Here is a 110,707-nt window from a genome sequence, read left to right on the forward strand (position 1 = left end):
ACTGGACCAACACGAAGAAGAAGAAATACGACACGGCCGAGGACTGGTTCGCCGACGCAACCGAGCATGCGGGTTCCTGGTGGCCCTACTGGGACAAGTGGCTGTCGAAGAAATCAGGCCCGAAGGTCCCGGCACGCGATCCCGCGAAGGGCAAGCTGAAACCGATCGAGGATGCACCGGGCAGCTATGTGAAGGTCAAGGCCAAACCTTATAGTGAAAACGACGGCGGCGGCAGCAAATAGCTGTCCACCGCCGCCATCCAGGGGGTTAGTTTACCCGGAGGTCCTCGGGCAGGAAGAACATACTGTCTGTATCTTCCATGACCATGTGGCATTCATAGCAGAATTTCATCATGTCCGATCCCTTGCCGTTGGTGACCCCGGCAACGGTGCCGTCCGGCAGGATCATGGTGTATTTCCAGTCACCGCTCACCTTGTTAAACCCGGAGGCCATTTTCTCCATCAGGAACAGCGGGCCGACGGAGGCCTGGCCATCCGTCTGAACGACAAAACTGTCTTTCGCAAGGATCGAGCCGACCGGCATCGTGCCCACTTCCTCATATTTGCCATAGGCTTCCTCGGCAACGTCATTAGCATAGTTCATGACATGCCGCCCTCCATGGGTGGCGGAGGCATAAGGCGCCGATGAAAAGGCCTTCCAATTGAGATATAGGGCCGCTTCTGGCACGTCAGACCTGGCATAAGCCGTCTGCATATCCGCGTTCAGGCATTCATAAGCCGTTGTGGCTTCTGCGGGTTCCAGCTCCACGTCTGATATAGCCGCTGCGGCACCGCACGGATTACAGGGATTGCAAGGATTACAGGGATTGCTGGCCGCGCAGGGGTTTTTCGCGGCGCAAGGGTTGCAGGGGTTACAGGCTTTCGCCGCAGCGCAAGGGTTGCACGGGTTGCAGGCTTTCGCCGCAGCGCAAGGGTTGCACGGGTTGCAGGCATTGACCGGCTTCTTCACCGCGCAAGGGTTACAAAGGGCTGCCTTCTGCACGGACGGCACGACGCAGTTTGACGCCTTGGGCTTAGCGGCGCATGGATTACAGGGATTGCAGGCTTTCGCCGCTGCACAAGGGTTGCACGGGTTACAGGGGTTGGCCGGTTTTTTCGCCGCGCAAGGGTTGCAGGCGTTGGCGGGCTTCTTTGCGGCGCAGGGGTTGCAGGCTGCCGCCGCCGGCTTGACCATGATCGCGGTGATCGGCACCGCCACGGCCGCCACGGCAATCACCCCGCCCGCCCCCATCAAGGCCGCCACGAAGGTGGAGGATAGAAGTTTCGAATTTAGTGCAGACATATACTCTCTCCCAATCAATCAATTGCGTTGGAAAGAGCTTATGCCTCCCGTAGGGAGAAATAATCTCAACTTTCATCACGATGGGGTGAGAGAAATTTACCGTTTACAGAATGCGCCGCCGGGGAGACGGCTAGCCCAGTTCCTTGCGGTAGGTCTGGCCGAGTTCCGCATAATGCTTGGCGCCGCTGGTGAGGTTGGCCTGCTGCTCCTCGGTCAGCTTGCGCAGGCATTTGGCGGGGGAGCCGCCCCAGAGTTCCCCGCTCGGCACGCGTTTACCCGGCGTGACCAGCGCCCCGGCAGCAACCATTGCGCCGCTTTCCACCACCACGCCGTCCAGCACGACCGCACCCATGCCGACGAAACTGCCATCCTCCAGCGTGCAGCCATGGATCAGGCAGTTATGCCCGACCAGCACGTCATCGCCGATTGTCGTCGAATGGGTGCCACCGGACACATGAATGACCGTGCCATCCTGGATATTGGTGCGCGCGCCGATGCGGATGGAATGCACATCGCCGCGCACAACGCAGTTAAACCAGATGCTGGATTTCTCGCCAATCACCACATCGCCAAGGACATCCGCCGACGGCGCGATAAAGGCATCTTCGGCGATCTCGGGCATGACGCCCTTGAAGGGAATGATATTCTTGCTCATGGTCTGGCCTCTTTTTCTTGTTGTTATTTTACGGGAACAGCGGTGCCTGCTCAAGCCCGAGGGTTTCCTCAAGACCGAACATCAGGTTCATGTTCTGAACCGCCTGCCCGCTCGACCCCTTCACGAGGTTGTCAATCGCCGCGATCACGATGGCCCGGCCCTTTATCCGGTCCTCGAACACATTGATCACGCAGTTGTTGGAGCCCCGGACCATCTGCGTCTGTGGTACCGCGCCCTCTTTCAGCAGCCGGACAAACGGCTCGCCCTCATAGACCTTCGCAATTTCGGCGCGCAGGTCGGCGGCCGTCTTGCCTTCACTCAGCCGGACATGGGAGGTAATCAGCTCCCCCCGGCTCATCGGGATCAGATGCGGCACGAAATTGACCCGCATGTCGGCGGCGGCGCATCCCGCGGCCTTGGCGACTTCCTGCTCAATCTCCGGGGCATGCCGGTGCTTGGCAATGCTGTAAGGGCTGAGCCCCTCACCCGCCTCGCTGAACAGGGTGTTCTGCTTGAGGCCCCGGCCCGCGCCGGTAATGCCCGATTTCGCGTCGATCACCAGGTCATCCGCATCGATCAGCCCAGCCGCCACCAGCGGCACCAAGGACAGCAGCACCGCCGTCGGGTAACAACCCGGGCAAGCCACCAGCCGCGCCGACTTGATCTTGTCCCGGTACAGCTCGGTCAGGCCATAGACGGCGCCCTTCTGCAACTCCATCGCCCTGTGTTCATGTCCGTACCATTCGGCATAGGTTGCCGGATCCTCGATTCGGAAATCGGCAGAGAGATCGACCACCTTCACCGTCGCCGGCAGGGTGGCGATAATTTCCTGCGTCGTGCCATGCGGCAGGCCGCAGAACACCACATCGACCGTATTCCAGTCGGCATCCTCCACCGCAATCATGTCGGGCAGGCCATAGCCGCCAAGATGGGGATAAACCTCCTCCACCGGCTGGCCGGCCTTGCGGTCCGCTGTCAGCAGTGTCATTTCCACATTCGGATGCCGAAGCAGCAACCGCATGGCCTCCGCCCCGGTATAGCCGCTTGCGCCGAGAATACCGGCCTTGATTTTCTGTGTTGAATTCGTCATGTCCATTTTCCGGGCGGTATACGCGCCGGTCTCCTAAAGCGTTATTTCGTCAGGTAGCTCTGGTGCTCGCCCTTCAGGGCCTTGTCCGCAAACCAGATCAGTATATTCAGATCGAAAGCCTCGCGGGCTTCCTCGCTTAATCGGAGTCGGCCTCGCTTCAGGCCTGCCAGAATATCCTTGTTCGCCTTCCTCAGGAGTGCCCCACGCACGGAACTGCGAACGTCGAGCTGGTCGCGCATTTCCGCCGCGAGCTCTTCCCCGGTCAGGCGTTGGACATGGTCCTTCACCTTGATCGAGAAACCGCCGTCCGCATCAAGAGGGATGCCGAGCTTTTCAATATCGATTTCGTCCGCGTCTGTAATCGGATAGGTCATTCACTTATTTCCCGTCACCAGCTTTGGCGCATTCCTGCGCGATTTCTTACACGAAATTTTTCTTTCCGCAAAGGTTTCTAATATTTTACAGCCGGTTTTTCCCTGCTCAGAAGCCACAAAAAAAGGCGGCAAACGCCGCCTTTTCTTTTTCGTATCGGAACCTTTTATCTCAGTCCAGCAGCACGAGTTCTTCAGCAGATGCCTTGCCGTTACGCCCTTCAACCAGTTCATATTGAACCTTGGCGTTTTCTTGAAGGGTTGTCAAACCGGCTCGTTCAACAGCCGAAATATGCACAAAAGCGTCTGACCCGCCATCCTCTGGTGCGATGAAACCGTAACCTTTGGTCGGGTTAAACCACTTTACTGTACCTTTTGCCATGTTTAGTCTCCTGGACACTCATTCTATATAACAGGTTGACAGCGCCGTCGAAGTGCCCAAATAGCGGTGCCAGATCAACCTTGGAAGTGAGGTCATCGATAAATAGTTAGCCGAAAAACGCAAACTCCCGACGACTCGGGTAATTGATAATTCGAAATTTTGCAAGAAAGATTTCTGCAAAAACAAATTTTTGTGAAAAATCACACCAATCAATGCAACACTGTTAATCACCGCGCATATTTTTTAGGCAGAATCCATGTCAGCTGCCGCGTCCAGGTCATTTCCCCGTACTCTCCCGCTCTTGACGTTTATTTTTACCAAACCACTATTAGCTGCTGACCGGGCGCATGGGGCGAGCTATCCTTCAGCGATATATCCCGAATAAAAACGGAGGGCTTGGGCGATGGACAAAGGCACGAACAAACAGGGCGGCTGTCTCTGTGGCGCGGTCAGGTATGAAGTCCACGGTCCTTTGAGGGATATCATTTCCTGTCATTGCGGCCAGTGCCAGAAGTCCAGCGGCCATTATTTCGCCGCCACCGCCGCCTCCCTGTCCAATTTCCGGTTGACCGAAGAGCGCGGCCTGAAATGGTACACCTCCTCCAACCGGGCTGAGCGAGGTTTCTGTATAGAGTGCGGATCCAATTTATTCTGGCGGCGCACAGGCGGAACCCACATCAGCATCCTCGCCGGGACCCTTGAAGGGAAAACCGGTCTCCGGACCGTCCGGCATATTTTCGTTGCGGACAAGAAGGATTATTATGACATTACGGACGGGCTTCCCCAATATGACTCCTATCCCGAAGAGTTGAAAAACGGATAAGGTCAGGGCCTTGGAACCACAGCGGAGGAAGAACAGATGAAACTTGACGGATCCTGCCATTGCGGCGCGGTGCATTTCTCGCTCAATTCCGCCCATCTCTATCCCTTCAATTACTGCTTCTGCTCGATCTGCCGCAAGACGCAGGGCGGTGGCGGCTTCGCGATTAATCTCGGCGGAGAGGCCGCAAGCCTGAAAATCGAGGGCGCAGAGAATATTTCCATTTATCAGGCGAAGCTGGACGGGAATGCGGGATTAAGCCCGGCGAAACGACATTTTTGCAAAACATGCGGGAGCGCGCTGTGGGTTTATGATCCACGCTGGCCGGAGTTGATTCACCCCTTCGCCTCGGCCATCGACAGCGACCTGCCCGCCGCACCAGAGCGAACCTTTCTCATGATTGGTTCAAAGAAGGCATGGGTGCCGGTGGATGCCGGTCCGGAGGACAAGGTTTTCGCGGAATATCCGGATGAATCCATCGCCGATTGGCACCGGAGACTGGGCTGTGAAAGTTAAGATTGAGGGCCCCGCCTTCCTGTCATATTTAATCCATGCGGGACTGTTACATCGCGGGTCTTCAGGGGTAACGGGAAAGGCACATATATGCGTAAACTGACATTGCTTCGCCACGCAAAATCCAGCTGGTCCGACCAGACCAAGGCTGACATTGACCGCCCGCTGATATCTCGCGGCCGGCGCGGGGCCCTGAAAATCGGGACTTACATTGAAAAGAACAAAATCTTTCCCGATCTCATCCTGTGTTCCCCGTCCCGGCGCACCCGCGAAACCCTGGCCCAGATCGCGCCCTTCCTGCCTGACGGGACCGAGGTGAAAATTGAAAAATCCATCTACTCTGCGGGCACCGGCAGCGGACTTATCTCCTACCTCAAAAGCTCGGCCATCGAGGAGGTGCATGTCATGATCATCGGCCATAATCCAACCATGCAGCAAATGGCCCTTGATCTGGCGGAACGGAGCCCGGATAACGGCTATGAGCGGATCGAGAGGAAATACCCCACCGCCGCCCTGACGCAGATCAGGTTTGATATCGATGACTGGCGCTATCTTGGCGGGCGCGGCAAGCTTGTCCACTTCGTGACGCCGAAAATGCTGCCCGGCCCGAAGGATGAAGATGAGGAGTAAACCTTGACGGCAGAGACCATAGATTTCGAGACCTGGGAAGGACGGCATCAGTACCAGATGTTTCGCGGTCATGATATTCCGCATTTAAGCCTGACAGCCGGGGTTGATGTTACCTCCCTGATGCAGAAACACCGCAGCGCAAAGCTCTCCCCTTTTAATGCCGTTCTTTACGCCATGATGCGCGCGGTGAATGCAATTCCTGAATTCCGGGTCCGGTTTCGCGGCGAGACCCTTCTCCGTCATGACAGGGTTCATGCTTCTTTCACCGTACCGATTGCCAAAGATCAGTTTGGCTTCTGCCAGACCCGTTTTATCGAAGACTGGCCCCGCTTTGACAAAGACTGTCGTGCCGCCATTGAACGCGCACGCCAGCAGACAGCCCTCCAAGAAGGGACGAGCGAGGAGGATGACTGGATTTTTCTCAGTTGCATGCCCTGGCTCGACTTTACCTCCCTGACCCATCCGCTATTTAGCCGGGATGACTGTATTCCTCGCATTGCCTGGGGCAAAATCACGGAGGAAAGAGGGCGCGCAAGGATATCTGTTAATCTACAGGCTCATCATGCCCTGATTGATGGACTGCGCGCGGCGCGCTTCTATGAAGCGCTACAAAAGAACCTCGATGATTTTCAGGCGTAGAGATAGATAAAAAAGCTTTGGTCCGCCCGTAGGGACTTTATCTTGTCTTCCTTGGGAATTCGGCTGCTTCCACGATCAAACCCTGTGGAATAGAAAACCATCCGGTTACAGTTTTCATCCTCGTCAAGCAACGGAAACCCGACCGCGACACTCGTTTCGACCCGGCCCTTTTGCGAGATGCCCTGAAGCTTCGTGAACATGCCGCAAGGCTTCGAAATGCAATCAAATATGGCGTCCACCACGACTTCACGCCGCTCCCCTTCCCAGAAATCAAGGAAGTTCTTGCCCGTCACCTCCATGCCGAAATGATCGACCAGGGCAGTACCTGCCAGCCGATAGACAATCTCGTCGCGGGATCGGACTTCATAAATCGCGATGCCGGGCAGCAATGGTGAAATTCGGGTCGGATCAATACTGCTGTGGCGGGGAACGACACGGTCCCGGTCCAGGCTACGCCAGTAATAGGCAAATTCCTTCGTATCCGGCGTCACCCAGTCAATTTCATCGAATTTCTGATAGACCATGCTTCAAAGACCCCCTCTATTCACCGAACACTGTTTAAAGACGGGCTCCCAGCAGGCGGAGCCAGAATTAACCATATCCCTTTTATTAACAGCAGGGAATATGTTCATTTATGTGGTGTATTAAAAGACTTATTCTTCACGCCCTGCGAGCTTAACAGAAAAAAATAAAAGGTGGAGTAAACTCCACCTTTTTTTCTAGTTTTATCAACTTGGCTTTTTGTAACTCACGCCCATCCCGGCCCGCACGTCATTCTGGATGCCATATTGCGGGATAGGATATCTAAGGCCATTTTTCGACAACGCCGCCAATCCTTCGATTACCTTGGGCAGATAGGCGGGCGGAATTGCCATCAGCAACTCATCCTCCAGCACGCCGCCGTAGCGCCGCTCCGCAAAGCAGGGCAGCGACAGGCTCGGCTCACCCGTGGAAAGCGCCCGACCCCAACTGTCCGCACAGGAGGATTCCCCAACGACCGAGAAGTCCAGCTTCTTGTATCCCGCCCATTGCAGGCCGTTGATAAAGATGATCATCTGCGCCGGGGTCGCATAAATCAGGCAGATATCCGGCGGGTTCAACCGCTTCGAGGCTAAAGGCGAAACCGCCATTGCGGTGAACTGCCCTGAGGGCACGACGGTCATTGCCGCCTGATGATTGCGGGCATCTTCCGGTGTTTCATACCAGACACCGGCGTAGCGCGCGCCTTCCTGCCATTCCGCATCCTGCGGGTGCAGCCCCATTACCGCGCCGCATTGCGCGCCGACGAAATCCTCCGCCGTCACCCCGACGGTCCAGCCCAGGCGGCTGGCCTGCCCAACGATCTGGTCTGCCGTATGGATGGAGTCGGGACGGCGAATGCGTTCCACCGCCTCCATTTCCTCTTTTGTTTCAAAGAGCTTCATGCCGATCGGTGTCGCCCGCAACCGCAGATATTTGTTGAGACCATCGAGGATCGCGTCCCAGTCATAGAATTCGTCGAGTTTTGTCAATTTTCTTCCCTCTTTGTTTTTATCAAGCGCGATACGATAGTCGCGGCCTGTCATCTTGCCCGTCTTGTGCGGCATTGAAGTCCCGGTCGCGATCGCCCTTCTTCTTACGTGTTTTGGCGGCCGTTCGGTTCTCGGGCGTTTACATTACCGCCACAGAACGAAATGATCCAGATCATTAAATGAGGACCAAATAATCGCGACCCGTCGCAGCCTGATCAGCGCTTGAGACGGCTTATATATGTGCGGTGAAAGGCAAGATAGCCCGGTTCGGTCTCCCGCAAATGGGGCCGGGTCAGCATATGAAAATTCTCGAGCGCATGAAACGGCACTGCGGGAAAGGCGTGATGCTCCGCATGGAAGGGCATGTTCCAGGCGAGCCGCCGCACCAGCCGGTTACTGAGGGTCGTGCGGGTATTCTCGAAAATATTTGTCCCCGCCGGACAAAGCCCATGCTCGGCCAGAAGATAAAGCCGCAAAAAGGGCTGGCCAAGCAGCGCAGGAACAAGCCAGATATAAAGAAGCAGGGACGACTCCGCCGCAAGGGAGAGCGCGAATAACGCCGCGTAAGCGAGCAACATCCCCCTCGCCTCCCGCGCGATATCGGCGCGGCCATGCTCCGGCACGAAAGCATCCTCACATCGCCCAGACGCATTTTTGACGAGAGTCTTGATATGGGAAAACCACACCGGAAGGCCCGAGACATGCCAGATATATTGCGTCATCGTCTCGGGCTTCGGCGTTTGCAGTTCCGGGTCCCGCACCGGGTCCTGCGTGAAGCGGTGATGCTCAATATGAAAATAGCGGAACCATTCGGGCGGCAACAGGATCAAAAATCCACACACCCGCGCCACCCATTTATTAAGCCAGAGACTTTTAAAGGCCGTGCGGTGCACGCTCTCATGCAGCGCGGTAAAGAGAAAGATAATCAGGATCCCCTGCGGCAGCATGAGAAGCGGCCAGCCCGGCCCCTTGAGCGTAATCAGCGCCCCGATAAAGAGGATCAGCCCCCCATGCCCGGCAAGATGCACGAGCCCCTTCGCATCCGAGCGCCGGGTCAACATCTCTCGCTGCCCCCTCGTCAGGGACTTTATAAAATCACGACTTTCCATGCGCAGAGTTTACGGGAGAAGCGCGCGCAATGAAATGCGGCATTTTGGGCCACAAAAAAGCCCGCCGGAACGAGCCCTTTTATTTGTCGCATAGGTCCCTCGCGAACAACGCATATAGTAATAAGAATTCCCGTGGAAATATAACTACAGCTATTGACCGAAATAAATAGGCAGTCTGGTTGAAAAAAAATTTTACTAGGCCATAATGCTTATAATAATTCCATAAATTTTTTACATTCGATTACTTAGAAAACCTTTACAATGAAACAAGACACACAATTAGATTTTGCACCAAATCTGTTTAAGAGAATCATTCATGATTCGCTAAATGAAGTTTTTCTCTTCGATGGCGAAACGCTAAAATTCCTGTTTGTTAATCGGGGCGCCCTCCAAAATCTTGGCTATAGCTTTGACGAGCTCCAGCATCTGACGCCCATTGACATTAAGCCAGAATATTCCCTATCTCAGTTCAACGAGCTGATCCAGCCACTCAAAGATGGCGCGGAAGAAAAGCTGACGTTTCAAACGAAGCACAAGAGAAAAGACACGTCTACATATGATGTAGAAGTGCACCTTCAGTATTATGCGGAAAAAGGTAAATCATATTTTTTCGCCATCATCCTCGATGTAACCGCCGCCAATGAGACCGCCGCCAAGCTGGAACAAGCCCTTGCCGAGGCAACCAGCTCAATCCAGGTAAAAGACAACTTCCTTGCCTCCATGAGCCATGAACTACGCACGCCCCTCAATGCCATCATCGGGTTTTCGCAGATGATGCATGATTCCGTCTTCGGGGACCTGCAGAACCAGCGCTACAAGGATTACATCGTTAATATTTTGAGTAGCGCAGAGCATCTGCTCGAAATGGTGGATGATATTCTCCTTGCGCGCAAACTGGAAATTGACGGAATCAAACTAACCGGGGAAGTATATGACCCTGTTGCACATACGGCGGAAATTGTGGAGTCATTTGCCGACACTGCATCAAGGGAAGGAAAGCGTGTTGTGCTGATCCAGGATAGTACGGCGCCGAAACGCATCTTTGCGGACCGCGGGGTCGGTAAAGTAATTCAAAGCAGCATGATTTCCGATGCGCTGCGGCACGCCGGTGAAAATGGCACGGTCTCTATCCGATGGTATTCCGTTAATCAGGAAGTTTTGAAATGCCGAATTGAGGATGATGGTGACACATACCCGGAAAGTATGCTGAAAAGTTTTGACATGCATTTTCTGGCTCGAGATGCCTTTGTCGCCTCTGAAAGGCACAAGAGCTTCGGGCTCGGCATTTATATCTGTAAGCGTTACGTTGAAGCGCGTGGCGGCGACCTGATAGTTGGAAATCGGGAAAATGGCGGTACATTTGTCGAAGCAAGTTGGGCCGCTGCAAGCCTTCAGGCAGAATTCTAACGGTCAGATAGCGCCATAAAGACTGAACCGCGGCCTCTGACCGCTTCTTATTTTCTCGCCACCCGCCTAAAAATCCGGCACAAAAAAAAGGCCCGCCGAAGCGAGCCCTTTTCTGTGTCGTATATGTCTCTCGCGATTAACGCTTGGAGAACTGGAAGCTCCGGCGGGCTTTCGCACGGCCGTATTTTTTCCGTTCCACAACGCGGCTGTCGCGGGTGATAAAGCCTTCGGCCTTCAGTGCCGGGCGCAATGCCGGTTCATAAGCCAACAGAGCTTTCGAGATACCGTGGCGAACCGCACCAGCCTGGCCGGAGAGTCCCCCGCCCTTCACTGTGCAGATCACGTCGAACTGGCCAACGCGGTCGGTTACTTCGAACGGCTGCAACAGGATCATGCGGAGCACAGGGCGCGCAAAATAGACTTCCTGGTCACGGCCATTCACGGTGAACTTGCCAGAGCCGGGTTTAATCCAGACGCGGGCGATGGCGTTTTTCCGCTTGCCCGTCGCGTAAGAGCGGCCCAGGCTGTCAATCACCGGATCAGGGTGTACAACTTCAATAACCTCGGCGGCCTCAATAACCTCAGCGCCGGATTCCGCTGCCGGAGTTTCCTTGGCGGCGCCTGTCGTCAGGTCTTTCAAATCCTCAAGGGAGTTTGCTTCATCGGCCATACTCAGGCACTCCTTACGTTCTTGCTATTCATCGACGCGACATCAACCACTTCAGGGTTCTGCGCCGCATGCGGATGTTCAGTACCGGCATAAACACGCAGGTTGCTGAACTGCTGACGTCCAAGGGCGCCGCGCGGGATCATCCGCTCAACTGCCTTCAGGATCAGGCGTTCAGGATGCGCGCTCCCCAGCGTTTTTTCCGCTGTCCGGCTCTTGATGCCGCCCGGATGGCCAGTGTGCCAGTAGAACACCTTGTCGGTCAGCTTCTTGCCGGTCAGGGCCACTTTTTCCGCATTGATGACAATGACGTTATCGCCGCAATCGATATGGGGCGTATACATGGGTTTATGCTTGCCGCGCAGGCGGGTTGCAATAATCGAGGCGAGACGACCAAGAACGAGCCCTTCAGCATCGATCAGCAGCCATTTCTTTTCCACCTCGGTCGGTTTCGCAGAATAGGTTTTCATTTTTAACTCAGCCTTCGCATAAAAGCGTGCCACAACAAAATAAAGGGAGCAAAGGGCTCCCCGATCTGAAGGCGGGTATAATCTCACTTCGGGAGCAAGTCAACCGAAATAGCGGTGTATTTTCATTAATTTACGTTTGTGGTATTATATTACCTCAAAATCGGGCCGCTGTTTATCGCCCTCCCGCAAAATTACCTTTTCGGCGGAATGGCATAGGTCGCGGTGACATGGGCGACGGGCGCGTCCGGATCGCCCGCGAACAGGCTGAACTCCCCGGTTGCCAGTGTCTTCCCGAGCTTGAGAATCCGTCCTTTCGCAATCATCTTCCCCGGCTCGGGCTTACGCAGGAAGTTGATATTGAGGCTGGTGGTGACCGCAAGCGCGACGGGGCCTATCTGCGCCAGCAGCAGTAGATACATTGCTGCATCGGCCAGCTCCATCATCGTCGGGCCCGACACTGTTCCGCCCGGGCGCAAATGCCGCTCCGTCGTTGTCATGCTGACCGTGATAGAATGATCATCCACATGATCAACCTTCAACCCAAGGTGATCGACCTGAGGAAAATGTTCTTGGTTGAAAGCTTCCAGCATCTCTGCAGTCATCACGGGCACGGGCGGTTTCTCCTCTTGTTATTGAGAATTTCAGAATATAAGCTTGGCCACAGTCCCGCAAGACCATCCCACTCAAGAAGAAAAATTCCTCACAAGGCATTGATCCCTGCCGAGAAAACGTTATTGTATCGGTCAATTGGCGGGGGGCCAACAAGGAAAGCAATCCATGTCTTCGAGAGAAGTCACCAGTAAAGACAACCGCAAGATCGTCGGTCTTGTCGTTGACGACCATATCGCCACCCTGACGCTTGATGATCCATCAAGCCGCAATTCCCTTTCGCGCGAGATGATGGCGCAGTTGCAGAAGGCGCTGAACGACATCGCCGCAGATGCCGACATTCATGTGGTGATCATCCGTGCCGAGGGGCCCGTCTTCTCGTCGGGCCATAACCTGCGTGAAGTGCAGGGCATGACTGGGGATGGCACGCTCCATGAACTGTTCGCCCAATGCAGCATCCTGATGCAGAGCGTTGTCAACCTGCCGCAGCCGGTGATCGCCCGTATTGACGGCGCCGTGACGGCGGCGGGCACTCAGCTTGTCGCCTCCTGCGATCTCGCCTATGCGTCGGACAGTTCCAAGTTCGCCACCTCGGGCATCAATTTCGGATTCTTCTGCACCACGCCCGGCGTCGCACTCGGCCGCAATGTCTCGCCGAAACAGGCGATGGAGATGCTGCTCTCCGGTGACTTTATCAAGGCGGACCGCGCGATGGAGATTGGGCTGGTCAATGCGGCCCTCCCCGCGGCGGAACTGGATGCGCATATCCAGAGGATGGCAAAGAATATCGCCTCCAAATCGCCAGTGGTGGTGAAGATGGGCAAGGCCGCCTTCTACAAGCATCTGCCCATGCCACTGGATAAGGCCTATGACTACGCCTCCGGCGTGATGTGCGAGAATATGGAGACCCGCGACGCGCAGGAAGGCCTCACCGCCTTCTTTGAAAAGCGCGATCCCGTCTGGCGAGGGGAATAACGCGGATGAACCATGATGCTTACGCCGATGATTATATCGGCGACATCCTCAATGAGGTGAACACGATTGCCGTGGTCGGCGCGAGCAGCAACCCATCGCGGCCGAGCTACTACGTCATGAAATATATGAAACGCAAGGGGTACCGCTGTATTCCGGTCAATCCCGGCCTTGCGGGTCAGGAACTTCTTGGCGAGACGGTCTATGCTTCCCTCCTGGATATTCCGGAGCCGGTCGATATGGTCGATTGCTTTCGCAACTCAGAGGCCATTCCCCCGATTGTCGACGAGGCCATCAGGATCAAGGCGAAGGTTATCTGGATGCAACTGGGCGTTCGCCATGACGAGGCCGCAGCAACCGCAGAGGCGGCGGGCCTGAAAGTCGTCATGAACCGTTGCCCCAAAATCGAATTCGGGCGTCTGTCCGGTGAAATAGCCTTTATGGGCGGCCGGTCCGATGTCATTTCTTCAAAACGTTCAAAACTAGTAAGGAAAAAATAGCATGAGCTCCCCAAAATTCGAGACCCTCTCCGTCCATGCCGGCGCCACGCCGGACCCGACCACCGGCGCCCGCGTCACCCCGATCTACCAGACATCCGGCTATGTCTTTGATGATGCGGACCACGCGGCGGAACTGTTCAACCTGCAGGCCTTCGGCAACATCTATTCGCGCCTGACCAATCCGACCAACGCGGTGCTGGAGGAACGGGTGGCAACACTGGAAGGCGGCGCAACCGGCCTTGCAGTCTCCTCCGGTCATGCGGCGCAGTTGATTGTCTTTCACACCCTGATGCAGCCCGGCGATGAGTTCCTTGCCTCCACCCGGCTTTACGGCGGATCCGTCACCCAGTTCAGCCAGTCCTTCAAGAAGTTCGACTGGAACGCGATCTTTGTTGACCCGAAGGACCCGGAAGATTTCAAGAAAGCCCTGACACCGAAATGCAAGGCCATCTTTATCGAGAGCCTTGCCAACCCCGGCGGCGTCATGACCGATATCGAGGCAATTGCCAAGATTGCCCATGACGCGGGCATCCCGCTCATCGTCGATAACACGCTGGCCACGCCGTATCATTGCCGCCCGATCGAATGGGGCGCAGATATCGTTGTTCATTCGGCGACGAAATTCCTGTGCGGCCATGGCAACTCCATGGGCGGCATGATCGTCGATTCCGGCACCTTCGACTGGAGCGCGTCTGACAAGTTCCCAACCCTGAGCCAGCCTAATGACTCCTATCATGGTCTCAAATTCCATGAAACTTTCGGCCAGCTCGGTTTCGGCATCGCCTGCCGCGCCCTGGGCCTGCGCGATCTCGGCCCGGCCCTCTCCCCTTTTAATGCCTTCATGATCCTGACCGGGATCGAGACCCTGCCCCTTCGCATGGAACGGCACAGCGAGAATGCCCTCAAGGTTGCCGAGTATCTAAAGAACCATGACAAGGTCAGCTGGGTTTCCTACGCCGGCCTGAAAGGCGATCCCTATTATGAGCTGGGCCAGAAATACCTGAACGGCGGCGCCGGCGCAGTCCTCACTTTCGGGATCAAGGGCGGCTATGAGGCCGGGGTCAAGGTTGTGGAAACGGTTGAACTGTTCTCCCATCTCGCCAATATCGGCGATACACGGAGCCTGATCATCCATCCAAGCTCGACCACCCATCGCCAGCTCAGCGAAGAACAGCAGGTCGCGGCGGGTGCCGGGCCAGACGTTGTCCGTCTTTCCATCGGGATCGAGAATGTCGAGGACATCATCGCCGATCTGGAACAGGCCATCAGCGCCAGCTAACGCCTATTCGTCGTAAACGGATAGCTCTATAAGGTTGAGATCGGGGTCGCGCACGTAAATTGACGTGATCGGCCCCCTCGCCCCCGTCCGGGCCACCGGCCCCTCGAGAATGGCAATCCCGGCCGCAACAAGCCGGGCCTGCATCTCCGCCAACTCCCCCTCGATAATAAAACAGAGATCCGCCGTGCCGGGCTTCGCCAGATGCGCTTTCGGCTCGAACTCATGGCCGGCTAGATGCAGGTTGATTTTCGACTGCCCGAAGTTAAGCGCACACCGACCTTCGCCAAATTCTTCATAAATCATCCCTAATACTTCACAGTAAAACGACTTTGTTCGTTCAATACTGGTAACAGTTAAAACAAGGTGATCTATATTTTTTATCATCTAATATTTATAATTTTAAGTATTTTAATATTGAAACTAATTTATTCAATAATAAATAATCAAAAATTTCCTTTGTTATGGAAAAATCATGAAACATTCATTCGTAATTACTTCAATTCTATTATTTACCTTACCGGCAATCGCTGTCGCCAAGGACGGTACGGTTACTGCCGCAGCAAGCTGGAATAACAGCGCCGGTTTCCAGACATCCTATGACAAGCTGGTCAAGCTGACCACCTCCGAAGCAGTCGAACGGCAAGACGGCGGATATTATGATCAGTGGCAGCAGCATAATCTCTATATCTCCAACAGCTCGATCGACACCCAGACGAACATAACCACCGGCGATGTGCGCGACTTGAATGTCACCTCTACGCACTGCGGCCATTCTGTCGCGCAGCAGCCTATTAATACATCTGGCGAGAATAATATAACGGCGGGCGATGTGGCCTGCATCGTGGGGACGGAAAATGCGACCAATCCTTAAATGCGTGCCGCTGTTGCCGATTATCCTGACGGGCTGCATCGCGACCAGTCAGGAGAATGTTACGCTGCCCAAGGGACCGCCGGTGCAGACGGTCAGCACGCCTTATGATCGCTTGATCGCCTGCGTCGCGGACAAGGCCAAACTCCATGGTGTCTGGGCCGTGGGTGATATCGTCGACGCCACCGGCAAGTTCAGCAGTGAGTTTGCGGGGACCGGGAAATATGTCAGTCAGGGCGCCGGCGACATGATGCAGACGACCCTGATCCGGGCCCAGGCGGAATCCGTCGTCAACCGGCGCGATCCCCGCCCGGTTATTACCGAAATCCAGCTCGGCATCCGCGACGCCAAGCAATTCCTGTTGATGGATTACTACATTACCGGCTCGATCAATACGCTTGATTTTATTCCCGGCGCGGCAGCGGAGGTGACAATTGCCGGGGTCGGTCCGCGCTACCGCCAGAACCGCGCCCTTGTCGGACTTGATTTGCACCTGACCGATGCGCGTAGCTCCGAGGTGCTGGCGGCGGTCAATATCTCGAAACAGATTTTCGCCGATGAAGCCGGCTTCGGCATCGGGCGCTTCTTCGGAGAGACGCTGGTCGATATCGATATCAGCGGCCAGAACCGCGAACCGTTACAGCTCTCGCTCCGTTCCATGTTGCAATTCGGGCTTTACGAAATGCTCTCCCAGCTCAATTCGGATCTTCGCGCCGACTGCCAGCAGATCGTCGAGTCCATTGAGGGGGTCGAGGATAACGAAGCCTCTCCGTCATAACAAAAATAACAGCATTTTTTAGGGATGCGTCACTCCCAACTTCATTTAAAACAAAGGAATTTACGATGAAAAAACTTGTATTCGGCTCACTCCTGCTGGCGCTAGCTGCCAGCCCCGCCCTCGCAAAGGATATTAATTCCGAAGGTCCGGCAAGCATGACCAACGATGTCAGCGTCGGTATCAGCGATACGATGATCGCGGTTGGCGATACTAACGGCACCATCGCCATTCAGGGCCGCTATGCCACCAACTTCGGCTCCAACAATATCGGGGCAACGGTGGCGCCGCAGACGATCTTCTTTCCTAATTTTGAAGCGCCATACTTAGGCAGCATTCCCGCCAATGCTGACGGAAGCCTGACCATTGAGGGGGCGAGCATCAGCAACACGGCAATCGGGGCCTATGCGCATATTGAGCAACCAAGTCTCACGATTTCAGAGGATGGCCTGACAGATATCATCCAGTCTCTGGTCGGCGTGGGGGACTCGGATCCGAATTTGGATCTGGTCAACACCACAGTGGATAAACGAGGGCCCACGGCCGGGGTTATTGTCGCCGTTGGCGCGATCCAGTCTTCCCCTGACTTCTATAAATAATAACACATATCCGTCGGCATTCGCTGGCTCATCATGTCCGAATGGCGGCCCTGCGCCGGTCAGCTTAATAGCTGGCCGGTTTTACGTTGCCTGTTCTGACCGGAGGTCATGCACCACGAACAGCGCGGCAGCAAGGACGAGCATACCACCCGCCTGATGCGCCGCACCGAGGGCCACCGGCACCACATGGAGCAGCGTGACAATCCCGAGAAACACCTGCGCGAGGACGAGGGTCACCGCCCAGGAAATGCCAAGGCGCAGACGGCGGTCCAGCCCCCAGCCCCGGCTCACGAGATAAAGCCAGATGGCGGCGGCGGCAATGGCATAACCGACCATCCGGTGGACAAATTGCACCGTGCCCGGATTTTCAAGGAAGTTGTGATAGAGCGGCTGCATATGGAGGAAATCCTCCGGCAGGAACCGCCCGCCCATCAGCGGCCAGTCCGTATAGACGAAGCCCGCGTTAAGCCCGGCAACAAAGCCGCCGATAATAATCTGCAGCGCGATCAGCAGCAGCAGCGCATAGCCCGTCCGCCGCACCGTTGCGGGCGCGGGCGCGCGCCTCTCCCCCGTCGGGCGGAGCAAATCAAAAATCGTCCAGAGCAATGCCGCGAAAATCAGGCTGGCGAGCGCGAGATGCGCCGTCAGGCGGTAATGGCTCACGTCCGGATGATCGACGAGGCCGCTTTTCACCATGAACCAGCCCATGCCCCCCTGTGCCGCGCCAAGCAGGAACAGCAGCGCGAGCCGGGGCGCCATGCTCCGCGGGATCTTCCGAAGCAGCAGCAACAAAACGAACGGCACAAAGAACGCGAGACCGATAATGCGCCCCAGTACCCGATGCGCAAACTCGAAGGCATAGATGCCCTGAAACTCTGAAAGGCTCATGCCCTTGTTGATTTTCTGGTATTCGGGAAACGCCTTGTAGCGTTCAAACTCGGCCATCCAGGCCTCATGACTGAGCGGCGGTAGCCAGCCCGTCACCGGCTTCCAGTCGGTCATCGAGAGGCCCGAATTGGTAAGCCGCGTCACCCCGCCCAGAACAATCATCGCAAACACCAGCACCGCCACCAGCGTGAGCCAGGTGATCACCAGTTTGCGGCCATCAGCCGCGGGCGCGCCTGCGCCGCTCTCAATATCCGTTGTCATGGGCCGCAACATACCCCAATTTCCCCCAAAAGCAATATGGCGCGAAGGGAGTTGCGGCACTCCGTCGCAGGGGGAATTATCGCGCGAAACTAGACGATGGCATCCAGCGCCAGCTTTACATGATCGAGATCATCAAAAGTTTCCTTATGCGCGGTTTTTGCAAGGTCGCGCACCGCCTTCACCTCGGCTTTCGTCGGGACATCTGGCGGAGTGCGATCGATTTCGCGCTTTTTACGCTCCAGGTCGCGCAAGGCCTTTTTGGCCTTCTTGAAAGAGGCTTCGGCCGATTTGATATGCGGTTTTGCGGCGGCAAACTTCTTGGCGGCGACGGCCGCACCGGCGGCTTGCGCTTTCGCGTCCCGCGCCTTGCCGAGCAGGTCTTTTACGCTGTCACCAAAACCCTTTATCTCGCCATACTGGGTGCGCCTGGTTGATTTGTCATTCGTACCGTCCCCCCCCGGGATATTGGCGTCCGTCGGCAAATCATCCTTCTCCAGATCCAGGTCGTCGGCAAGATCCTCGGCCTGCGACGTCAGTATGCCGGCAAGGGCCGCGGTTTGCTCAAACCCCAGGATCGGGGCCCACAACAACGGCTGGCTCAGAACGGGGGCCGCCAGCGCGGTTGTCAGCGACGAGATCGGAAACGCCGCCGTCGCGGGCTGGGGATGAGACAATATCTGGCGACCCAGACTTTCCATATTATACCAGATCGCCGGGACGGCTTTTTCCAGCTCCAAGATACGTTCATGTTCAGATAATTCCTTCGGCATGACCTCTCCTTTCGCATAAAATGAAATATATATGAGGTTTTTATCATATACCTTTTGCACAAAGGAACAAAGCAAATGCCGGGATTTTGGCCCCGCGCGAGTATACCCTCCCCGCGCAGCCAACCCCCGCGCGTTAAGGCACTCCGTCTCATGCCGTGTGCGGCGGATGCGGGATTGATTGACTTGCGAATTTAACTGCTTAAAATTCTCCTATAACGTGCTTATTTTTGTTTGAGGAGAAGTATGAATCAATATTCTCAAGAAAAAACAAAATCCAAGCTTAGACGCATTTACAAGTTTTGCGGTTTAGCCAAACATGCCCTTGATAGCCTAGAAAGAAAGCGAATTAAGATATGCACTGGAAGTGACATTAACGACCCATTTGATGTCTTGCCATACCTTGATCTTCATGGAACCAGCCATGAATATCTAATTCAATTGAGAGATACGGTTTTTTCTAGATTCGGCTTCATTAGCTTTTCTCGCAATTGGGAAAACCCTCTATTGTGGAGCCACTATTGTGATAATCACAGAGGCATTTGCCTTGGTTTCGACATTTGGGATGACGATAAAATCGTTGATATCGATTACGTAAAATCTCGTCCCGACGAACTTCGATGGAAGGGGATTTCAATAAAAGAAGGAAGAACAAGATTCAGCGTCATGGCGGCTGACATATTTCGTTATAAAATGGCAGAATGGCGATATGAAAACGAGTGTAGAACAATAGAAGAACTGCCAAGCAGGGATATTGTTAGCGGTTTATACTTCCGAAATTTTAAAGATAGCCAACTTAAACTCAAAGAAGTGATCATTGGCGCGCATTGTGAAGTCCCGTTCGAGGACATTAAAAGTATCCTTCCTACAAACTCGGATGTTAAAATTATTAAAGCCGGTCTTAATCTTAGACAATTCCAAGTCGCTAACAAAGACAAACTGGAGCCCCACTAAAAAAGCCCCGAAACCGTGAGGCTTCGAGGCTTTGTTTTTGGTCGGGCAGGCCGGATTTGAACCGACGACCCCTTCACCCCCAGTGAAGTGCGCTACCAGGCTGCGCTACTGCCCGCCAGGTCCTGGTGACCGGGCGCATCCGCGCCCAAGGCTGGCGCACTATACTGAGAGGCGCGCGCGATGGCAACGCCCGTTATCGCGTCAAACCCACTTTTTTTCCGTCTGCAAAAAATCCCTGTCCGCCCGCTCAGGCGAGCATCTCTTTCAGCTCTTTCAGGTCGCTCAGAACGCGCCTTAGCTGCGTCTTTGCTTCCCCGGAAAGAGGATCGCTCCCGCCAGTGTCGCCGTCGCCTTCCGTCTGGGAGAGCGCCGGGTTCCCCTCCGCCCGTGCAGCGGAGACCATGGCGTCCACATTATCGATGCGGCCGCCCTGCTCCTTCAGGAGTTTCTGCGCCCCGCGAATCGTGAAGCCATGCTTGTAGAGAAGATCGCGGATGCCGCGGATCAGCTCCACATCGGAGGGACGGTAGTAGCGCCGCCCGCCACCGCGCTTTAAGGGTTTGACGACCTTGAACTTCGTCTCCCAGAAGCGCAGGACATGCTGTGGAACATCCAGCTCCGTCGAGACTTCGCTGATGGTACGGAACGCGTCCGGCGATTTTTGCAGTTTCTGTGCCTCTCTCGCCACCTTATGCGCCACCGTTGCCCTTGTTGATCTTGTCCTTCAGGACATGGGACGCGCGAAAGACGAGAACACGGCGCGGATTAATCGGTACTTCCTCCCCGGTTTTCGGGTTGCGGCCGACCCGGCCGGTTTTCTGCCGGACCTGAAGACTGCCAAAAGAAGAAATCTTTACTGTTTCGCCGGCGACAAGCCGATCTGAAATTTCCGACAGAACAGCCTCAACATGATCCGCGGATTCATTCCGCGACAAGCCAACCTGCTGATAAACTGCTTCTGCCAAATTTGCTCTGGTTAATGTATTTTTTGTCATGATATCACCCCGTTGGACCATATAGGATTATCAAAGCGGAGAGCCTCGTCAATCATAAAGGTGCAATTTTCGACTGCTACCCGCCGAAAAGTCCGTTTTTTGGCAAAAAAGAGCGATAACTGTTTGAAATTGATCGCGGATTTGATGGTATACGGATGCCCGGCAGGAAAAAGAGATTCGCGAGACTTTACCAGCGGACCAGTGCCGACCCCCAGGTAAACCCGCCGCCCATGGCCTCCAGCAGCAGGAGCTGGCCGCGCTTGATCCGGCCATCCCGGACAGCCTCATCCAGCGCGAGCGGTACAGACGCCGCAGAAGTATTCCCGTGTTTATCAACAGTTAGGACGACTTTCTCAGGGTCGAGTTTAAGCTTTCGCCCCGTTCCGTCAATGATCCGCTTGTTCGCCTGATGCGGCACCAGCCAGTCAATATCGTCGGTCGTCAGGCCCGTTGCCTCCATCGCCTCATGCACAACACTTGCGAGGTTATTAACCGCATGGCGGAAAACCTCCCGCCCCTCCATCCGGAGGTAACCGGTCGTCTGGGTCGAGGATGGACCACCATCCACATAGAGAAGATCGTGTTTCCCGCCGTCCGAATGCAGGTGGCTGGTAAGGATGCCGCGATCATCGGAGGTGCCCTCACCTTCCTCCGCCTCGAGTATAATGGCGCCTGCACCATCAGCAAAGAGAACGCAGGTTGTCCGGTCTTCCCAGTCGAGAATGCGCGAGAAGGTCTCTGCGCCAATGACCAGCGCGCGGTTCACCTGGCCAGATTTCACGAAATTGTCCGCCGTCGCCAGCGCGTAGAGAAACCCTGTACAGACCGCCTGGATGTCGAAGGCAAATCCCTGCGTCATGCCAAGTTTCTTCTGCACCACCGTTGCGGTCGCGGGGAAAGTCTCATCCGGCGTCGCCGTGGCAAGAACAATCAGGTCAATGTCATCTGGTTTCAGCCCCGCCATGTCGAGCGCCGCCTTCGCCGCGTGAGTAGCCAGATCGGAGGTTAGTTCATCGTCCGCCGCGATATGCCGCTGCTTGATACCGGAACGGGCAACAATCCACTCGTCAGAAGTGTCAACTATCTTCGCGAGTTCTGCATTCGTAAGAATACGCTTTGGAAGGTAAGATCCGGTGGCAGTAATAGCTGAGCGGCGCATTTTTTTCCTGTTCTATCCGGCATCTTCAACGGTGCTGGAGGCTTTTTCTGTAGTCTTGATAGGCCGGGATGCCGATGCGACAGTGTCCTGCTGCTTTTCGTCATCTTCATTAGTCGCGGTTGTATTATTACTCATTTTCGCGGCCATATCAAAGGTCTCGAAATTATTGCGCATTTTATCGATCATGTCATCGGAAACCATCTCGATCGCCACACCAATTGCGTTGGAAAAGCCCATCGCATCGGTGCCACCATGACTTTTCACGCAAAGACCATTGAGGCCGAGTAACACGCCGCCGTTGTAAAGGCGCGGATCCAGCCGTTCCTTCAGGACATTCAGGCCGCCGCGGGAGAGGATATAGCCAATTCGGGAAATCAGGGAGCTTTTAAACCCGGCGCGCAGGAAGTCGGTAAAGAGCCGCACAACGCCTTCCGCGGTTTTCAGCGCCACATTGCCGGTAAATCCATCGGTCACGATCACATCAACCACGCCACGTGTAATATCATCACCCTCGACAAAGCCGGTATATTCAAAAGGCGGATTTTCAATGGAACGAAGCCGGTCTCCCGCCTCCTTGATGGTGTCGTGGCCCTTGAGTTCCTCGCTCCCGACATTCAGAAGCGCGACGCGCGGTGGAACCCGTCCGAGCACGGCACGGGCAAAATCCGCCCCCATAAAGGCGAATTGCACCAGGTTGTCCGCATCGCATTCAACATTCGCGCCGAGGTCAAGCATCACCGTCTCCCCCCGCGGGGAGGGCAATACGGAGGCAATGGCCGGGCGCTTAATTCCTGACATCATCCGAAGCGAGAATTTCGCCATCGCCATGAGCGCGCCAGTATTGCCAGCAGAGACAATCGCCCCGGCCTCGCCATCGCGCACAGAATCGATCGCAAGACGCATGCTGCTCTTGCGGCCCTTCCGGAGCGCCTGGCTCGGTTTATCTTCCGATTTGATCGCCTCATCCGTGTGGCGCAGTTCACAAACACTACGCACACCGGGATAAGCCTTTAACAGCGGTTCAAGTCGTGGCTGATCCCCAAACACCAGAAATCGTGCTTTGGGATACTGAATACGGATAATATCGATGCCCTTAATAACAATGTCAGGAGCGTCATCTCCCCCCATCGCATCAAGAGCAATGACAATACTATCAGGCATATTTTTTTCCGGCCACGGCCATCCTAATCAGCAAAATGCCGATTAGAGGATGTCGCTTGTTTCCAGAATTTCGCGGTCGCCATAATGGCCGCACTCACCGCAAATATGGTGGGAGCGTTTCATTTCACCGCAATTGGGGCATTCCTGCGCCTGCGTGCCGACAAGCGCGTCATGGGCCCGGCGCATGTTGCGCTTGGATTTGGTGGTCTTTCTCTTTGGTACTGCCATTTTTCCAGTCTCTCACTTCAGATGCCCTTCGCCAGGGCGACATTATAAATTACATCGATATGAGATAGCGTTATGCCTTCATATCACTTCTTACTCATCAAGTCCTTCAAATTTGCAAAGGGCTGGTGCGTCCCTTGCTCCTTCTTGACCTGATCCATGTCTATTTCCTCGTCCGCCTCAGCCAACTCCGGCAGGTCCGCCCGCCGCGGATAAGGCTCCAGTGCCAGCGCAATCTGCTCTGTTATCATGGCCAGCAGATCAATCCGCCCTCCCACGACCAACTCCGGCAGGTCCGGTTCTTCCAGCCCGACAACCTTGTCCAGATCCTCAACTTCGAGATCTTCTGGATCAAAGGTGTAGAACACCGTAAATTCTTCGTCAATCGCCTGCTTCACCGGTTCCAGCGACACAACGCAAGCCTGAACCGCTTCCGCCCGCAGCCTTCCCGACAGGGCAATCTGGCCATTTGCACTCTTGCGAACCAGCGATCCGCGCGCCTGGACATCTTCAACCCCCAGAATACCAAGCGATTCAGCAACCGCCTCACATTCCGCCGCCGTCGCCTTAATATCAAAATTCACGGACTCCCGCCCGAGACGCTCGACATTGATCAACCGAGCGGTTCCACCCCCGGTATCCTTCATTGCGACATTTCCTTCTAAATTCAGCCCAAGCACAACCTACCGGCGTCATTCCGTCGGGTATGCGATTCGAAGGCGCGAAAATACTGTTTTCGATGCGCGGGGTCAACGGATTTTGTCATTTCCCGAAAATGGCCTTTCCCATCACGCCAAACAAGGGGGAAATTATCGGTTTTCTGCGCCAATCAGTTCCCGGTGAACGGGCCGAAATCAGCCTTTCCTGCCATCAGGTTATCAATCCCCTGCCCGGCCAGCCGTTTATCTGCTTCCTCCACATAGCGCGCGAGGATCGCGACAGCCTCTTCCGGCACATCTTCAACGGTGCCGTAATGGTTCCGTTTCAGTGCCTCCTGCAATGATTCCGTCTCCTCGCCGTTGAGCGCGGCGTCATAGGCGGCAACGCGACCGTAAAAGGCTTTCGCCATTTTCTTGATATGCTTGCCGACACTCAAATCGCCAATACCGATTTCGCGCAAACTCTGATCCATATCCGCGAACATCTCATCAAACAGCGTTTGCGAGAGCTTTTGCGCGCGTTCCCCCCCTTCCTTCAACTGACGCATAATCAGGAAGGCATGCAGGGAGACCATCTCGAAACGGCCATCCACCGTATCGGGAACCGCCGCCGCCTCATAGAAAGCCGGATTACGCGACTGGCGAACGATTTCCGCATAAAGCTCCGCTGCCGGACGTTCCAGCGGATTGCGGCGAAAGAAATTTGTTAGACCCACGCGGTTACTCCCGCTAACTCGTCACGAAACCGCTTTTTCATGAACAAAAGCGTCGTGCCCTCAAGAAAATTTGACATTTGCCGACCGGCAAGCCATTTATTATCTCTGAGTTACGCATTTCACGGCGTTTAGTCAACTGAAAGGCGCGCCGGAGCAAGGAACCATGAAACTACTGAAGACCGGGCTTTCCATCGCTGTTCTCGCCGTCGTGCTTACGGCCTGTGAACCGATCAAGACGAACCAGGGATATCGCCTGGATCCTGAGCAACTCGCCCAGATCGAAGCGGGCGTTACCAACAAGGATGCCGTGCAGGCAATCATGGGCTCCCCTTCCAGCATCGCAACCTTCCAGACCGAGGGAGATGCCTGGTATTACATCAGCAGCAAGACGGAACATTTGGCCTTTCTGGCGAAGGAAGTCACCGAACGCGATATCGTCATCGTCAAATTCGATATCAATGACGTTGTGGCCGAGGTGCAAGACCTCAGTAAGGAAGACGGCAAGGAAATTGCGATTGTCCAACGGGAAACCCCGACGGGCGGGCGCGAACTCGGCCTTCTGGAACAGCTTTTCGGCAACCTGGGCCGCTTCAACAGCGCCAGCCAAGAGCAGTAGACTTCGCACCGCTTTTATACGCACTAAAAAACCCCCGGCCAAAACCGGGGGTTTTTCTTTGGGCTTGCGATACTGTGGCTTAATGCGCGAGAACCGCCAGCAATAAAAGCGCAATGATGTTGGTGATCTTGATCATCGGATTGACGGCAGGTCCGGCTGTATCCTTGTACGGATCACCAACCGTATCACCAGTTACCGCCGCCGCATGGGCATCGGTACCCTTGCCGCCATGGTGGCCATCCTCAATATACTTCTTGGCATTATCCCAGGCACCGCCCCCTGCCGTCATGGAAACAGCAACAAACAGGCCAGTAACAATCACGCCCAGGAGCATTGCGCCGACGGTGGCAAAGGCCGCTGATTTATCGGCAATTCCCATAATCACAAAAAAGACGACAATCGGCGCCAGAAGCGGCAGCAGTGACGGAATGATCATTTCCTTGATCGCCGCCCGGGTCAACATATCCACGGCGCGCCCGTAATCGGGCTTACCGGTGCCTTCCATAATGCCGGGAATCTCCTTGAACTGTCGCCGTACTTCCCGAACGACGGACCCCGCTGCCCGGCCTACAGCCATCATGCCCATGGCACCAAACAGATACGGCAACAGACCCCCCAGAATCAGCCCAACGACGATGTAGGGGTTTTTCAGGCTAAAATCGAGGGTGACACCCTGGAAATAACTGAATTGTTCCGCCGTTGCATTGGTGATGAAGAACTGCAAATCCTCCGTATAGGCGGCAAACAGCACCAGCGCGCCGAGACCGGCGGAGCCAATGGCATAGCCCTTGGTCACGGCTTTGGTCGTGTTGCCAACGGCGTCCAGAGCATCAGTGGTTTTACGCACTTCTTCATCCATATCCGCCATTTCCGCGATACCACCGGCGTTATCCGTAACCGGGCCATAAGCGTCCAGCGCTACAATCATGCCCGCGAGCGCCAACATGGTCGTCACGGCAATGGCAATCCCGAACAGCGCCGCAAAATTATAGGAGACAATAATACCGGCAACGATAATGATCGCCGGGACAGCCGTTGCCTCCATCGAGACAGCAAGACCCTGGATCACATTCGTTCCATGGCCGGTTTCCGATGCCGCGGCAATGCTGCGAACAGGACGGTATTCGGTCGAGGTGTAGTATTCCGTAATCCAGATCAGGAGGCCGGTAACGACGAGGCCTACCAAGCCGCAGAAAAACAGGCTCATGCCCGTGAAACTCTTGTCACCGATCGTATAGACTATATCTATGCCGACAGTGAACTGGGTAATCGGCCAGAGCGCAATGGCCGACAGGATCGTGGTTACAATAAACCCCTTGTAGAGCGCGCCCATGATGTTGTTGCTTGCCCCCAGCCTGACAAAGAATGTGCCGATGATAGAGGTAATGATGCAGACGCCGCCAATCATCAGCGGATAAGCCATCATGACCGCATCGCCCGCGAAATAAATCGACGCGAGAACCATGGTCGCGACCACGGTCACGGCATAGGTTTCGAACAGGTCCGCAGCCATACCGGCGCAGTCCCCCACATTATCGCCCACATTATCGGCGATCACCGCCGGGTTGCGCGGATCATCTTCAGGAATGCCGGCTTCCACCTTACCGACAAGGTCAGCACCCACGTCGGCGCCCTTGGTAAAGATACCACCGCCGAGACGAGCAAAAATGGAGATCAGCGAGGCACCGAGGCTGAGTGCAACCAGACTGTCAATCAGTCCGCGACCCTCGACCCCCGAGCCCATCAGATAGGCATAATATCCGGCCACCGCGAGAAGTGCGAGGCCAACAACAAGAAGACCGGTCACTGCGCCGGCCATGAAGGAAACATGGAGACCTTCTTTCAGGCTTTTTGAGGCGGCGGCAGCTGTGCGGACATTGGCCCGTACTGACACATTCATGCCAATAAACCCGGCCGCGCCGGAGAGAATGGCGCCAATCGCAAAGCCGACTGCAACGTTAAGATCCATCAGGAAGAACAGAATGAAAAAGATAACAACCCCGACGAGACCAATCGTCAAATACTGCCGGTTCAGATAGGCTGACGCGCCCTCCTGGATGGCGGCAGCGATCTGCTGCATCTTTTCCGTCCCGGCATCATGTCCAATGACCAACCTCGAAGCATAAGCGCCGTAGCATAAGGCTAACAGGCCGCAGATAATCGGTATCCATAATTCTACTGACATACTTTCGTCCCCATCAATGTTACAAGTTGGCCGTTAACGGGCCATACGTTTTTTGTTAATTGTCGTGCGAAGTTTCCCCCTCTGTGTGGAACCATGCATACTCAAGCAATGGTCGAATTGTAGAATGCCAGATTACCTTATTTTGCGCAAGGATTTGGGATATCTAATTTAGCATGTTCTTTTCTAACGATTTTTTTTGATTAGCCGGTGGAAAATTCTTTTGGAACATGCTATCGCAGCGCCAGTATTTTCCTGGAGACAAAGAGTCATGGATCTTTCAAAAATTCCGGCGGGCGTAGCTGCACCGTGGGACGTAAATGTTGTGATTGAAATTCCCCTTGGCGGTGTCCCCGTCAAATACGAGGTGGATAAGGAAAGCGGCGCGATGTTCGTTGATCGCTTCCTGCATACGGCAATGTTTTACCCTTGCAACTACGGCTTCATACCGCAGACCCTCGCTGACGATGGCGATCCGGTAGATGTCCTGGTGGCGGGGCCGATACCGGTTATTCCCGGTGCCGTCATCCGCGCCCGCCCGGTTGGCGTGCTGATTATGGAGGACGAGGCCGGTCAGGATGAAAAAATCCTCAGCGTGCCGGTGGATGAGCTTCACCCCTATTATTCCAATATCAGCAACTATACTGACCTGCGTGGTATCCTTCTCGACCAGATCTCCCATTTCTTCGAGCATTACAAGGATCTGGAAGATAACAAATGGGTCCGCATCAAGCGCTGGGGCGATGCTGAGGAAGCCGCGGAGATGATCCGCAAGTCCCTCGTCTGATTTCAGGCTGTTATGAGCAAGGCGGGCATGTCCCGCCTTTTTCTATTCCGCGGGCAGCTGCCGGCGATGGCCGCGCATGCTCCAGAGGGCGAGCAGGATAACAAAGGCCAGCAGCGGCAATGCGCCGAAATTGACCACATCCCAACCGAAGCGTTCCTGTAGTTGGCCACTCATCAGCGAGGCGGTCGCCACGGTGCCGAACACCAGAAAATCATTTAAGCCCTGGACCTTCGCGGTTTCCGATGGACGGTAGGTTGTCGCCACCAGCGTTGTCCCGCCGATGAACATGAAGTTCCATGACAGGCCGAGCAGGACCAGCGCAATATAGAAGTTCGCAAGCTCCAGCCCCATCAGGGAGACCGTCACGCTCGCAAGTCCCAGCAAGCCGCCGAGGATAATGATCTTGTATTCCCCATAGCGCGAAATAAGTGAGCCGGTAAAAAAGCTCGGGCCGAACATGGCGACCACATGCCAGCTGATGACATTGAAGGAGTCGCTCGGTGCATGGCCACAGCCAACCATGGCAAGCGGCGTCGCCGTCATCACCAGGCTCATCACGCCGTAGCCAATCATGGCACTCAGCACAGCGACAATGAAGGTTGGCTGCCTGACAATCTCGGATAAGGGGCGCTGACCCGATTCATTGTCCGGGATAACCATTTTCGGGATTTTGACAAAGCTGAGGAACAGGAGCGCGAGAACGCCCAGTATGATGATCGACAGATAGGAGCCCATATACATGAAGGGCGCGAAGATATCCTTGCTGTGGCTCGCGATCTGCGGGCCGAGAAAGCCCGCGATCACCCCGCCGGCCAAGACATAGGAAACCGCCTTGCTGCGGTTCTTGTTTCCTGCGATATCGATGGCGGCAAAGCGGTAATAGTTCCCGAAAGCCGTTGACATGCCGACAAAGATGGCGCCGAAAGCGAATAGCCAAAAATTACCGATCCAGATTGCATAACTGCAGATCGTGGCGCCGGTCATGCCGATCGTCACACCAAAGAGAAAGCCCGGCTTTCGCCCAACCCGCCGCATGAAGAAGGAGGCGGGAATGGTGGCAAGCGCCGTTCCCGTGACAACCGCCGTCACCGGCAGCGTTGCCAGTGATTTGTCGTCGCCGAGCAGAACGAGACTGGCGAGAGCCGCTGAGGAAATCATGATGGAGGTCGTGCTGTTCAACAGCGCCTGACAACCGGACATCAATAGAATACTTAACTTGGTCCGGCGATCCATGATCACTCCGTCCTTTTTCTTATTGTATGGAGCCTACGCCGACGATTAAGCCGCGCCCTGCATTTGTCGATAACTCTCCAGCACGTCATAGTCACTAACACAGTCAGATTTGACCGGGACCGCCTGTTCCCGTGTTTGCCAGAGACTATAGAGACCCTTTTCCCAACGATCCGGATCAAGAAGAACCATATGAGCATAAAGCCCTGGTGCCTCCAAAAGACTTTTATGATGCTTCTTTTCCGCTTCCATCATCTCACCCAACGAGCGGCTGGCCGAAACCTTGTCGACAGCGCTGCATAAATAAGTCGGGTCTTCTTTTGCCGGGCCATAGTCAAACGCAATTACCTGCCAACTGCGAACACGTGGTCGACCGAAAGTTTCAGTCACGCCATTAAACAGGTTATTGAGAAGAAAATCCTGCGCGAACTGCGCGTTTTCCCAGATGTAGAAAGGCGCATATACATGTTCTTCAACGTCATACAGGTAAAATTTATGGCGCAGACCAGGGCAGCCTTCAAAAAGCCGACTTCGGGCTGCCACATGCTTATGTATTTGCGTTTCGTCGAAATCTTGTGGCAAGCGCACCGAATATTGCATCGCCAGCATACATCTCTCCCAGAAGTACATAAAAATTTTGGAAAATATGTCAAGAATATGACAAGAAAACAACCCACACAATTGCATGGCTATTATGCAAAATCTCTAAAGCCGCCTAGAAATGCTGCCATCCACTACTGGAAATGGGCATTTCCACCCCCTCTTCCTGCATCACTCGCACGCCTTCTCCCTCGACCATCTCGCCGATAATGGCAAGGGACACGCCCCCCTCTTTCGCGAGCTTCACAAGGTCATCACGCTGATCAAGCGGCAGGGTAAAGGCAAGTTCATAGTCATCGCCGCCGGTGAGAACCCTCTCGACCAGCGCGTCATCGGATTCTACCGCTATTTTTGCGGCATCGGACAGCGGTACTTTTTTCCACTGGATTACTGCGGCAAGACCTGACTCCTCCGCGATATGGCCGATATCAGCGATCAGCCCGTCGGAAATATCAATGCAGCTCGTGGCCCGCCCGACAAGCGCCTGCCCCAGTGACAGCCGCGGGTTTGGAAGATGATAGCGATCCTCCAGATATTCCTGTTCGGTGGGATCAAGATCGGCCAGTTCCTCTTGCAGTGCAAGCAAGCCAAGTGCGCCATCGCCAATGGTTCCGGAAACGACAATCAGGTCGCCCGCGCCCGCGCCATTCCGCCGGAGCGCCTTCTCCTTCGCCACTTCCCCGATGGCCGTCAGGGACAGGGAAAGCGGCCCGGGCGTCCGAACTGTATCCCCGCCCAGAAGACCAATGCCGAATTCTTCCTGATCCTGCCCAAGCCCGTCCGCAAATTCCTGTATCCAGGAAAGAGGAAGCGCCTCCGGCCAGAATGTTGCGAGGAGATAGCCAACAGGCTCCGCCCCCATCGCGGCCAGATCCGAGAGATTAACCCGGAGCAGCTTGCGCGCAATATCTCCGGGCATATCGGACTCCCGAAAATGCACGCCCGCGACCATGGCATCCTTGGTCAGGACAAGGTCTTTTCCCTTGGCAGGCGTGAGTACCGCCGCATCATCGGTAAGACCAAGCGCAGCGGGAGTGCCGGCGGCAAGTGGTTTCAGTATTCCGTCGATCAGCGCGAATTCACCCCTTGCGGTATTTCGCTCAGTCCCGGCCATGTCAGTCAAATTCACCTGTGCGCAGCTCTTTCGCGATCTTGTCCAGCACTCCATTGACAAGCGCCGGCTCCTTCCCCGTGAAGAAGGTGCGCGCGATACCGATATATTCCTTTATCAGCACTTTCGCCGGCGTATCGATGCGGGCGAGAAACTCATAGGTTGCCGCCCGAAGCAAACACAGAAGCACCACTTCAAGCCGGTCCGTGGTCCGGTCCTTCTCAAGTCGGTCCGCAATCAGCTTGTCAATTTCCTCCTGCCGGTCCTTGGTGTTGAGGACAATATCCTCGAACAACGGTTTGTCGCTATCCTTGAACTGGTCGCCATCAAGCTCCTTGCCGACGCGATGCAGCAGGAATTCCTCCACCACCTCTTGCGGTGACTTGCTGTCATGCTCCATTTGATAGAGGGCCTGCACCGCATTGAGGCGGGCAAGGGTTTTGCGGCTATGCTTGTCGCCCCGTTTTTCACTGCGTGCGTTCATCGCGGGAACATTCCAAATTTTTCTTTGAGTTTCAGCATCTGGAGCGCCGCTTCCGCCGCTCCGCCGCCCTTGTTTTTATCTTCCTTGCGAGCCCGGGCCCAAGCTTGAGCCTCATTCTCGCAGGTAATGATACCATTACCGACAGCAATACAATAATCGGTCGAGATGTCCATCAATGCGCGTGCGCTTTCCTCCGAAACCGTATCGTAATGGGAGGTCTCGCCGCGGATCACGCAGCCGAGCGCCACATAGGCATCAAAACGCCGCCGGCCGCCCATGAACTCCATCGACTTGATGGCGAAGCGAACCGCCGCCGGAATTTCAAGGCAACCCGGCACCTGCACAACCTCATAGCTCGCGCCAGCCGCCTCAAGCACCTCTATCGCGCCCTCGAGCAGGGAATCGGAAATATCGCGGTAAAAATCCGCCTCGATTATCAGCACATGTATATCACTATTCATTGCTTAACCCTTTGCACTGATAAGACGGGTTTCCGTAATCGCCAGCCCATATCCGTCAAGGCCGACAACGGTCCGTGTATGGTTGGAGAGCAGGATCATGTTCTTGATCCCGAGATCAAGAAGGATCTGCGCGCCAATGCCATAATCCCGAAGCTCATGAGATTCTTTCACGGGTTCGCCAAGCTTGCGCCGCACCCGGTCGGAAAGCGCCATGGGGCGGGGTTCGCGGATCAGGACGACAACGCCCTTGCCCGCCTTGTCGATCTGCGCCATCGCATCATGCAGGACATCCGGGTTCTCATCGATTTCGCCGAGCACATCGCCCAGCAGATTGAGCGCATGCATCCGCACCAGTACCGGCTCATCGCCAGACACATCGCCTTTCACCAGCGCCACATGCTCCGCATATTCGGGCCGATTGGAGAAGACAATCATCTTCCAGTCGCCGCCAAACTTGCTGCTGATATCGGCCTCCACCTCGCGCGTGATCAGGCTGTCATAGCGACGGCGATAGGCAATCAGGTCGGCAATCGTCCCGACCTTCAGGCCGTGGTACTGGGCGAATTTCACAAGATCGGGAAGTCTGGCCATTGTGCCATCGTCATTCATGATCTCACAGATCACCCCGGCGGGCATCAGCCCGGCAAGGCGGGAAATATCAACTGCGGCCTCCGTATGGCCAGCGCGGCGCAGGACCCCACCCTCGCGGGCGACCAGCGGAAAGACATGACCCGGAGAAACAATATCCTGAGCATTTTTGGTCGGGTCGATGGCGACGGCAATCGTATGGGCGCGATCAGCCGCGGAAATGCCCGTGGTAACGCCCTCGCGTGCCTCGATCGAGACGGTAAAATTTGTCGCCAGACGGGAGGCATTATCCTGCGCCATCAGCGGCAGGCCGAGATGGTTGACCCGGTCTTCCGACATGGAAAGGCAGATCAAGCCGCGGCCGAACTTGGCCATGAAGTTGATCACATCCGGGGTCGCCATCTGCGCCGGAATTACCAGATCCCCCTCGTTTTCCCGGTCTTCCGCATCGACCAGCACGAACATCTTGCCGTTGCGGGCATCCTCAATGATTTCCTCTGTCGAGGAGAGGTATTCTTTATAGCTCATTTTTTCTTGTTTACCTCAGTCATGCGGGCGACATAGCGTGCCAATACATCAATTTCGAAATTAAGACGTCGCCCAACGGTCAGTGTGCCAAAAGTGGTGTGTTCCTGCGTGTGCGGAATGATATTGACGGTGAAATGATCATCATCAACGTCGTTGACGGTCAGCGACACGCCGTCGAGACAAATGGACCCCTTCGGGGCAACAAAGCCCGCAAATTTTGGAGGGAGAGAGAAAACAAGCTTCGTCGAGTCGCCGACGGTTTCCTTGGCCAGCAACGAGACCACCGCATCGACATGTCCGGTGACCACATGGCCGCCCAGCTCATCGCCAATTTTAAGCGCCCGCTCCATATTAACTGGCGTGCCCGTAACCCAGTCGCCCAGGTTTGTGCAGGAAAGGGTCTCGTCCGAGGCGTCAACCGCAAACCATCCCTCCCCCTTCTCGACCACAGTAAGGCAAGGGCCCGAACAGGCGATGGAGGCGCCGATATCGATTGTACCGGTGTCGTAAGAGGTTTCGAGTTCAAACCGGGTGTCGCCGTTTTTCTCAATGGCGCGAACCCGTCCGACATCTGTAATTATGCCTGTAAACATACTGCTCAATTCCGAAGAAAATAACTTTCCAATAAATCATCGCCCAGCCGACGTTCCTCGATCAGGCGTAATGCCGGCGCCTCGTTGATCCGCTCCAGCCCGATGGATTCAAGTGCGGGAATGCCATCCCCGCCAATAATCCGGCCAGCGCGGAACCACATCAGGCGGTCCGCCAACTCATCTTTTATCAGCGTTGCCAGTAGATGGGAACCACCCTCGACAAGTATTCGCGTTATTCCACGCTTGGCGAGCGTTTCCAGACCGAAGCGCATATCCGGCAGGCCCGATTCATTGGCCGCCACCTCGATCACTTCCACCCCGAGATCCGTTAGCGCCTGAAGACGATCTTTATCGTTGCCCGGCACCGTAACGACCCAGAGCGGCACCTCCTTCGCCTTCGCCACCAGCTTCGAGGTGAGCGGCAGGCGCAGGCGTGAATCCGCAACGATGCGGATGGGAGAGAGTTTCTCCAGCCCATCAATCCGGCAGGTCAGGTCCGGGTTATCAACCAGCGCCGTGCCGACACCGACCATGATCGCGTCATTCTGCGCCCGCAGCATATGCCCATAGCGCCGCGCCGCCGGGCCGGTAATCCATTTACTGTCGCCGGTAGTGGTGGCGATCCGACCATCGAGGCTGGTTGCCATTTTCAAGGTAATCAGCGGGCGACCATGCAGCCTTGTCATGAAAAAGCCCGCGTTAAGCTCAGCCGCCTCATTGGCGAGCAGGCCCTCGATCACCTCGATCCCGGCCCTTTGCAAAATGGCGATGCCGCTGCCGTTCACGCGTTCATCCGGATCACGCAGCGCAACAACAACGCGCCCGACGCCTGCCTCAACCAGCGCCTCTGCGCAAGGACCGGTCTGACCGTGATGGGCGCAAGGCTCCAGTGTAACATAGACGATGGCGCCCTTAGCCTCCGCCCCGGCCATTTCCAGCGCCATGGTCTCTGCATGGGGACGGCCACCATCCTGTGTCCAGCCGCGTCCTACAACTTTGCCCCCCTGAACGATCACGCAGCCCACCGCCGGATTGGGCGCAACGCGACCAACACCGCGCGCGGCAAGGCGCAGGGCGGCCTGCATGTAAAATTCATCCCATTGGGTATCAGAGGCTGTCATCGGTTCCGGTGCTTTTGGAGGCGGGCTTCAGCGTCAGGTCGTGACGTTGGTGCTGAGCTCGCCAATAAATTCTTCGAAATCCTTGGCTTCGCGGAAATCCTTGTAGACGGAGGCGAAGCGTACATAGGACACGCTGTCAAGCTGGGCCAGCCCTTCCATCACCAGTTCGCCGATCTTGTCGGAGGGGATTTCCTGGTCGCCGCTGCTTTCCAGCTGGCGGACGATACCGTTGATCATACGATCGATACGGTCCGGATCGACAGGGCGCTTGCGGGTCGCGATACTGACGGACCGTTCCAGCTTGTCGCGCTCGAACGGCGTCCGCTGACCATCTTTCTTGACGACAGTCAGTTCACGGAGCTGCACACGTTCAAAAGTGGTAAATCGAGCACCACAACCGGCGCAGGCCCGTCGCCGCCGTATGGCCGTGTTATCCTCGGTCGGCCGGCTATCCTTAACCTGCGTTTCATCACTACTACAAAATGGACAGCGCATCCAATAGTCCCCTTCCTGTCATATCTTCACCCGCTGCCCCTTTATTGGTCATCCCGCCTACATATCCTGGTAAAGAGGGAAAGCGTCGCAGAGTTTTTTCACTTCCGCGCTGACCTTTTCCTCGACAGCGCCGTTATCCTCCGGATTTGCGGCCAGTCCGTCAAGGACTTCAGCGATCAGGTCGCCGACTTTCGTGAACTCTTCCGTTCCGAAGCCACGGGTTGTCGCCGCCGGAGTGCCCAAACGCACGCCCGAGGTAACCATTGGCTTTTCCGGATCGAACGGAATGCCGTTCTTGTTACAGGTGATGTTGGCATTCTCCAGTGCACGCTCGGCGATGTCACCGGTGAGCTTCTTCGGCCGGAGATCGACCAGCATCAAATGGGTATCCGTGCCGCCGGACACGATATCAAAGCCATGCCCGACAAGCGTCGCGGCCAGAACCTTGGCATTTTCGACGACCTGCGCCGCATAAGTCTTGAACGCTGGAGTAAGCGCTTCCCCAAAGGCAACGGCCTTGCCCGCGATTACATGCATGAGCGGACCGCCCTGCATCCCCGGGAAAATCGCCGAATTCACCTTCTTGGCAATCGCCGCGTCATTGGTCAGGATCATGCCGCCGCGCGGACCGCGCAATGTCTTGTGCGTCGTGGTTGTCGCGATATGGGCATGTGGGAACGGGCTCGGGTGCACCCCTGCAGCCACGAGGCCAGCGAAATGCGCCATGTCGACCATCAGGTAAGCCCCGACTTCATCGGCGATCTGGCGGAAAGTGGCGAAATCGATATGCCGCGGATAGGCGGAGCCACCGGCGACAATCAGTTTCGGCTGATGCTCCTTCGCGAGGGCGCGGACTTCGTCAAAGTCAATCTGGTGCGTTTCCTTGTCGACCCCGTAATGAACGGCGTTGAACCATTTACCGGACTGGTTCGGCGCGGCGCCATGGGTGAGATGGCCACCTGCGGCCAGTGACAGACCGAGGATGGTGTCGCCGGGCTTGATCAGTGCCATGAAAGCGCCCTGGTTCGCTTGGGAGCCGGAGTTCGGCTGGACGTTGGCAAAACCGCAGCCGAAAAGCTCCTTGGCGCGGGAAATTGCCAGTTCCTCAACGATATCAACATATTCGCATCCACCATAATAGCGACGGCCGGGGTATCCTTCGGCATATTTATTGGTGAGGACGGAGCCTTGTGCGGCGAGCACGGCCGGGCTGACGATATTCTCGGATGCGATCAGTTCGATCTGGTCCCGCTGCCGGCCAAGTTCCTGGCCGATCGCACGAAAGACATCGGGATCATTCCGTTCGAGGTCGGCCTTGAAAAAATTTACCAACTCGGCACTTTGCATCGTCATATGTTGAACTCCTATATCGGATTAGTCCATTCCACCCTGAACGAACTACTTTAAACAGATAAAACACCTTACCGCCGGGCCTTTTGGGTACCTATCCCGGTCAGTCTTTATATTCATCGTACAATCGCACAAAAGTCGGCGGACGGATGCTGATAATCGTATTGCGCGCGCGTGAATATCGCGACGGATGGATAGCACAGGTGGCAAAGAGTTCCTAGAAAAACTCCGCCCTTAAATGTTCTTTTTTTATACGTCACAATTTACAGGACAGCGGCCGGAAAAATTGTCAAAAAAAATCCAATAAAAAAACCATCCGGAAAATATTTAAACCACAGGCTTGCATGGAAAGTTATCCATAGCTCTCGCTTATCATTGATAGAATTTCATATAATGAAATAAAGAAGCCTGATTATTACAATAGATTCACAGATATGGCCGTCAAGAGGATCAACATTTCACTTAACCATCATTTTATATACATTTAAATATTACATATGATGGTGTTGTTATCCAAGATTAGAATTCATTTTCCGGCCCATCTAGTATTTACAACGGTCGTAGATTTATAGTTATGAAATTACATAATGATTCGAAGATTTATAGGGCCGACAAATGACAGAATTTGATCGACCTGTTTCTTATTCACAGTTTTTCTGTTAATTGCATCTCAATGTATTGACTTTTCTAAGCAATTCATAACATGTTGGGAAGTAAACAGTCCCCTAAACGAATGAAAAAAAACAAATGACACAGTCTTTTTCGAAAGAGGGTAACCCTCCGTCTCAATCTGAACGTGAGGAATTGCTCCGCATGACAGCAGATATAACTTCAGCTTATGTCAGTAATAACCAGATTGAGAATGCGGAACTGGTCCAGGTGATCAAGTCCGTCTACAGCTCTCTGGCCACGCTCGACGCAGACACAGAAGCTGAACAGGCGGAACTCAAGCCCGCGGTCCCCATCAAACGGTCTATTCAGAACGACTATCTCGTGTGTCTGGAAGATGGCAAACAGCTGAAAATGCTAAAGCGCTACTTGCGCTCCAATTATGACATGACGCCGGAAGAATACCGTGCGAAATGGAATTTGCCGCCGGATTATCCGATGGTGGCTCCGGCCTACGCAAAACGCCGGTCGCAATTTGCCAAGGAATTCGGCCTCGGCCGCAAGAAGAAAACCGCATAAGAATCGGAATCAACCAACTGTTTACAAAATCTACATTGGATAACTGCTCGGTTTTTAAAGCCTGCGTCATCATGCCGCTTTAATAGTCCTTGTGCGCAATTTCTTAAAACGGTTTATTGAGAAGATGGTCGCTGCAATTTGGCGCCTGAGATTGGAATACAGGCGTCAGATGTAGTTCCAGTTTCAATCTTCTCAATGAAGGCCATGTCACGGACATGTCTATACAAACCAAACCTCGCTTTTCGCTAAGCCCCAGCTTATTGCTCTGGGGCGTTTCGGCGTATCTGCTGGTCACAGCCAACATTTCGTTCTTCACTCAGACCAGTGCCGTCTATGATATTGGACAGCATCTCCCCTTCTTGGTTTCGCAAGCTGTGGTTCTGCTCTGTGCGATCATGTTGTTTGCAACAATCTTCAGCTTTTTTCTGCCGGTTCGGCTCGTCGCCGCATTGTTTCTGATCACAGGTGCCGTTGTCGCCTATTTCAGCGATACACTTGGTATTATTGTCGATAAGGAGATGATCCGGAATATTCTTGGCACGGATTTTCACGAAGCCGGTGACCTGCTGAACTGGGGATTGATCCTTCGTGTCGGTCTGTTGGGCTTCCTCCCTTCTATTCTGCTGTTTCTCATTCCCGTCAGGAAAACCTCCACCCTCGCGAGGCAGGGGCGACTTGCCACCGCTGCCGTCGCCGCAGTGCTGATGGCGGGCATTTCAATGGCGCCCTTTGGCGATTCATATGCCAGCCTGTTTCGCGAACATAAGCCGCTCCGGTATTTCACCAATCCGACCCATCCGATATATTCCGCGATCAAGCTGGCCATCGATTCCGGTGCCGGCACAATTGATACGACCTTTCAGTCGCGGGTGACGTCGGCGAATATTCCGCCCGAGGATACCGAACATGAACTGGTCATCGTGGTGATTGGCGAAACCGCCCGCGCGGATCATTTTAGCCTCAACGGATATGAACGCGAGACGACCCCCAAGCTGGCAAAACGAAAGGATGTTTTCTCGTTCCACCACATGCAATCCTGCGGTACGTCTACCGCGGTGTCCCTGCCCTGCATGTTCTCCCTCGATAACCGGGAAGATTTCGAGATTGATAAGGCCGACTATACCGAGAATACTCTTGATGTCCTCAAAAGGGCGGGCATCTCAATTCTTTGGCGCGATAACAACACCGGCTCCCAGGGTGTCGCAACCCGGGTTAACTATCAGCGCTTTAACACTCCTGACACCAACCCGGTTTGCGATGAGGAGGAATGCCGTGACATCGGCATGCTGACCGGCCTCGACGACTATATAGCCCGGCAGGATGGGGACATCCTGATCGTCCTGCACCAGATAGGAAGTCATGGACCGGCGTATTTTAAGCGCTATCCGACCGAATATGCGACCTTTACCCCGGATTGTCAGTCAAAGGAGCTTGGCACCTGTACCGAGGCGGAGATCGTCAACGCCTATGACAACAGCATTCTCTATACCGATACCCTGCTGGATGCCACTATCGCGTTTCTGGAAGGGAAACAGGACCGCTACGAAACGTCGATGATTTACTTGAGTGATCACGGTGAATCTCTTGGGGAAATGGGGGTCTATCTCCATGGAATGCCACGTATGCTTGCCCCCGACACCCAGACGCATGTGCCCTTTATCGTCTGGGCCGGCGATACCTCGGATATCGACAGGGACCGGCTTCAGGCCCGCATTGATGACCCGCTAACCCATGATGATTTCAGTAAAATCCTCCTGGAGGTATTTGAACTCATCATAGACGACAACCCAACCGTCAGCAGCCGTTATATCCTGCCTGTTAAAAGGGAAAGTTATACCCACTAAAGCCACCGCTAGACGACGATTCCCGGCTTTTTAGGCAGATCATTCGAGGTGGTGCGTTGTTCTGCGGGACGCCCGTTCTTCTTGCTCATCACATACTGTAGCTTGGCAAGCGCCGTGCGTTTAAGTTCCTCCTGTCCGACCGAGCTGGGCCCGACAATGGAGACTTCCAGCATAGTCTTGGGGTCGATCACCGACACCTTCACGGATGTGCCGTGCTGCTGGAACTCAACGATATATTCGCTTTTCTCTTCTGATGACATAGCCTGCCTACCCGCTTAATTCTCGACGCCGGGGAAGCTTATCATATATCCTTCCCCTGCATGAAGCATATTGATGTTGCGCCGCAAAACCGTTAAATAGGCGTCATGTAACGCCTCCCGGCCAAAATATACAAAATATATAATCGGAGAAACCCCTATGAGCAGCGCCTCTTCCAAACCCGTTTTTGATCCCGTCGATCCCTTTCTGCTGGATGACCAGCTGACCGAAGAAGAGCGACTGGTCCGCGATACCGCCCGCGACTACTGCCAGGAAAAGCTGATGAGCCGGGTTCTGGAAGCGAACCGCCACGAAACCTTCGACCGGGCTATCTTCACCGAGATGGGCGAGCTTGGACTTCTCGGCTCCACGATCGAGGGTTATGGCTGTGCCGGTCTTGGCTATGTTTCCTACGGTCTTGTCGCCCGTGAAGTGGAGCGGGTTGATAGCGGCTATCGCTCGATGATGAGCGTACAGTCCAGCCTCGTCATGCATCCGATCAATGCCTACGGCACCGAGGAGCAGAAACAGAAATACCTCCCGAAGCTGGCGACCGGTGAATGGATCGGCTGCTTCGGCCTGACCGAGCCCGATCACGGCTCAGATCCCGGCTCCATGGTTACGCGCGCGAAATCCGTCGATGGCGGCTATAGCCTGAACGGCGCAAAAATGTGGATCACCAACTCCCCGGTCGCCGATGTGTTCGTCGTCTGGGCGAAAACCGATGACGGCGTCATCCGCGGCTTCATTCTTGAAAAGGGCATGGAAGGTCTCTCCGCCCCGAAGATTGAGGGGAAATTCTCTCTTCGCGCCTCCATCACCGGCGAGATTGTCATGGATAATGTCTTCGTACCGGAAGAAAACCTGATGCCGGGCGTCAAGGGCCTCGGCGGTCCGTTCGGCTGTCTCAACTCCGCCCGCTTTGGCATCGCCTGGGGCGCACTTGGCGCCGCCGAGTTCTGCTGGCAGGCTGCGCTCAACTACACGATGGAACGCAAGCAGTTCGGCCGCCCCCTCGCCGCCAACCAGCTAATCCAGAAGAAACTTGCGGACATGCAGACGGAAATCTCCATCGGGCTTCAGGGCTGCCTCCGTGTTGGCCGCCTGCGTGATGAGAACCGCGCCGCACCGGAAATGATCTCGCTGATCAAGCGCAACTCCTGCGGCAAGGCTCTCGATATCGCCCGGACCGCCCGCGACATGCATGGTGGCAACGGTATCTCCGATGAATATCACGTCATCCGCCATGTCATGAACCTGGAGGCCGTCAATACATATGAGGGTACCCATGACGTGCACGCGCTGATCCTGGGCCGCGCCCAGACGGGCATTCAGTCCTTTACCGGCGCGTGAAATAACGCCACAATCGGCCCCATAAACCAATAAAGCAGCCTCAAGCTGCGGGAGGAAAAAATGAAAATAGCGGGCAAGAATGTTGTGATTACAGGCGGGGCAAGCGGCATCGGAAAGGCGCTTGCCGAACGCTTCCATGCGGAGGGGGCGAAGGGCATCACCGTCGCCGACCTGCAGGAAGGACCGCTCCAGGAAGTGGCGAAATCCGTCAATGGTCTCGCCGTTCCTACCAACGTCGGCAAAGAAGCGGACATCCAGAACCTCGTCGCCAAGGCGGAGGAGGCCTATGGCCCGATCGATATCTTTGTCTCCAACGCCGGCCTCGCCCGCTATGGCTGGGAAGAAACGCCGAATGATATCTGGCAGCTCAACTGGGATGTCCATGTGATGGCCCATGTCTATGCCGCCCGCGCCGTGGTTGACAAGATGATCGCCAATGGTGGCGGCTATCTGGTGAACACCGCCTCTGCTGCCGGCCTGCTCTCGCAGGTCGATAGCGCGACCTATGCCACCACCAAGCATGCGGCCATCGCCTTCGCGGAGACCATGTCCATCCGTTATGGCGACAAGGGGATACGCGTTTCCGTCCTCTGCCCACAGCAAGTTCGCACGGCGATGACCCAGGACCGGCTCGGCAGTGTCGCCTCCGTCGATGGCACGATGGAGCCGGAAGAGCTTGCCGATTGCGTGGTCGAGACCATGGATAAGGAAGAGTTCCTCATCCTGCCCCATGCGCAGGTGCGTGAGTATATCCAGCGAAAAGCCAGCGACTATGACCGCTGGCTGAAAGGCATGCGCAAACTCCGCGACGCCTATGTGAAGTAATACGGCGCTTCTCGCGCTACGGATTGGCGGCCAGTGCTTTCGTGAAGAAGCTGGTCGCCATTTTTATATCATCATACTGGCCGAGGTTATTATGCCCCGCGCCCTCGATCTTGATAAAGGCAGTGCCTTTCGGCGCGAGGGTGGCGAGCTTTTCCCCCTCCTCGAACGGGATCACCTTATCCTCGGTCCCGTGAATGATCAGGATCGGCGCGCGCACCTCCCCGATCCGCGCCTCATTGCGGAAGGGATATCTCAGCAGGAAATCAAACGGCGGCATCAACCGCACGCGATAGCGCGCGATGGCCAGCAGGGACGTAAACGGACTTTCCAGCACCACCGCGAAAGGATCGCGCGCCGCTGCCACGGGAATCGCCGCCCCGGTGCCGAGCGAATGGGCGAGGATACCGACCGGCCTCTCCGTCTCCGCCACCAGAAAATCATAGGACGCGAGCCCGTCAGTGATGACCCCTGCCTCCGATGGCTCGCCGGTGCTGCCGCCATAGCCGCGATACTCCGCGAGCAGCACGCCATAGCCCGCCGTGGCCAGCGCCTGCCCGCGCGTCATCTGGTTCGCCGCTGTCTCCGCATTACCATGAAAGACGAGGATGCTCGCCGCCTTATCGCCCGGCGGGTGATAGAAGGCGTTAAGCTGCTCCCCATCTTCCGTGGTGATCGTCACCGGCGCGAACCCGCCCGCGGCTTCCCCCACCCCGCGATCGGGCACCGGAAAGACAAACGCCCCTTGCGCAAAATAAATCCCCGTAAAGGGGATCACGACAAAGAGCATGATAAGGGCACACAGCCAGAGGATGATTTTACGGGATAAGGTCATGGGGTATATTTTACAAGAGAATGGGAAGGATGGATAGGGTTCGTATAAAATACCTCCTAATTTCATCACACTTTCAAGATGATATTATTATCTAATAATTTCTCCTACACTAGTGTTCGACACTAATATCTAATAAGATATTTCTTATGGACAAGCCATTTATCCAAAAGGTAGCGCTATGGACGATGACGAAGTTAAGCCCTTTAAAATAAAGGACGCTGCGGAAGCTGTCGCAGCAATTGCAAAAGCCATTCCGATATATCAAGACGCTATTCAGCCCGGTGCCAAGGAAATAGGAAAAGCAGGTAAGAAAGTAGGAGAAACTATAAACGCTCTTCTTTCACCATTTAATTACGTCATTTGGAAATTCGAATACTTCAAAAAATTTGTCGATGAAGACGTTGCAAAGAAGCTTGAAAACACACTACCAGAAGACATCATCCAACCAAAACTAAATGTCGCTGGTCCTCTCTTTGAGACATTGAGATACTCAGTTGAAGACGTTGAATTACGTGAGATGTTTGCCAACCTTCTCGCGAATGCGATGGATAAAAATACTGCGAACAAAGCACATCCGTCATTCGTCGAAATACTTAAGCAAATAACGTCTGATGAAGCTAAAATTATGCAGCATTTTAACTCAGTTAAAGTGCTCCCAAAAATTGACATTGTAGCAAAACGAAAAGATCAGCCGCACTTCGACATATATATGAAAAACTACTCCTTAGTTGATATTAAATCCCTAAAAATAATATCGGAAATGGCTCCGATCTATATTGATAACTTATGCCGATTTGGATTACTAACAACTTACGATGGCGTAAAAATGATAGATGAAACAAAGTATGAGCCCCTTCTTGAGCACAAGATGTTTATTGACGCAATAGAAACAATTGATGGGTGGGACCACGAAAGTCGCATTTCAAAAGGTTTCATTAGCAGAACAAATTATGGATCTTTGTTTTGTGAAGTGTGCATTGACGACAAAAGCTTTACCTCTAACGCCCCTTAAACACAGGGCCGCGTTTTTCGAGGAACGCCTGTATCCCCTCGGCGTGGTCTTCGGAGGTGATGGCGACGGTGTATTGGTCCATATCCATATAGCTGACGGCGTGGTTGAGGGCGTTGGCGGCAACGCTTGCGCCCTGCTTGATCAAGCGGACAGGGAGCGGCGGCATGGCGGCGATTTTCTTTGCGAATTCCAGCGCGAGCGCGTAGGCGCCGCCTTCCTCCGCCACTTCCTCAACGAGACCCCATTGCATGGCTTTCTCGGCGCTGATCTTGTCGGCGACGATGCAGAGCTGCTTGGTGCGCGCCGGGCCCATCAGGTTGACCATGCGCGGCACGGACTGCCAGCTCATATTCATGCCGTTGCGGATTTCCGGCACCCAGAAGGTCGCGCCCTTTGACGCAACGCGCATATCGCAGGCGACCGAGAGGGCCACGCCCCCGCCGATGCAATAGCCATCCACGGCGACGATGGTCATGGGCTCCAGATCTTCCCACGCCTTGCTCATCTTCGGGCCGACTTTCAGCATCTCCCGCCGGTCCATCACGCCCGCCGCGACCCGCGCCTTGACCGCCGGGTCTTTCAAATCGAAGCCGACAGTGAAATTCTTGCCATTCCCGGTGAGGATGATCGCGCTTGTCTCCGTATCCCCCTCAAACGAGTGGGCGACGTCCGTCAGTTCCTTCATCGCGTCGATGGAGAGCGGGTTCACGTCATTGCCGCGATCGAACCGGACAGTGGCGATGCGCCCTTCCCGTGTGACTGTTACATACTTGTAGCTCATGCTATTCCCCCTTATTATTTTTATTAATTGGATCGCACAAAAGGAACAAAAATGCCCGCTTATATGATCGCCCGGATCGATGTCACCGACCCGGAACAATATGAAGTCTATAAATCCCTTGCGCCAATCGCCATCAAAAAATACGGCGGGCGCTATTTAACCCGCGGCGGGCCGATGGAAACACTGGAAGGGCCGGAGGAAACATCGCGCGTCGTCCTCCTTGAATATCCGGATATGGCGGCGGCGAAGGCCTTCTATGACAGCCCCGAATACAGGAAGGCGCGCGACGCCCGAAAGGACGCCGCCAAGGGGCAGTTTGTCCTCCTCGAAGGGCTCGACAAACCGCTCTGGTAAGAAAAATCAGTCGACAGGGACTATAAAGTCCTGCTGTTCATTTGTTTCCAGATTATACTGTGAGCGATCCGTAAAGTTGAAATGCTTGCCGTAAGTGTGGAGCGAAAGTGACACGATGTCGGAATCATTTCGAACGGAATGGATGCCGCCATCTTTCATACAAATGACATCCCCCGGGCCGGCATCAAGTTCATGTTTGACTTCCAGTCTGGCGTATCCGGACTGTGACCTGTCATCGACGCGGTTATATCGTATGTTTCTCTCTATCCCGTCGATTCCGGCAACCACAGCCCATGTTCCATGATCATGCGGCGGGGCGCTGCCACCCGGTTCCCAGGCGACGGCCATGATTGCGAGGGAATGATCCGCCTCCTCATGCAGCAAATGGACGCCATATCCCATGTCCGGATTAATGTCATAATATTTCTGCGATACCCAACTCCCATCTAGCGCCAGACGTCGAGACAGTGGCGTCAGCAGGCGAAAAATCTCATCCTGATCGTTGGTTTTCGATGAAATGTCCCGCAAATCTTCAATATAGCGGTCAAGGCCGTATGCTTCTGACACTACCCTGCTCCCAAAAGCTGGTCACAAAGGATACGCTTATATTATAAAAATGTAAAGTAACCCGGAGGCGATTGTCAGTAAATATCGCCATTATCAAGCGGGGCGAAATAGGCCTCAATCTCCGCGTCGCTTACCTCGTCAAGGCGGGCCGGGTTCCATTTCGGGGACTGGTCCTTGTCGATGACGACGGCGCGGGTGCCTTCATAAAAATCAACACCCTTGATGACGCGGTTGACCATGCGGAACTCCTGCCGCATGCAGTCATCGAAGTCGAGTTTTGCGCCGCGGCGAAGCTGCTCAAAGGTGAGCTTCATGCTGGTTGGTGACTTGGTGAGCAGGCTGTCGGCTGTCTTCGTCGTGAACGCGTCGCCATCGGCTTGCAGGCTCTCGATAATCGCCGGGACCGAGCCTCGTGCAAAATGGCGGTTGATCGCAGGCAATACTTCCGCAATCGGCGCATCGCCGGGATCGGCGGCAAATTTCTCGATCAGCGCGTCAATCTCCGCGCTGGTATCACCCGCAAACTCATGCGCGGCGAGGGCGTCTTTCAACGCGGGCAGCTTCTCGGACGGGATATAGTTCTGGGCGATCCCGGCAAAGACGGAATCCGCCGTTTTCAGCCGCGCACCGGTGAGACCGAGATACATGCCAAGCTCTCCCGCAAGGCGCGGCAGGAAATAGGTTCCGCCCACATCGGGGAAGAGGCCGATGCCGCTTTCGGGCATGGCGAACAGGGTGCGTTCGGTGGCAATGCGGTGGCTGCCATGAACCGAGACACCAACCCCGCCGCCCATGACGATCCCGTCGATCAGCGCAATATAAGGCTTCGGGAAATGCTTGATCCGTGTATTGAGAAGATACTCATCGCGATAGAAATGATAGGGATAGTCGCCGCCGCTCTTCCCCTCGTTATAAAGCTTGACGATATCGCCGCCGGCGCAAAAAGCTTTCTCGCCTGCCCCTTCGATCAGCACCGCCTTAACGGTGTCATCCGTTTCCCACTCCTTCAGCTTCGCGTCCAATGCGAGGCACATTTCATGGGTGAGCGCGTTCAGCGCCTTCGGACGGTTCAGCGTGACAAGGCCAATCGCGCCTCTAACCTCAAACAGGATTTCTTCTTCTGAACTCATACCCTAACTTCTCCCCTCACCCTCAGCAAGCTTGCGCGAAATCACAACACGCATGATCTCGTTCGTACCCTCCAGGATCTGGTGCACGCGGGTATCGCGCACAAAGCGTTCCAGCGGGAAATCCCGCAAATAACCGTAGCCTCCATGAAGCTGCAGTGCCTCGTTACAGACATTAAAGCCGACATCAGTTGCGAATCTCTTCGCCATGGCACAATAGAGCGTTGCCTCCGGGTCCTTCGCGTCCAGCTTGGCCGCCGCCTGCCGGATCATGAGGCGTGCCGCCTCCAGCTCCGTTGCCATATCCGCTAGCTTGAACTGCAGCGCCTGGAAACTGCCAATGGGCTTGCCGAACTGCTTGCGATCGGCGGTGTAGCTTTGCGCAAGCTCAAGACAGGCCCGCGCCGCGCCGATGGAGCAGGCACCAATATTGAGCCGCCCGCCATCGAGCCCCATCATCGCAATCTTGAAGCCGTCGCCTTCGTTGCCGATAAGATTTTCGACCGGTACGCGGCAGTCATCGAACAGGACCTGCGCCGTTGGCTGGGAGTTCCAGCCCATTTTGCGTTCCTGCGCGCCAAAGCTTATGCCGGGCGCATCCGCAGGCACCGCAATACAGCTGATTCCCTTCGGACCATCATCACCGGTGCGGACCATGGTCACATAGAGATCCGCTTTACCGCCGCCGGAGATAAAGGCCTTGCCGCCGTTCAGCACATAATGATCGCCATCGCGGACAGCCTTGGTGCGGAGGGCGGCAGCGTCGGAACCGGAGCCCGGCTCAGTCAGGCAATAGCTCGCGAAATGCTCCATCGTTGTCAGCTTTGGCAGGAATTTTTTCCGCACCGTATCGGAGCCAAACCGGTCGATCATCCAGCTTGCCATATTGTGGATGGAGATAAACGCCGCAGTCGAGGTACAACCAGACGCCAGCTCCTCAAAGATGATCGCCGCGTCGAGACGGGTTAAGGCGGAGCCGCCATGCTCCTCCCCCACATAGATGCCGGCAAAGCCAAGTTCAGCGGCTTTGCGCATTTCCATGACAGGGAATGTTTTTTCCTCGTCCCATTTTTCCGCGTTGGGCGCAAAAACCTCGGCGGCAAAACTCCGCGCCATATCGCGAAAAGCCACCTGATCTTCCGATAGATTAAAGTCCATGGTTGTCGGCCTCTATTGTTGCTTTTTGCTGTTGATACGATCTTGCAGGGACGTTGTCAATGATCTACCAAACGATCGTTAGGTTTAAAAATTTGCGACCCGGCCCGCATAGGGATAATATGCCGCGAAATATTATCATCGATGCGACAAAAGCAGGAATCCTTTCATGAAAACCCTTGCGCCCCATTTCCCCCGCACCCGCATGCGCCGGGTTCGCCGAACCGACTGGTCCCGACGTCTGGTGGCGGAAAACGCTCTCTCGCCGAATGACCTGATCTGGCCGGTGTTTGTGCATGAAGGGGAAAATCTGGCGATTGATGTGCCCTCCATGCCGGGGGTCAAGCGGCTCAGCCTCGATCTTTTGAAGGTCGCCGCGAAGGAGGCCCATGATCTCGGCATCCCTGCTATCGCGCTGTTCCCGGCGGTTGAACAGCATCTGAAATCAGAAGACGGGCGCGAGGCCCTGAACAAGGACAATATCATCTGCAAGGCGATCAAGGCGATCAAGGACGCTGTGCCGGAAATGGGCGTGCTCTGCGATGTCGCACTCGATCCCTTCACCACCCATGGACAGGATGGCCTGGTAGAGGATGGCTATGTGGTCAATGACCCGACCCTTGATGTGCTGATCGGGCAGACTCTCAACCAGGTGGAAGCCGGCTGCGATATCATTGCCCCATCGGACATGATGGACGGACGCATTGGCGCTATCCGCGATGCACTGGAACAGGAGGGACATCGCGATATCCTGATCATGTCTTATGCGGCGAAATATGCGTCGGGCTTTTATGGCCCCTTCCGCGATGCCGTGGGTTCCACTGGCAATCTCGGCATTGGCGACAAGCGCACCTACCAGATGAACCCGGCGAATACCGACGAGGCGTTGCGCGAGGTTGCCCTCGATATCAATGAGGGTGCGGATATGGTCATGGTCAAGCCGGGCATGCCCTATCTTGATATCTGCCGGCGGGTGAAGGATGAGTTTGGCGTGCCGACCTACGCCTATCAGGTCTCAGGCGAATATGCGATGCTCGCGGGCGCGGGGCTGAACGGCTGGCTGGATCGCGATAAAGTCGTGATGGAAAGCCTGCTCTGCTTCAAGCGTGCAGGCTGCGACGGCATCCTGACCTATTTCGCCATAGAGGCCGCCCAAAAGCTGCAAGGCTAAGTATCACGCGACCTATCGGCCGCCGGACACATCAATCAGCGATCCGGTGACATAGCTCGACTTGTCAGAGAGCAGCCAGAGGACCGTATCGGCAATTTCCCCGGCCTCGCCGCCGCGCTGCATCGGCACCATGGACTTGACCCTGTCAACGCGGCCCGGCTCCCCGCCGCTGGCGTGGATATCCGTATAGATCACGCCGGGGCGCACCGCATTCACGCGAATGCCTTCCGCTGCGACTTCCTTCGCAAGACCTATCGTCATGGTATCGATTGCCGCCTTGGATGCAGCGTAATCCACATATTCGCCGGGGCTGCCCAGCTTGGCCGCGACGGAGGAAATATTAACGATCCCCCCGCCTTTCCCGCCATGGGCGGTTGACAGGCGCTTCACCGCCTCCCGCGCACAAAGGAACGGCCCGGTGATATTGGTGGTGAACATGCGTTCAAGCCGGTTGAGGCTCATCCCCTCAACTTTCGATGCCGTATCAACGATACCGGCGTTATTGACCAGCGCTGCCAGTGGGGCAAGCTCCCGATCAGTGGTCTCAAACATACGGAGGATATCGGCCTCTTTCGTCATGTCGGCCTGCACCGTGATGGCCTTGCCGCCTGTCGCCTCAATCTCGGACACGACGTCTCCCGCCGCCGCCGCGTTATGGGCATAATTCACACAGACCTGATAGCCCGCCTTCGCCGCGCCAAGGGAGATAGCCCGGCCAATCCCCCGGCTGCCGCCGGTCACAATGACAGATCGTTCCATTAGGTATTCCTTCCCTCTAATGCCTGCTCGATATCCGCAACCAGATCATCTGCGCTTTCAATCCCGATGGAAAGACGCAAGAGATCGGGCGGGCAAGGCGTGCCCTCTCCTTCGATACTCGCGCGATGCTCGACAAGGCTTTCGACACCCCCCAAAGACGTCGCCCGCTTGAACAGCTTGAGCCGTGCCGCAACTGCCATCGCCGCCTCCGTACCACCCTCGATGCAGAGGCTCATCATGCCACCGAAACCGCCTTTCATCTGCCGCGCCGCAATGGCGTGACCCTCATGCGATTCGAGACCGGGATAAAGCACAGCGCGGATACCCTTCGCCTGCTCAGAATGCCTGGCGATGGCCATGGCATTCTGGGATGCGCGCTCAACCCGCAAATGCAGGGTCCGCATCCCGCGCAGGAGGAGCCAAGCCTCAAACGGACCGGGGATAGCACCGCCCGCCTTCCGGTTGACCTGCACCCGCGCCCAGAAGTCATCCTCAGCGGCCGTGATCAACGCACCGGCCAGCACATCAGAATGACCATTGAGATACTTCGTCGCCGAATGCATGACGATATCTGCCCCGAGTTTGAGCGGATTGGTCAGCAGCGGTGTCGCTACCGTATTATCCACCGCAAGATGCGCCCCCGCCTCCTTCGCGACCCGCGCCCATTCGGCAATATCATCCACCACCCAGGTCGGGTTGGCCGGGGTTTCAAGCCAAAGCAGCTTCGTCTTGCCGGGAATGACCGCCGCCTCCAGTGCCGGGATATCGCCATTCGGCACGAAGGAAACCTCCAGCTTCCATTCCTTTGCCACGGTCAGCAGCCAGTTGCGAAAGCTCCAGTACATGACCGCAGGGGCGATCATATGATCACCGGGACGAAGCGCCTGTACCACGGCAAGCGCTGCCGACATGCCCGACGAAAACAGCAGTGCCTCCCGGCCGCCTTCAAGAGCGCACAGTAGTTGTTCGGGCAGCTCGTAATTCGGATTTTGATCGCGGCTATAGACCCGGCCGGTGGGGTAACTGCCGTCGGCCTCCCGCTCATAGGTCGTACCGGGATAAATGCCGGGAATCACGCTTTTATAGGCCGGATCGACTGCGCCCAGCGCCTGAGCGATATTTGTTGCCGAGCTAATCGACTTTTTTTCATCCGTCATAGCGGAATTTCCTCACAAAATGGCCAACTGTCACGTTTTAATAATGATCATTCATATATTGAAATGCAAAAACAGGGGAGTCCCCATGAGCCTGATAGCAGATGTCATCGACTGTCTGAATGCGGAGCGCGACCAGGTCAGCCTGCCCGCCCTCGCCCCAAATGACCTTCTGATGCAGACTGCCCGGGAACATGCGGAATTCATGGACCAAAAACAAGTATTATCTCATACCGGCGCGGACGGATCGACCTTCGGTCAGCGTATTCAAGGCACCGGATATAACTTCTCCGCCGCCGCAGAGAATGTCGCCCTCGGCGCGTTCGATGCGGCGGGCGTGGTAACGCTGTGGATGAACAGCCCGCCGCACCGCGCCAATATCCTCAATGACAAGGTCACGGATGTTGGCCTCGGCATTTCGCCTGCCCATCCAGAAGCGGCGAAGGTCAGCCGTTACTGGTCCCTCTCCCTCGCCGCCCCGCTCTAGCCTTATGTGTTCAGCTTGCGAAGTCGCGTGATCAGGCTGGACGTATCCCAGCGATTGCCGCCCATATTCTGGACATCGGCATAATACTGATCGACCAGCGCGGTGTTCGGCAGGCTCGCACCGATCTGGTCACCGGTCTTGAGACAGATCCCGAGATCCTTGCGCATCCAGTCAACGGCAAAGCCGTAATCGAATTTATCGGCGATCATCGTCTTGTAGCGGTTTTCCATCTGCCAGCTTTGCGCCGCGCCCTTGGAAATCACCTCAATTACCTTCTCTGCGTTCAGCCCGGCCTTTTCGGCAAAGTGGATGCCTTCTGAAAGGCCCTGCACCACACCGGCGATGCAGATCTGGTTGACCATCTTGGTGAGCTGTCCCGCCCCCACGTCGCCCATCAGCATGCAAGCCTGTGAATAGGCATCGATGGGCGTGCTGGCGCGATCAAAGTCCGCCTGCGCCCCGCCGCACATAACAGTGAGTACGCCGTTTTCCGCGCCAGCCTGACCGCCAGAGACCGGAGCATCGACAAAACCGATGCCCTTTTCCTTGGCGATCGCGGCGAGTTCGCGCGCCACCTCGGACGAGGCGGTGGTGTGATCAACGAAGATGGAGCCTGCCTTCATGCTGGCGAGAATGCCGGTCTCCCCCAGCACGACACTACGTAGATCGTCATCATTGCCAACGCAGACCATGACGAAATCCGCCCCTTCCGCCGCTTTGGCCGGGGTATCCGCAAAAGACCCGCCATATTCCGCGACCCATTTTTCCGCCTTGGCGGTGGTGCGGTTATAGACCGTCATCTCATAGCCCGCTTTTTGCAAGAAGCCCGCCATCGGATACCCCATGACGCCAAGCCCGATAAATGCTGCTTTTTCTCCCATATCCACCCGTCTCCTGAAAAATAATTCAGACTCAGTTGTAGCGTCTCGCGGGTCCGGTTGAAAGGCCCAACGAGGAATTTTTCAGCTGGTGGAATTTACCCGGTTAGAGCGTGTGGTATTGGCCCTTGTGGAAGAGAAGCGCCTGCTCCTTCTCGCCCATGCGGACATCGGTCACCCGACAGATAAAAACTGCATGATCGCCCGCCTCATGCACCGCGAAAGTTTCACATTCGAAGACTGCAAGGCTTTCCTTAAAGACAGGGCTGCCGTTTCTCCCCTTGATATGGTCAATCCTTTCAAACCGGTTGTCCCGCGCCATGGAAAAACGGTCGGAGAGATGACGCTGATCCGGCGTCAGGATGTTAACGGCGAACTTTCCGCTGCTTAAAAATTCCTGGCAATGGCCACCGACATGGGCGAGGCTGAACAGAACCAGCGGCGGATCAAGAGAGACGGAACTGAAGGAGTTTACGGTCACGCCAAGTGGCTCGCCCGTCACGCTGCGTGACGTGACAACCGTAATACCCGTGGCGAAACACCCCAATGCATTTCTAAATTCTCTGGCGTCAAAGCCCATGCGCAATCGGTACCTGTATGCAAAAAATACGCGCTCTGTTAAGCAATCGGCGGCACTTTCCCATAATTGGCCGGCGAAATCACCCATTTTCTTGCCATAAATACCATCATCCAGAATTCAGGCCAAATCGGTAGAAAGAGGCTGTCCAATAAAAACTTCGTAAAATTACACACGGTTTATTAACCATTCTCAGGGCAAAATCGGCGCTTAAATCCTTGGAAATGATCGTTTAGGGACGTCTGTAAAATATGTTTTGGATAATTGGTATTGTTGTGACATTCGGCTCCGTTGCCGGTGGTTATGCCCCGCACGGCAGTTTTGCCGTTCTGTTCCAGCCGCTTGAATACCTGATTATTCTCGGCGCGGGGGTCGGGGCCTTCCTGCAGTCCAACCCGAAATGGGTGATCTTTGGATTTCTGAAGTCCTTTGGCAAGCTGATGAAGGGTGCGCCGCATGACAAGAAATCCTATACCGAACTATTGACCCTGCTCTACGCCCTGTTCAAGCTGTCCAAGACCAAGGGAATGATTGCCCTGGAGCCGCATATCGAGAACCCGCATGAAAGTGAGCTGTTCCAGCACTTCCCGAGCTTCTCCAAAAATCACCACGCGGTTGATTTCGTCTGTGACTACCTCCGGCTGATGACCATGGGGACTGAAAATCCGCATGAGCTCGAAGCGTTGATGGATCAGGATATCGAGACACATCATAATGAGGGACATGCCATCTCCGGCGCGGTAACCGCCCTGGGTGAGGCCCTCCCCGCCTTCGGCATTGTCGCCGCCGTGCTGGGTGTGATCATTACCATGGGTTCCATCGCCGAGCCGCCGGAAGTTCTCGGCGGCCTGATTGCGGCTGCGCTCGTCGGTACCTTCTTCGGTATATTCGTGGCCTATGGTCTCTTCTCTCCCATGGGCAAAAATCTTGAGCAGTTCACCGACGCCGACAGCAAGTATTTCGAATGCATCAAGCAGGGCCTGCTCGCTCATCTGCAGGGATATGCCCCCGCCGTCTCGGTCGAGTTTGCCCGCAAGACCCTCTATAATCATGAGCGCCCGACCTTCATTGAACTGGAAGAAGCCTGCAATGAAGCGCCAGCCGTCTAACAATTTCGTTGAAAGCGTAAGAGTGTTCCATGGCGGATGACATTGCCCCGATAATTATCAAGAAGGTCAAGAAAGGCGGCCATGGCGCCCATGGCGGTGCCTGGAAGGTGGCCTATGCCGACTTTGTGACCGCGATGATGGCCTTCTTCCTGCTGCTCTGGTTGTTGAATGTGACAACAACCGAGCAAAAGGAAGGGCTGTCCGACTACTTTGCCCCGACGACGGCCAGCATCAGCCAGTCCGGCGCGGGCGGCATGCTCGGCGGAAAAAGCATGCAAACCGAAGGGGCGCAAGTCTCAAACCTCGGCGTCCCGTCCGCTGTTTCCAGCATCACTCCCCCGGAAAACGGGCGCAAGGACGAGAGTAAGGAAGAGCAAAAGACCCGAGAAATGGAAGAAGCCGAGCTGCTGGCCAAGCTGGCAGAGATCGAGGAGGCCAGCTTTGAGCAGGCACGCGAAAAGATCCGCCAGGCCATCAGCAAGAACCCCGAGCTCTCTGGCCTCAAGGATCATGTGATAATCGACATGACGCCGGAGGGGCTGCGCATCCAGATCGTTGACCAGTTCAACGACAGCATGTTTGAAAACGGCAGCGCAAAAATCACGCCACGGGTTCGGTCCCTGATCGGGATGATCGCCAAATCAATTGAAGAATTGCCGAACAGTCTGTCGATCAGCGGCCATACGGACAGTTCGTCCTTTAACGCCCGTGACTATTCAAACTGGGAACTGTCGTCGGATCGTGCCAACGCCAGCCGACGCGCCCTTCTTGAATCCGGGCTGAAGCCTGACCGCATAGAGAAAGTTGCCGGACGGGCCGATACGGATCCGCTTATTTCTGACGATCCGTCAAATCCCGGCAACCGCCGGATCAGTATTGTTTTGCTCCGTGAAACACCGGTTCTACCCGCGAACCTGAAATAGGCTACATCCGCCAGATCAGCAACTTCGTCTGGCGCCGATCCGCAACCTTGATGATTTTATCGGGACGGTGGCCCGGCACCTCGAAACTGTTGCTGATAAACAGGCTACCTGGTTTCATTTCCTTTTTCGCCTTCTCGTATAGTCGCGGCATCGGCACCGGCGAGAGGAAACAATAAATCACATCATACCCGGACAGATCCTCGCGGAAGATATCGCGAAAGCGATAATCGAGGTTACGTCCCCCAACAATCTTCCCGATCATCCAGGAAAGCGCGAAAGGAAGCGGCGCCGTCTCCAGCCCGGTAAAACGCGCATCCGGCATTTTTTGCGCAAGATAGCGGAGTGTCCCGCCGAGACCGCTTCCCAGATCCGTGACATGGAGCCCCTTCTTCTTCGGAAGCAGTTTCAAGATAGCCTCCGACGTGGTGCGATTGGTCAGAAACAAAGGTACCCGGCCCACCGCTACATTCCAGAAGACAAGAACCAGCAGCACGAGGATGACCGGGAAAATCCAGCTTGGCAGGTTTAGCGCAAGGGCAAATAACAGAAGCGGCGGCGCAATCACCTGCCCAATCACCCAGGGCGCGGAAAATCCGAATCCCCGTGTGATGATCCCGGCGATAAGCCCCTGCGACAGCGATAGCCAGAGCAGTGGAACGGGATAATCAAGAACCCCTTCAAGAGGGGATCGGAGCAAATAAATCCCGCCGAAGACCACCAACTGAATAGCGATCGCCGCGAAGACAGGTGATCTTTCCCTGTTTGGTAATGCCGCCATCTCTGCCCGTTACCCGCCCGCTGCCTGAGCCCGCTGGACCGGCATATTTTCCCTGATCGGCCAGTGCAACAGGCCAGAGATAATGCCAAGTGCCACGCTCATCCACCAGACGATATCATAAGAGCCGTACAGGTCGAAGGCGAGGCCGCCAATATACGCCCCGAGAAACGCGCCAATCTGATGACCGAAGAAGACGAAGCCGAATAGCGTCGTCATATATTTTGGCCCGAACATGACCGCCACCAGCCCCGAAGTCAGCGGCACAGTGGACAACCAGAGCAGGCCGAGCACGCCCGCGAACACAAGGATGGTCACCGGGCTGATCGGGATGAGGATGAAGGCGACAAACAGCGCCGCGCGCAAGAAATAAAGCGTACTGAGGAGATATTTCTTCGAATATTTTCCGCCGAGATATCCGGACGCCAGCGACCCGACCACGTTAAACAGCCCGACCACGGATAAGGCAATCGCGCCATATTCCGGCGCCACATTCATGTCCACAATATAGGCGGGCAGATGCACGGCGACGAAAGTGACATGAAAACCGCATACGAAAAAGCCGAAGAACAGGAGCCAGTAACTGCCATTCCCCGCTGCTTCCCGGATTGCGGCAGAAAGACTGGCCGCCCCGGCGGTGGCGCTATCGGAGGCTTTGCCGGTAACGAAGGCGGCGGCCGGTATCATCAGCAAAACACACACGCCAAGCAGGATGAGCGCCATGGACCAGCCATAATTTCCAATAAATGCCTGCCCCAGCGGGACCATCAGGAACTGGCCTAGGCTTCCCGCCGCACCGACAATCCCGAGCGCCATGGACCGTTTTTCTTCCGGTACAGCACGCCCGACCGAGCCTATCACGACCCCGAACCCGGTACCGGAGAGCCCCATACCGATCATTAGTCCGGCAGTGAGATGCAGCTCCGTCGCGCTGCCTGTCTGCGACATCAGGAACAGTCCCGAGGCGTAGACCAAACCGGAAACCAGTAACGTTCTGCCAGAGCCGTATTTGTCGGCAATTGCCGAGGCGAAAGGCTGCGACAGTCCCCAGACGATATTTTGAATGGCGAGGGCAAGGGCGAACACTTCCCGCCCCCAGCCGAATTCGCTGGAGACCGGCTCCAGGAAAAGGCCGAATGCGGCGCGGGCGCCGATGGCGAGCAAACTGATCAATCCACCAGCCAGCACAAGAATGAGGATGGGCCGTGACTGCATGTTTCTTCCTCTATCGTTCCATTCCGCCGCGCCCGGAAACAGCAATGGATCATTGTATTTCAACCGACAAGTACCATTTACAAAATAATTGCGATACCACTTGTTTTGAACGAAAAAGGATTTCGTCCGCGATGAAAGATCAGAACGGCCCGTTGATTGACCTCTCCCCAATCGAGGGAAACGACCAGAAACGCAGGCCCGCCAGCGACATATTTAATCCCGATGATTATGAATCGATCCGTCTGCGGCGCATTTTCGCCTATGCCATCGACGTCCTATGTATCGCCGTTATTTCCGTGGCGGCCGCCTTCGCTGCAACGCTGATCGGGGTCATTACCTTAGGTGTATTGACTCCCCTGCTCGTGCTTATTCTGGCGGCAATCCCACTCATCTATCATACCCTGCTGGTCGGCGGACCCGGAAATGCGACAATCGGCATGCGATTTATGAATATCCGGATGGAACGGATGGATGGCGGCGCGCCGGATTACCTGGTTGCACTCATTCACGCCGCGATCTTCTATTTCACCCTGGCCGCCACATCATCGCTGATTTTGCTGGTCTCGCTGTTTAATCCGCGGGGTCGCCTGTTGCAGGATTATCTTGTCAATACAGTGATCCGGCGTATTCCGCTCCACTCATAGGGCATCCTTTAGCTCGTAATACAGCCGGGCAATCGATAACAGCGGAACGCGCAGCGCGGTCCCTCCTGGAAAGGGTTTGTGCGGAATACGCGCAAATACATCAAAGCGCTCCGCATCGCCACCGATGGCCTCGGCGAGCAGGCGCCCGACAATCGCCGAGAGGGGCACCCCCTGCCCGGAATATCCATGGGCATAGTAAATATTACGCCCCTTACGTCCCACATCCGGCAGCATAACGCGCGTGACCGCGACTTTTCCGCCCCAGACGTAATCGATTTTCACATCTTCCATCTGCGGGAAGGTAACCAGCATATTCTCCCGAACTGCCGCCCCCGCCATCTCCCGCTTGCTGATCAGCTTATCCTGCCCGCCATAAAGCAGGCGATGATCCGCCGACATCCGGAAGTAATCAAGATTGAAATTCGTATCCGAGACGCAAGCTTCCGTCTTCATCAAGGATCGCGCCCGCTTCTCACCAAGGGGTTCCGTCGCCACGATGCAGGCGTCAACGGGAATGATCTTCGCCGCCAGGGAATGGTCCAGATCGGCAAGATAGGCATTCCCGGCAAGGATCACATAGCGTGCCTTCACCGACCCTTCCGCCGTGGTGACAAGAGGCGACGTCCCTTCCCTGACTTCCAGAACACGGGAGTTTTCATAAATCGTGACGCCAGCATCCTGCGCCGCCTTACCAAGGCCGAGGGCATAATTCAACGGGTGAAGATGCCCACCTGACGAATCGAGGAGACCGCCGCAAAACCGCTCGGTCTCCAGAAATCCACCCATTTCCTCCGGCTCAATCCATTGATACTGGTTGTACCCATAGTATTTCTCACAATGAGCCTTTTCTTCCAGCAACCAATCTCGATGGCGGGGCTTGACGGCGGCATAAAGCTCTCCCGCCTTCAGGTCGCAGTCTATGTTATGGCGGGCAATCCTGTCTTTCAGCAGACGGATCGCCTCGACAGACAGGTCCCAGAGGCGGGCCGCATCGTCTGCCCCGACCAGTGCCTCCGTATCAATCATCCCCGGCGAATAGCCTGTAGCGATCTGGCCGCCATTGCGTCCCGATGCACCAAAACCGATCCGCTCAGCCTCCAGCACGACGACTGAAAACCCGGCCTCGGCCAGGTCAAGCGCAGCACAAAGCCCGGTATATCCAGCGCCAACAATACAGACATCCGTATTCTGCGCGCCCTTCAGCCGCGGATATTCGGCGCGTGCGGCCGCGGAAGCATCATAATAAGAGAGGTTCATCCTGGCTTTTCTTCAAAGATATTCGGTCATCCAGCAATAACAACAGGCTTGCAAGATCTGAGACAATCCTCATGATGCAAATGTCGGACTAATTCCGACGCGAAGCTTTTACTCCGACATGGTAAAACAGCAAGGAAAATATTACGGCCCATGGAAATAGTTGGATCTGTATTTCATATTTGGGCGGTTTTCGCCCTTATTGCTGTTGCAATTTTCGCCTTTGCCAATGAGCAGATCGAGCTGGAAATCTCCTCTATCGCTGTTATCGCCGCGTTATTGCTGCTGTTTCATTTCTATCCAATGGTGGATGATGCGGGAAATAATCTGCTGACCCCCACCCAGATTCTCGCAGGTATTGCCGATCCGGCCCTGATCACGGTTCTCTCCTTGCTGGTTGTCGGTCAGGGGATTGTTCGTACCGGCGCACTGGAGCAACCAATCCGCCGTCTTGTCGCCCTTCGACGCCATCACCCCATTCTCGCCATCGCGGTCGTGTTGACAACCGTTCTGGTCATCAGCGCCTTTATGAACAATACGCCGGTTGTTGTCATCTTCATCCCGCTGATGACCGCGCTTGCCGAACGAATGCACCGATCCACCTCGACATTAATGATTCCCTTGAGCTATGCCTCCATTCTCGGCGGCATGACCACCTTGATCGGCTCCTCGACCAACCTATTGGTCATGGCCGCGGCAGTGCAGGCCGGACAGCCAAAAATAAACTTCTTTGATTTTACGGTGCCGGGCGCGGTTCTTGCCTTTTTCGGGCTTATTTATGCTTTGGTGGTGATCCCGCGCATTCTACCGGACCGGACGTCCATGAAGGGAGAAGTCATGGATGTGTCCGGCAAGCAGTTCATCGTTCAGATGGAAGTTGCTCCGGATAGCCCGCTGGTTGGTGAGGAAGCGGTCGCGGGCCAGTTCCCGAGCCTGCGAAACATCACGATCCGGTTCATTCAGCGCGGGGAGCATGTCCTGCTGCCGCCCTTTGACAGCCTTAGCCTGAAACCCTCAGACGCCGTGGTGTTCGCCGGAACCCGCAAATCCATTACCGAGGCTTTCGCCGATAATCCGCAAATATTGCAGGGCTTTCTGGAACCGGACAGCCCCAATGCGGAAGCCAGCGCAGAACTTGGCGGCGCCGCACAGGATCAGACGCTGGCAGAAGCTGTTGTCGCCCCGGCGTCACGCATGATCGGGCGGGCGCTTTATCAGATCAGCTTCCATTATCGTACCCGCTGCGTTGTCATCGGCATTCAGCGTCGCTCGCGCATGATCCGGACCAGCCGAATGACGGACATCCGCCTTGAAGCCGGTGACGTCCTGCTTATTCTGGGAAATCGCTCGGATATCATGCGACTTCGCAACAACCCGGATGTCCTGCTGCTGGAATGGTCGGCACGCGAACTGCCGGCCACAGCCCTTGCCTGGCGGGCACGGTTTATTTTCGGCGCCGTCGTTGTTTGTGCAGCAACCGGCCTGTTGCCTATCGTGGTGGCCGCTGTCTGCGGTGCGGTCGCGATGGTGATCAGCGGATGCCTGAATGTTTATCAGGCAAGCCGGTCCATTGACCGCCGTATCCTGTTACTCATAGGGGCGGCTCTCGGCCTTGGGGCGGCCATGCAGGCAACCGGCGGCGCGAGCTATCTTGCCCATGGTGTTCTCACGCTTATGGCCGGGGCTGACCCAAGCGTTATTCTTTCGGCCTTTTTCCTGCTGGTTGCTGTCTTTACAAACATTCTCAGCAATAACGCGACGGCCGTCCTGTTTACCCCGATCGGGATCAGTATTGCCCGGGAACTTGGCATCGATCCGATGATCTTTGTCTTTGCCGTAATCTTTGCCGCAAACTGTTCCTTTGCCACCCCGATGGGCTATCAAACGAATCTTCTTGTCATGGGCCCCGGGCACTATAAATTTATTGATTTTTTCAAGGCTGGTGCGCCGCTTGTGGTGCTGCTTTGGATCATTTTTTCGCTTTTCGCGCCATTTTATTATGGTTTGATGTAGATTCACGACATTTATTTCACCGCGCTATTTGCGAAGCAACCAATTCGCGTTACCTTTATGATATGGGAAAAAATACGAGACATATGAAAAGATGAAACGCGTCGAAATCCCGTCGCGGTTCTTCTTCTCGACCCCGCCCGCTCCCTGCCCTTATCTCGATGACCGGTTGGAGCGCAAGATAGTGACTCTGCTTGCCGGCGAAGATCCGGACAGCCTGCATAATACACTCAGCCATGCCGGGTTCCGACGCAGCCAGGATCTCGCCTACCGACCAGCCTGTGACGGCTGTGATGCCTGCATTCCCATCCGCGTGAAGGCGCATGATTTTCGCTTCAAAAAATCTTTCCGACGTATTTGGAAATCGAATGCGGATATCACCGCGAAGGTTCTGCCATCGATTGCCACGCGCGAACATTTCGAGCTGTTCCACCAATATCTAACCTCCCGTCATTCAGAGGGCGGCATGGTGGATATGGATTTTGCCGATTATCAGGCAATGGTTGAGGAGAGCCCGGTTCGTTCCAAACTCGCGGAGTTTCGGAAACCAGACAACAGCCTGTTCGCGGTCTGCCTGATCGACGAGATGGAAGATGGCCTATCGCTTGTCTATAGTTTCTTCGACCCTGATGAAGAACATCGGAGTCCGGGCAGTTATCTTATCCTATGGCATATCGTTGAATCAGAACGTCGGCAGCTCCCTTATGTCTATCTAGGCTATTGGATAAGTGAGAGCCCGAAGATGGCCTATAAGAAACGCTTTCATCCGTCTGAGGTATTGACCCGTGACGGCTGGCAGTTATTGACTGAATAACCCCCGCCCCTCATCTCGACCTGACGACAATCACGCAATGATGCGCCAAATAAATGGCGGCGGATTTTTATTCATCCGCCGCCATCTGATTTTCTGGACTGCCTAACTCACCAGACCTTAGAAGTAATGCGAGACATCCCGATGACCGGACTGACAGCTCGCCACATAGAGCGCCTGCTCCTTATTCAGCCGGCGCTGTTCTCTGAGGCCCATAGTGTCGCGGATTAACTCTTCATATTTCTCCAGTGTCGGCAGGAGGTTGGTTTCCGCGTTATTGCGCCAGGAAATCTGGCTCTCATAATCCGTCACAACCTTATCCATCTCCTCTGTTGCCTTTTCGAAGTCCGGCGTACTGGCCTTCAGGCTCCGCCGAACCTTCGACAGGCCCGAGGAAATGTCGGAAGCGCCTTCTACATCGCTGAGGCGACTGCTCAGATCCTCAATCGCCGAAATCAGTTCATCCGGGGATGCTCCGGCGAGATCATTACTGATCTGCATAATATCCGCCTTCAGGTCCATATAGGCTTCATTACTTTTAAGAACGGCAATAAGTTCCGCGACAGGCTTATATGCCTCCCCGGCGGCCCGATTGAATTTACTGCGAAGGAGTGCTTCATCTTTCAGCAGGTTCTTGAAGGTGCCGTAAGTTTCCTTCCAGTCTGACGGAATTTCAGCAACCAGCTTCTTGCGCTCTTCTTCATGCGCCGCTACCCGATCCTGCAGCCTCTTCTTTGCCTCCGCCTGATCTTCGGAATACATCCGGCTAATATCAATCTTGAGATCCTTGATCTCCAGATCGATATCTGCAATCTCGGCTTCAATGCTGCGAACTCTCTGCTGGACTGGCAGATATGCCCCAACCTTTGAATTGATCACCTCATCGGCCTGCCACGCCTGGGTCATTAGTTCTGGGGCACCAGCCGCAGCATCAAAACTCTTTTCAAGATTGGATTTCAGCCGTGCAGGCAAATAATCAAGATTAAGCTGCCGAGCTTCCGCAATTGAGCCATTGATTGCAGCACCGTTCGTCAGGAACTGATCGGCGATATAATGATCGACACAGTAGTTCAGGCGCGGGTTACGCGGTGGTGGTGCCGTCTCCGATACCAGAGAGGAGCGGTTCGGCAGGTAATTCACCAACTGCGGATAAAGCCCGACAATCAACAGCGCGAGCAGCTGCAAGGAGATAAAGGCAATAACCCCTTTATACATATCAACGGTTTTAACAATCGCCGGCGCCACCCCTCTAAGGTAAAAGAGCGCAAAACCGAAGGGCGGTGTCAGGAACGACGTCTGGATGTTCAGGCCGATCATAACCCCGAGCCAGACGGCTGTGATATTCGCCGACGGGTCCGCGAGCAGGATCGGCGCCACAATCGGTACAACGACCACGGCAATTTCGATGAAGTCGAGGAAAAACCCGAGCACAAAAATCACCGCCATGACGATAATGAATTTTGACCAGAAGCCACCCGGCATACTATTGAGGAAATCCCGGACGAGTTCCTCCCCGCCAAATGCACGGAACGCGGCAGTAAGCATGGCCGCGCCGAGTAGAATGATGAACACGAGAGAGGTTGTTTTCGCCGTATCGATCATCACTTCCTGTAAGGTATTTTCTACCTTGAACGCCCGCAGACTGCTCCAGCCGATGGCGATGACTAGACCCACACTCCCGACGGCGCCAAGGGCAATTCCGATGGCATCCATCGTCGTTTCGATTGCCTTGATATTCGGCTCAAACGCAATCAGGGCCCCAAGAATGAGCGCGAGTGATGCCAGACCGAGAAGGACGGGCGCATAGGCCCCTCTATGTCCTTCCTTCAGGCGATAACCCGCCATCATAATGGCGCCCACCGCCCCGATCGCACCGGCCTGGTTGACCGTTGCGATGCCCGCCAGGATCGATCCCAGAACGAGGAAAATCAGCCCAAGCGGCGGAAACAGCGCTAATGCGAGCTTGCCGAAGAAGGCCCGATCGAAGGTCCCGCCATGGACTGCCGGGGCTGCTTTCGGGTTTATCAGGGCATAAATCAGGATGAACAGCATATATATGCCGACAAGCAGCAAACCCGGGATGAAGGCCCCGAGGAACATTTCACCGGCGCTGGTGGAGACCACATCAAAGGAGGAAGGCATGGACAGCTCTCCCGTTGCGGACTTGTAGAGCGCCTTGCGTGCCGTCCCCGCCTGATCCACCGCGCTGGCCAGCTGGTCAGCGAGAATGATGAGAACAATTGATGGCGGGATAATCTGCCCCAAGGTGCCGGAGGCGGCAATCGTCCCCGTCGCCAGCGATTTGGAGTAGTTGTTGCGCAGCATCGCCGGCAGGGAGATCAGCCCCATCGCGACCACAGTTGCACCGACAATGCCGGTGGTTGCCGCCAGAAGCGCGCCCACGAACACAACGGAAATACCAAGACCACCCGGCACCGGGCCGAACAGCTGGGCCATGGTGACCAGCAAATCCTCGGCAATTTTAGAGCGCTGCAGCATGATTCCCATGAAGATGAACAGCGGAATGGCGATCAGCGTATCGCGCTCAACCTCCCAGTAAACACCTCGCAGGTTGGTCACCCCGGCGCTCAACCATTGCCAGGGCCCCCCGTGTGAGAAGTAAGCATCCGGATTACCCGTCGCGGCATACCCGATGATAGCTGCGATGCTAACCGTGACAATTGCCGAACCCGGAAGCGCGAAAGCGACCGGATAACCCGACCCGAGAGCCAGTGCCATTAGAAAAATTAGTAGGGCGAGAAAGACAAGTTCCATAATTTATACTCTATCCCGTCAGTGAGGCTTCATGATCCTGATGGCCCGGTTGTTCCAGATAATCGGCAACGGCCTCCATCAGATAGCTGACGAACTGGATCAACATGGTCACCGCGAACACGGCAAGAAATCCGGCCATAAGATATTTCACCTGCATGCCGAAACCGGACTGGCTCACTTCAAAATTTGCAAGCGGACTGTATATGATGGCCGCCTTGCTCCCCATGCCGACAAACAGGATCGTCCAGCAGAGCGTGATCCCCATAAACAGGGTGCCGAGTGCATTGACGAAACCTTTAGTCTTGTTGGTAAAGCCGGCATAGAAAACGTCAACGCGCACATGCCCTTCCTCAACAAGGGTGTAGGCACTGGCAAACAGAAACAGCGCCGCGTACCAGAAACGGACCAGATCCCCCATGAAAGCCTGTTCATAGGAGAAGATGAAACGCGAGATAACAATCCCCAATTCAGCAAAGACAACCAAAAGGGCCAACCACTGGAATCCCAGAGTGCGGGACCGAAGGGCAATCAGGAGCGATAGAAAGATCAGCGGTAAATGGACATAAGGACCGCGGAAATGCACGCGTCCCAGTTCAGCATTCAGATAGTCGCCGACAATATAGGGAAGCAATCCCTCTATCCGGAGGAATGAAAGGGATGTGTCAGCAATGCCAACAATGAATACAGCCCAGAAGGCCGCCCGGACCAGATAGGTATTGAAACGGGTAATCATCTTCGCCTCGTCCCGCAAATGTCGGCTCGCAGTGCGGCGAACAAGGACAACGGCAAAAACAATTCCGGCGACATATGTTCCCAGCTGTATCCAAGCCTTAAACGTTGTGTCGCCGTCGCCGAAAATATGTCCTATCCCAGGCCATTCAAGAACGAAAATCAGGTAATTATTGAAAAAATAGATTGGCAGCGCAACCAACATACACCAGCCAAAGATACGAACGGCCCATTGTAGCCCGTGGTTAGATGCATATACATCTTCCGCCTTCGTCATAAGCGCCTCCCATAGTGGAAGGGGCGAGATTTCTGTCCCGCCCCCGCCGTGCAACTCATGCTATTTAAATTCCCAGAACCCGGTTCCGCTGGTTCGAGAACGCGACCTCCGCGATCTTCTGATATCCCCCGATTTCCCGGAGGTTCATCTGGAAGGAATCGTCGATCTTCGTGGCAAGGGCGCTATGGGCGCGTGTTTCCTCGAAGACGGCTGCGGCGGCTTCGGCAAAGGCGTCATACACGTCGTCACTGAATTCTTTGAGAACAACACCATTTTCCGTGATCATCTTCTGCAGATATTCACCGTTAAGAGCCTGAGCCTCTTCATACTGCGCGGCATGCTCTTCCATGCAGCAGACCGTAATCAGGTCCTGTTCCCATTTCGTGAGGCTTGTCCACCAGGATTTGTTCATGCCGAAGGCAAGTCCCCCACCCGGCTCATGCATGCCCGGATAGTAGTAATATTTGGCGGCTTCGTAGAATTTCAGGAAGTAGTCGTTGTAAGGACCAACCCATTCCGTTGCGTCAATTGCGCCGGAAACAAGGTTTTCATAGATCTGCCCACCAGGAAGAGAGACAACAGACGCGCCGAGCTTGGCAATAACGTCGCCGCCGAGACCCGGCATACGGAACTTGAGGCCCTTGAAATCTTCGGCCGAGTTCACTTCCTTGTTGAACCAACCCCCCATCTGGGTACCGGTTGCGCCGCAAGGCAGTGCCTTTAGCCCAAATTCGCCGGACATTTCATCCCAGAGATCCTGACCGCCTTTGAACTTGATCCAGGCGTTCCATTCCACCGTGGTCATGCCAAGCGGCACGGAAGTGAAATAGGCGAAGCCCGGATGCTTGCCTTTCCAGTAATAGTCAGCGCCGATATAGGCTTGCGCATTACCGGAGGCAACTTCGTCGAACGAGTCGAAGGCGCCAACCCGCTCACCGGCAGCGAAATAGTTTACCGTGATACGGCCTTCACTTACCTCAGTGATACGTGCACAAAGACGCTGGGCGCTGATTCCAAGCCCCGGAAAATCCCGCGGCCAGGTGGAGACAACTGTCATCTCCCGGCGTTCCTGTGCGAGCGCAGGTGCCGCAAAAGGTGCCGCAGCAACTCCGGCACCAGCAATTGCAGCGCCTGTTAAAAACTTGCGTCGTTCCATAAAATGTTCCTCCCATTTTGAAACTGAAAGACGGATTGGCCCGCCCCTCGATATTAGCTTTCATGTAACAGATTGTTCGCGGGGTTTCGGTGATCTGCTTTGGTGCAGATTTCTATTCTTCCAGCATCATGTGCCGGTATTTTTAGATTTCGCGAATTTTCCCTGTTGATCGCATTTTGCAGGAAGACAGATCAAATACAAGGCAAATTTTCATATTCAAAAATTCGCATATTATTGACATCTTCTATTATTATGGTTGAATATAAAGATTTAAATAGTTGTTTTTATTATCTATATTTTATTTTTACTCATTTTATTTGCGATTGATAAAATTCTCATCACCTTTTCTTGAAAGTTGTTTGAAAAAAGGCTTTTATTCCCGATACTTAAGGCGAATGACGTCAAATTCCACGGTAATTTCTCGAATCTGGAGCGTTTTTTTATTACGCTCAAGCCAAATTTCCCCACAGTTGCCAAATTCCGGCGGCTCCCCTATAACGCCGATAGTTCTGGTAGATTGGGGCCAAGGCCCTGTAATTTGGAAGAAATCTGTGTGACCCGCCTCACCTCACTTGCCGGATTACTCGATACACTGAGTGCCGCCATTGGAAAATATGTTTCCTGGCTGGCGGTGTTTATGGTGCTCGCGCAGTTTGGGCTGGTCCTTGCCCGCTATGTCTTTGGCATCGGCCTGGTCGCCTTACAGGAGAGCATCATCTACAGTTTTGCGTTGCTTTTCATGCTGGGGGCGGCTGATACCCTGCGCCGTGGCGGCCATGTGCGCATTGATATTCTCTATGGCAAGCTGCCCGTGAAAGGTAAGGCGGTCATTGATCTTTTGGGTACCCTGTTCCTGTTAATTCCGGTTTGCCTGGTGATCCTGATCATCAGCTGGCCCTATGTCGCCGGTTCCTGGATAATCCTTGAAGGCTCACGCGAAAGCTCTGGCCTACCCGTCCTCTACTTGATGAAATCACTGTTGTTGGTCTTTCCAGTCCTGCTAATTCTACAAGGGCTCGCTGTGGCATGCCGGGCCCTTGCTCAACTCCGTTCCGGGGTTTCAACATGATCCTTCCGGAATATCTCGCCATCGGGCTTTTCGCGCTCACCATCCTCAGTCTGATGGCAGGGTATCCGGTGGCATTCACACTCGCTGGCAGCGCCCTTTTTATGGGCGCGCTAGGCTGGATGCTAGGCGTATTCGACCCCTCCCTCTTGGGCGCCATCCCGTCCCGTATCTTCGGGGTCGCCATGTGGAACGAGACCCTGCTTGCGGTACCGCTTTTTATCTTCATGGGGATCATGCTGGAAAAATCGCGGGTGGCGGAGGAGCTCTTGAACGCCATGGGGCGCCTGTTTGGCAGTTTGCGCGGCGGCCTCGGGATTTCCGTGTTTATTGTCGGGGCCTTGCTTGCCGCATCAACCGGGATTGTCGGTGCGGCAGTTGTCACCATGGGGTTGATGTCCCTGCCGACCATGCTGAAAAAGGGCTATGATCCAAGGCTTGCCACCGGGTCGATCTGTGCGGCGGGTACCCTTGGCCAAATCATTCCGCCGTCCATCGTTCTGATTATCCTCGCGGAACAAATTTCCAACGCCTATGTCGCCGCGCAATCCCTGAAAGGCAACTGGTCTCCGGAGCCGGTCTCCGTTGGCGATCTTTTCGCCGGTGCACTCATTCCCGGCCTGATCCTCGTCGGGCTCTACATTTCCTATCAGGTTATAATCGCCTTCCTTAAACCGGAAAGTTCACCGGCAATATTGGAAGAGGACGGGACCGCAGCGGACGAAAACCTGATCCCCAGCCTGCTTCGCTCCCTCCTGCCGCCGGTGATCTTGATTATTGCGGTGCTGGGCTCGATTCTGCTCGGGATTGCGACCCCGACAGAGGCGGCGTCCGTCGGCGCGATCGGGGCAATCCTGCTGGCCGCGCTCCGGATCGATGGCCCGGCGACAGCGCTGCTCTATGTGGCCGGGGCGAGCATTGTCCTTGTGCTGTTTCTTGCCAATATCACTGACCTGAAAGGCATTGCTACGGAGGGAATCAATTTTGCCGCCGCGCTCGCCTTTCTTCTTCTCGCCCTTGCGGTGGCCGGTCTCGCCCTGGCCCTGTTCCGGCTCCTCCAGGACAACATCCTGAAGGAGGTCTGCCAGTCAACCATGGAGATGACGGCAATGGTGTTTGTTATCCTGATCGGAGCGACCATCTTCAGCCTCGTCTTCCGGGGGCTTGGCGGGGATGAGCTTGTCTATCGACTACTCAGCGATCTTCCGGGCGGGCGCTTCGCTGCCCTGCTTGTGGTCATGGGAATTATTTTTGTGCTGGGCTTTTTCCTCGATTTTGTCGAGATTGCCTTCGTCGTGGTACCGGTGGTCGCGCCGGTGCTGCTGCTCATGGATATCAGCCCGATCTGGCTTGGCATCATGATCGCGCTCAACTTGCAGACATCCTTCCTGACACCGCCCTTTGGTTTCGCCCTTTTCTACCTCCGCGGCGTTGCCCCGCCTGAAGTTTCGACTGGCGTTATCTACCGGGGGGTGATCCCTTTTGTCCTTCTGCAGCTTGTTGCGCTAAGCCTGCTCGCCGCCTTTCCGGCACTTGCGACATGGCTACCGTATTATCTCAACGGCGCGAGCTACTAAAAAAAACAGGCGGGAAACATTTCCTGCTCCCCGCCTGCCTGATGTTTGTTCGGTCTGTTTTGCTTATTTGCGGATTTTACCGACCAGATTGCCAACGATCGGCAAAAGGGCAACAGCCAGTGCAATCTTGACCATACCGCCAACGATGAAGGGATAGAAACCGGAGACCAGGGCCGCCTCAAACCCGATCAGGGTGGAGAGCCAGGAAAGGCCACCTGCAAAAATCACGGCGGTGCCAAGGGTCATGGCAACAGTACTTTTCAGAATCGTCGCGCCCCAACCCTTTTCAACCAGGTAACCAACCAGAGCCGCCGCCGCAACGAAGCCATAGATATAACCGGCCGTCGGACCGACGAGGGAAGCCAAGCTGCCACCGCTTGAGAATACGGGCAGACCCATCGCGCCTTCCGCGATATAAAGCGCCACCGTTGCCCCACCAAGACGCCAGCCGTAAACTGCGCCAATCAGAGAGGCCGCCAAGGTCTGCATCGTCATGGGAACCGGCCACATAGGGACGGCGATCTGCGCGGAGATTGCCATAATCATGCTGCCTGCCAATGCCAGAATGGCAAGGCGGAAGATCTTTGACGAAGTGGAAGCCTCTGCATCAACGCTCCACAGAGCGCCAATCAGGGTGGAAGAAGTCTCAGACGAAGCCATTTTGGATCCTTTCACTAAACGCCCGAACGGGCCCATAAAAGGCGCAGGCTACCAAACGAACGTTTGCTTCACAACCTGTATTTACATTAACTTGGTAGAGTTATTTGGATTTCTTCTTGCGTTTTCTGAAATCGACAGTACCCGGCTGCTCCCGTGGATCGACGTCGGGCCCGAAAATCTTTGCTTTCTGGATTTTCTGGGTGCCTGTTGTCGGCAGATCATCCAGAAAAAGTATATAGCCCGGCGTCTTGAAATAGGCAAGGCTGCCATTGGAGTAGTTGAAGATGTCCTCCGCCTTCTCGCTTGAGGCTGCGATTCCTTCCATCAGCACGATGCAGGCCATCACTTCCTCCTCACGGAGCTCGTCCTTCACTGAAATGACCGCGACTTTTGCCACGTCATCATGCGCCTGCAGCACGGCTTCGACCTCTGCCGCCGCAATATTCTCCCCGGAACGGCGAATGATATTCTTCTTGCGATCGACGAAATAAAGCATACCGCTCTCATCCTGGCGCACGGTATCGCCGGTATGAAACCAGCCCCCTTTCCAGACTTCCTCGGTCGCCGCCTCATTCTTGAGATAGCCTGCGAAAAAACCGCGCCGTGGATCGTCACCCGCGCAATTCACCAGCAATTCCCCTTCAGTGCCAGCCGGGACGTCCCGGTCCTTATCATCGACGACGCGGGCCTGCAACTCGTCGGTGGGGCGGCCGAAGGCACGGGTATGAATTTGTCTCGGCTCCATGCTATCCGCGAGAATACGTCCGGTTTCCGTCATGCCCCAGACTTCGACCAGCGGAAAGCCGAAACGCTTTTCAAACACCTCATGCAGCTCTGGCTCGACCCCGGCACCAAGCCCGAAGCGAACATAATGCGCGGTGTCGAGATTACTTTTTGGCTGATTCAAAAGAAGTGGCGGCACTATTCCAAGATAATGAATGATGGTCGCCCGGGTCTCAACAACCTCTTGCCACCAAGTCGTCGGGTGGAACCGATCCGGGATGACCAGACATCCCCCGGACAGGATCATGCAGACAAAAGAGACTGCGCCCGCATTCATATGAAAGAGCGGCAGGGGATTATAGACTCTCTCCTCCCCCTCCCGGATGGTGGCGACACCGCCGAGTTCCATGTAGGTCCGGCCAGCGGTCAGGAAATAGTCATTGGTCAGGATGCAGCCCTTCGGCCGCCCAGTCGTGCCGGAGGTATAGAGCAGGCTGACCTCGCTCATCAAACCGGGGGTGGAACCGGGATTAGGGGCCGGTCGGGGCCGTGGCAAATGACCGGAGAACCGTTCAAACATCACAACAGGTAGAGGGCGCTCGCGTTCTGATGCCGCCGCCTGCACATCTTTTGCCCGCTCCTCAATCGTGACCACAAGATCGACATCGGAATGGTCCAGCAGATAGAGCATCTCATCGTGCAGGTAGTCGGGATTTAGTGGCACACAGGAAACGCCCAGGGAATTTGCCGCCAACAGATGAAGAAGGTAATCCGGCCGATTCTCAAGGAGATAAGCAACCCGGTTTCCGTGGGAGAAACCTGACGAACGGTATGTCGACCTCAACCGCGCGACCTCTTCCGCCGCCTCCGCATAGGTGATCTCGACGCCGTCGGGATGATAACTTCGTTTGTCATAGGCCGGAACGCAGAGAAAAGCGTTGTCAGGATATTTCGCTACGGTTGTGCAAAAGGCCTCATAAACTGTCGTCATCATCCCCTCATCTTGCTAACAAAACCGAAAATGGACTAGCTGAACTTGTTGCTCTTGTTAAAGCCGCGTGGCGGGAGCCGGCCGGCATTGCCACGCCGGGTGTACCAGCCGGTGAGGTCCGTCTCGGTTCGGGTGCGTTCCCCGGATTTCCAGGTGAGCCCAGCTTCCTTCGTGAAGGTCTTGATGTCCGACAGCCCACCATCCTTATAGCGCTGCAGGGTAACGCCGCGCCCACGCGACATTTCACCAAGTTCCTCCAGTGCGAAACAGTTAAGCTTTCGGTTGTCGCCAATTACCGCAACACTATCCCCGTCGACATCAATACAGAATGCCGCTTCATTATCGCCAGAGACATTGAGAACCTGCTTGCCGTTACGGGTCTGGGCAATAACGCTGTTTTCATCGACGATGAATCCACGCCCGTCACTGGAGGCAACGAGCAGTTTCCGGTCCGCCTTATGCACGAAGAGCGAGACAATATCCTGATCATTACCCAGATCGATCATCAGCCGCACCGGCTCCCCATGCCCGCGCCCGCGCGGAAGCTTGTCGCAACCGATGGTATAGAACCGGCCATTGGTCGCGAACAAGACCAGCTTGTCTGTTGTTTCCGCCTTGATCCAGAAGCGACCCTTGTCACCGTCCTTGTATTTCTCGGTGCCCGTTTCATCCACATGCCCTTTCAGCGCGCGGATCCAGCCCTTGTCCGAACAGATGACGGTAATCGGCTCCTTCTCGATCATCGCCTCCAGCGGGATATCGGGCAACTCCTGCGCCTCACCGATACGGGTTCTGCGTTCAGAGATTTCCGGCATCCCGGAAAGCGTCTTTTTCATCTCGCGAATCTCTTCGGCGATGGCGCTTCTTTGCAGGTCTTCGCTTTCAAGCAGCGCCTCAAGATCGGCCTTCTCCTTGCTCAGGCTGTCATGCTCCGTGCGGAGTTCCATTTCCTCCAGCTTGCGCAGGGAACGGAGCCGCATATTGAGGATTGCCTCAGCCTGATTCTCGGTCAGCTTGAAGGTGTCGATCAGGCTTTGCTTCGGATGATCCTCCTCGCGAATAATGCGGATCACCTCATCCAGATTGAGGAAGACAATCAGATAGCCTTCCAGGACTTCCAACCTTGCCTCGATCTTGCCAAGCCGGAATTTCGAGCGGCGGACCAGCACCTCAAAGCGATGGTCGAGGAACGCAAGCAGCACTTCCCTGAGGCTCATCACACGTGGTGTCTGGGTCGCATCAAGCACATTCATGTTAAGCGAAAAGCGCGTTTCCAGATCGCTGAGCCGGAACAGGCCCTGCATCAGCATCTCGGCCTCGACATTCTTGCTGCGCGGCTCCAGCACAAGGCGGATATCTTCCGCCGATTCATCGCGCACATCGGCGAGGAACGGAAGTTTCCGAGTCTGGATCAAATCTGCAATCCGCTCGATCAGCTTGCTTTTCTGCACCTGATAGGGAATTTCAGTCACGACAATCTGGTAGGTGCCTCGGCCGAGATCCTCCACTTCCCATGTCGCCCGCTGGCGGAAGCTACCGCGACCGGTCAGATAAGCTTCGCGGATATTCTCCGGCTTCTCCACCAGTTCTCCGCCGGTCGGGAAATCGGGACCGGGAATATATTCCATCAGCTTATCAATCCCGGCATTCGGGAACTTGATCAGATGAAGCAATGCATTTAAAAGTTCAATCGCGTTGTGCGGCGCGATCGAGGTCGCCATGCCAACTGCAATGCCCGAGGACCCATTGGCGAGCAAATTCGGAAAAGCGGCCGGCAGGACGACAGGCTCTTTATCCTCTCCATCATAAGTGGGACGGAAATTCACCGTATCCTGATCAATATCCCGAAGCAGCATTTCCGCGATAACGGTAAGGCGCGCTTCCGTATAACGCATGGCCGCCGCATTATCGCCGTCGATATTGCCGAAGTTGCCCTGCCCTTCCACCAGCGTATAGCGTTGGGCAAATTCCTGCGCGAGCCGGACCAGCGCATCATAGACCGACTGGTCACCATGCGGATGGTATTTACCGATCACATCGCCGACCACGCGGGCGCATTTCTTGAAGCCCGATCCCGGATCGAGCTTGAGCAGCCTCATCGCATACAGAAGGCGCCGGTGTACCGGCTTCAATCCGTCGCGGACATCAGGAAGCGAACGGGACATGATGGTGGACATCGCATAGGCAAGATAGCGCTCGCTTATGGCGTCCTTTAGCGAGGTCTGGACGATCTCGCCGGGTCTAATAGGGGAATGGTCACTCATGCTCCCTATATACCACCTGATTTTGCTTTGGGGAGGGAAAAATTAGGCCGGATCATTTTCCGTTATAATTTTCCCGGAATCAGGTGCGTGTCGACGCCGAAGTGTAACAAGCATCCGCTCCCGCGCGGAGAGATGAACCTTCGGGTGATGTTCACCAATAAACTTCTCGATAAAATATCCCGTAAGCTCAAGCCCGGCTAGAATATCCTCTGTCGTTGCCTCCTCCACTGCGTCCGGATTGAGGGAGCGCGCCCTGAGAAAAGAAGGAAGCGGCAGCAGCCTTTCCCGGTAAGGTACGCCTGCCCCCGCGCTGACCGCGCGACCGGACTTGGGGGAGACGTAAATCAAGTCCTGCGTCACGCCCGTGGCGGCACAATGGGTCAGATCAAGGCCAAAGCCGATCTCGGTCAAAAGCCCAAGTTCCCAGCGCGCCAGCAGAAGTGGCCAGATGTCAGGCTGATCCGCGAGCGCATCAAATAGCAGCAGGGTCGCGTTATAAAGCGCACCATGCGGTTCACGTTCCGGCAAGACAATATCCAGTAGGGCCAGCGCGGAACTTGCCCCGGCCAACGCACTGGGCGCATCGAACAGGCTGCTTGCACGTGATTTCCGGAGTTCAACCGTAAATGTACCCAGCTGCTCAGAAAGGCGGCTTCGCCAGGTGAGTTCCACCTCATTTCCCGGCTGCAATATACCGCGCAGGCGGCGCCCCACTCCGCCGCGGACTAATCCGCCATAGAGTCCGTTCTCACGGGTAAAAGCATGAATAATCACGCTATTTTCGCCATGTTTGCGAACACTGAGGATAAGGCCACTATCGTTCCACTGCATTTGCCAAGCCTACCAGACCGTCGCGTCATTCAGAACATAAATCGCGGTTCTTTTTCTCACAACTGCGGGCGCAAGGGCGTCAAACAGGGTAGAAAAAAGGAAGGACTGATGCCCTTGGAAACCCATATTGCCCTGATTAGCACCATCAACGATAAAAATCTTCACTACCAGGAGCTCAAGACCGAGGGAATCGAATGGACCTCCCCACCCCCTGATATTCTCACCCCTTTTAAATATCATCGCTGCCAATGTAGCGGCCCGACCTCTGGCTATCAGGTCGCGCTTAAATATGACGGGTTGATTTGCCGGATCGATGTCACGGCCTGGGGGATTTCCTATCAAAAATCAACGCCAACCTATCATGATATGGAGATTATCCAGATCACCAATACCTCCCCCTACCGGCTGGAAATCGTGCTGATCTAAGCATCAACAAAAAATATATTGCACCTGCGAAGTAAGTTCGTTAGTTCATTGATTTTAATCAATGCTGCATTTGCGAAAAGACATATTTTTCGAGCGGTGATTTCATTTCGTTGATTATTTTGAGGCCTGATCCATGTCGTCACGCAAGACCAAATACCGCCCCGAGTTGATCGCCAAGCTGCGCGAAGCGGCTTATATCTTTGCCGTCCCGGTTTTCATGCTGATTTGGGCCGTAAGCTCTTACTCGTAAGATTGAGAAGATGCGACCGCGCCAGCGACCGCATCCTCTCTCTTTTCTACGTAACTAACTATCAAGCTTGGGTTTCAGGATTTTCGTTACAACGCCGGGATTCGCCTTACCCTGCGTCGCTTTCATTACCTGCCCCATGAAGAAGCCGAAAAGCTTGTCCTTGCCGCTGCGGTATTCCGCAACCTTGTCCGGATTGGCGGCAATCACCTCATCGATCGCGGCCTCGATCGCGCCAGTGTCGGAAACCTGCTTCAGGCCCTTTTCCTCGACAATATCCGCTGCCGCCTTGCCAGTATCGAACATCTCCTCAAAGACCTCTTTCGCGATCCGGTTGGAGATAGTGCCATCCTTGATAAGATCAATCAGTTCACCAAGCGCATTCGCCTTCACCGGACTTTCCGACAAGCCCTTGCCAGTCCGGTTGAGATTGCCAAACAATTCACCGATGACCCAGTTTGCGGCAAGCTTGGCATCGCGTCCCTTGGCCACCGCCTCGAAATAATCGGCGACCTCTTTTTCGGCAACCAATACGCCCGCATCATAGGCGGAAAGGCCGAGCTCATCGATAAAGCGCGCCTTTTTATCGTCCGGCAGCTCCGGCAGGGTCTCGCTGATCCGCTTGATAAAGGCGTCATCGAATTCCAGCGGCAAAAGGTCCGGATCGGGGAAATAGCGGTAGTCATGCGCCTCTTCCTTGGAGCGCATGGACCGGGTCTCCCCCTTGTCCGGATCGTAAAGCCGGGTTTCCTGATCGACCGTACCGCCCGCTTCCAGGATATCCACCTGGCGGTTCGCTTCATAGATGATCGCCTGCTGCATGAAGCGCACGGAGTTGATGTTCTTCATCTCGCAGCGCGTCCCGAATTCATCGCCCGGTTTCCGCACGGACACATTGACGTCGGCGCGCATGGAGCCTTCTTCCATATTGCCGTCACAGGTCCCAAGATACCGAACAATGCTGCGAATCTTCTTCACATAAGCCGCGGCCTCTTCCGGGGAGCGCATGTCCGGCTCGGACACAATCTCCATCAGGGGTACGCCGGAGCGGTTGAGGTCAACAAATGTCTGACTCGGGTGCTGGTCATGCAGGCTTTTCCCCGCATCCTGCTCCAGATGCAGGCGCGTGATGCCAATTTCGCGGGTTTCACCGTCTTTAAGGTCAATGAGGATTTTACCCTCACCGACGATAGGTTGCAGAAACTGGCTGATCTGGTAGCCCTGCGGCAGGTCGGCATAGAAATAATTCTTGCGGTCAAAAACCGAGAATTTATTGATCTTCGCATTCAGGCCGAGGCCTGTGCGGACTGCCTGTTCCACGGCCATCTCGTTAATCACGGGAAGCATGCCCGGCATCGCCGCATCAACAAAGGAGACCTGGCTGTTCGGTTCTGCCCCATAGGCGGCGGATGCACCGGAAAAGAGTTTCGACTTGCTGGTGACCTGCGCATGGATTTCCAGGCCGATCACGACCTCCCAATCCCCGGTGGCACCTTGAATAATCATTCCCATTGTTATCCCCTCCACCAGTCAGTCGGTGTGGCGGTAAAGCCGGCAGCTTCTTCCAGAACGCCGCCTACGCGGAATACGGTTTCCTCATCAAACGGCTTGCCCAGCAATTGCAGGCCAAGTGGCAACCCTTCCTTGGATAGCCCCGCCGGAACCGAAATACCCGGCAATCCCGCAAGGCTTGCGGGCACCGTGAACACGTCGTTGAGATACATCTCCAGCGGATCATCCCCCTTCTCGCCAAAGCCAAAAGCCGCAGACGGCGCGGTCGGGGTCAGAATCGCATCGACATTCAGATATGCCTGCTTGAAATCCTCGGCAATACGCGCGCGGACCTTCTGCGCCTTCAAATAATAGGCGTCATAATATCCGGCGGACAGCGCATAGGTCCCGATCAACAGGCGGCGTTTCACCTCGGCGCCAAAGCCTTCGGCGCGGGTGCTCGCATACATATCGTTGAGATCCTTGCCCTCAACCCGGAGGCCGAAACGCACCCCATCATATCGGGCGAGATTGGAGGACGCTTCCGCCGGCGCGATGATATAGTAGGCCGGAAGGGCGTATTTGGTATGCGGCAGGCTTATTTCAACGATTTCCGCGCCGGCCTCTTTCAGCCAGTCAATGCCCTGCTGCCAGAGAGCGTCAATTTCATCACTCAGGCCGTCAATGCGGTATTCTTTTGGAATGCCTATCCTGAGCCCCTTGATATCGCCGGTCAGCGCTCCCTCGAAATTCGGCACCGGCATATTCACGCTGGTACTGTCCTTCGCATCGAACCCGGCCATGGATTCCAGCATGATTGCCGTGTCACGCACCGTGCGCGCCATCGGTCCCGGCTGATCAAGGCTGGAGGCAAAAGCCACCACGCCCCAGCGCGAGCAACGCCCATAGGTCGGCTTCATCCCGACAATCCCGGTGAAGGCCGCAGGCTGGCGGATCGAACCGCCAGTATCCGTTCCCGTTGCGCCCATGGCGCTGAACGAGGCAACGGCACTGGCCGATCCACCGGAAGAACCGCCCGGTACAAGCGCGCTATCGTCGCCGTCGCGCCGCCAGGGATTGACCACATTGCCGTAAAAACTGGTTTCGTTAGAGGACCCCATGGCGAATTCGTCAAGATTGACCTTGCCGAGCATCACCGCGCCTGCATCCCAGAGTTTAGCCGTCACGGTGCTTTCGTAATGCGGCGTAAAGCCATCGAGAATATGCGAGGCCGCCGTGGTCAGAACGCCCTTGGTACAGAACAGATCCTTAATGGCGAGCGGGATGCCCTCAAGCTTGCCCGCCTCCCCTTTTGCCCGCCGCGCATCGGACGCCGTGGCGGCATCCACCGCCTGCTCCGGTGTTTCCGTAATATAGGCATTCAGCGGTTTCGAGGCCGCCATCGCCGTGATATGGGCAGCAGTCAGTTCACGCGATGAAAAATCGCCCTTGGCCAGCCCGTCGCGCGCCGCAGCAATAGTCAGTTTAGTCAGGTCACTCATTATTCAATCACCTTCGGTACGGCAAAAAAGCCGTCTTCATGGTTAGGACCGTTAGCGACGACATCCTCGACATAACCACCGTCCGTCACCTCATCGGCGCGCCAGCGCAGGCTCATCTCGGCAACGGATGTCATCGGCTCTACATCGTCCGTATCCACCTCGCCAAGCTGTTCCACCCAGCCCAGAATATTATTAAGTTCGGCCGCCATCGGTTCGAGGTCTTTTTCCTCGATCTTGATGCGGGCCAGATTGGCTACTTTCGCCACAGTGGCTTTATCAAGCGACATCTGTCACCCTTTGCTATAATAAGAAGCTATCCGGAGGGTCGGCCCGGATTTCATCCAACTTGAAAATTGGCACCAAACCGACAATTGGCTGCAAATTAGCGTAAGCAATGCTTCTCGACAACCCCACCTATTTGAAACATCTGTTGCCCCTAGACAGGCGGCTTCTCGGTATGGACCCCGGCACGAAGACAATCGGGCTTGCCATATCCGACACCGCCTTGAAAATAGGCACGCCTCTTATGACAATCAAGCGGACAAAGTTCAAGACAGATGCGGAAGAAATCCGCAAAATTATTGAGAAATGGTCGATTGGCGGTTTTGTTATCGGCCTGCCAATCAATATGGACGGGAGCGAGGGGCCACGCTGCCAGTCGATTCGCCAGTTTCAGAAAAATCTCGAGGAATATTTCGATCTGCCCATGTGTTTCTGGGATGAGCGGCTATCCACCGTCGCTGTCACCCGCAGCATGATCGATGCGGATGCATCCCGCCAAAAAAGGGCGAAATCGGTCGATAAAATGGCTGCCGCCTATATCCTGCAGGGCGCACTCGACTCTTTGCGATAATTTTTTCGCCAAATACTTGCTGCGCGCCGATTGGGCGACTATACAGTTGGTTTTTAATGACAAACACAGATCCCATACGATTTGCCCATCGGCATCTCCTTGATATCGCGCGGCTCGACGCTGCCGACATCAATCAAATCTTGTCTTTGGCGGAACATTACGCGGAAATCGCCCGCACGCCGGATAAAAACCGCGATCTTTTGCGGGGCAAGACCCAGATCAACCTCTTTTTTGAAAACTCCACCCGGACCCGGACCTCTTTCGAACTGGCAGGCATGCGGCTAGGCGCGAATGTCATCAATATGTCGGTTGGTTCCAGCTCGGTCAAAAAGGGCGAAACTTTGATCGACACGGCAATGACACTGAACGCCATGCACCCGGATGTTCTGGTGATCCGTCATGGAGATTCGGGCGCCCCGCATCTTTTGAGCCAAAAGGTCGATTGCGCGGTCATCAATGGCGGAGACGGTAGTCATGAGCATCCGACGCAAGCGCTTCTGGACGCGTTGACCATCCGCCGCCGCAAAGGCCGGCTGGAAGGGCTGATCGTTGCCATCTGCGGGGATATCCAGCATAGCCGCGTCGCCCGATCCAACATCGCACTGCTCAATATCATGGGCGCACGGGTGCGCATCGTCGGGCCGACCACCCTGATCCCGTCGAATGCCGCGAAAATGGGCGTCGAGGTTTACAACAAAATGTCCGAAGGGCTGAAGGATGCCGACATCGTCATGATGCTGCGCCTTCAGACAGAACGGATGCAGGGTTCCTTCGTGCCGTCGATCCGTGAATATTTCCATTTCTTCGGCCTCAACAAGGAAAAGCTTTCCGTCGCCAAGAAAGACGCGCTGATCATGCATCCAGGGCCGATGAACCGGGGAGTGGAAATCGATTCCGAGATTGCCGATGACCTAAACATCAGCGCCATCTCTGAACAGGTGGAGATGGGCGTTGCCGTACGAATGGCCTGCCTCGATCTTCTGACACGGGAGACAGCGGCATGAGTAAACCGATCCGCGCCCTCATCAATGCCCGCCTGCTCGATCCGGCGACGAACACAGACACTATGGGCGGTGTCCTCATCGAAAAAGGCAAGATCCTCGACTGGGGATCACATATCAAAAAAGATACCCTGCCCGACGGTGCAAAAATTGAGGATTGCAAGGGATACTGCCTCGCCCCCGGGCTTGTCGATGCCCATGCCTATCTTTGTGAGCCGGGCAAGGAACACCGCGAAACCATGGCGACCGCCGGGATGGCCGCCGCCGCGGGCGGTGTGACCAGCATCAATGCCTTTCCTGCCACCGAACCGGTCATCGATGATCCGGCACTGGTTGAAATGGTGCAGCGGCGCGCGAAAAATTCATGTGCGGTCAAGGTCTGCATTACCGGCGCGCTGACGAAGGGCCTGCTGGGCGAGGAAATGGCCGAGATGGGCCTTCTTTCCGAGGCGGGCGTTGTCGCCGTCAGTGATGGCCAGTTCGCCATCCAGAATGTAAACCTGATGCGCCGGGCACTTGCCTATTCCACCATGTTCGACCTGCCCATCATCGTCCATGCGGAGGATCCGGCGCTCGCAGCGGGCGGCGTCATTACGGGTGGCCGCACCGCGACCTTCATGGGGCTGAAATCCGTTCCGGCCTGCGCGGAAGCCATTCTGGTGGAGCGCGATATTCGTCTGGTCAAAATGACCGGTGCGCGCTGGCATGCGGCGCATCTAAGCACGCGCGACGCCCTCGATACCATGCGCCGGGCGAAGAATGACGGGTTGAATGTCACCGCCGGAACCGCACCGCATTATCATGCGCTGAATGACCTGGAACTGGGCGAGTACCGCACTTTCGCCCGCGTCTCCCCGCCCCTTCGAGAGGAGGAAGAGCGCCTCGCCGTGATCGAGGGGATCAAGGACGGCACCATCGATATCATCTCATCCCAGCATCTGCCGCAAAGCGCGGACAGCAAACGCGTGCCTTTTGCGCAAGCCAAACCCGGCGTGATCGGGCTGGAGACCATGCTGCCGGTCAGCCTGCGGCTTTATCACAATGGCGATGTCGATCTTTTGAGATTGCTTCATACCATGACGGTGGCGCCTGCTAAGCTTCTAGGGCTTGACGCCGGTGCACTCAAAAAAGGCGCGGACGCGGATCTTTTCCTTTTCGATACTGAAAAGCCGTGGCAGGTGGAGGGGGACAAGCTGCTCTCAAAATCGAAGAACACCGCCTTTGACGGCCATCTGCTGCAGGGTCGCGTCCTTAAAACCTTTGTGCGCGGCAAAGCCGTTTTTGAGCTTTAGGAGGCTACACGATGCCCGATCCCTTAGGCGATATCAGCTACACCTGGCCCTTTTATGCCGCCGCCGTTATCGGCTACCTCATCGGGTCAATCCCATTCGGGCTGGTGCTCACGAAAATGGCGGGACTCGGCGATGTGCGGAAAATCGGTTCTGGCAATATCGGCGCGACGAATGTTTTACGGACAGGCAATAAGGGCCTCGCCCTCGCGACCCTCCTGCTCGACGGGGGTAAGGGTGCCCTTGCAGTCATCCTCGCCAATAGTTTCTTCACGCAAGACTATGCTGTGCTGGCGGGCGGCGGCGCCTTTCTCGGCCATCTTTTCCCGATCTGGCTTAAATTCAAGGGTGGCAAGGGCGTTGCGACCTTTATCGGCGTGATGCTGGCGATCAGCTGGCCCGCCGGGCTCGGCGTTGCCCTTACCTGGCTGCTAACCGCCCTGATCTTCCGGATTTCCTCTCTCTCCGCGCTGGTCGCTGCCGCGCTTGCACCCGTTTACATCTATATCCTGCAAACCTTCTCCCCCATCGGCGGCACCTATTACGGCGACACGCAACGGATTGAGTTTGCCGCGATGATGGCCCTGCTCATCTTTATCCGCCACCGCGAGAATATTGGCCGCCTGTTGAAAGGCGAAGAACCGCGCATCGGTAAAAAGAAATCCTGACTATCGGTTGAACAGTTCGCCCTTGATACCTACTTAAAGGAGAACTTAAACCGAAGAGATAAATGGATGAGCCGATGGATTCCGGCGCAATACAGCATATCAAGGATGCCAATGTCCGCCGTCTGCAGGACCTGCAGGACACCGCTGGTCAGGCTTTCGATGCGCATGTAAACCGGCACAAGGCCGAGATCGCGCGGCAGCGCAGCTATTTCCAGGAAAACTTTCCCCTACCCGTAATGGTTATTCGCAAAAAGCAAATAAGCAAACCTCAATCAACGATGGATCCGGCCGAGGGCGCCGCGGAGGAATTGAAAGTCCTGATTGAAATAGAGAAGTTCAAGAAATGGCGGCGGCAATCAAAACCAGACGCCGATCCCCCGCTCTCGCCTGATCCTGCTCCCTCAATAATCGCGGCGGAACCCTCTTTTCCCTCGGTCGAAAAGAAGAAGGCAGGCGGGTTTTCCCTTAGGAATATATTCGATCTATCGCCGCAGTTTCGCGATATCGAGACCTCTGATAAAAAGACCTAGTCAGGTTACTGCGAGCATTTATCCACATAAAATTCAATTGACGCGATTATAAAACTTCTGCCATCTTCCGGTAATGGAACAAAAACGCGAATTGTCCTCAGAAGAGAGGCTTGCCTGGCTGCGCCTGATCCGGTCGGAGAATGTCGGACCGATTACATTTTTTCAACTGTTAGGCCGTTTCGGAACCGCGACCAAGGCGCTTGAAGCCCTGCCCGAACTTGCCCGCAAGGGGGGACGCAAGAAACCAATTCGTGTATGTCCGGTGGCTGATGCGATGAGGGAGATGGACACTCTCCTGGCTTTCGGCGGACGTCTGCTCGCTGCCACGGAACCGGATTATCCAACGGCGCTGCGCATGATTGCGGACCCTCCGCCGGTTATCTCCATTCGGGGCCATGCCCATCTTCTGAACAGGGATATCCTGGCGGTCGTCGGCGCGCGGAATGCCTCCGCCGTGGCGCTGCGCCTGACCGGGCACATTGCCCGGGAAATATCACGCGAGAAAATTATTGTGGCCTCCGGCCTCGCCCGCGGGATCGATACGGCAGCACATCAGGCATCGCTGGACGGTGGAACAATCGCGGTGGTTGGCGGCGGCCTCGACTATCCCTATCCCCGTGAGAACAAGGCGCTGCAGGAGGAAATATATGAGCGCGGCTGCGTCATCGCAGAACAGCCCATGGGTACGGTGCCGCAGGCCCGCCATTTCCCCCGCCGCAACCGGATTATCTCCGGTCTCGCGCTCGGTGTGCTGGTGATGGAGGCCTCTCCCCGCTCCGGCTCGCTTATTTCCGCACGCATGGCCCTCGAGCAAGGGCGCGAGGTTTTTGCAATACCCGGTTCCCCCATGGACCCGCGCGCGAAGGGAACCAACAACCTGATCCGCAATGGCGCGACCCTGATTGAGGAGGCAGCGGATATCATAGACGCCCTGCAAGGTATTCGACAGCGTCCCCTGAAAGAACCGGACCAGCCGCTTCTTCCCTTCCTTGATCCGCTCCAGCCGGAGGAGCAGGACCTCGACCGGCTCCGCCCCGACATTTTGAGTTATCTCAGCCCGACACCGGTTGAAATCGACGAGTTGATCCGTCTCACCGGGGAGCCCGCTGCAACGATTTTAACGATTTTACTTGAACTGGAACTGGCAGGCAGAATAGAACGCCATTTCGGAAACAGGGTTTCAATCATCGAATAGCGTCTCTATATATCACGGCATGACGCATAAAAGAGTGACCCTTAATTTAAGTGGAAAGCCTGCGGTATTAATATGAACGTTGTTGTTGTCGAATCCCCTGCAAAAGCCAAGACGATTAATAAATATCTGGGCAAGGACTATACGGTTCTGGCATCCTACGGGCATATCCGCGACCTGCCATCTAAGAACGGATCGGTCGAGCCGGATCAGGATTTTGCCATGCATTATCAAAATGATGCGAAATCCGCAAAACATATCAAGGCCATCGCCGATGCCCTGAAAGACGCCGATAATCTCTACCTCGCCACTGACCCGGATCGCGAAGGGGAAGCCATCGCCTGGCATGTGCTGAAAGTGATGGAGGAGAAGAAGAAACTGAAGGGCGCGAAGGTCAGCCGCGTTGTCTTCAACGAGATTACAAAGCGCGCCGTACTGGAGGGAATCGCCAATCCCCGCGAGCTGGATATGAACCTCGTGAATGCACAACAGGCGCGCCGGGCGCTCGATTATCTTGTCGGCTTTACATTATCACCGGTTCTCTGGCGCAAATTGCCGGGTGCGAAATCTGCCGGCCGGGTACAATCGGTGGCACTTCGTCTCATTTGCGAGCGGGAACTGGAAATCGACGCCTTCACGCCGGAAGAATATTGGACGATTGACGCGGACTTCCTGACCGAAAAGAAGGACAAGATCACCGCACGGCTCACCCATCTTGCGAACAACAAACTTGACAAATTTGGCCTTCCCAACGCGGAAACGGCTCTGGCTGCGGCGGAAAAAGTGCGCGCCGGTAGCTTTTCCATCGCCGATGTCACGCAGAAACCCGCCAAGCGCAACCCGTCCCCGCCCTTTACCACGTCCACCCTGCAGCAGGAAGCTTCCCGCAAGCTGGGATTTGGCGCGAAGCGGACCATGATGGTCGCGCAAAAGCTCTATGAGGGGTTCAACCTCGGCGGGGAGACGCAAGGCCTCATCACCTATATGCGAACCGATGGCGTCAGCCTGGCGATGGAGGCGATGCACAGTGCACGGGACGTAATTGCGAGCGAGTATGGCAAGGAATATGTGCCGGAGAAGCCGCGATTCTATAAATCGAAATCCAAGAATGCACAGGAGGCCCATGAGGCCATCCGGCCGACTGATCTTTCCCGCACCCCGGCAATGGTCGCGAAATATCTCGATCAAGAGCATTTGCGGCTTTATGAACTGATTTGGAAACGGACAATCGCCAGTCAGATGGAAAGCGCACAAATGGAGCGCACCACCATCGACTTCAGCGATGGCGAGGGCCAGACCCTGCGCGCCACTGGCAGCGTCGTGCGCTTTCCGGGCTTCCTCAAGCTTTATGAGGAAGGCCGCGATGATGTATCGGACGACGAGAACGGCAATCGCCTACCTGCGGTCAAGGCCGGGGAGAATGTCGCAACAGACAAGGTTACCGAGGACCAGCATTTCACCGAGCCGCCACCCCGCTATTCCGAGGCAAGCCTGGTCAAGAAGCTGGAAGAACTTGGCATCGGTCGCCCGTCCACCTATGCGTCCATCATCTCCGTCTTACAGGACCGGGATTATGTCCGGATTGACCAGAAACGCTTTATCCCAGAGGATAAGGGGCAGCTGGTAACGGCCTTCCTCGCCTCCTTCTTCACGCGCTATGTGGAGTATGATTTCACCGCGCAACTGGAAGAAAAGCTCGATGATGTATCGGCGGACAAAATAGATTGGAAACAGGTTCTGCGCGACTTCTGGTTTGACTTTAACACCCTGGTGGAAGGTACGGCGGAACTCAGGGTTTCTGATGTTCTTGAGGAACTCAACCGCGTTCTTGCACCGCATATCTTCCCGCCGACCGAGGACGGAAAAGATCCGCGCACCTGCCCGAAGTGCGACGACGGGCGGCTTAGCCTGAAGACCGGGCGTTTCGGTGCCTTTATCGGCTGTTCCAACTATCCGGACTGCCGCTTTACCCGCAAGCTCGGTGAGAGCGCGGAGGATGCAGACACGACCGCTGACGAGGGTCCGAAGGAGATCGGCGAAGATCCGGCAAGCGGCCTGATGATCACGCTGAGACGCGGTCCCTATGGCCCCTATCTGCAACTGGGCGAACCGGAACCGAAGAAAAAGCCGAAACGCGTCTCGATCCCGAAGGATATTCCGCTCGAAGAAATAGATTTCGATCTGGCGGTGCAGCTTATCGGCCTGCCGCGCGAAATCGGCCCTCATCCGGAAACCGGCAAGATGATTACCGCCGGGCTCGGCCGCTATGGCCCCTATGTCGAGAGTGAACGGAAATATGGCAAGCTCAGCAACAGCATGGAAGTACTGACCGTCGGGATGAACCGCGCGGTCGAACTTCTGGCCGCGGCAAAAACACGTGGCGGTGGGCGCACGACAGCGCCGCTGCGCGTCGTTGGAGAACATCCCACAGATGGTGCGGACGTCAATGTGAAGGATGGCCGCTACGGCGCTTATGTCACCCATGGCGGAATCAACGCGACCATCCCGAAAGACGCCGACCCGATGACCATTACGCTGGAGGAGGCTGTCAAGCTGCTGGCTGAACGGGCAGAAAAGAGTGGCAAGAAGCCAAAACTCGCGAAGAAGGCCGGAACAACTAAGAAAAAGGCGCCGGCGAAGAAGAAAGCACCGGCGAAGAAAAAGGCTGCGCCGAAGAAATCAGCGGCCGCAGCGGAATGAGGCGGCCATTGGAAACGGAAAACGGGACATCTTGACCCAAAAAAACCCACGAAACGCGCATCTGCCGACCAAGGAGCAGGTCCGCACCTTTATTGATGAAAGCGAGACACCCGTGGACAAGCGGGAGATCGCCCGTGCCTTCAATATCAAGGGCGCGGACCGGATCTATTTGAAAAAGATCCTGAAGGAACTCATCGAGGACGGTCATCTGGAGCGAGGCCGCAAACGCGAACTCGCCCCGGCAGGCGCCCTTCCCTCCGTCGCGGTAATCGAGGTGGACCGGATCGATAAGGGCGGCGAAGCCATTGCCCGGCCTGTCAGCTGGCAGGAAGATACCAAGCCGCCCCTTATCTATGTGCTGCAACCCGGCCGAACACAGGCCCCGGGTGTCAGGGATCGGCTGCTCGCCCGCCTCTCTCGCCAGAAGGATGGTACCTACGAGGCTCATGTCATCCGCCGATTGGAGGCGTCCGCTGGCCCGGTGCTCGGTGTTTACACCAAAACCGGCAAGGATGGACGCGTGCAGCCCACCAACCGCAAGCTCAAGAAAGAGGTTATCGTTCGGGAGGAAAACTCCATGGGCGCGCAAAGCGGTGAAGTCGTGCTGTGTGATATCCTCCCGGGCAAGGCCTACTCGCTTCCTGAAGGCCGGGTGACACAGCGTGTCGGCCCGATGGATGACGCGGCGTCCTTAAGCCTCATCGCCATCCACGCCCATGGCATCCCGGATAAGTTTGATGAGGCCTCGATCAAGGAGGCCCTGGCGGCGAAACCAGTCTCTCTCGGCAAACGGACAGACTTGCGGGGCCTGCCGCTACTGACCATTGATCCGGCGGATGCCCGGGACCGGGATGATGCAATCTGGGCCGCGCCGGATGACGATCCGAAAAACAAGGGGGGTTGGCAGGCCATTGTCGCCATCGCCGATGTCGCCCATTACGTGACCCACGGCTCCGCGCTTGACCGGACGGCGAAGGAACGTGGCAACAGCGTCTATTTCCCGGACCGAGTGGTGCCGATGCTCCCGCATGAGCTTTCCAGCGATCTCTGCTCGCTGCATGAGAATGTCGATCGGCCGGTGATGGCGGTCCATATGTGGTTCGATTCGGAGGGTAACAAGCTACGCCACAAGTTCATGCGTGGCCTGATCCGCTCCGTCGCCTCCCTCACCTACCGGCAGGCGCAGGACGCCCATGAGGGCGTGACCGATGAAAAAACGGAGATGCTTGCCAAGGAGGTGATCGAGCCGCTGTTTGGCGCATATGCGTCACTGAAAAAGGCGCGGAGCAAGCGCAAACCGCTTGATCTCGACCTGCCCGAGCGGCGCATCGAGTTCGGCGAGGACGGCTTCATCAAGGCGGTGCATAAGCGCGAACGGTTCGCGGCACATATGCTGGTCGAGGAGTTCATGATTCAGGCCAACGTCTCGGCGGCGGAAACGCTGGTCAAGATGAAGCGGCCCTGCATGTTCCGTGTGCATGAGCCCCCCGCGACGGACAAGATGATCGGCCTGCATGAAACACTCGCCGAGATGAATATAAGTTTTGCCAAAGGACAGGTTGTCACAACGGAAACCTTTAACCGTATCCTTGCCCAGGCTGATAACGAAATCGATCGGGAACTGGTCAGTTCACTGGTCCTGCGGAGCCAGTCACAGGCCGTCTACAGCCCGGATAACCTTCATCATTTTGGCCTGCATCTCCAGAATTATGCCCATTTCACCTCGCCGATACGGCGTTATGCCGACCTGCTGATTCATCGCAGCCTGATCGCCGCCCTCAAACTCGGCGACGGCGGACTTAAGGATGAAGAAGCGCTCGAGTTCAGCGAAATCGGGACCCAGATTTCAGCAACTGAACGGCGCGCCATGGTGGCGGAACGCGAAACAACGGACCGATTTACTGCGGTCTTCCTCGCCAACAAGGTAGGAGAAATCTTCACGGCGAAAGTCTCCGGTGTCACCCGCGCGGGTCTGTTTCTCTCCCTCGATGACAGCGGGGCCGACGCACTCGCGCCCATCTCGACCCTTGGGAATGATTTCTTCAACTTCGACCAGGAAAAACACATGTTGGTCGGCAAACGGACCGGGCGGGTATTTCGCCTCGCCGACCGGCTGGCCGTGCGTCTGCGGGAAGTCGATATCGTGACTGGTAGCATGATTGTCGAGATTGAAGACGGACGCGAGGGCGGAACGCCACCATCCCGGCGAACACCTGCGGATCGCAAGGGCAAGACGGGAGGGAAACCTCCGGCGCGCAATCCGGTTAAGAAGAAAAAGCGCACCACCCCAAAAGGCAAGAAGCGGGCGCAACGCCGCCAGCAGCAGGAATAATCGCTGCGGCACAGTGTCGCAAAGTAATTTTCATGATATAAATAAGGCCTATGTACTGCTAGTATTCAGCGTATCAGTATGGAAGAAACAGGTCTTAAATGGAAATGGTAGCAACCCCCAGATCAGTATGGCAGGCCATGATGAATGGTCTTCGCTTACGTTGCCCCGATTGCGGAGAGGGCCAGGTTTTCAGGAAATATATCAAGGTCAACCATACCTGCGATAACTGCGGGCTGGAACTGCATCACCAACGCGCGGATGATGCCCCGCCCTACTTCACCATGCTGATCGTCCTCCACTTCGTACTCTCGGGGATGCTGACCGTTGAGCAGGTCTACAGCCCCGCTACCTGGGTGCAGCTGACCATCTGGATGCCTGTCTCCCTAGTATCCGCACTTTGGCTGCTGCCCCGGGTAAAAGGCGCGTTGATTGGTATTCAATGGGCGCGGCAGATGCATGGCTTCGGGGGTGACTTCACCTAAACTATCTGGACTTGCCTGTCCAGCAGGTGCATAATTGGGGGAAAAATGGAAGCCCGATTATGAGTACAACAAAAAATAGAAGCGTTGCGGAAAGCCGCACCGATGGCAGCAAAGCTCCCCGCCCCAAAGATGCAGCAACCCTGATCCTTTACCGGCAAAGCAGCAAGAACATTGAAATCCTGATGGGTGAACGCAGTGGGCGGCATAGCTTTATGCCCAATACATATGTTTTCCCCGGCGGACGCGTTGATGCCAGCGATAGCCGCATCCCGCCTGCGGAAGATTTACGTGAAGATGTGATGGCACGGCTGCTTCGTGGTGGCTGTACGCCAGCCCGCGCCCGCGCGCTTGCCATTGCCGCGATCCGGGAAACGTTCGAGGAAACCGGCCTGCGCCTCGCCGGGAACTACCCGCGGCCACGTAAATCCCGCGTACAGGTCTGGAATGAATTCGGCACCAACACCTGCGGACCTGATCTCTCGAAGCTCGATTACATCGCTCGGGCGGTGACGCCGCCGTCCCGCAAGAAACGGTTCAATACGCGGTTTTTCGTTGCCAATGCCGAGACGCTCGAAGGTGAGATTAAAGGCTCAGGGGAATTGCTGGACATACGCTGGGTAACGATTAAGGACGCGCTTAATCTGGATATTCCGGTTATTACTGAAAAAATACTCGGCTACGCGGGCAAGTTCCTGAATGAACGCCCGCCGCAAGAGGCAACCGTGCCCGTTCCCATGTTCATGATGCGCCATGGCAAACGAATCTATGGTGAAGAATGACCAATCAGACGCTCCGCACACGGTCGGTCACTCCCCGGCATGCCGCCAGCCTTGTCATCTATGAACAACGGGCTGATGACCTGTATGTGCTGATGGGCCGTCGATCAAAAGCCCATAGGTTTCTACCAGACGTCTATGTGTTTCCTGGTGGCCGGGTGGACCGGGCCGATGCGGACATGACGCCGCTTGCCCCGCTCGCGCCGGATATTGAGAAAATGCTCTCGCGTCCGTCGGATATGGCCCATGCTGTCGCCACGGCAGCAATTCGGGAAACGCATGAGGAAACCGGTCTTATCATTGGTGATTATCAGGACGATCAGTTAATACCTGATCTGTCACAGCTTGATTTTATCGCCCGTGCAATTACGCCCCCCAAAAGCCCGATCCGCTTTAACACGCGATTCCTGACCCTTGATGCGAAGCATGTATCCGGCGGTGAACTTGGGGGATCAGGTGAACTGATTGACCTGCAATGGATACCGCTATCCGAAACCCATCGCGTCCCGCTTATTGATGTAACGGAATTCGTTCTTGAAGAGATTGACCGACGAATCAAGAAAGCGACACCAGCCCCGCAACCACGGGATACCGTGCCACTTTTCACTTACTTACGGGGCAAGCCTTTCATTCGGCATCACGACAATGGCTGACGCCGCGCCAGCGGTCGACAACCGACGCGCGCTGGTCGCTGTGATTGCCGCCGTAACGGCCATGGCAGTCTCTCTCAGCCTTTCTATTCCCCTCGTCTCCCTCTTGATGGAGAAGCGGGGCTACGGTAGCGATATCATCGGCCTCATGGGGGCCCTGCCGGCCCTCTCCTTCCTGCTGGCCTCACCCGTGGTCCCGGCCTGCACCCGGGCTCTCGGGTCTGGCAAGATGCTGTGGGGGGCGCTGCTGCTCGCGGCCGCGTCCATCTGGAGTCTCTCCTTGTCGGACAATATCTATTTCTGGTTCTTCCTGCGCCTGATGATCGGTCTTTCAATGGCCGTGCTGTTCCTGATCAGCGAGACATGGCTTAATAAAATCGCGAAAGAGAAAACCCGCGGACGGACGATCGCCATTTATATCTCGTCAATGACCTGTGGCTTCGCCTTCGGCCCCGTCCTCATTAACTTTCTTGGCGCGGAGGGCAGCCTCCCTTTCATCGTTTCCAGCCTGATCGTGTTAAGTGCCGGGTTCGCCTTTATTATCGTTGGCGACCGGTTTCCGGATCTGGGAGAAAAAAGCAGCTATTCGATCTTCTCCTTCATAAAAATCGCTCCGATGATCAGCGCCGCCACCCTCCTCGTTGCGTTCTTTGATGGGTCCGTGCTCACCTTGTTGCCCGTCTATGGCGTCAAGAACGGACAAACACTGGAAATGGCCGTCCTGATGACAAGCGCCCTGCTCGCTGGCAATATCCTGCTACAGGTTCCCATCGGCTGGCTGGCGGACCGATTTGACCGGGCCAAGGTGATTCTCGGCTGCGGCATCGTTGGGGTGCTTGGCGCGCTGATCCTGCCGCTTGTCATGTTTAATCATTATCTGCTCTGGCCGCTTCTGATTATCTGGGGCGGCGGGGTTGTCGGGACCTATACAATCGCCCTTGTTGTCATGGGGCAGGAATTCAAGGGGGGCGACCTCATCACCGCAACTGCCGCGGTGGGCATGCTCTGGGGCGTTGGCAGCCTTTTTGGCCCTGTTTTCGCAGGCCTGGCAATGGAGATTTTTGAACCACACGGGATGCCTTTGACCTTCGCTGCGGCCTGCCTGCTGTTCGTCCTTATCGCATTCAATAGTCTGCGCCGGACACGCAACGCCTAAAAAAAGCGAATTTTCCAAGCGGATGCTTGACTTCGCCAATTAAATCCGTATTTTCCGGGCTTCGATTATATTTTATGCCCGCCATGGTGCGGGAACGACTGGAGTTTCGGACATGGCTAAGCCGACAACATTGAAAATAAGGCTGGTAAGCACCGCGGATACAGGTTTCTTTTACGTAACCAAGAAAAACCCGCGCACCTTGACGGAAAAGATGGTCGTACGCAAATACGATCCGGTTGTCCGCAAGCATGTGGAATTCAAGGAAGCTAAGATTAAATAGCGCATTACCGCTGAACGAAAACAGGCCGCAAGATTTTGCGGCCTTTTTTTATGGGAAAATCCAGAAATACTTGACGTATCAGCGCGCGGCGATGCCGTGGGGTCTTTCAAAAACCTCAACATTTGAGGGCGCGACAACAACCCGGTTACGGCCGTCCCTCTTCGCTTTGTAAAGTGCCTTGTCCGCACGTTTCAACAAACTATCCGAGCTTTCACTTTCCCCCGACACCGTCACGCCGATTGAACAGGTCAGGTTGAGCTCAAGAGTTCCCTTGGACACCGAAAAGGGGACTTCCGAAATCTGGCGACGCAGGCGTTCGGAAACAGTTGAGGCCACGGAAAGGTTCGTATCCGGCATGACGACAACAAATTCCTCCCCACCGTAGCGGCAGGCAAGATCGATCCCGCGGACACTGGCGCCAATGCGTAGGGAGAATTCCTTGATAACCTCATCCCCGACGTGATGGCCATGTGTGTCATTGACCCGTTTGAAGAAATCAATATCCAGGATCATGACACAAACCGGCTTATAATCGAGTTTTGCCCGTTGCAGGATGGCATCGAGATGATTGGACATATAGCGCCGGTTATACAGCCCGGTCAGGCTGTCTGTGACCGCCAGTTCCATGCTGCGATGGAAATTATGGCGAAGCCTGTCCTGATATTGCTTGCGGAGGATCTGGGTCCGCGTCCGGACAATCAATTCATTTGCATCGATAGGACGCATGACATAGTCATTGACCCCAATTTCCATGCCCTTGATAAGCTTGTCTTTATCTGATTCATCAACCAAAGTCAGGATAGGCAACTGCCGTGTTTCTTCCAAACTCCGGATCTTGGAGCACAGGCGCAGCGGATCATAGTTCGAAGAGTCAAGACTGATGACGGCAAGATCATAGTCGCCGCCACGCAGCAAAACCTGTGCTTCTTCCATATTTGGTTCAAGCGTAATATCGTAGGTTTCCGCGTAAATTTCCTTCATCATGCGAACAGAATATTCATTGTCGTCGATCACCAGGATTCGGGCGCGCTGGATAGCTTCTTCCTTGCGGTCGGACATGCTGATCACGCCCATTTCCGAGCTGGTCTCTTCCCGCAGGCGGAATTCATCCATCATCATCTTGAGCCGGAGCAGTGATTTCACGCGCGCGAACAGCGCCATGTCATCCACTGGTTTGGTCAGGAAATCATCGGCCCCCGATTCCAGGCCCTGAATGCGGTCAGCGGCTTCACTGAGCGCCGTCACCATAACGACCGGAATATGAGCTGTCTTATTATCAGCCTTTAGTCTCTGGCAAACCTCAAAGCCGTCCATCTGCGGCATCATCACATCGAGAAGAATAAGGTCGGGCTGTTGTTCCAGCGCTATTTTCAGCGCATCTGCGCCATTGTAAGCTGTTATAACGTCATAATATTCGACGGACAGCTTTGCCTCGAGTATTTTAACGTTCGGGATAACATCATCAACGACCAGTATGCGTGCAGACATATTCTAGCTCAAAAATTCTTTAACTGTGTTCAGGAAGTTTTCAACTGAGATCGGTTTCGCAACATATGCTTCACAGCCCCCCTCACGGATTTTCTCTTCATCCCCCTTCATCGCAAACGCGGTGACGGCAATAACAGGTATTGACTTCAACACCTCATCCTCTTTGATCCATTTCGTCACTTCGAGGCCAGAAACCTCTGGTAACTGAATGTCCATCAGGATCAGGTCGGGCATATGCTCACGTGCAAGACCCAAGGCTTCCATTCCATCTTTTGTCTGAATGGTGTTATAACCATGTGCATCCAGAAGATCATGAAACAACTTCATATTTAAGTCGTTATCTTCGACAATCAATACTGTCTTCATTTTCAGTTCGTCCAATTCACTAGTACTATCGCCTGAGCGAGACGGCAAAAATAGGCTCAAAAAAAGAGCTTCCGATTTCCAATTTGGCCCTCAAGAGACTATCATTCACTCTCAATAAATAGATATATGTTTAATTTTCTCTTACCATTAAGTGATTACAGGCATAGAAAGTTCCATGAATCGCGAAAAATCCGAAATTATTGCATTACAAGCACTTACATATATTGCTGGCCAGGAAAAAACCATGAGCTGGATGCTGGCGGAGACTGGTATTGACCAGGGTACTCTCGCTGAATCGGCGCAAAACCCCGAGATTTTGGCTGGTGTGCTCGATTTCCTGCTGATGCATGAAGAAATATTAATTGATTTTTGTACTAACGAGAAACTGGACCCAGCCAGTATGAACCGCGCGCGCCAGTTCCTACCCGGTGCGCCGGTAGAGGATTATTGACCATGTATACCGGAATTCATGATGACGTTCGTCCGCAGCTTGAAAAGCTGATCATCGACCGCGACCGCCCGCTTATCATCACCGACGCGGATGAGGTTCTGTTTAACTTCATGATCGGGCTTGAAGATTTTCTCACCTCCCTTGATTTGTATTTCGACTGGTCGTCCTTTGCGCTCACCGGTAATATCCGCCGCAACACGGACAGGGAGCCCATTGACCAGATGGAGGTGGGCAAGCTCCTCTCCGACTTCTTCGATCAGCGCTGTGCATACCTGCCCGCGGTGGAGGGGGCCGCCGAAGGGCTCGCGATGTTGAGCGATCATGCACAAATTATTGTCCTCAGCAACGTGCCGCCCAAATATGCCCATAAGCGCCGCGCCGGTCTGTGCGACAAGGGAATGGATTTCCCGCTCATCGCCAATGTCGGTAGCAAGGGACAGGTTGTCCGCTTCCTGACCCACGAGTTGAATGCGCCTGCCTATTTCATCGATGACATTCCCCATAATCACAGCTCGGTCAATGAACATGCGGCCCATGTACATCGGCTGCATTATATCGCCGACCCGCGCCTCTCCGACCTTCTTGGCCCGGCGGAGCATAGTCACAGCCGCCTCTATGACTGGCCGGAGATCGGCGCGCATATTATCCGTCATATCGAGACGGGCGAGTACTGACAGGAGGCGGTATGGCCAGCCTTTGCCGCCATTGCCTGAAAATACTGGATGACGACGGGCTCGGCGTTAGCCATCGTTGTCCAGCCTGCAGGTCCCCAAAACTTCTCCGACATACTGAATTATTTGATCTCACGATCGCCCATGTCGATTGCGACGCCTTTTATGCTTCTGTGGAGAAGCGGGACAACCCCGATCTTAACGCGAAACCGGTTATCATCAGCCACGACAGCCCGCGTGCCGTTGTCTCAACCTGCTGTTATATTGCCCGTATGTCAGGTGTTCGCTCGGCCATGCCATTATTCAAGGCCAAGAAGCTCTGCCCCGATGCCACCATCATCCCGCCGGATATAGCAAAATATGCCGCCGTCAGCCGCGAGATCCGGGCGCTGTTCGACAGGCTGACGCCGGATGTCGAACCCCTTTCCCTCGATGAAGCTTTTCTCAACCTGTCGGGAACTGAACGGCTGCATCATCGTAACGCCGCCCAATCCATGGCCTGGCTTGCCCGGGAAATTGATAGAAAGATCGGGATTACCGTTTCTGTCGGCCTCAGCTACAATAAATATCTCGCCAAGCTTGCCTCGGACCTCGATAAGCCAAATGGTTTTGCGGTTATCGGCCGCACAGAAGCGATGGACTTCCTAAAACAGCGACCGGTCAGTGATATCTGGGGTGTTGGGAAGGCGTTTAGTCGCAAACTCGCGGCGGAAGGCATCACCACTATTGGCCAGCTTCAACATCGCGAAAAAGCGGAATTAATGGCCAGGTATGGCGTTATGGGAAGCCGACTTTACCACCTTTCCCGTGGTGAGGATGATCGCCAGATAAAAGCCGGTCAGCGCGCCAAAAGCATTTCAGCGGAAACGACTTTCAGCACCGATATATCCGATATAGATATCCTGCGGGACCGGCTCTGGCCCCTCTGCGAGAAGGTTTCCAAGCGTCTCAAGAAATCGGGCAAAGCAGGTAAAACCGTCACGTTGAAGCTCAAGACAGGAAACTTCAAAACCCTCACCCGCAGCCATACACTTGCACAGCCGACCCAGCTTGCGGAAACTCTATATCGGGAAGTGCGCCCCCTTCTTGAAAAGGCCGCGCCCGGTCACGACTTCCGCCTGATCGGGATTGGGATCAGCGGTTTTGGCATTCTGGAAGATGCAGACCGGCCGGATCTCCTGAATAGAAATTCCGGGCATGCCAAGGAGGTGGAGGCCGCCATCGACAAATTGCGGGATAAATTTGGTGATGCCGTGATCGCTAAAGGCCGAGGCCTCAACAAAAAAGACTGAGCCTTTACTCGATCAGGAGCATTTTTCCTCAGCAAGTAAAGTGAGTTCTGCAACTTCACCACGCAGGGTAAAATCACTGTATTCAAGCTGTAAGTCCGTCGCGATGCCATTGCCGAAAATCTTCATCCCGACTTTATAGTCTGGCTCCGTCTGCTGTTGGCTAAGATCAAAAAAGGAAATCTGTAGTGGCCAGAAGGTTTGACCTTTCAGCTCGTTTGTCGCCTCTGCCGGGGAAAGAAGCGTCTGTGCCTTGCCAATCACCGCCAGGGTATCGGAGAGTCCGTCCTCCCCATTCCCATCATAGACTTTGGTGGACAGCAGGTTCTTGCCAGCAGCGGCCGCTTTCAGGATCTGACGGGTGTGCTCCCCCGGGAAAATAACATCTCTTGGCAACGTCATGTCGGCAAGATCCGGATTACTGAATTTTACGATCGTGCCGTCTTCCTGATTTTCAGCAATGCCACTGTATTTTTCAATCAACTGACCGTTCAGCATATTTGACATGTCAAAGCGCATCATTCTGCCGACATTGTCTTCCCAGGTTGACTGGCTATAGTCGGAAACGATGATATTACCCTCAAAATTAATTAGCTCGAGCAACATACGCTGATTGACAATCAAGCCATCACATTGCTGCTCAACCTTCATGACAATGCGCCCTCGAACGCCCTCTATCCCACTGTTTTCGCCAAGTTTTTCAAGACGAAGGTCATAGACGGCCTGATGGGAGGCAAGGCGCAACGGCGCCGCGTAAGATAAATTGACAATACTAGTCAGGCCTATCCCAACGAGAGTTAAAGCAACTTTTGACCATTTCATTTCGACACTTAATCCATAATAAATTAGGCACTCTTTGCGCATATGTTCTCTGAATGTCAGTAATATACCTCTCGGTTACGACTGTGAAGGTTTATCACGAAAGACGGCTATTTCTATTCATATGGGTCATTTGTACCGATCCGGAAGGCATAAAATTCCCCTCAAATTTACCTAAAATATGAACAAAACCTTTATTTTTTAAACTATCTAATTGATTTACAACAACTTTTTTAAGATGAGCTTCTGGCATGGTAGTTGCTCTGTTCTAAGCAGTCTGTATTTGCCGGCCTGGTTACGAAATTGAACAACCAATCACACAGCCAACCGGTTTTAATGAGGAGAACAGAGTTATGCCATCGCCCCTGACGAACATATCGTCACTTCAAAATGGTCATCCGCTAGGGTTTGAAGCGGAAATCGGCGCACAGTTAGAAGACCTCTCAACGGCGCTCAGAACCAGCCTAAGGCGACAGGCCCCGGCCAAACACTGGCGGTTGATTAATCGCGTAATCGCCTACGCGGCGAGTGCGGAACAACATATATCAGAACAGCAGCAACGAATTCAGGAACTGGAAGCACTCTCCACCACTGACGAACTGACTGGCCTCCATAATCGTCGTGGCCTTCAGGACTTCATAACCCGGACACTAGCCATGGCGCGCCGTCATGGAGAGGAGGGAGTTGTCGCTTTTCTCGATCTCAATGAATTTAAGGAAATCAATGACCGCTTTGGTCATGATACCGGCGATATCGCCTTGCAAAAATTCTCTGAGGTCATTCAGGGGAACCTGCGCGGTTCAGACTTTGTTGCCCGCATTGGCGGCGACGAGTTCGTATTTGTCCTGACCCGGACAAATGCAGAAAATGGCCTGACCCGTGCCCTTGCCATTCTGGATGAAGTCTGCGCCACCTCTATTCAGGCCCGTGGACAGAAAATTTTCCTGAAGGCCAGCATGGGGGTCGTTCCCTACACCGGCGAAAGCTCCTACAACGAGCTGATGACTGCCGCCGATCACGCCATGTATGAGAACAAGAAAGCGAATAAAAAGGTAACGCACGCACATTAAACCCTGCGCGATCCCCTCCCAGCTTAGTCGCGGCAGAATAGCTCGATCGGTTCGCGCACGCCGCGCAGCTGGTGATATCCGCAGGAACGAAGGGATGTCACCGCGTTGCTGCATGTCCGCATGAAATCACCGGACGCGAGCAGACTGGATCCAAGATCATCGCACAGGGCTTCAATGCGGCTGACCTCATTCACGGCCGGTCCGATGACGGTAAAATCCAGCCGTGTCTCGGATCCAACATTGCCATACATCACCTCGCCCACATGCAAAGCAATATCAAGGTCCATAGTCGGCTTGTCGGCGTCGCGCCGTTCTTTATTAAGGAAGTCAACTCCTTCCATCATTTGTTCAGTCACACCGAGGGCCGCTTCACATATTTGCCGCACTGACTGTTCATCCGCCGAGGTCAACTCGAACGTTGCCAGAATACCATCACCCATGAATTTAAGGATTTCGCCACCCGCAGCCTCGATCGGGCTGGCCATACGGTCGAGATAGTGGTCCAGCATTTCGACAAGATCCCCCTTCTCGATGGTATCGGACAGCTGCGTGAACCCCTTGAGGTCCGCATAAACCAGCACAGCATTGATACTATCGACGGATCCTCGACGAACCTGACCAGAAAGTACCTTCCCGGCGGTTTCCCGCCCGATATATGTTTCCAACATGGCCCGTGCGGTTCTAAACGAAGCAATCCCTTTTACGGCGATGCCGAATAAAGGTATGGCCTTGCTGAGAATACGAAATTCCTCCTCGGTAAAGCCGCCCGGACGGTCTGATGCCCAGCTTGTAATAAGACCAGCGGAGATTTCCAGGCTTTGATTTTCAAAACCCCAGCCGAAATCGAAAATCTGGCAGAACCAGTCGGTCATTCCCTCTTCGCGAAATTCGACGAGAACTGGAAAATCAAGCTCATTTTCCGGCGCCAAAGGTCGGTGCAGGAAGGGAATTTTGTTTGTCAGCATAAAAAAGAACGGACTGGCGAACCAGCCTTCGCCGGGAATATCCGAATGCAGGAAGTTCGTGTTCGTCACAAGCCCTTCCCCGTGCCGCCAAGTATACATGAAGGCGCTGACCTGCGGGTGGATCGCGCTCAGCGCAATATTCCCGCGCTTGATGCGAACACCCCGCTTATTCAGCCGCTCACAAAATTCCGTAAAGACATCCCTGACACGAGTGCCCGTCAGTCCGGCGTCTATCAGCCAGGAGAATAATTCCCCGTCCTCATCATCGGCCTTGAAATGGCCGCAACGGTTTTCGGTATTCACACTATTCACAATACCCATCGACATACCTGACTGGTTAGTTTGATCCCGTTGATATAGGCTCACTCTACACGGATAAAAGGCGAAACTAAAAAATTTATCGGAAGAGCGTGCATGGACTGGCACTAGGCGTTTCCGCATGATAGTAATCGCCATCAGCCCACGGCAAGAGAGCGGATCATGAAAGAGATAAAAAAATACTGGCAGAGCTATATCAATGGTCAATGGGTGGATGCCCAGGGTGGGAACCGCATTGAGATTGAAAATCCGGCGACGGGACAAATCATCGCCGAAGTTTCCCGGGCCCAGAAAGAGGATGTGGATCAGGCGGTTGCTGCCGCACGTGCCTGCTATGAAAGCCGGGTTTTATATAACATGCGCCCGACAAACCGCGGCGCACTGATGTTTGAAATTGCCCGCCATATGACAGAAATGGCTGATGAAATTGCATTGGCCGAGTGCCTTGATAACGGCAAGACGCTGACGGGTGGCAAAAACGAAGCCATGGCCGCAGCCCGCTATTTTACTTATTACGGCGGCCTTGCCGACAAGCTGGAAGGACGGATGATCCCGCTCGGCGCGGATTATGTGGATTATACGATCCCCTCCCCCTTTGGTGTGTCGGCCCAGATCGTGCCCTGGAATTTCCCGTTGCAGATTGCCGCCCGGTCCGTGGCCTGTGCGCTTGCCACCGCGAACACCGTTGTGCTGAAGTCGCCGGAACTTTCCCCCGTTTCCACCTATTTCATTGCCGAAGCCTGCCATCGGGCCGGGGTCCCGAAGGGCGCGGTGAACATTCTCTGTGGCTACGGACATGATTGCGGTGCGGCGCTTGTTGCCCACCCAGATATCGACCATATCGTTTTTACCGGGTCGGTCGCCACGGGTCAGTCTATCCTGAGAACAGCGGCAGACAGGGTCATCCCTTGCGTGATGGAACTTGGTGGTAAGTCTGCGGGCATCCTGTTCAAGGACGCAGACATCGATCAAGCCATCAATTCCACAGCGAGCGGAATTTTCAGCCATGCGGGACAGGTTTGCTCCGCCCAGTCACGGCTGATTGTGCCATCGGCACTTCAGGCTGAAGTGGTTGAAAAGCTGGCCGCGAAGGCAAAGTCGCTTTCTATCGGCCCCGGGATCGACGGTCACGACATGACGCCAGTGATTTCGGCAGCACAGGCCGACAAGATTGAGGGGATGTGCCTTGCCGCGTCGCAGGCCGGGGCGGAGGCCGCCGCCGGCGGCCGCAAACATGGCGACCTTCCCGGGCATTTTATCGAGCCAACCGTTTTTGCCAACGTGACGCCAGAGATGACCATCGCGCGGGAGGAAGTCTTCGGACCCGTCCTTTCCGTCCTCACCTATAACGAACCCGAGGAGGCGATTGCACTCGCCAATGGCACTGATTATGGCCTTTGCGCCGGTGTTTATACGAAGGATCTCGCGACTGCCCATTGGGCGGCGGATCGTCTTATCGCCGGACAGGTATTTGTCAATGAATGGTTCGCTGGCGGAATTGAGACGCCCTTCGGCGGAACGAAACGCTCCGGCTATGGCCGGGAAAAAGGCCAGGAAGCGCTGCTCAATTATGTCCAGACGAAGAATGTCGGCATTCGGATTACCGGCGGCGGCGGTGGTCGCCCCGGCGGCTGATCTAACGTAAATATTCAACAAAGAGGTAGAAAAAATGGCAGGCAAAATCGATGCCCATCTGGCAGAACTCGGCATTAATATCCCGACAGCGACAGCCCCCGCGGCGAACTATGTTCCATACGTAAGGACCGGCAATCTCGTTTTCGTGTCGGGACAGGTCCCCTTTGTTGACGGCAAGCTTGCCTATCAGGGCAAGGTCGGCAAGGACTTCACAACAGAGGAAGGCATGGCTTGCGCCCGCGTCTGTGCGCTCAATATCCTCTCCCAGGTGAAGGACGCCTGCGGCGGCGATCTGGATAAGGTCGTGCGCTGCGTCAAGCTGAGCGGATTCGTCAATTGCGTTGACGGTTTTGGCGAGCAGCCAAAGGTTGTCAACGGTGCCTCCGACCTGATGGTAGAGGTTTTCGGCGACAAGGGCCGCCATGCCCGTTTCGCCGTCGGCACCAACGCCCTGCCGATGAATGTCGCCGTTGAGGTCGACGCGGTATTTGAAATCAGCTAACCCGCGCAAGGGTGCGCCGAATACGCGCTCCCTCGCAAAGGAAGTTTCGTACGCTATTGGCCCTTCGGAAATTGAATGATAGAAATTTCTTGAATTCTTACCGCACCGCGAAAAGATATCTGTTACAGTAATTAAAGGCGCTATTATTTCAGTTTTCCGGGCCGAATGTCTGACACCCCATTGATTAAAACCCTGCAGTCCATCGCCGATATCAGTGAGGCCGACTGGAATGCCTGCCTGACAACGGATCACCCCTTTGTCACCCACCAATTCCTGAAAGCATTGGAAGATAGCGGATCGGTAACCGCCGAAAGCGGCTGGATGCCCTATCACCTCGCACTGGAGATTGAGGGCAAAATTGCCGGGGTTGCCCCGATGTATGTAAAAGGCCATAGTCAGGGCGAATATGTCTTCGACCATAGCTGGGCTCATGCGTATGAACGGGCGGGCGGACGCTATTATCCCAAAATGCAACTTTCAGTTCCCTTCTCCCCCGTTACAGGCCCGCGCCTTCTGGTACCGGACGGGACGGAACGAGAAACCCACCAGCGCCTGCTTCTTCAGGGAACGAAACAAGTCGCCGACAAGCTCAACCTCTCTTCCGTCCACGCCACCTTTCTGGAGCCGGCGGAACGCGATCTAATGGAGCATGAGGGATTTCTTATCCGCACGGGGGAGCAGTTCCACTGGGTGAATGACGACTATCAGACATTCAATGATTTCCTCGCCCAACTTTCTTCCCGCAAGCGCAAGGCCATCCGTAAGGAACGCAAGGGCGCGACAGAAAACGACCTGGAGTTCGAGATCCTTACCGGAGATGAAATCGGCGAAGCGCATTGGGACGCCTTTTACAATTTCTATATCGACACCGGCAGCCGCAAATGGGGCACACCCTATTTGAACCGCAAGTTTTTCAGCCTGCTGGGGGAACAGCTTGGCGAGGCGGTCGTCCTCTTCATGGTGAGCCGCGACGGGCGTTACATTGCGGGCGCGCTGAACCTGAAAAGCAGCGATTGCCTCTATGGCCGATATTGGGGCTGTATTGAGGACCACCGGTTCCTGCATTTCGAAACCTGCTACTACCGCGCCATCGACTTTGCGATCCAGCATGGCATCAAGCGCGTGGAGGCTGGCGCGCAAGGCCCGCACAAGCTCGCCCGCGGCTACCTGCCGACAGAGACCTATTCTGCCCACTGGTTGCGCGACCCCGGCTTTCATGACGCAGTTGCAGACTATCTGCAAACGGAGACAAAGCAGGTCGAGGCCGAGATCAATTATCTTGCCGAACATTCGCCTTTTCGAAATGGGGATTCCCGCTAAGCTCCCGCGAGGGCTGCCTGTCAATGAAATCTAATATTGAAAATTCCCCGATTATAATATATAGATTATTGACGTTTACGTAAACGTAAAGGACAGCCGCAAAGACGCTGCCGCCGATAACAGGAGCAAGGGAGCAAACATGACTGACCATATTACGCGTGACCCCATTTACGATACCGTGAGTCGCGACGATTTTCCGGCAATGCTGGAAGTTGACCGCTACGGGAAGCGTACGGATGCTTTTGACGGCATTATCTCGGCGACACATGATCATTTCTGGGATCCGATGGACGCAACCTATCTCGATTTCAAAAGTCCCTTTGATGTTACTGCGGAATACCTGATGCCCCCCGAAACCATACCGGAGCTGCAAAGCGCGGTAGCGGACAAGCTCGATGAAGGGCAGCGAATCCACCTCGCCAACGAGAGTACGCGCTGGAGCCTATCCAGCATTCTCCACGGGGAACAGGGCGCGCTCAGCTTAAGCGCCAGCCTCTGTCATCTGCTCGTCGATCCGGGCGCGCAGGAATATGCCTCCAACCAGACCCGGGAAGAAGCTCGCCACGTCACCGCTTTCAGCCGCTATATCGGCTCCCGCTGGGGTCGCCCCTACCCGGTCGGTGAAGCGCTTGGAAACCTGCTTGAAGAGTTGGTAGGCGCCGAGGAAGTCTATAAGAAGCTGGTGGGCATGCAGATGCTGGTTGAAGGGCTCGCCATGGGCGCATTTGCGAATATTCATGCGAAGACAAACGACCCGCTCCTCAAAAGACTGACCCAATTGGTGATGACAGACGAAGCCTTTCATCACAAATTTGGCAAGATCTGGGCTGATAAGACCATTCCAAAACTGGACACGGAAGAACATAACCGGGTAGAGGATTGGGCCGCGCAATGTTTTGAGACGGTTCTGTTCAACCTCATTAATATCCGCCAGAAACAGGTCATTTACGAACAGTTTGGACTAGACTGGCAATGGGTGCGCGATGCCTGCCGCGAGGTTTTCACGGATGCGGACCGGCGCGAGACTTTGAAGGAATCAACGAATATCTTCCGCGTCCTGGTCAAGACCCTGTTGAAATCCGGGATCATCACCGACCGCACCCGCCCCATCTATTCGCATTGGGTGGATATGGACGAAATGGCCGGTGAGAATGAGGATATGGTCGGCTATGCCATCGCCGATGAAGGGATCGAATATCTGCGAACCCTGAACGCAGGCCGCCGGGTTATCGGCCAAAAGTAACCTGAAGAAACAATAAAAAAAGGCGGGGAAAATTCCCGCCTTTATTGTTTCCGGTGAGGAAGTTTATTTTTCTGCCAATTCCGTATCCTTTTTGGAGCCCTTCCTCTTCGTCTTTTTGTCCGCGTCGTCCTTCCGGCTCGACTCGGCGGCGCTCTCGATCTTGAAAGTAAGTTCACCCGCCTTCACACCGACAGAAACATGGCCACCCTTCGCCAACTTGCCGAAGAGCAACTCTTCAGAGAGAGGCTTCTTGATGCTTTCCTGAATAACCCGAGCGAGCGGCCGGGCACCGTAGTTTGCATCATACCCCTTCTTGGCCAGCCAGGTTGCGGCGGTATCAGATAGCGAAATCGTGACATTACGATCCTGCAACTGCGTTTCCAGCTGTAGCACGAACTTCTCAACAACGCGGGAGACGACCTCGGGCGGCAGCGGTGCGAAGGGAATGGTCGCATCCAGACGGTTCCGGAATTCCGGCGTAAAGAGACGCTTGATAGCCTCTTCATCCTCGCCTTCACGGAATTCATTGCCGAAGCCGATGGCCTGTTTCGTCATTTCCTGGGCGCCGGCATTGGTTGTCATGATCAGAACCACATTTCGGAAGTCCACCTGCTTGCCGTTGTTGTCCGTCAGCTTGCCATGATCCATGACCTGCAGCAGGATATTGAAAAGGTCCGGATGGGCTTTCTCAATCTCGTCAAGCAGCAGGACCGAATGCGGCTGCTGATCGATCGCGTCCGTAAGCAGGCCGCCCTGATCAAAGCCGACATAGCCCGGAGGCGCGCCGATCAAGCGGCTAACTGTATGCCGTTCCATATATTCGGACATATCGAAGCGCACCAGGTTCAGCCCCATAATGGACGCCAACTGTCGTGCCACTTCGGTCTTGCCAACGCCGGTCGGACCGGAGAAGAGATAAGACCCAATCGGCTTTTCAGGCTCCCGCAATCCGGCTCGCGCCAGCTTGATGGAACTTGCCAGCGCGTCAATGGCGACATCCTGTCCGAAGACGACTCGACGAAGGTCAACATCAAGTTTCCGCAGGTTGACAGTATCCTCCTTGGACACGGACTTCGGGGGAATGCGGGCGATCTTGGCGACCACGGCTTCGACATCCTTGACGCCGATGGTCTTCTTGCGCTTGCTTTCCGCTTTCAGCATTTGCGCCGCGCCAACCTCGTCGATCACATCGATTGCCTTGTCGGGCAGCTTGCGATCATTGATATAGCGTGCGGAAAGCTCCACCGCAGAGCGGATAGCCTCTGCCGTATAGCGGATCTTGTGATATTCCTCGAAATAAGGCTTCAGGCCCTTCAGGATCTTGATGCTGTCCTCGACCGTGGGTTCGCGCACGTCGATTTTCTGGAACCGGCGCAGGAGAGCGCGATCCTTCTCGAAATGACTGCGGAATTCCTTATAGGTCGTCGAGCCGATACAACGGATTTCCCCACTCGCCAGTGCCGGCTTCAACAGGTTGGAGGCATCCATCGCGCCGCCACTTGTGGCGCCCGCACCAACAATCGTGTGAATCTCGTCGATAAAGAGGATGGCATTATCGAGCCCCTGCAATTCGGAAATCACGGCTTTCAGCCGTTCCTCGAAATCACCGCGATAGCGAGTCCCAGCGAGGAGAGACCCCATATCGAGGGAATAGATAACGGCGGGTAGCAGTACGCTTGGCACTTCACCATGAACAATCCGGCGGGCCAGCCCTTCGGCAATGGCCGTTTTGCCGACACCGGGATCGCCCACATACAGCGGGTTGTTCTTCGACCGGCGGCAGAGCACCTGGATTGTCCGCTCCACTTCCTCGGCGCGGCCAATCAGGGGGTCAATTTTACCCGCAGCCGCTTTCTCATTCAGGTTAACACAATAGGCGTCCAAAGCCTCCAGACTTTCGACCTTTTCCTCCTCTGGCGGCGTACTATCTTTTTCCGCCTTATACTCGCCTTCCACTCCGCGAACGGCGCGGGCGGTTTCCTTGCCCGGTGCCTTGGCCACGCCATGGCTGATATAGCTGATCGCATCGAGGCGGGTCATTTCCTGCTTCTGGAGGAAATAGGCCGCATGACTCTCCCGTTCCGAGAAGATGGCGACCAGAACATTGGCGCCGGTCACTTCCTCACGGCCGGAACTTTCCACATTGATCAGGGCGCGTTGGACCACTCGCTGAAAACTCAACGTCGGGCGAGCCTCGACAAACCCGTCCATGACCAGATCATCCAGTTCATCGGTTATGAATGTCTCCAGATCCTTGCGAAGCAGGTCAACATCCACATTGCAGGCGCGCATCACGGCGGCCGCATCCTGGTCTTCAGTCAGGGAAAACAGCAAATGCTCCAGCATCGCGAATTCATGACGGCGCGATGTTGCCAACGCCATTGCACGATGTAGGGTTTCTTCTAGCGAGTTGGAAAATCCTGGCACTATTCTTTCTCCATCGTACATTGTAAGGGGTGTTGGTTTTCGCGCGCATAGTCAATGACCTGTGCAACCTTGGTCTCAGCGATTTCATACGGAAACACACCACAGTTTCCGACGCCCTTTTGATGAACATGCAACATCACCTGTACGGCGGTCTGCTCGTCCATGTTGAAGAACTTCTGAAGCACGTAAACCACGAACTCCATCGGTGTATAATCATCGTTCAACAACAACACGCGCCAGAGAGACGGCTTCTTGGTTTTGGGCTTTGTTTTCGTAACGAGGCCCGTCCCCGTTCCCTGATCGTCGTTGTCTTTCTTGTCGTCGCCGCTCATCTTCATTTTTGCCCAACCAGAATTGATAATGTCTTTCTCTCCATCTCATTTCGCCTGCCTGACCTCAGTGCGCCTCTGAGCTCACTTATTTAAGTATATATCTTATCAGGAAATTCAAAAAATATTATTACCTTAGACAAAAATTTATAAAAAAGTGATCGGCTGGTGGTCAGGCACGAAAAAAGGGCCCGGAAAATCCGGGCCCTTTCAAGACGCTTAAAATGTCAGCTGACGTTAAGCCTGCTTTGAAAACATGTCGAGATTGGCAGCATACTGTGCGCCAAAAGGCTCAACAACTGATTTCGCCGCATCTGTAACCAGGGCATTGAATTTGCCCATTTCAGACACATAGCTCTGCATGGAACTGCGAGCGAACTCTGTCTGGAGTTCAACAACTTTGGTGACGTCTTCCGTTTCGGCAATTGTCTTCGCTACGTTGAAGACTTCCTGCAAACGGCCCGTTCCATAATCGATCATCGCTGCGCCGATTTTTTCGCTTTTCTCAACAGCGGCATTACTTGCCTTTACGAAAGCCTCTGCACTGTTCTTGTCATAGAACTGGGAGCCTTCGAGAGTCTTGATAGCTTTTTCAAAACCGGTTTTACCTTCGGCAACAGCCTTTTCGTAATTGGTTTTAAAAGTTTCGCTGTTGGACTTGAATGCTTTTTCAGCGGCTTCTGTGCCATTGATAAATGCGTCCTGAAGGGATTTGCGGCCAGTTGCCACCATTTCTTCAATTTCTTTAGTAACGACAGCCGGGTCAACGGTTGCGTTTGTCGCTGCTTTCTTAGTCATGGACTTAACCTTTCTGATTAGCGTCTCAATGTTTGATCTGCTGCACTGCAACAATGTCACGTGTATATAATAGTCTACTGATGGATGTCAATGATTTTTTTGTGCAGTGCAACAATACTATCGGTTGATAGCAAATTATTGATTTTATTTACAAATTAAATTATTAGGCACATTTCTATGCGACTAATGATAGCATTCGCAACAAAAAATTCATAAAAAATCAATTCTGCCGAGCCTGCTCTAGAGGTCCAGACCGTTATCCCCAACCTGCAACGTAAAATAGGTGCTGTCCCGCCCACCATTATAATATCTCGAGGAACGTCCGAACACGACAGGGACATAAGGCTCCTGAAATGAAACGCCCGTCTTGTCCCCTTTCGACAAGACTTCCCGGAACGGCAGCTTGGCAATATCAGCATTGTCATCCGTCCAAGCGTAATACTTAAAATTCCCGTCACGACAAACCATCGCGACCCAGTAGAATTCATCTGAATGGAGGATCTGCCCTTTGATCGCGGGCTTTTCAAATCCCGACTTGATCAGCGCCTGCTCTACGGCGACCAGATCCTTAATGCTGATAACAACCTTGCTGTCATGGGTCGCCGCCGGCCCGGAACTCACCGCGCCGAGCAACCAGTTCACGCTGATACCACCACGGAATGCGCGTGTCGTCTGCGTCGCTGAGTCCGAAGTCGTAATCTGCGTGATGTCATAGGTCCGCACCTGCTCATCATAAATGGCATTGTAAATCATCCGGTAGCGGGCATTGCGTCCGGGCGCGCAGTTAGCGCGAATATCATCGCCATTCACATAGGAAAACCACTGAAACGGTCGAAAAACAGGGTTGTTAGTCCCGCCATCCGCAGTGCAGGCAGCGACAATAGCCGCCAGACATACGACCCGGATAATCGGCGCTATAAAGTTCATCGGAGATCACCCGTCCAATAATTTTAAAATGCTTACCAGATATTAACCATCCGCCTGTAAGTTTAAAGGGGAAAACATAAAATCGCGATAACTTACAGACTTCAAGAGGATAAGTTATTTTGTTAAGACTTGGGAATAAAAAATTTATCCGGATTTTGATGGACATGATTCGCCGAATTTTTTACACTCTCACCAGATTGATGAAATCCGAGCGTAATTTTATCCGTAAGTTCAGTAATACAGGTAAGCCGTTGGTACAGAGTTCAAGAAGAGCGACGTTAAAAGGCGTTTCGGATAAAATCCGGATGGAATTGCGTGCCGCCACGACAAGACGGGGTATGTCCCACTTCCTCGGCGGATTGCTTCTTCTCCTAACAGTCCTTACAACGCTCCCTGAAACGGCACATGCTAGGTATGCCGCCGTCGTCATGGATAGCCGGACGGGCGAAGTGGTCTATTCGCGCAATGCGGATGACCGGCTCTACCCCGCCTCACTGACTAAAATCATGACCCTGTACATGACCTTTGATGCGCTTCAGCGCGGCAAGCTCCGGCTCGATCAGAAGCTACCGGTCTCCGCTCGCGCCGCCGGCCAGACCCCGACAAAACTGGGGCTCAAGAAGGGCGATCGGATCACGGTACGCGATGCAATGTTCGGCCTGATCACGAAATCAGCGAATGATGCCGCAACGGTGCTCGCCGAGAGCATGGCCGAAAGTGAAGCGGCATTTGCCCGAGACATGACAGAAAAGGCAAGACGCCTTGGCATGCGCCGGACAAGTTTCCGCAATGCCAGCGGCCTTCCCAACAGACATCAGAAAAGTACAGCCCGCGACATGGCCGTTCTTGGCGCGGCCCTGATCCATGATTTTCCGCAGTATTACCACTTCCTGTCGCTGGAAAAATTTGATTACAAGGGCAAGGCTTTTAAAAACCACAATAATCTTCTGAAAAAATATAAGGGCGCAGACGGCATCAAGACCGGCTACATCCGCGCATCCGGCTTTAACCTGGTCGCCTCCGCCAAGCGCGGCAGCAACCGTCTGATCGGCGTGGTCTTCGGCGGGCGCACAGCAAAGAGCCGCGACACACATATGACGACGCTGCTGGACAAAGGTTTCAGCAGGATCGAGAAAATGCACCCGTCCGTCGTTCCGTTACCGTTTGACAAGCCTCTGCAGATCGCCTTGGGCCAATCGCATAGCAAACCCGCGCCAATTCAGGTTGCCTCGGCCGCAGCGCCCTTGCCTGTCGTGACCAAATCCGCTGTGACCCATTCGCACATTCGCAATGTTGCCGTGGT

The 110,707-nt window shown here is 55.0% G+C and carries 117 protein-coding genes and 1 tRNA gene (2 of these 118 running past the window's edge); 53 read left to right on the forward strand and 65 right to left on the reverse strand.

Annotated features, from left to right (window positions below):
- Positions 1-242, forward strand: partial view of a PHA/PHB synthase family protein gene (locus GQE98_RS10215; RefSeq protein ID WP_161315540.1) — the final stretch only. 1,597 nt of this gene lie to the left of the window's left edge; the window shows 242 of its 1,839 coding nt (coding positions 1,598-1,839); its start codon lies off the left edge, out of view; it ends in the stop codon at positions 240-242.
- A gap of 25 nt (positions 243-267) precedes the next feature.
- Here the strand turns inward: GQE98_RS10215 and GQE98_RS10220 are convergent, their stop codons facing one another.
- The 5 genes from GQE98_RS10220 to GQE98_RS10240 all read right to left on the reverse strand — a co-directional run bounded on the left by GQE98_RS10220 (position 268) and on the right by GQE98_RS10240 (position 3,800).
- Positions 268-1,302, reverse strand: a complete 1,035-nt coding sequence (locus GQE98_RS10220; protein WP_161315541.1) for a cytochrome P460 family protein — start codon at positions 1,300-1,302, stop codon at positions 268-270.
- A 130-nt stretch (positions 1,303-1,432) separates the two neighbouring features.
- Positions 1,433-1,957 carry a DapH/DapD/GlmU-related protein gene (locus GQE98_RS10225; RefSeq protein ID WP_161316265.1) on the reverse strand — a complete coding sequence of 175 codons (525 nt, stop codon included), beginning with the start codon at positions 1,955-1,957 and terminating at the stop codon, positions 1,433-1,435.
- Positions 1,958-1,985: 28 nt separating this feature from the next.
- Entirely contained in the window at positions 1,986-3,047 is a 1,062-nt protein-coding gene (argC, locus tag GQE98_RS10230; RefSeq protein ID WP_161315542.1) for an N-acetyl-gamma-glutamyl-phosphate reductase, read from the reverse strand.
- A 41-nt stretch (positions 3,048-3,088) separates the two neighbouring features.
- On the reverse strand, positions 3,089-3,421 hold the full coding sequence (locus GQE98_RS10235) for a hypothetical protein (RefSeq protein WP_161315543.1): 333 nt from the start codon (positions 3,419-3,421) through the stop codon (positions 3,089-3,091).
- Positions 3,422-3,590: 169 nt separating this feature from the next.
- The gene (locus tag GQE98_RS10240) at positions 3,591-3,800 is read right to left on the reverse strand and encodes a cold-shock protein (protein ID WP_161315544.1); all 210 of its coding nucleotides are present in this window, start codon (positions 3,798-3,800) and stop codon (positions 3,591-3,593) included.
- Positions 3,801-4,203: 403 nt separating this feature from the next.
- Between GQE98_RS10240 and GQE98_RS10245 the strand changes: the two genes are divergently transcribed.
- From GQE98_RS10245 to GQE98_RS10260, 4 genes are all read left to right on the forward strand, one after another.
- Positions 4,204-4,623, forward strand: coding sequence for a GFA family protein (locus GQE98_RS10245; protein WP_161315545.1), 420 nt, complete (start codon positions 4,204-4,206; stop codon positions 4,621-4,623).
- Between the two features lie 36 nt (positions 4,624-4,659).
- The gene (locus GQE98_RS10250) at positions 4,660-5,136 is read left to right on the forward strand and encodes a GFA family protein (protein ID WP_161315546.1); all 477 of its coding nucleotides are present in this window, start codon (positions 4,660-4,662) and stop codon (positions 5,134-5,136) included.
- 87 nt (positions 5,137-5,223) lie between these two features.
- Positions 5,224-5,763 (forward strand): SixA phosphatase family protein, encoded by a 540-nt coding sequence (locus tag GQE98_RS10255; RefSeq protein WP_161315547.1) that lies wholly within the window; start codon positions 5,224-5,226, stop codon positions 5,761-5,763.
- A 3-nt stretch (positions 5,764-5,766) separates the two neighbouring features.
- Positions 5,767-6,402 carry a CatA-like O-acetyltransferase gene (locus GQE98_RS10260; RefSeq protein ID WP_161315548.1) on the forward strand — a complete coding sequence of 212 codons (636 nt, stop codon included), beginning with the start codon at positions 5,767-5,769 and terminating at the stop codon, positions 6,400-6,402.
- Here GQE98_RS10260 and GQE98_RS10265 read toward each other — a convergent pair.
- The 3 genes from GQE98_RS10265 to GQE98_RS10275 form a co-directional block, all read right to left on the reverse strand.
- The gene (locus tag GQE98_RS10265; protein WP_161315549.1) at positions 6,393-6,926 is read right to left on the reverse strand and encodes a PAS domain-containing protein; all 534 of its coding nucleotides are present in this window, start codon (positions 6,924-6,926) and stop codon (positions 6,393-6,395) included. The two genes, GQE98_RS10260 and GQE98_RS10265, sit on opposite strands and share 10 nt — an antisense overlap.
- Positions 6,927-7,130: 204 nt before the next feature.
- Entirely contained in the window at positions 7,131-7,988 is an 858-nt protein-coding gene (locus GQE98_RS10270; RefSeq protein WP_202526220.1) for a DUF169 domain-containing protein, read from the reverse strand.
- A gap of 140 nt (positions 7,989-8,128) precedes the next feature.
- Positions 8,129-8,974 carry a fatty acid desaturase gene (locus GQE98_RS10275; RefSeq protein WP_202526221.1) on the reverse strand — a complete coding sequence of 282 codons (846 nt, stop codon included), beginning with the start codon at positions 8,972-8,974 and terminating at the stop codon, positions 8,129-8,131.
- 309 nt (positions 8,975-9,283) lie between these two features.
- Here GQE98_RS10275 and GQE98_RS10280 point away from each other — a divergent pair, with 309 nt between their 5' ends.
- Positions 9,284-10,429, forward strand: coding sequence for a PAS domain-containing sensor histidine kinase (locus GQE98_RS10280; protein ID WP_161315551.1), 1,146 nt, complete (start codon positions 9,284-9,286; stop codon positions 10,427-10,429).
- Positions 10,430-10,565: 136 nt separating this feature from the next.
- On the opposite strand, the gene rpsI is transcribed toward GQE98_RS10280, so the two are convergent.
- The 3 genes from rpsI to GQE98_RS10295 form a co-directional block, all read right to left on the reverse strand.
- The gene (gene rpsI, locus GQE98_RS10285; RefSeq protein WP_161315552.1) at positions 10,566-11,099 is read right to left on the reverse strand and encodes a 30S ribosomal protein S9; all 534 of its coding nucleotides are present in this window, start codon (positions 11,097-11,099) and stop codon (positions 10,566-10,568) included.
- 2 nt (positions 11,100-11,101) lie between these two features.
- Positions 11,102-11,566, reverse strand: coding sequence for a 50S ribosomal protein L13 (rplM, locus tag GQE98_RS10290; RefSeq protein ID WP_161315553.1), 465 nt, complete (start codon positions 11,564-11,566; stop codon positions 11,102-11,104).
- Between the two features lie 191 nt (positions 11,567-11,757).
- The gene (locus GQE98_RS10295; RefSeq protein WP_161316267.1) at positions 11,758-12,168 is read right to left on the reverse strand and encodes a PaaI family thioesterase; all 411 of its coding nucleotides are present in this window, start codon (positions 12,166-12,168) and stop codon (positions 11,758-11,760) included.
- Positions 12,169-12,343: 175 nt separating this feature from the next.
- On the opposite strand from GQE98_RS10295, the gene GQE98_RS10300 reads away from it, so the two are divergent.
- From GQE98_RS10300 to GQE98_RS10310, 3 genes are read left to right on the forward strand one after another with little or no spacing between them, the layout of a single operon-like run.
- Positions 12,344-13,150, forward strand: a complete 807-nt coding sequence (locus GQE98_RS10300; protein WP_161315554.1) for an enoyl-CoA hydratase — start codon at positions 12,344-12,346, stop codon at positions 13,148-13,150.
- 5 nt (positions 13,151-13,155) lie between these two features.
- A complete protein-coding gene (locus GQE98_RS10305) occupies positions 13,156-13,647 on the forward strand; it encodes a CoA-binding protein (RefSeq protein WP_161315555.1) in 492 nt (163 codons plus the stop codon).
- 1 nt (position 13,648) lies between these two features.
- On the forward strand, positions 13,649-14,926 hold the full coding sequence (locus tag GQE98_RS10310; protein ID WP_161315556.1) for an O-acetylhomoserine aminocarboxypropyltransferase: 1,278 nt from the start codon (positions 13,649-13,651) through the stop codon (positions 14,924-14,926).
- A gap of 3 nt (positions 14,927-14,929) precedes the next feature.
- Here the strand turns inward: GQE98_RS10310 and GQE98_RS10315 are convergent, their stop codons facing one another.
- Positions 14,930-15,310 (reverse strand): VOC family protein, encoded by a 381-nt coding sequence (locus GQE98_RS10315; protein ID WP_161315557.1) that lies wholly within the window; start codon positions 15,308-15,310, stop codon positions 14,930-14,932.
- Positions 15,311-15,398: 88 nt separating this feature from the next.
- On the opposite strand from GQE98_RS10315, the gene GQE98_RS10320 reads away from it, so the two are divergent.
- The 3 genes from GQE98_RS10320 to GQE98_RS10330 all read left to right on the forward strand — a co-directional run bounded on the left by GQE98_RS10320 (position 15,399) and on the right by GQE98_RS10330 (position 17,168).
- Complete coding sequence (locus tag GQE98_RS10320; protein ID WP_161315558.1) at positions 15,399-15,797, forward strand: hypothetical protein; 399 nt, start codon at positions 15,399-15,401, stop codon at positions 15,795-15,797.
- Positions 15,781-16,572 (forward strand): CsgG/HfaB family protein, encoded by a 792-nt coding sequence (locus GQE98_RS10325; protein ID WP_161315559.1) that lies wholly within the window; start codon positions 15,781-15,783, stop codon positions 16,570-16,572. The genes GQE98_RS10320 and GQE98_RS10325 overlap by 17 nt, the downstream gene beginning before the upstream one ends.
- A gap of 65 nt (positions 16,573-16,637) precedes the next feature.
- Positions 16,638-17,168, forward strand: a complete 531-nt coding sequence (locus GQE98_RS10330; RefSeq protein ID WP_161315560.1) for a hypothetical protein — start codon at positions 16,638-16,640, stop codon at positions 17,166-17,168.
- An 81-nt stretch (positions 17,169-17,249) separates the two neighbouring features.
- On the opposite strand, the gene GQE98_RS10335 is transcribed toward GQE98_RS10330, so the two are convergent.
- On the reverse strand, positions 17,250-18,317 hold the full coding sequence (locus GQE98_RS10335) for a COX15/CtaA family protein (protein ID WP_161315561.1): 1,068 nt from the start codon (positions 18,315-18,317) through the stop codon (positions 17,250-17,252).
- A gap of 89 nt (positions 18,318-18,406) precedes the next feature.
- Entirely contained in the window at positions 18,407-19,087 is a 681-nt protein-coding gene (locus GQE98_RS10340; protein ID WP_161315562.1) for a hypothetical protein, read from the reverse strand.
- Positions 19,088-19,330: 243 nt separating this feature from the next.
- Here GQE98_RS10340 and GQE98_RS10345 point away from each other — a divergent pair, with 243 nt between their 5' ends.
- Positions 19,331-20,038: a DUF2971 domain-containing protein gene (locus GQE98_RS10345; protein ID WP_161315563.1), complete on the forward strand. Its 708-nt coding sequence runs from the start codon at positions 19,331-19,333 to the stop codon at positions 20,036-20,038.
- Positions 20,039-20,076: 38 nt separating this feature from the next.
- Here GQE98_RS10345 and GQE98_RS10350 read toward each other — a convergent pair.
- From GQE98_RS10350 to GQE98_RS10385, 8 genes are all read right to left on the reverse strand, one after another.
- Positions 20,077-20,153, reverse strand: a tRNA-Pro gene (locus tag GQE98_RS10350).
- 132 nt (positions 20,154-20,285) lie between these two features.
- A complete protein-coding gene (locus tag GQE98_RS10355; RefSeq protein ID WP_343044192.1) occupies positions 20,286-20,726 on the reverse strand; it encodes a MerR family transcriptional regulator in 441 nt (146 codons plus the stop codon).
- Between the two features lies 1 nt (position 20,727).
- Positions 20,728-21,033 carry an integration host factor subunit alpha gene (locus tag GQE98_RS10360; RefSeq protein WP_161315564.1) on the reverse strand — a complete coding sequence of 102 codons (306 nt, stop codon included), beginning with the start codon at positions 21,031-21,033 and terminating at the stop codon, positions 20,728-20,730.
- Positions 21,034-21,220: 187 nt separating this feature from the next.
- On the reverse strand, positions 21,221-22,192 hold the full coding sequence (locus tag GQE98_RS10365; RefSeq protein ID WP_161315565.1) for a beta-ketoacyl-ACP synthase III: 972 nt from the start codon (positions 22,190-22,192) through the stop codon (positions 21,221-21,223).
- A gap of 12 nt (positions 22,193-22,204) precedes the next feature.
- A complete protein-coding gene (gene plsX, locus GQE98_RS10370; protein WP_161315566.1) occupies positions 22,205-23,353 on the reverse strand; it encodes a phosphate acyltransferase PlsX in 1,149 nt (382 codons plus the stop codon).
- Between the two features lie 42 nt (positions 23,354-23,395).
- Positions 23,396-23,581, reverse strand: coding sequence for a 50S ribosomal protein L32 (gene rpmF, locus GQE98_RS10375; RefSeq protein ID WP_161315567.1), 186 nt, complete (start codon positions 23,579-23,581; stop codon positions 23,396-23,398).
- Positions 23,582-23,664: 83 nt separating this feature from the next.
- Complete coding sequence (locus GQE98_RS10380; protein WP_161315568.1) at positions 23,665-24,225, reverse strand: YceD family protein; 561 nt, start codon at positions 24,223-24,225, stop codon at positions 23,665-23,667.
- Positions 24,226-24,407: 182 nt separating this feature from the next.
- Entirely contained in the window at positions 24,408-24,953 is a 546-nt protein-coding gene (locus tag GQE98_RS10385; protein WP_161315569.1) for a ubiquinol-cytochrome C chaperone family protein, read from the reverse strand.
- A 163-nt stretch (positions 24,954-25,116) separates the two neighbouring features.
- On the opposite strand from GQE98_RS10385, the gene GQE98_RS10390 reads away from it, so the two are divergent.
- The gene (locus tag GQE98_RS10390; protein ID WP_161315570.1) at positions 25,117-25,569 is read left to right on the forward strand and encodes an outer membrane protein assembly factor BamE; all 453 of its coding nucleotides are present in this window, start codon (positions 25,117-25,119) and stop codon (positions 25,567-25,569) included.
- Between the two features lie 79 nt (positions 25,570-25,648).
- Here the strand turns inward: GQE98_RS10390 and GQE98_RS10395 are convergent, their stop codons facing one another.
- Positions 25,649-27,754: a sodium-translocating pyrophosphatase gene (locus GQE98_RS10395; protein ID WP_161315571.1), complete on the reverse strand. Its 2,106-nt coding sequence runs from the start codon at positions 27,752-27,754 to the stop codon at positions 25,649-25,651.
- Positions 27,755-28,022: 268 nt separating this feature from the next.
- On the opposite strand from GQE98_RS10395, the gene ppa reads away from it, so the two are divergent.
- Positions 28,023-28,538 carry an inorganic diphosphatase gene (ppa, locus tag GQE98_RS10400; RefSeq protein ID WP_161315572.1) on the forward strand — a complete coding sequence of 172 codons (516 nt, stop codon included), beginning with the start codon at positions 28,023-28,025 and terminating at the stop codon, positions 28,536-28,538.
- A 42-nt stretch (positions 28,539-28,580) separates the two neighbouring features.
- Here the strand turns inward: ppa and GQE98_RS10405 are convergent, their stop codons facing one another.
- The 10 genes from GQE98_RS10405 to glyA form a co-directional block, all read right to left on the reverse strand.
- The gene (locus GQE98_RS10405; RefSeq protein ID WP_161315573.1) at positions 28,581-29,771 is read right to left on the reverse strand and encodes an MFS transporter; all 1,191 of its coding nucleotides are present in this window, start codon (positions 29,769-29,771) and stop codon (positions 28,581-28,583) included.
- A 45-nt stretch (positions 29,772-29,816) separates the two neighbouring features.
- Entirely contained in the window at positions 29,817-30,377 is a 561-nt protein-coding gene (locus GQE98_RS10410) for a DUF4865 family protein (RefSeq protein ID WP_161315574.1), read from the reverse strand.
- A gap of 106 nt (positions 30,378-30,483) precedes the next feature.
- Positions 30,484-31,497, reverse strand: a complete 1,014-nt coding sequence (thiL, locus tag GQE98_RS10415; protein WP_202526223.1) for a thiamine-phosphate kinase — start codon at positions 31,495-31,497, stop codon at positions 30,484-30,486.
- Entirely contained in the window at positions 31,484-31,963 is a 480-nt protein-coding gene (nusB, locus tag GQE98_RS10420; RefSeq protein WP_161315575.1) for a transcription antitermination factor NusB, read from the reverse strand. The genes thiL and nusB overlap by 14 nt, the downstream gene beginning before the upstream one ends.
- Positions 31,960-32,424 carry a 6,7-dimethyl-8-ribityllumazine synthase gene (locus GQE98_RS10425; RefSeq protein WP_161315576.1) on the reverse strand — a complete coding sequence of 155 codons (465 nt, stop codon included), beginning with the start codon at positions 32,422-32,424 and terminating at the stop codon, positions 31,960-31,962. The genes nusB and GQE98_RS10425 overlap by 4 nt, the downstream gene beginning before the upstream one ends.
- Before the next feature lie 3 nt (positions 32,425-32,427).
- On the reverse strand, positions 32,428-33,540 hold the full coding sequence (ribB, locus tag GQE98_RS10430; RefSeq protein ID WP_161315577.1) for a 3,4-dihydroxy-2-butanone-4-phosphate synthase: 1,113 nt from the start codon (positions 33,538-33,540) through the stop codon (positions 32,428-32,430).
- Positions 33,537-34,133 carry a riboflavin synthase gene (locus tag GQE98_RS10435; RefSeq protein WP_161315578.1) on the reverse strand — a complete coding sequence of 199 codons (597 nt, stop codon included), beginning with the start codon at positions 34,131-34,133 and terminating at the stop codon, positions 33,537-33,539. The genes ribB and GQE98_RS10435 overlap by 4 nt, the downstream gene beginning before the upstream one ends.
- A gap of 5 nt (positions 34,134-34,138) precedes the next feature.
- Positions 34,139-35,254: a bifunctional diaminohydroxyphosphoribosylaminopyrimidine deaminase/5-amino-6-(5-phosphoribosylamino)uracil reductase RibD gene (ribD, locus tag GQE98_RS10440; protein ID WP_161315579.1), complete on the reverse strand. Its 1,116-nt coding sequence runs from the start codon at positions 35,252-35,254 to the stop codon at positions 34,139-34,141.
- A 33-nt stretch (positions 35,255-35,287) separates the two neighbouring features.
- The gene (gene nrdR, locus GQE98_RS10445) at positions 35,288-35,749 is read right to left on the reverse strand and encodes a transcriptional regulator NrdR (protein WP_161315580.1); all 462 of its coding nucleotides are present in this window, start codon (positions 35,747-35,749) and stop codon (positions 35,288-35,290) included.
- 57 nt (positions 35,750-35,806) lie between these two features.
- A complete protein-coding gene (gene glyA / locus GQE98_RS10450; RefSeq protein ID WP_161316270.1) occupies positions 35,807-37,096 on the reverse strand; it encodes a serine hydroxymethyltransferase in 1,290 nt (429 codons plus the stop codon).
- 816 nt (positions 37,097-37,912) lie between these two features.
- Between glyA and GQE98_RS10455 the strand changes: the two genes are divergently transcribed.
- Both GQE98_RS10455 and GQE98_RS10460 read left to right on the forward strand, forming a co-directional pair.
- Positions 37,913-38,287, forward strand: a complete 375-nt coding sequence (locus GQE98_RS10455; RefSeq protein ID WP_202526224.1) for a Ros/MucR family transcriptional regulator — start codon at positions 37,913-37,915, stop codon at positions 38,285-38,287.
- A 215-nt stretch (positions 38,288-38,502) separates the two neighbouring features.
- A complete protein-coding gene (locus GQE98_RS10460) occupies positions 38,503-40,131 on the forward strand; it encodes a phosphoethanolamine transferase (protein ID WP_161315582.1) in 1,629 nt (542 codons plus the stop codon).
- An 8-nt stretch (positions 40,132-40,139) separates the two neighbouring features.
- Here the strand turns inward: GQE98_RS10460 and GQE98_RS10465 are convergent, their stop codons facing one another.
- Positions 40,140-40,391, reverse strand: a complete 252-nt coding sequence (locus GQE98_RS10465) for a DUF6898 family protein (RefSeq protein ID WP_161315583.1) — start codon at positions 40,389-40,391, stop codon at positions 40,140-40,142.
- Positions 40,392-40,548: 157 nt separating this feature from the next.
- On the opposite strand from GQE98_RS10465, the gene GQE98_RS10470 reads away from it, so the two are divergent.
- Together GQE98_RS10470 and GQE98_RS10475 are read left to right on the forward strand one after the other, a co-directional pair.
- The gene (locus GQE98_RS10470) at positions 40,549-41,742 is read left to right on the forward strand and encodes an acyl-CoA dehydrogenase (protein WP_161315584.1); all 1,194 of its coding nucleotides are present in this window, start codon (positions 40,549-40,551) and stop codon (positions 41,740-41,742) included.
- Between the two features lie 60 nt (positions 41,743-41,802).
- Complete coding sequence (locus tag GQE98_RS10475) at positions 41,803-42,567, forward strand: SDR family oxidoreductase (protein WP_161315585.1); 765 nt, start codon at positions 41,803-41,805, stop codon at positions 42,565-42,567.
- Between the two features lie 16 nt (positions 42,568-42,583).
- Here GQE98_RS10475 and GQE98_RS10480 read toward each other — a convergent pair whose 3' ends face one another.
- Positions 42,584-43,399, reverse strand: a complete 816-nt coding sequence (locus tag GQE98_RS10480; RefSeq protein ID WP_161315586.1) for an alpha/beta hydrolase — start codon at positions 43,397-43,399, stop codon at positions 42,584-42,586.
- A gap of 178 nt (positions 43,400-43,577) precedes the next feature.
- On the opposite strand from GQE98_RS10480, the gene GQE98_RS10485 reads away from it, so the two are divergent.
- Positions 43,578-44,411 (forward strand): DUF4393 domain-containing protein, encoded by an 834-nt coding sequence (locus GQE98_RS10485; protein ID WP_161315587.1) that lies wholly within the window; start codon positions 43,578-43,580, stop codon positions 44,409-44,411.
- On the opposite strand, the gene GQE98_RS10490 is transcribed toward GQE98_RS10485, so the two are convergent.
- Complete coding sequence (locus GQE98_RS10490) at positions 44,398-45,291, reverse strand: enoyl-CoA hydratase/isomerase family protein (protein WP_202526225.1); 894 nt, start codon at positions 45,289-45,291, stop codon at positions 44,398-44,400. The two genes, GQE98_RS10485 and GQE98_RS10490, sit on opposite strands and share 14 nt — an antisense overlap.
- Here GQE98_RS10490 and GQE98_RS10495 point away from each other — a divergent pair.
- Positions 45,244-45,546 (forward strand): DUF1330 domain-containing protein, encoded by a 303-nt coding sequence (locus GQE98_RS10495; RefSeq protein ID WP_161315588.1) that lies wholly within the window; start codon positions 45,244-45,246, stop codon positions 45,544-45,546. The two genes, GQE98_RS10490 and GQE98_RS10495, sit on opposite strands and share 48 nt — an antisense overlap.
- 6 nt (positions 45,547-45,552) lie before the next feature.
- Here GQE98_RS10495 and GQE98_RS10500 read toward each other — a convergent pair whose 3' ends face one another.
- The 3 genes from GQE98_RS10500 to GQE98_RS10510 form a co-directional block, all read right to left on the reverse strand.
- Positions 45,553-46,113 (reverse strand): cysteine dioxygenase family protein, encoded by a 561-nt coding sequence (locus tag GQE98_RS10500; RefSeq protein WP_161315589.1) that lies wholly within the window; start codon positions 46,111-46,113, stop codon positions 45,553-45,555.
- 74 nt (positions 46,114-46,187) lie between these two features.
- The gene (locus GQE98_RS10505) at positions 46,188-47,243 is read right to left on the reverse strand and encodes an enoyl-CoA hydratase/isomerase family protein (RefSeq protein ID WP_161315590.1); all 1,056 of its coding nucleotides are present in this window, start codon (positions 47,241-47,243) and stop codon (positions 46,188-46,190) included.
- 3 nt (positions 47,244-47,246) lie between these two features.
- A complete protein-coding gene (locus tag GQE98_RS10510) occupies positions 47,247-48,398 on the reverse strand; it encodes an isobutyryl-CoA dehydrogenase (RefSeq protein WP_161315591.1) in 1,152 nt (383 codons plus the stop codon).
- Positions 48,399-48,564: 166 nt separating this feature from the next.
- On the opposite strand from GQE98_RS10510, the gene hemB reads away from it, so the two are divergent.
- Complete coding sequence (gene hemB / locus GQE98_RS10515) at positions 48,565-49,566, forward strand: porphobilinogen synthase (protein ID WP_161315592.1); 1,002 nt, start codon at positions 48,565-48,567, stop codon at positions 49,564-49,566.
- Positions 49,567-49,578: 12 nt separating this feature from the next.
- Here the strand turns inward: hemB and GQE98_RS10520 are convergent, their stop codons facing one another.
- Both GQE98_RS10520 and GQE98_RS10525 read right to left on the reverse strand, forming a co-directional pair.
- A complete protein-coding gene (locus GQE98_RS10520) occupies positions 49,579-50,325 on the reverse strand; it encodes an SDR family oxidoreductase (RefSeq protein WP_161315593.1) in 747 nt (248 codons plus the stop codon).
- Complete coding sequence (locus tag GQE98_RS10525; RefSeq protein WP_161315594.1) at positions 50,325-51,482, reverse strand: trans-sulfuration enzyme family protein; 1,158 nt, start codon at positions 51,480-51,482, stop codon at positions 50,325-50,327. The genes GQE98_RS10520 and GQE98_RS10525 overlap by 1 nt, the downstream gene beginning before the upstream one ends.
- A gap of 85 nt (positions 51,483-51,567) precedes the next feature.
- On the opposite strand from GQE98_RS10525, the gene GQE98_RS10530 reads away from it, so the two are divergent.
- Complete coding sequence (locus GQE98_RS10530) at positions 51,568-51,966, forward strand: CAP domain-containing protein (RefSeq protein WP_161315595.1); 399 nt, start codon at positions 51,568-51,570, stop codon at positions 51,964-51,966.
- 2 nt (positions 51,967-51,968) lie between these two features.
- Here GQE98_RS10530 and GQE98_RS10535 read toward each other — a convergent pair whose 3' ends face one another.
- The gene (locus tag GQE98_RS10535) at positions 51,969-52,847 is read right to left on the reverse strand and encodes an NAD(P)-dependent oxidoreductase (RefSeq protein ID WP_161315596.1); all 879 of its coding nucleotides are present in this window, start codon (positions 52,845-52,847) and stop codon (positions 51,969-51,971) included.
- A gap of 103 nt (positions 52,848-52,950) precedes the next feature.
- Entirely contained in the window at positions 52,951-53,424 is a 474-nt protein-coding gene (locus GQE98_RS10540; protein WP_161315597.1) for a flavin reductase family protein, read from the reverse strand.
- A 248-nt stretch (positions 53,425-53,672) separates the two neighbouring features.
- Here GQE98_RS10540 and motA point away from each other — a divergent pair, with 248 nt between their 5' ends.
- Both motA and motB read left to right on the forward strand, forming a co-directional pair.
- On the forward strand, positions 53,673-54,530 hold the full coding sequence (gene motA, locus GQE98_RS10545; RefSeq protein WP_161315598.1) for a flagellar motor stator protein MotA: 858 nt from the start codon (positions 53,673-53,675) through the stop codon (positions 54,528-54,530).
- Positions 54,531-54,559: 29 nt separating this feature from the next.
- On the forward strand, positions 54,560-55,453 hold the full coding sequence (gene motB / locus GQE98_RS10550; RefSeq protein ID WP_161315599.1) for a flagellar motor protein MotB: 894 nt from the start codon (positions 54,560-54,562) through the stop codon (positions 55,451-55,453).
- Between the two features lies 1 nt (position 55,454).
- Here the strand turns inward: motB and GQE98_RS10555 are convergent, their stop codons facing one another.
- Together GQE98_RS10555 and GQE98_RS10560 are read right to left on the reverse strand one after the other, a co-directional pair.
- Entirely contained in the window at positions 55,455-56,231 is a 777-nt protein-coding gene (locus tag GQE98_RS10555; protein WP_161315600.1) for a class I SAM-dependent methyltransferase, read from the reverse strand.
- 9 nt (positions 56,232-56,240) lie between these two features.
- On the reverse strand, positions 56,241-57,443 hold the full coding sequence (locus tag GQE98_RS10560) for an MFS transporter (protein ID WP_161315601.1): 1,203 nt from the start codon (positions 57,441-57,443) through the stop codon (positions 56,241-56,243).
- Positions 57,444-57,574: 131 nt separating this feature from the next.
- On the opposite strand from GQE98_RS10560, the gene GQE98_RS10565 reads away from it, so the two are divergent.
- Complete coding sequence (locus GQE98_RS10565; RefSeq protein ID WP_161315602.1) at positions 57,575-58,087, forward strand: RDD family protein; 513 nt, start codon at positions 57,575-57,577, stop codon at positions 58,085-58,087.
- On the opposite strand, the gene GQE98_RS10570 is transcribed toward GQE98_RS10565, so the two are convergent.
- Positions 58,082-59,344, reverse strand: a complete 1,263-nt coding sequence (locus tag GQE98_RS10570) for an NAD(P)/FAD-dependent oxidoreductase (protein ID WP_161315603.1) — start codon at positions 59,342-59,344, stop codon at positions 58,082-58,084. The two genes, GQE98_RS10565 and GQE98_RS10570, sit on opposite strands and share 6 nt — an antisense overlap.
- A gap of 150 nt (positions 59,345-59,494) precedes the next feature.
- Here GQE98_RS10570 and GQE98_RS10575 point away from each other — a divergent pair, with 150 nt between their 5' ends.
- Together GQE98_RS10575 and GQE98_RS10580 are read left to right on the forward strand one after the other, a co-directional pair.
- Entirely contained in the window at positions 59,495-61,354 is a 1,860-nt protein-coding gene (locus GQE98_RS10575; RefSeq protein ID WP_161315604.1) for an SLC13 family permease, read from the forward strand.
- Between the two features lie 91 nt (positions 61,355-61,445).
- Positions 61,446-62,165, forward strand: coding sequence for an arginyltransferase (locus GQE98_RS10580; protein WP_161315605.1), 720 nt, complete (start codon positions 61,446-61,448; stop codon positions 62,163-62,165).
- 117 nt (positions 62,166-62,282) lie between these two features.
- Here the strand turns inward: GQE98_RS10580 and GQE98_RS10585 are convergent, their stop codons facing one another.
- From GQE98_RS10585 to GQE98_RS10595, 3 genes are all read right to left on the reverse strand, one after another.
- Positions 62,283-64,937, reverse strand: a complete 2,655-nt coding sequence (locus tag GQE98_RS10585) for a TRAP transporter large permease subunit (protein WP_161315606.1) — start codon at positions 64,935-64,937, stop codon at positions 62,283-62,285.
- 10 nt (positions 64,938-64,947) lie between these two features.
- A complete protein-coding gene (locus GQE98_RS10590; RefSeq protein ID WP_161315607.1) occupies positions 64,948-65,943 on the reverse strand; it encodes a TRAP transporter small permease subunit in 996 nt (331 codons plus the stop codon).
- A 64-nt stretch (positions 65,944-66,007) separates the two neighbouring features.
- Entirely contained in the window at positions 66,008-67,099 is a 1,092-nt protein-coding gene (locus GQE98_RS10595) for a TRAP transporter substrate-binding protein (RefSeq protein WP_161315608.1), read from the reverse strand.
- A 553-nt stretch (positions 67,100-67,652) separates the two neighbouring features.
- Between GQE98_RS10595 and GQE98_RS10600 the strand changes: the two genes are divergently transcribed.
- A complete protein-coding gene (locus GQE98_RS10600) occupies positions 67,653-68,168 on the forward strand; it encodes a TRAP transporter small permease subunit (RefSeq protein WP_202526226.1) in 516 nt (171 codons plus the stop codon).
- The gene (locus GQE98_RS10605; protein ID WP_161315609.1) at positions 68,165-69,742 is read left to right on the forward strand and encodes a TRAP transporter large permease; all 1,578 of its coding nucleotides are present in this window, start codon (positions 68,165-68,167) and stop codon (positions 69,740-69,742) included. The genes GQE98_RS10600 and GQE98_RS10605 overlap by 4 nt, the downstream gene beginning before the upstream one ends.
- A gap of 63 nt (positions 69,743-69,805) precedes the next feature.
- On the opposite strand, the gene GQE98_RS10610 is transcribed toward GQE98_RS10605, so the two are convergent.
- From GQE98_RS10610 to recO, 4 genes are all read right to left on the reverse strand, one after another.
- Positions 69,806-70,402 (reverse strand): biotin transporter BioY, encoded by a 597-nt coding sequence (locus GQE98_RS10610; RefSeq protein ID WP_161315610.1) that lies wholly within the window; start codon positions 70,400-70,402, stop codon positions 69,806-69,808.
- A gap of 100 nt (positions 70,403-70,502) precedes the next feature.
- A complete protein-coding gene (locus tag GQE98_RS10615; RefSeq protein WP_161315611.1) occupies positions 70,503-72,119 on the reverse strand; it encodes an AMP-binding protein in 1,617 nt (538 codons plus the stop codon).
- Positions 72,120-72,151: 32 nt separating this feature from the next.
- Positions 72,152-74,380, reverse strand: a complete 2,229-nt coding sequence (gene parC / locus GQE98_RS10620) for a DNA topoisomerase IV subunit A (RefSeq protein WP_161315612.1) — start codon at positions 74,378-74,380, stop codon at positions 72,152-72,154.
- Positions 74,381-74,422: 42 nt separating this feature from the next.
- On the reverse strand, positions 74,423-75,211 hold the full coding sequence (recO, locus tag GQE98_RS10625; protein ID WP_161315613.1) for a DNA repair protein RecO: 789 nt from the start codon (positions 75,209-75,211) through the stop codon (positions 74,423-74,425).
- A gap of 108 nt (positions 75,212-75,319) precedes the next feature.
- Here recO and GQE98_RS10630 point away from each other — a divergent pair, with 108 nt between their 5' ends.
- A complete protein-coding gene (locus GQE98_RS10630) occupies positions 75,320-75,637 on the forward strand; it encodes a hypothetical protein (RefSeq protein ID WP_161315614.1) in 318 nt (105 codons plus the stop codon).
- A 304-nt stretch (positions 75,638-75,941) separates the two neighbouring features.
- Here the strand turns inward: GQE98_RS10630 and gatB are convergent, their stop codons facing one another.
- The 3 genes from gatB to gatC are packed head-to-tail and all read right to left on the reverse strand — an operon-like array spanning position 75,942 to position 79,164.
- Complete coding sequence (gatB, locus tag GQE98_RS10635; RefSeq protein ID WP_161315615.1) at positions 75,942-77,396, reverse strand: Asp-tRNA(Asn)/Glu-tRNA(Gln) amidotransferase subunit GatB; 1,455 nt, start codon at positions 77,394-77,396, stop codon at positions 75,942-75,944.
- A gap of 2 nt (positions 77,397-77,398) precedes the next feature.
- The gene (gene gatA, locus GQE98_RS10640) at positions 77,399-78,877 is read right to left on the reverse strand and encodes an Asp-tRNA(Asn)/Glu-tRNA(Gln) amidotransferase subunit GatA (protein WP_161315616.1); all 1,479 of its coding nucleotides are present in this window, start codon (positions 78,875-78,877) and stop codon (positions 77,399-77,401) included.
- Positions 78,877-79,164: an Asp-tRNA(Asn)/Glu-tRNA(Gln) amidotransferase subunit GatC gene (gatC, locus tag GQE98_RS10645; protein ID WP_161315617.1), complete on the reverse strand. Its 288-nt coding sequence runs from the start codon at positions 79,162-79,164 to the stop codon at positions 78,877-78,879. The genes gatA and gatC overlap by 1 nt, the downstream gene beginning before the upstream one ends.
- A 107-nt stretch (positions 79,165-79,271) precedes the next feature.
- Between gatC and ruvX the strand changes: the two genes are divergently transcribed.
- The 13 genes from ruvX to rpmG all read left to right on the forward strand — a co-directional run bounded on the left by ruvX (position 79,272) and on the right by rpmG (position 92,786).
- Positions 79,272-79,730 carry a Holliday junction resolvase RuvX gene (ruvX, locus tag GQE98_RS10650; RefSeq protein ID WP_161315618.1) on the forward strand — a complete coding sequence of 153 codons (459 nt, stop codon included), beginning with the start codon at positions 79,272-79,274 and terminating at the stop codon, positions 79,728-79,730.
- 56 nt (positions 79,731-79,786) lie between these two features.
- Positions 79,787-80,734 carry an aspartate carbamoyltransferase catalytic subunit gene (locus GQE98_RS10655; RefSeq protein ID WP_161315619.1) on the forward strand — a complete coding sequence of 316 codons (948 nt, stop codon included), beginning with the start codon at positions 79,787-79,789 and terminating at the stop codon, positions 80,732-80,734.
- Positions 80,731-82,023, forward strand: coding sequence for a dihydroorotase (gene pyrC / locus GQE98_RS10660; RefSeq protein WP_161315620.1), 1,293 nt, complete (start codon positions 80,731-80,733; stop codon positions 82,021-82,023). Before GQE98_RS10655 ends, pyrC begins: the two co-directional genes overlap by 4 nt.
- An 11-nt stretch (positions 82,024-82,034) precedes the next feature.
- A complete protein-coding gene (gene plsY, locus GQE98_RS10665; RefSeq protein WP_161315621.1) occupies positions 82,035-82,688 on the forward strand; it encodes a glycerol-3-phosphate 1-O-acyltransferase PlsY in 654 nt (217 codons plus the stop codon).
- 62 nt (positions 82,689-82,750) lie between these two features.
- Positions 82,751-83,218 (forward strand): hypothetical protein, encoded by a 468-nt coding sequence (locus GQE98_RS10670; protein WP_161315622.1) that lies wholly within the window; start codon positions 82,751-82,753, stop codon positions 83,216-83,218.
- 91 nt (positions 83,219-83,309) lie between these two features.
- Positions 83,310-84,413 carry a DNA-processing protein DprA gene (gene dprA / locus GQE98_RS10675; RefSeq protein WP_202526227.1) on the forward strand — a complete coding sequence of 368 codons (1,104 nt, stop codon included), beginning with the start codon at positions 83,310-83,312 and terminating at the stop codon, positions 84,411-84,413.
- Between the two features lie 72 nt (positions 84,414-84,485).
- Positions 84,486-87,110 (forward strand): type I DNA topoisomerase, encoded by a 2,625-nt coding sequence (topA, locus tag GQE98_RS10680; protein ID WP_161315624.1) that lies wholly within the window; start codon positions 84,486-84,488, stop codon positions 87,108-87,110.
- 31 nt (positions 87,111-87,141) lie between these two features.
- Positions 87,142-89,442: a ribonuclease R gene (gene rnr / locus GQE98_RS10685; RefSeq protein ID WP_161315625.1), complete on the forward strand. Its 2,301-nt coding sequence runs from the start codon at positions 87,142-87,144 to the stop codon at positions 89,440-89,442.
- 104 nt (positions 89,443-89,546) lie between these two features.
- Positions 89,547-89,924 (forward strand): DUF983 domain-containing protein, encoded by a 378-nt coding sequence (locus GQE98_RS10690; RefSeq protein ID WP_202526228.1) that lies wholly within the window; start codon positions 89,547-89,549, stop codon positions 89,922-89,924.
- A gap of 59 nt (positions 89,925-89,983) precedes the next feature.
- Positions 89,984-90,703, forward strand: coding sequence for an NUDIX hydrolase (locus tag GQE98_RS10695; RefSeq protein ID WP_161315627.1), 720 nt, complete (start codon positions 89,984-89,986; stop codon positions 90,701-90,703).
- A complete protein-coding gene (locus GQE98_RS10700) occupies positions 90,700-91,353 on the forward strand; it encodes an NUDIX hydrolase (RefSeq protein WP_161315628.1) in 654 nt (217 codons plus the stop codon). The genes GQE98_RS10695 and GQE98_RS10700 overlap by 4 nt, the downstream gene beginning before the upstream one ends.
- Complete coding sequence (locus GQE98_RS10705) at positions 91,346-92,506, forward strand: MFS transporter (RefSeq protein WP_161315629.1); 1,161 nt, start codon at positions 91,346-91,348, stop codon at positions 92,504-92,506. Before GQE98_RS10700 ends, GQE98_RS10705 begins: the two co-directional genes overlap by 8 nt.
- A 112-nt stretch (positions 92,507-92,618) precedes the next feature.
- Entirely contained in the window at positions 92,619-92,786 is a 168-nt protein-coding gene (gene rpmG / locus GQE98_RS10710) for a 50S ribosomal protein L33 (RefSeq protein WP_161315630.1), read from the forward strand.
- Positions 92,787-92,864: 78 nt separating this feature from the next.
- Here the strand turns inward: rpmG and GQE98_RS10715 are convergent, their stop codons facing one another.
- Both GQE98_RS10715 and GQE98_RS10720 read right to left on the reverse strand, forming a co-directional pair.
- The gene (locus tag GQE98_RS10715; RefSeq protein WP_161315631.1) at positions 92,865-94,274 is read right to left on the reverse strand and encodes a PleD family two-component system response regulator; all 1,410 of its coding nucleotides are present in this window, start codon (positions 94,272-94,274) and stop codon (positions 92,865-92,867) included.
- 3 nt (positions 94,275-94,277) lie between these two features.
- The gene (locus GQE98_RS10720) at positions 94,278-94,640 is read right to left on the reverse strand and encodes a response regulator (RefSeq protein ID WP_161315632.1); all 363 of its coding nucleotides are present in this window, start codon (positions 94,638-94,640) and stop codon (positions 94,278-94,280) included.
- A 175-nt stretch (positions 94,641-94,815) separates the two neighbouring features.
- Here GQE98_RS10720 and GQE98_RS10725 point away from each other — a divergent pair, with 175 nt between their 5' ends.
- Genes GQE98_RS10725 through GQE98_RS10735 form a run of 3 tightly spaced genes read left to right on the forward strand, consistent with a single transcriptional unit; the run spans position 94,816 to position 97,054 of the window.
- Positions 94,816-95,091 carry a DUF3572 domain-containing protein gene (locus GQE98_RS10725; RefSeq protein WP_161315633.1) on the forward strand — a complete coding sequence of 92 codons (276 nt, stop codon included), beginning with the start codon at positions 94,816-94,818 and terminating at the stop codon, positions 95,089-95,091.
- A gap of 2 nt (positions 95,092-95,093) precedes the next feature.
- Positions 95,094-95,765 (forward strand): hypothetical protein, encoded by a 672-nt coding sequence (locus GQE98_RS10730; RefSeq protein ID WP_161315634.1) that lies wholly within the window; start codon positions 95,094-95,096, stop codon positions 95,763-95,765.
- 11 nt (positions 95,766-95,776) lie between these two features.
- Positions 95,777-97,054: a DNA polymerase IV gene (locus GQE98_RS10735; protein WP_161315635.1), complete on the forward strand. Its 1,278-nt coding sequence runs from the start codon at positions 95,777-95,779 to the stop codon at positions 97,052-97,054.
- Positions 97,055-97,066: 12 nt separating this feature from the next.
- Here GQE98_RS10735 and GQE98_RS10740 read toward each other — a convergent pair whose 3' ends face one another.
- Positions 97,067-97,873, reverse strand: a complete 807-nt coding sequence (locus GQE98_RS10740; RefSeq protein ID WP_161315636.1) for an EipB family protein — start codon at positions 97,871-97,873, stop codon at positions 97,067-97,069.
- Positions 97,874-97,967: 94 nt separating this feature from the next.
- Positions 97,968-98,123 (reverse strand): hypothetical protein, encoded by a 156-nt coding sequence (locus tag GQE98_RS10745; protein ID WP_161315637.1) that lies wholly within the window; start codon positions 98,121-98,123, stop codon positions 97,968-97,970.
- A 100-nt stretch (positions 98,124-98,223) separates the two neighbouring features.
- On the opposite strand from GQE98_RS10745, the gene GQE98_RS10750 reads away from it, so the two are divergent.
- Positions 98,224-98,940, forward strand: a complete 717-nt coding sequence (locus GQE98_RS10750; protein WP_161315638.1) for a GGDEF domain-containing protein — start codon at positions 98,224-98,226, stop codon at positions 98,938-98,940.
- A gap of 23 nt (positions 98,941-98,963) precedes the next feature.
- On the opposite strand, the gene GQE98_RS10755 is transcribed toward GQE98_RS10750, so the two are convergent.
- Positions 98,964-100,226: an adenylate/guanylate cyclase domain-containing protein gene (locus GQE98_RS10755; RefSeq protein WP_161315639.1), complete on the reverse strand. Its 1,263-nt coding sequence runs from the start codon at positions 100,224-100,226 to the stop codon at positions 98,964-98,966.
- 159 nt (positions 100,227-100,385) lie between these two features.
- Between GQE98_RS10755 and GQE98_RS10760 the strand changes: the two genes are divergently transcribed.
- The 4 genes from GQE98_RS10760 to GQE98_RS10775 all read left to right on the forward strand — a co-directional run bounded on the left by GQE98_RS10760 (position 100,386) and on the right by GQE98_RS10775 (position 104,923).
- On the forward strand, positions 100,386-101,858 hold the full coding sequence (locus GQE98_RS10760; RefSeq protein WP_161315640.1) for an aldehyde dehydrogenase family protein: 1,473 nt from the start codon (positions 100,386-100,388) through the stop codon (positions 101,856-101,858).
- Positions 101,859-101,892: 34 nt separating this feature from the next.
- Positions 101,893-102,360: a RidA family protein gene (locus GQE98_RS10765; protein ID WP_161315641.1), complete on the forward strand. Its 468-nt coding sequence runs from the start codon at positions 101,893-101,895 to the stop codon at positions 102,358-102,360.
- A gap of 165 nt (positions 102,361-102,525) precedes the next feature.
- Positions 102,526-103,680 (forward strand): GNAT family N-acetyltransferase, encoded by a 1,155-nt coding sequence (locus GQE98_RS10770; protein ID WP_161315642.1) that lies wholly within the window; start codon positions 102,526-102,528, stop codon positions 103,678-103,680.
- Positions 103,681-103,819: 139 nt separating this feature from the next.
- Positions 103,820-104,923 carry a ferritin-like domain-containing protein gene (locus GQE98_RS10775; protein WP_161315643.1) on the forward strand — a complete coding sequence of 368 codons (1,104 nt, stop codon included), beginning with the start codon at positions 103,820-103,822 and terminating at the stop codon, positions 104,921-104,923.
- A 63-nt stretch (positions 104,924-104,986) separates the two neighbouring features.
- Here GQE98_RS10775 and clpA read toward each other — a convergent pair whose 3' ends face one another.
- The 4 genes from clpA to GQE98_RS10795 all read right to left on the reverse strand — a co-directional run bounded on the left by clpA (position 104,987) and on the right by GQE98_RS10795 (position 109,404).
- Positions 104,987-107,350 (reverse strand): ATP-dependent Clp protease ATP-binding subunit ClpA, encoded by a 2,364-nt coding sequence (gene clpA, locus GQE98_RS10780; RefSeq protein WP_161315644.1) that lies wholly within the window; start codon positions 107,348-107,350, stop codon positions 104,987-104,989.
- On the reverse strand, positions 107,350-107,682 hold the full coding sequence (gene clpS / locus GQE98_RS10785; protein WP_161316273.1) for an ATP-dependent Clp protease adapter ClpS: 333 nt from the start codon (positions 107,680-107,682) through the stop codon (positions 107,350-107,352). The genes clpA and clpS overlap by 1 nt, the downstream gene beginning before the upstream one ends.
- 234 nt (positions 107,683-107,916) lie before the next feature.
- Positions 107,917-108,477, reverse strand: a complete 561-nt coding sequence (locus tag GQE98_RS10790; protein WP_161315645.1) for a phasin family protein — start codon at positions 108,475-108,477, stop codon at positions 107,917-107,919.
- A 240-nt stretch (positions 108,478-108,717) separates the two neighbouring features.
- Positions 108,718-109,404 carry a hypothetical protein gene (locus GQE98_RS10795; protein ID WP_161315646.1) on the reverse strand — a complete coding sequence of 229 codons (687 nt, stop codon included), beginning with the start codon at positions 109,402-109,404 and terminating at the stop codon, positions 108,718-108,720.
- Positions 109,405-109,568: 164 nt separating this feature from the next.
- Between GQE98_RS10795 and GQE98_RS10800 the strand changes: the two genes are divergently transcribed.
- Positions 109,569-110,707, forward strand: partial view of a D-alanyl-D-alanine carboxypeptidase gene (locus tag GQE98_RS10800; protein WP_202526229.1) — the 5' portion only. The gene runs 337 nt beyond the window's last position; the window shows 1,139 of its 1,476 coding nt (coding positions 1-1,139); its start codon is at positions 109,569-109,571; the stop codon falls past the right edge of the window.

It is taken from the genome of Sneathiella litorea, from assembly GCF_009882915.1.
In the GTDB taxonomy this organism is placed as follows: Bacteria; Pseudomonadota; Alphaproteobacteria; order Sneathiellales; family Sneathiellaceae; genus Sneathiella; species Sneathiella litorea.

Excerpts from the sequence above, each read along its gene's own strand:
- GQE98_RS10220 (WP_161315541.1), bottom strand. The coding sequence starts at position 1,302 with ATGTCTGCACTAAATTCGAAACTTCTATCCTCCACCTTCGTGGCGGCC.
- GQE98_RS10225 (WP_161316265.1), bottom strand. The coding sequence starts at position 1,957 with ATGAGCAAGAATATCATTCCCTTCAAGGGCGTCATGCCCGAGATCGCC.
- argC (WP_161315542.1), bottom strand. The coding sequence starts at position 3,047 with ATGACGAATTCAACACAGAAAATCAAGGCCGGTATTCTCGGCGCAAGC.
- GQE98_RS10235 (WP_161315543.1), bottom strand. The coding sequence starts at position 3,421 with ATGACCTATCCGATTACAGACGCGGACGAAATCGATATTGAAAAGCTC.
- GQE98_RS10240 (WP_161315544.1), bottom strand. The coding sequence starts at position 3,800 with ATGGCAAAAGGTACAGTAAAGTGGTTTAACCCGACCAAAGGTTACGGT.
- GQE98_RS10245 (WP_161315545.1), top strand. The coding sequence starts at position 4,204 with ATGGACAAAGGCACGAACAAACAGGGCGGCTGTCTCTGTGGCGCGGTC.
- GQE98_RS10250 (WP_161315546.1), top strand. The coding sequence starts at position 4,660 with ATGAAACTTGACGGATCCTGCCATTGCGGCGCGGTGCATTTCTCGCTC.
- GQE98_RS10255 (WP_161315547.1), top strand. The coding sequence starts at position 5,224 with ATGCGTAAACTGACATTGCTTCGCCACGCAAAATCCAGCTGGTCCGAC.
- GQE98_RS10265 (WP_161315549.1), bottom strand. The coding sequence starts at position 6,926 with ATGGTCTATCAGAAATTCGATGAAATTGACTGGGTGACGCCGGATACG.
- GQE98_RS10270 (WP_202526220.1), bottom strand. The coding sequence starts at position 7,988 with ATGCCGCACAAGACGGGCAAGATGACAGGCCGCGACTATCGTATCGCG.
- GQE98_RS10275 (WP_202526221.1), bottom strand. The coding sequence starts at position 8,974 with ATGTTGACCCGGCGCTCGGATGCGAAGGGGCTCGTGCATCTTGCCGGG.
- GQE98_RS10280 (WP_161315551.1), top strand. The coding sequence starts at position 9,284 with ATGAAACAAGACACACAATTAGATTTTGCACCAAATCTGTTTAAGAGA.
- rpsI (WP_161315552.1), bottom strand. The coding sequence starts at position 11,099 with ATGGCCGATGAAGCAAACTCCCTTGAGGATTTGAAAGACCTGACGACA.
- rplM (WP_161315553.1), bottom strand. The coding sequence starts at position 11,566 with ATGAAAACCTATTCTGCGAAACCGACCGAGGTGGAAAAGAAATGGCTG.
- GQE98_RS10295 (WP_161316267.1), bottom strand. The coding sequence starts at position 12,168 with ATGACTGCAGAGATGCTGGAAGCTTTCAACCAAGAACATTTTCCTCAG.
- GQE98_RS10300 (WP_161315554.1), top strand. The coding sequence starts at position 12,344 with ATGTCTTCGAGAGAAGTCACCAGTAAAGACAACCGCAAGATCGTCGGT.
- GQE98_RS10305 (WP_161315555.1), top strand. The coding sequence starts at position 13,156 with ATGAACCATGATGCTTACGCCGATGATTATATCGGCGACATCCTCAAT.
- GQE98_RS10310 (WP_161315556.1), top strand. The coding sequence starts at position 13,649 with ATGAGCTCCCCAAAATTCGAGACCCTCTCCGTCCATGCCGGCGCCACG.
- GQE98_RS10315 (WP_161315557.1), bottom strand. The coding sequence starts at position 15,310 with ATGATAAAAAATATAGATCACCTTGTTTTAACTGTTACCAGTATTGAA.
- GQE98_RS10320 (WP_161315558.1), top strand. The coding sequence starts at position 15,399 with ATGAAACATTCATTCGTAATTACTTCAATTCTATTATTTACCTTACCG.
- GQE98_RS10325 (WP_161315559.1), top strand. The coding sequence starts at position 15,781 with ATGCGACCAATCCTTAAATGCGTGCCGCTGTTGCCGATTATCCTGACG.
- GQE98_RS10330 (WP_161315560.1), top strand. The coding sequence starts at position 16,638 with ATGAAAAAACTTGTATTCGGCTCACTCCTGCTGGCGCTAGCTGCCAGC.
- GQE98_RS10335 (WP_161315561.1), bottom strand. The coding sequence starts at position 18,317 with ATGACAACGGATATTGAGAGCGGCGCAGGCGCGCCCGCGGCTGATGGC.
- GQE98_RS10340 (WP_161315562.1), bottom strand. The coding sequence starts at position 19,087 with ATGCCGAAGGAATTATCTGAACATGAACGTATCTTGGAGCTGGAAAAA.
- GQE98_RS10345 (WP_161315563.1), top strand. The coding sequence starts at position 19,331 with ATGAATCAATATTCTCAAGAAAAAACAAAATCCAAGCTTAGACGCATT.
- GQE98_RS10360 (WP_161315564.1), bottom strand. The coding sequence starts at position 21,033 with ATGACAAAAAATACATTAACCAGAGCAAATTTGGCAGAAGCAGTTTAT.
- GQE98_RS10365 (WP_161315565.1), bottom strand. The coding sequence starts at position 22,192 with ATGCGCCGCTCAGCTATTACTGCCACCGGATCTTACCTTCCAAAGCGT.
- plsX (WP_161315566.1), bottom strand. The coding sequence starts at position 23,353 with ATGCCTGATAGTATTGTCATTGCTCTTGATGCGATGGGGGGAGATGAC.
- rpmF (WP_161315567.1), bottom strand. The coding sequence starts at position 23,581 with ATGGCAGTACCAAAGAGAAAGACCACCAAATCCAAGCGCAACATGCGC.
- GQE98_RS10380 (WP_161315568.1), bottom strand. The coding sequence starts at position 24,225 with ATGAAGGATACCGGGGGTGGAACCGCTCGGTTGATCAATGTCGAGCGT.
- GQE98_RS10390 (WP_161315570.1), top strand. The coding sequence starts at position 25,117 with ATGAAACTACTGAAGACCGGGCTTTCCATCGCTGTTCTCGCCGTCGTG.
- GQE98_RS10395 (WP_161315571.1), bottom strand. The coding sequence starts at position 27,754 with ATGTCAGTAGAATTATGGATACCGATTATCTGCGGCCTGTTAGCCTTA.
- ppa (WP_161315572.1), top strand. The coding sequence starts at position 28,023 with ATGGATCTTTCAAAAATTCCGGCGGGCGTAGCTGCACCGTGGGACGTA.
- GQE98_RS10405 (WP_161315573.1), bottom strand. The coding sequence starts at position 29,771 with ATGGATCGCCGGACCAAGTTAAGTATTCTATTGATGTCCGGTTGTCAG.
- GQE98_RS10410 (WP_161315574.1), bottom strand. The coding sequence starts at position 30,377 with ATGCTGGCGATGCAATATTCGGTGCGCTTGCCACAAGATTTCGACGAA.
- nusB (WP_161315575.1), bottom strand. The coding sequence starts at position 31,963 with ATGAACGCACGCAGTGAAAAACGGGGCGACAAGCATAGCCGCAAAACC.
- GQE98_RS10425 (WP_161315576.1), bottom strand. The coding sequence starts at position 32,424 with ATGAATAGTGATATACATGTGCTGATAATCGAGGCGGATTTTTACCGC.
- ribB (WP_161315577.1), bottom strand. The coding sequence starts at position 33,540 with ATGAGCTATAAAGAATACCTCTCCTCGACAGAGGAAATCATTGAGGAT.
- GQE98_RS10435 (WP_161315578.1), bottom strand. The coding sequence starts at position 34,133 with ATGTTTACAGGCATAATTACAGATGTCGGACGGGTTCGCGCCATTGAG.
- ribD (WP_161315579.1), bottom strand. The coding sequence starts at position 35,254 with ATGACAGCCTCTGATACCCAATGGGATGAATTTTACATGCAGGCCGCC.
- nrdR (WP_161315580.1), bottom strand. The coding sequence starts at position 35,749 with ATGCGCTGTCCATTTTGTAGTAGTGATGAAACGCAGGTTAAGGATAGC.
- glyA (WP_161316270.1), bottom strand. The coding sequence starts at position 37,096 with ATGCAAAGTGCCGAGTTGGTAAATTTTTTCAAGGCCGACCTCGAACGG.
- GQE98_RS10455 (WP_202526224.1), top strand. The coding sequence starts at position 37,913 with ATGACAGCAGATATAACTTCAGCTTATGTCAGTAATAACCAGATTGAG.
- GQE98_RS10460 (WP_161315582.1), top strand. The coding sequence starts at position 38,503 with ATGTCTATACAAACCAAACCTCGCTTTTCGCTAAGCCCCAGCTTATTG.
- GQE98_RS10465 (WP_161315583.1), bottom strand. The coding sequence starts at position 40,391 with ATGTCATCAGAAGAGAAAAGCGAATATATCGTTGAGTTCCAGCAGCAC.
- GQE98_RS10470 (WP_161315584.1), top strand. The coding sequence starts at position 40,549 with ATGAGCAGCGCCTCTTCCAAACCCGTTTTTGATCCCGTCGATCCCTTT.
- GQE98_RS10475 (WP_161315585.1), top strand. The coding sequence starts at position 41,803 with ATGAAAATAGCGGGCAAGAATGTTGTGATTACAGGCGGGGCAAGCGGC.
- GQE98_RS10480 (WP_161315586.1), bottom strand. The coding sequence starts at position 43,399 with ATGACCTTATCCCGTAAAATCATCCTCTGGCTGTGTGCCCTTATCATG.
- GQE98_RS10485 (WP_161315587.1), top strand. The coding sequence starts at position 43,578 with ATGGACGATGACGAAGTTAAGCCCTTTAAAATAAAGGACGCTGCGGAA.
- GQE98_RS10495 (WP_161315588.1), top strand. The coding sequence starts at position 45,244 with ATGCCCGCTTATATGATCGCCCGGATCGATGTCACCGACCCGGAACAA.
- GQE98_RS10505 (WP_161315590.1), bottom strand. The coding sequence starts at position 47,243 with ATGAGTTCAGAAGAAGAAATCCTGTTTGAGGTTAGAGGCGCGATTGGC.
- GQE98_RS10510 (WP_161315591.1), bottom strand. The coding sequence starts at position 48,398 with ATGGACTTTAATCTATCGGAAGATCAGGTGGCTTTTCGCGATATGGCG.
- hemB (WP_161315592.1), top strand. The coding sequence starts at position 48,565 with ATGAAAACCCTTGCGCCCCATTTCCCCCGCACCCGCATGCGCCGGGTT.
- GQE98_RS10520 (WP_161315593.1), bottom strand. The coding sequence starts at position 50,325 with ATGGAACGATCTGTCATTGTGACCGGCGGCAGCCGGGGGATTGGCCGG.
- GQE98_RS10525 (WP_161315594.1), bottom strand. The coding sequence starts at position 51,482 with ATGACGGATGAAAAAAAGTCGATTAGCTCGGCAACAAATATCGCTCAG.
- GQE98_RS10530 (WP_161315595.1), top strand. The coding sequence starts at position 51,568 with ATGAGCCTGATAGCAGATGTCATCGACTGTCTGAATGCGGAGCGCGAC.
- GQE98_RS10535 (WP_161315596.1), bottom strand. The coding sequence starts at position 52,847 with ATGGGAGAAAAAGCAGCATTTATCGGGCTTGGCGTCATGGGGTATCCG.
- GQE98_RS10540 (WP_161315597.1), bottom strand. The coding sequence starts at position 53,424 with ATGGGCTTTGACGCCAGAGAATTTAGAAATGCATTGGGGTGTTTCGCC.
- motA (WP_161315598.1), top strand. The coding sequence starts at position 53,673 with ATGTTTTGGATAATTGGTATTGTTGTGACATTCGGCTCCGTTGCCGGT.
- motB (WP_161315599.1), top strand. The coding sequence starts at position 54,560 with ATGGCGGATGACATTGCCCCGATAATTATCAAGAAGGTCAAGAAAGGC.
- GQE98_RS10555 (WP_161315600.1), bottom strand. The coding sequence starts at position 56,231 with ATGGCGGCATTACCAAACAGGGAAAGATCACCTGTCTTCGCGGCGATC.
- GQE98_RS10560 (WP_161315601.1), bottom strand. The coding sequence starts at position 57,443 with ATGCAGTCACGGCCCATCCTCATTCTTGTGCTGGCTGGTGGATTGATC.
- GQE98_RS10565 (WP_161315602.1), top strand. The coding sequence starts at position 57,575 with ATGAAAGATCAGAACGGCCCGTTGATTGACCTCTCCCCAATCGAGGGA.
- GQE98_RS10570 (WP_161315603.1), bottom strand. The coding sequence starts at position 59,344 with ATGAACCTCTCTTATTATGATGCTTCCGCGGCCGCACGCGCCGAATAT.
- GQE98_RS10575 (WP_161315604.1), top strand. The coding sequence starts at position 59,495 with ATGGAAATAGTTGGATCTGTATTTCATATTTGGGCGGTTTTCGCCCTT.
- GQE98_RS10580 (WP_161315605.1), top strand. The coding sequence starts at position 61,446 with ATGAAACGCGTCGAAATCCCGTCGCGGTTCTTCTTCTCGACCCCGCCC.
- GQE98_RS10585 (WP_161315606.1), bottom strand. The coding sequence starts at position 64,937 with ATGGAACTTGTCTTTCTCGCCCTACTAATTTTTCTAATGGCACTGGCT.
- GQE98_RS10590 (WP_161315607.1), bottom strand. The coding sequence starts at position 65,943 with ATGACGAAGGCGGAAGATGTATATGCATCTAACCACGGGCTACAATGG.
- GQE98_RS10595 (WP_161315608.1), bottom strand. The coding sequence starts at position 67,099 with ATGGAACGACGCAAGTTTTTAACAGGCGCTGCAATTGCTGGTGCCGGA.
- GQE98_RS10605 (WP_161315609.1), top strand. The coding sequence starts at position 68,165 with ATGATCCTTCCGGAATATCTCGCCATCGGGCTTTTCGCGCTCACCATC.
- GQE98_RS10610 (WP_161315610.1), bottom strand. The coding sequence starts at position 70,402 with ATGGCTTCGTCTGAGACTTCTTCCACCCTGATTGGCGCTCTGTGGAGC.
- GQE98_RS10615 (WP_161315611.1), bottom strand. The coding sequence starts at position 72,119 with ATGATGACGACAGTTTATGAGGCCTTTTGCACAACCGTAGCGAAATAT.
- parC (WP_161315612.1), bottom strand. The coding sequence starts at position 74,380 with ATGAGTGACCATTCCCCTATTAGACCCGGCGAGATCGTCCAGACCTCG.
- recO (WP_161315613.1), bottom strand. The coding sequence starts at position 75,211 with ATGCAGTGGAACGATAGTGGCCTTATCCTCAGTGTTCGCAAACATGGC.
- GQE98_RS10630 (WP_161315614.1), top strand. The coding sequence starts at position 75,320 with ATGCCCTTGGAAACCCATATTGCCCTGATTAGCACCATCAACGATAAA.
- gatB (WP_161315615.1), bottom strand. The coding sequence starts at position 77,396 with ATGGGAATGATTATTCAAGGTGCCACCGGGGATTGGGAGGTCGTGATC.
- gatA (WP_161315616.1), bottom strand. The coding sequence starts at position 78,877 with ATGAGTGACCTGACTAAACTGACTATTGCTGCGGCGCGCGACGGGCTG.
- gatC (WP_161315617.1), bottom strand. The coding sequence starts at position 79,164 with ATGTCGCTTGATAAAGCCACTGTGGCGAAAGTAGCCAATCTGGCCCGC.
- ruvX (WP_161315618.1), top strand. The coding sequence starts at position 79,272 with ATGCTTCTCGACAACCCCACCTATTTGAAACATCTGTTGCCCCTAGAC.
- GQE98_RS10655 (WP_161315619.1), top strand. The coding sequence starts at position 79,787 with ATGACAAACACAGATCCCATACGATTTGCCCATCGGCATCTCCTTGAT.
- pyrC (WP_161315620.1), top strand. The coding sequence starts at position 80,731 with ATGAGTAAACCGATCCGCGCCCTCATCAATGCCCGCCTGCTCGATCCG.
- plsY (WP_161315621.1), top strand. The coding sequence starts at position 82,035 with ATGCCCGATCCCTTAGGCGATATCAGCTACACCTGGCCCTTTTATGCC.
- GQE98_RS10670 (WP_161315622.1), top strand. The coding sequence starts at position 82,751 with ATGGATGAGCCGATGGATTCCGGCGCAATACAGCATATCAAGGATGCC.
- topA (WP_161315624.1), top strand. The coding sequence starts at position 84,486 with ATGAACGTTGTTGTTGTCGAATCCCCTGCAAAAGCCAAGACGATTAAT.
- GQE98_RS10690 (WP_202526228.1), top strand. The coding sequence starts at position 89,547 with ATGGTAGCAACCCCCAGATCAGTATGGCAGGCCATGATGAATGGTCTT.
- GQE98_RS10695 (WP_161315627.1), top strand. The coding sequence starts at position 89,984 with ATGAGTACAACAAAAAATAGAAGCGTTGCGGAAAGCCGCACCGATGGC.
- GQE98_RS10700 (WP_161315628.1), top strand. The coding sequence starts at position 90,700 with ATGACCAATCAGACGCTCCGCACACGGTCGGTCACTCCCCGGCATGCC.
- GQE98_RS10705 (WP_161315629.1), top strand. The coding sequence starts at position 91,346 with ATGGCTGACGCCGCGCCAGCGGTCGACAACCGACGCGCGCTGGTCGCT.
- rpmG (WP_161315630.1), top strand. The coding sequence starts at position 92,619 with ATGGCTAAGCCGACAACATTGAAAATAAGGCTGGTAAGCACCGCGGAT.
- GQE98_RS10715 (WP_161315631.1), bottom strand. The coding sequence starts at position 94,274 with ATGTCTGCACGCATACTGGTCGTTGATGATGTTATCCCGAACGTTAAA.
- GQE98_RS10720 (WP_161315632.1), bottom strand. The coding sequence starts at position 94,640 with ATGAAGACAGTATTGATTGTCGAAGATAACGACTTAAATATGAAGTTG.
- GQE98_RS10725 (WP_161315633.1), top strand. The coding sequence starts at position 94,816 with ATGAATCGCGAAAAATCCGAAATTATTGCATTACAAGCACTTACATAT.
- GQE98_RS10730 (WP_161315634.1), top strand. The coding sequence starts at position 95,094 with ATGTATACCGGAATTCATGATGACGTTCGTCCGCAGCTTGAAAAGCTG.
- GQE98_RS10735 (WP_161315635.1), top strand. The coding sequence starts at position 95,777 with ATGGCCAGCCTTTGCCGCCATTGCCTGAAAATACTGGATGACGACGGG.
- GQE98_RS10740 (WP_161315636.1), bottom strand. The coding sequence starts at position 97,873 with ATGAAATGGTCAAAAGTTGCTTTAACTCTCGTTGGGATAGGCCTGACT.
- GQE98_RS10745 (WP_161315637.1), bottom strand. The coding sequence starts at position 98,123 with ATGCCAGAAGCTCATCTTAAAAAAGTTGTTGTAAATCAATTAGATAGT.
- GQE98_RS10750 (WP_161315638.1), top strand. The coding sequence starts at position 98,224 with ATGCCATCGCCCCTGACGAACATATCGTCACTTCAAAATGGTCATCCG.
- GQE98_RS10755 (WP_161315639.1), bottom strand. The coding sequence starts at position 100,226 with ATGGGTATTGTGAATAGTGTGAATACCGAAAACCGTTGCGGCCATTTC.
- GQE98_RS10760 (WP_161315640.1), top strand. The coding sequence starts at position 100,386 with ATGAAAGAGATAAAAAAATACTGGCAGAGCTATATCAATGGTCAATGG.
- GQE98_RS10765 (WP_161315641.1), top strand. The coding sequence starts at position 101,893 with ATGGCAGGCAAAATCGATGCCCATCTGGCAGAACTCGGCATTAATATC.
- GQE98_RS10770 (WP_161315642.1), top strand. The coding sequence starts at position 102,526 with ATGTCTGACACCCCATTGATTAAAACCCTGCAGTCCATCGCCGATATC.
- GQE98_RS10775 (WP_161315643.1), top strand. The coding sequence starts at position 103,820 with ATGACTGACCATATTACGCGTGACCCCATTTACGATACCGTGAGTCGC.
- clpS (WP_161316273.1), bottom strand. The coding sequence starts at position 107,682 with ATGAGCGGCGACGACAAGAAAGACAACGACGATCAGGGAACGGGGACG.
- GQE98_RS10790 (WP_161315645.1), bottom strand. The coding sequence starts at position 108,477 with ATGACTAAGAAAGCAGCGACAAACGCAACCGTTGACCCGGCTGTCGTT.
- GQE98_RS10795 (WP_161315646.1), bottom strand. The coding sequence starts at position 109,404 with ATGAACTTTATAGCGCCGATTATCCGGGTCGTATGTCTGGCGGCTATT.